The 113,200-nt window shown below is 69.8% G+C and carries 108 protein-coding genes and 2 tRNA genes (1 of these 110 cut by a window edge); 40 read left to right on the forward strand and 70 right to left on the reverse strand.

What is annotated here, in order from left to right; all coding sequences use genetic code 11:
* The coding region (locus tag NQ706_RS08175; protein ID WP_404360727.1) for an integrase core domain-containing protein at positions 1–278 on the forward strand (278 nt) is incomplete at its 5' end.
* A gap of 286 nt (positions 279–564) precedes the next feature.
* Here NQ706_RS08175 and NQ706_RS08180 read toward each other — a convergent pair.
* The 3 genes from NQ706_RS08180 to NQ706_RS08190 form a co-directional block, all read right to left on the reverse strand.
* The gene (locus NQ706_RS08180) at positions 565–1,320 is read right to left on the reverse strand and encodes an alpha/beta hydrolase (protein ID WP_038567393.1); all 756 of its coding nucleotides are present in this window, start codon (positions 1,318–1,320) and stop codon (positions 565–567) included.
* Positions 1,321–1,396: 76 nt separating this feature from the next.
* Positions 1,397–1,651, reverse strand: a complete 255-nt coding sequence (locus NQ706_RS08185; protein WP_235182013.1) for a hypothetical protein — start codon at positions 1,649–1,651, stop codon at positions 1,397–1,399.
* A 44-nt stretch (positions 1,652–1,695) separates the two neighbouring features.
* Positions 1,696–3,393 carry a 3-hydroxybutyryl-CoA dehydrogenase gene (locus NQ706_RS08190; protein ID WP_038567388.1) on the reverse strand — a complete coding sequence of 566 codons (1,698 nt, stop codon included), beginning with the start codon at positions 3,391–3,393 and terminating at the stop codon, positions 1,696–1,698.
* Positions 3,394–3,456: 63 nt separating this feature from the next.
* On the opposite strand from NQ706_RS08190, the gene NQ706_RS08195 reads away from it, so the two are divergent.
* Positions 3,457–4,272 carry a hypothetical protein gene (locus NQ706_RS08195; protein WP_038567386.1) on the forward strand — a complete coding sequence of 272 codons (816 nt, stop codon included), beginning with the start codon at positions 3,457–3,459 and terminating at the stop codon, positions 4,270–4,272.
* Positions 4,273–4,281: 9 nt separating this feature from the next.
* Complete coding sequence (nucS, locus tag NQ706_RS08200; protein ID WP_038567383.1) at positions 4,282–4,977, forward strand: endonuclease NucS; 696 nt, start codon at positions 4,282–4,284, stop codon at positions 4,975–4,977.
* An 84-nt stretch (positions 4,978–5,061) separates the two neighbouring features.
* On the opposite strand, the gene NQ706_RS08205 is transcribed toward nucS, so the two are convergent.
* Complete coding sequence (locus tag NQ706_RS08205) at positions 5,062–5,565, reverse strand: STAS domain-containing protein (protein ID WP_051805730.1); 504 nt, start codon at positions 5,563–5,565, stop codon at positions 5,062–5,064.
* Positions 5,566–5,666: 101 nt separating this feature from the next.
* Here NQ706_RS08205 and NQ706_RS08210 point away from each other — a divergent pair, with 101 nt between their 5' ends.
* Positions 5,667–6,278 carry a cob(I)yrinic acid a,c-diamide adenosyltransferase gene (locus NQ706_RS08210; RefSeq protein WP_038567380.1) on the forward strand — a complete coding sequence of 204 codons (612 nt, stop codon included), beginning with the start codon at positions 5,667–5,669 and terminating at the stop codon, positions 6,276–6,278.
* Positions 6,279–6,433: 155 nt separating this feature from the next.
* On the opposite strand, the gene NQ706_RS08215 is transcribed toward NQ706_RS08210, so the two are convergent.
* From NQ706_RS08215 to NQ706_RS08345, 27 genes are all read right to left on the reverse strand, one after another.
* Entirely contained in the window at positions 6,434–6,874 is a 441-nt protein-coding gene (locus NQ706_RS08215; RefSeq protein ID WP_038567378.1) for a DUF2550 family protein, read from the reverse strand.
* Positions 6,875–6,888: 14 nt separating this feature from the next.
* Positions 6,889–7,155 carry a F0F1 ATP synthase subunit epsilon gene (locus tag NQ706_RS08220; RefSeq protein WP_006945873.1) on the reverse strand — a complete coding sequence of 89 codons (267 nt, stop codon included), beginning with the start codon at positions 7,153–7,155 and terminating at the stop codon, positions 6,889–6,891.
* Positions 7,156–7,260: 105 nt separating this feature from the next.
* Positions 7,261–8,613, reverse strand: a complete 1,353-nt coding sequence (locus tag NQ706_RS08225; protein ID WP_038567375.1) for a uracil-xanthine permease family protein — start codon at positions 8,611–8,613, stop codon at positions 7,261–7,263.
* Positions 8,614–8,753: 140 nt separating this feature from the next.
* Positions 8,754–10,214 (reverse strand): F0F1 ATP synthase subunit beta, encoded by a 1,461-nt coding sequence (atpD, locus tag NQ706_RS08230; RefSeq protein ID WP_006945923.1) that lies wholly within the window; start codon positions 10,212–10,214, stop codon positions 8,754–8,756.
* Between the two features lie 24 nt (positions 10,215–10,238).
* Positions 10,239–11,153, reverse strand: coding sequence for a F0F1 ATP synthase subunit gamma (locus NQ706_RS08235; RefSeq protein WP_006946039.1), 915 nt, complete (start codon positions 11,151–11,153; stop codon positions 10,239–10,241).
* A gap of 104 nt (positions 11,154–11,257) precedes the next feature.
* Positions 11,258–12,892: a F0F1 ATP synthase subunit alpha gene (gene atpA, locus NQ706_RS08240; protein WP_038570542.1), complete on the reverse strand. Its 1,635-nt coding sequence runs from the start codon at positions 12,890–12,892 to the stop codon at positions 11,258–11,260.
* An 82-nt stretch (positions 12,893–12,974) separates the two neighbouring features.
* The gene (locus NQ706_RS08245) at positions 12,975–13,787 is read right to left on the reverse strand and encodes a F0F1 ATP synthase subunit delta (RefSeq protein ID WP_038567371.1); all 813 of its coding nucleotides are present in this window, start codon (positions 13,785–13,787) and stop codon (positions 12,975–12,977) included.
* Entirely contained in the window at positions 13,787–14,392 is a 606-nt protein-coding gene (locus NQ706_RS08250) for a F0F1 ATP synthase subunit B (protein WP_038567368.1), read from the reverse strand. The genes NQ706_RS08245 and NQ706_RS08250 overlap by 1 nt, the downstream gene beginning before the upstream one ends.
* Before the next feature lie 47 nt (positions 14,393–14,439).
* A complete protein-coding gene (atpE, locus tag NQ706_RS08255; protein WP_006945976.1) occupies positions 14,440–14,658 on the reverse strand; it encodes an ATP synthase F0 subunit C in 219 nt (72 codons plus the stop codon).
* 74 nt (positions 14,659–14,732) lie between these two features.
* Complete coding sequence (gene atpB, locus NQ706_RS08260) at positions 14,733–15,542, reverse strand: F0F1 ATP synthase subunit A (protein ID WP_038567365.1); 810 nt, start codon at positions 15,540–15,542, stop codon at positions 14,733–14,735.
* A 139-nt stretch (positions 15,543–15,681) separates the two neighbouring features.
* Positions 15,682–16,146 (reverse strand): hypothetical protein, encoded by a 465-nt coding sequence (locus NQ706_RS08265; protein WP_051805727.1) that lies wholly within the window; start codon positions 16,144–16,146, stop codon positions 15,682–15,684.
* Positions 16,147–16,247: 101 nt separating this feature from the next.
* A complete protein-coding gene (locus NQ706_RS08270; protein ID WP_006945880.1) occupies positions 16,248–17,351 on the reverse strand; it encodes an MraY family glycosyltransferase in 1,104 nt (367 codons plus the stop codon).
* A 16-nt stretch (positions 17,352–17,367) separates the two neighbouring features.
* A complete protein-coding gene (glyA, locus tag NQ706_RS08275) occupies positions 17,368–18,642 on the reverse strand; it encodes a serine hydroxymethyltransferase (RefSeq protein ID WP_038570538.1) in 1,275 nt (424 codons plus the stop codon).
* A gap of 10 nt (positions 18,643–18,652) precedes the next feature.
* A complete protein-coding gene (locus NQ706_RS08280) occupies positions 18,653–19,570 on the reverse strand; it encodes an L-threonylcarbamoyladenylate synthase (RefSeq protein ID WP_038567363.1) in 918 nt (305 codons plus the stop codon).
* Between the two features lie 9 nt (positions 19,571–19,579).
* A complete protein-coding gene (locus tag NQ706_RS08285; RefSeq protein ID WP_038570536.1) occupies positions 19,580–20,353 on the reverse strand; it encodes a hypothetical protein in 774 nt (257 codons plus the stop codon).
* 238 nt (positions 20,354–20,591) lie between these two features.
* Positions 20,592–22,043, reverse strand: a complete 1,452-nt coding sequence (gene prmC / locus NQ706_RS08290; RefSeq protein ID WP_200874243.1) for a peptide chain release factor N(5)-glutamine methyltransferase — start codon at positions 22,041–22,043, stop codon at positions 20,592–20,594.
* Positions 22,040–23,128 carry a peptide chain release factor 1 gene (gene prfA, locus NQ706_RS08295; RefSeq protein ID WP_038567361.1) on the reverse strand — a complete coding sequence of 363 codons (1,089 nt, stop codon included), beginning with the start codon at positions 23,126–23,128 and terminating at the stop codon, positions 22,040–22,042. Before prfA ends, prmC begins: the two co-directional genes overlap by 4 nt.
* A 111-nt stretch (positions 23,129–23,239) precedes the next feature.
* On the reverse strand, positions 23,240–23,455 hold the full coding sequence (rpmE, locus tag NQ706_RS08300) for a 50S ribosomal protein L31 (RefSeq protein WP_006945964.1): 216 nt from the start codon (positions 23,453–23,455) through the stop codon (positions 23,240–23,242).
* A gap of 239 nt (positions 23,456–23,694) precedes the next feature.
* On the reverse strand, positions 23,695–25,791 hold the full coding sequence (gene rho, locus NQ706_RS08305) for a transcription termination factor Rho (protein ID WP_038567358.1): 2,097 nt from the start codon (positions 25,789–25,791) through the stop codon (positions 23,695–23,697).
* A 337-nt stretch (positions 25,792–26,128) separates the two neighbouring features.
* A complete protein-coding gene (locus tag NQ706_RS08310; protein WP_038570532.1) occupies positions 26,129–27,022 on the reverse strand; it encodes a homoserine kinase in 894 nt (297 codons plus the stop codon).
* Between the two features lie 77 nt (positions 27,023–27,099).
* Positions 27,100–28,203 carry a threonine synthase gene (gene thrC, locus NQ706_RS08315; protein WP_038567355.1) on the reverse strand — a complete coding sequence of 368 codons (1,104 nt, stop codon included), beginning with the start codon at positions 28,201–28,203 and terminating at the stop codon, positions 27,100–27,102.
* A gap of 1 nt (position 28,204) precedes the next feature.
* Complete coding sequence (locus NQ706_RS08320; protein ID WP_051805724.1) at positions 28,205–29,557, reverse strand: homoserine dehydrogenase; 1,353 nt, start codon at positions 29,555–29,557, stop codon at positions 28,205–28,207.
* A 1-nt stretch (position 29,558) separates the two neighbouring features.
* The gene (gene lysA, locus NQ706_RS08325) at positions 29,559–30,926 is read right to left on the reverse strand and encodes a diaminopimelate decarboxylase (RefSeq protein WP_038567353.1); all 1,368 of its coding nucleotides are present in this window, start codon (positions 30,924–30,926) and stop codon (positions 29,559–29,561) included.
* 130 nt (positions 30,927–31,056) lie between these two features.
* The gene (locus NQ706_RS08330; protein ID WP_150112732.1) at positions 31,057–31,785 is read right to left on the reverse strand and encodes a hypothetical protein; all 729 of its coding nucleotides are present in this window, start codon (positions 31,783–31,785) and stop codon (positions 31,057–31,059) included.
* Positions 31,786–32,160: 375 nt separating this feature from the next.
* Positions 32,161–32,232: transfer RNA gene (locus NQ706_RS08335), tRNA-Arg, on the reverse strand.
* A gap of 60 nt (positions 32,233–32,292) precedes the next feature.
* Positions 32,293–33,399 (reverse strand): hemolysin family protein, encoded by a 1,107-nt coding sequence (locus NQ706_RS08340; protein WP_006945979.1) that lies wholly within the window; start codon positions 33,397–33,399, stop codon positions 32,293–32,295.
* Entirely contained in the window at positions 33,396–34,748 is a 1,353-nt protein-coding gene (locus tag NQ706_RS08345; protein WP_038567349.1) for a hemolysin family protein, read from the reverse strand. The genes NQ706_RS08340 and NQ706_RS08345 overlap by 4 nt, the downstream gene beginning before the upstream one ends.
* Before the next feature lie 298 nt (positions 34,749–35,046).
* On the opposite strand from NQ706_RS08345, the gene NQ706_RS08350 reads away from it, so the two are divergent.
* From NQ706_RS08350 to NQ706_RS08360, 3 genes are all read left to right on the forward strand, one after another.
* Entirely contained in the window at positions 35,047–38,883 is a 3,837-nt protein-coding gene (locus NQ706_RS08350) for a multifunctional oxoglutarate decarboxylase/oxoglutarate dehydrogenase thiamine pyrophosphate-binding subunit/dihydrolipoyllysine-residue succinyltransferase subunit (RefSeq protein WP_038567347.1), read from the forward strand.
* 136 nt (positions 38,884–39,019) lie between these two features.
* Positions 39,020–39,199 carry a DUF6104 family protein gene (locus tag NQ706_RS08355; RefSeq protein ID WP_038567345.1) on the forward strand — a complete coding sequence of 60 codons (180 nt, stop codon included), beginning with the start codon at positions 39,020–39,022 and terminating at the stop codon, positions 39,197–39,199.
* 17 nt (positions 39,200–39,216) lie between these two features.
* Positions 39,217–39,870 (forward strand): GDSL-type esterase/lipase family protein, encoded by a 654-nt coding sequence (locus NQ706_RS08360; protein WP_038567343.1) that lies wholly within the window; start codon positions 39,217–39,219, stop codon positions 39,868–39,870.
* A gap of 269 nt (positions 39,871–40,139) precedes the next feature.
* On the opposite strand, the gene NQ706_RS08365 is transcribed toward NQ706_RS08360, so the two are convergent.
* From NQ706_RS08365 to rfbB, 3 genes are all read right to left on the reverse strand, one after another.
* Positions 40,140–41,612 (reverse strand): sugar transferase, encoded by a 1,473-nt coding sequence (locus tag NQ706_RS08365; protein ID WP_150112731.1) that lies wholly within the window; start codon positions 41,610–41,612, stop codon positions 40,140–40,142.
* A gap of 115 nt (positions 41,613–41,727) precedes the next feature.
* Positions 41,728–42,597, reverse strand: coding sequence for a dTDP-4-dehydrorhamnose reductase (rfbD, locus tag NQ706_RS08370; RefSeq protein ID WP_051805720.1), 870 nt, complete (start codon positions 42,595–42,597; stop codon positions 41,728–41,730).
* 2 nt (positions 42,598–42,599) lie between these two features.
* Positions 42,600–43,634, reverse strand: coding sequence for a dTDP-glucose 4,6-dehydratase (gene rfbB, locus NQ706_RS08375; protein WP_038567339.1), 1,035 nt, complete (start codon positions 43,632–43,634; stop codon positions 42,600–42,602).
* 22 nt (positions 43,635–43,656) lie between these two features.
* Here rfbB and rfbA point away from each other — a divergent pair, with 22 nt between their 5' ends.
* The 7 genes from rfbA to sodN all read left to right on the forward strand — a co-directional run bounded on the left by rfbA (position 43,657) and on the right by sodN (position 49,003).
* Positions 43,657–44,550 (forward strand): glucose-1-phosphate thymidylyltransferase RfbA, encoded by an 894-nt coding sequence (gene rfbA / locus NQ706_RS08380; protein ID WP_038567337.1) that lies wholly within the window; start codon positions 43,657–43,659, stop codon positions 44,548–44,550.
* Positions 44,550–45,152: a dTDP-4-dehydrorhamnose 3,5-epimerase family protein gene (locus tag NQ706_RS08385; protein ID WP_081873607.1), complete on the forward strand. Its 603-nt coding sequence runs from the start codon at positions 44,550–44,552 to the stop codon at positions 45,150–45,152. Before rfbA ends, NQ706_RS08385 begins: the two co-directional genes overlap by 1 nt.
* Before the next feature lie 217 nt (positions 45,153–45,369).
* The gene (locus tag NQ706_RS08390; RefSeq protein WP_038567335.1) at positions 45,370–46,296 is read left to right on the forward strand and encodes an ABC transporter substrate-binding protein; all 927 of its coding nucleotides are present in this window, start codon (positions 45,370–45,372) and stop codon (positions 46,294–46,296) included.
* Positions 46,297–46,307: 11 nt separating this feature from the next.
* Positions 46,308–47,240: an amino acid ABC transporter permease gene (locus tag NQ706_RS08395; protein ID WP_006945891.1), complete on the forward strand. Its 933-nt coding sequence runs from the start codon at positions 46,308–46,310 to the stop codon at positions 47,238–47,240.
* 104 nt (positions 47,241–47,344) lie between these two features.
* A complete protein-coding gene (locus NQ706_RS08400) occupies positions 47,345–48,121 on the forward strand; it encodes an amino acid ABC transporter ATP-binding protein (protein WP_150112837.1) in 777 nt (258 codons plus the stop codon).
* Positions 48,122–48,163: 42 nt separating this feature from the next.
* Complete coding sequence (locus NQ706_RS08405) at positions 48,164–48,544, forward strand: S24/S26 family peptidase (RefSeq protein WP_038567333.1); 381 nt, start codon at positions 48,164–48,166, stop codon at positions 48,542–48,544.
* Between the two features lie 54 nt (positions 48,545–48,598).
* Entirely contained in the window at positions 48,599–49,003 is a 405-nt protein-coding gene (gene sodN, locus NQ706_RS08410; protein WP_006945950.1) for a superoxide dismutase, Ni, read from the forward strand.
* A gap of 160 nt (positions 49,004–49,163) precedes the next feature.
* Here sodN and NQ706_RS08415 read toward each other — a convergent pair whose 3' ends face one another.
* Together NQ706_RS08415 and NQ706_RS08420 are read right to left on the reverse strand one after the other, a co-directional pair.
* Complete coding sequence (locus tag NQ706_RS08415) at positions 49,164–49,544, reverse strand: DedA family protein (protein ID WP_038567331.1); 381 nt, start codon at positions 49,542–49,544, stop codon at positions 49,164–49,166.
* Between the two features lie 4 nt (positions 49,545–49,548).
* Complete coding sequence (locus NQ706_RS08420; RefSeq protein ID WP_051805718.1) at positions 49,549–50,220, reverse strand: heme oxygenase (biliverdin-producing); 672 nt, start codon at positions 50,218–50,220, stop codon at positions 49,549–49,551.
* A gap of 229 nt (positions 50,221–50,449) precedes the next feature.
* Here NQ706_RS08420 and NQ706_RS08425 point away from each other — a divergent pair, with 229 nt between their 5' ends.
* Positions 50,450–50,524 carry a 50S ribosomal protein bL37 gene (locus tag NQ706_RS08425; protein ID WP_369798754.1) on the forward strand — a complete coding sequence of 25 codons (75 nt, stop codon included), beginning with the start codon at positions 50,450–50,452 and terminating at the stop codon, positions 50,522–50,524.
* 74 nt (positions 50,525–50,598) lie between these two features.
* Here the strand turns inward: NQ706_RS08425 and rsrA are convergent, their stop codons facing one another.
* The 5 genes from rsrA to NQ706_RS08450 form a co-directional block, all read right to left on the reverse strand.
* Entirely contained in the window at positions 50,599–50,853 is a 255-nt protein-coding gene (gene rsrA, locus NQ706_RS08430) for a mycothiol system anti-sigma-R factor (protein WP_038567329.1), read from the reverse strand.
* Entirely contained in the window at positions 50,850–51,668 is an 819-nt protein-coding gene (locus tag NQ706_RS08435) for a sigma-70 family RNA polymerase sigma factor (protein WP_235182011.1), read from the reverse strand. Before NQ706_RS08435 ends, rsrA begins: the two co-directional genes overlap by 4 nt.
* 104 nt (positions 51,669–51,772) lie before the next feature.
* Positions 51,773–52,549, reverse strand: a complete 777-nt coding sequence (locus tag NQ706_RS08440) for an alpha/beta family hydrolase (protein WP_038567325.1) — start codon at positions 52,547–52,549, stop codon at positions 51,773–51,775.
* A complete protein-coding gene (locus tag NQ706_RS08445) occupies positions 52,546–53,391 on the reverse strand; it encodes an SOS response-associated peptidase (RefSeq protein WP_038567324.1) in 846 nt (281 codons plus the stop codon). Before NQ706_RS08445 ends, NQ706_RS08440 begins: the two co-directional genes overlap by 4 nt.
* A 152-nt stretch (positions 53,392–53,543) precedes the next feature.
* Positions 53,544–53,789, reverse strand: coding sequence for a ribbon-helix-helix domain-containing protein (locus tag NQ706_RS08450; RefSeq protein ID WP_038567322.1), 246 nt, complete (start codon positions 53,787–53,789; stop codon positions 53,544–53,546).
* A 170-nt stretch (positions 53,790–53,959) separates the two neighbouring features.
* Here NQ706_RS08450 and NQ706_RS08455 point away from each other — a divergent pair, with 170 nt between their 5' ends.
* From NQ706_RS08455 to hisN, 4 genes are all read left to right on the forward strand, one after another.
* Entirely contained in the window at positions 53,960–54,484 is a 525-nt protein-coding gene (locus NQ706_RS08455) for a hypothetical protein (protein ID WP_038567320.1), read from the forward strand.
* On the forward strand, positions 54,481–55,941 hold the full coding sequence (gene aroA / locus NQ706_RS08460; RefSeq protein WP_150112730.1) for a 3-phosphoshikimate 1-carboxyvinyltransferase: 1,461 nt from the start codon (positions 54,481–54,483) through the stop codon (positions 55,939–55,941). Before NQ706_RS08455 ends, aroA begins: the two co-directional genes overlap by 4 nt.
* Position 55,942: 1 nt before the next feature.
* The gene (gene rsgA, locus NQ706_RS08465) at positions 55,943–57,022 is read left to right on the forward strand and encodes a ribosome small subunit-dependent GTPase A (protein ID WP_404360744.1); all 1,080 of its coding nucleotides are present in this window, start codon (positions 55,943–55,945) and stop codon (positions 57,020–57,022) included.
* An 89-nt stretch (positions 57,023–57,111) separates the two neighbouring features.
* On the forward strand, positions 57,112–57,948 hold the full coding sequence (gene hisN / locus NQ706_RS08470; protein WP_038567316.1) for a histidinol-phosphatase: 837 nt from the start codon (positions 57,112–57,114) through the stop codon (positions 57,946–57,948).
* Between the two features lie 67 nt (positions 57,949–58,015).
* On the opposite strand, the gene NQ706_RS08475 is transcribed toward hisN, so the two are convergent.
* Positions 58,016–59,473, reverse strand: a complete 1,458-nt coding sequence (locus NQ706_RS08475; RefSeq protein WP_051805717.1) for an NAD(P)/FAD-dependent oxidoreductase — start codon at positions 59,471–59,473, stop codon at positions 58,016–58,018.
* Between the two features lie 224 nt (positions 59,474–59,697).
* On the opposite strand from NQ706_RS08475, the gene NQ706_RS08480 reads away from it, so the two are divergent.
* Both NQ706_RS08480 and NQ706_RS08485 read left to right on the forward strand, forming a co-directional pair.
* A complete protein-coding gene (locus tag NQ706_RS08480) occupies positions 59,698–60,621 on the forward strand; it encodes an FHA domain-containing protein (RefSeq protein WP_038567314.1) in 924 nt (307 codons plus the stop codon).
* Between the two features lie 95 nt (positions 60,622–60,716).
* Positions 60,717–63,296, forward strand: a complete 2,580-nt coding sequence (locus NQ706_RS08485) for an FHA domain-containing protein (RefSeq protein WP_038567311.1) — start codon at positions 60,717–60,719, stop codon at positions 63,294–63,296.
* An 87-nt stretch (positions 63,297–63,383) separates the two neighbouring features.
* Here the strand turns inward: NQ706_RS08485 and NQ706_RS08490 are convergent, their stop codons facing one another.
* From NQ706_RS08490 to NQ706_RS08520, 7 genes are all read right to left on the reverse strand, one after another.
* A complete protein-coding gene (locus tag NQ706_RS08490) occupies positions 63,384–64,364 on the reverse strand; it encodes an endonuclease/exonuclease/phosphatase family protein (protein ID WP_144693398.1) in 981 nt (326 codons plus the stop codon).
* A gap of 179 nt (positions 64,365–64,543) precedes the next feature.
* Positions 64,544–64,933, reverse strand: a complete 390-nt coding sequence (locus NQ706_RS08495; RefSeq protein ID WP_131940690.1) for an RNA-binding S4 domain-containing protein — start codon at positions 64,931–64,933, stop codon at positions 64,544–64,546.
* 253 nt (positions 64,934–65,186) lie between these two features.
* Entirely contained in the window at positions 65,187–65,822 is a 636-nt protein-coding gene (locus NQ706_RS08500) for a hypothetical protein (RefSeq protein ID WP_150112728.1), read from the reverse strand.
* A gap of 171 nt (positions 65,823–65,993) precedes the next feature.
* Positions 65,994–67,253 carry a glycosyltransferase 87 family protein gene (locus NQ706_RS08505; RefSeq protein ID WP_051805715.1) on the reverse strand — a complete coding sequence of 420 codons (1,260 nt, stop codon included), beginning with the start codon at positions 67,251–67,253 and terminating at the stop codon, positions 65,994–65,996.
* Between the two features lie 143 nt (positions 67,254–67,396).
* Positions 67,397–67,473 (reverse strand) — tRNA-Met (locus NQ706_RS08510).
* Positions 67,474–67,701: 228 nt separating this feature from the next.
* Positions 67,702–68,226 (reverse strand): PPA1309 family protein, encoded by a 525-nt coding sequence (locus tag NQ706_RS08515; protein ID WP_038567306.1) that lies wholly within the window; start codon positions 68,224–68,226, stop codon positions 67,702–67,704.
* Between the two features lie 20 nt (positions 68,227–68,246).
* On the reverse strand, positions 68,247–69,344 hold the full coding sequence (locus NQ706_RS08520) for a PDZ domain-containing protein (RefSeq protein WP_051805714.1): 1,098 nt from the start codon (positions 69,342–69,344) through the stop codon (positions 68,247–68,249).
* 174 nt (positions 69,345–69,518) lie between these two features.
* Here NQ706_RS08520 and NQ706_RS08525 point away from each other — a divergent pair, with 174 nt between their 5' ends.
* Together NQ706_RS08525 and NQ706_RS08530 are read left to right on the forward strand one after the other, a co-directional pair.
* Complete coding sequence (locus NQ706_RS08525; RefSeq protein ID WP_038567303.1) at positions 69,519–71,246, forward strand: zinc-dependent metalloprotease; 1,728 nt, start codon at positions 69,519–69,521, stop codon at positions 71,244–71,246.
* Between the two features lie 77 nt (positions 71,247–71,323).
* The gene (locus tag NQ706_RS08530; RefSeq protein ID WP_038570500.1) at positions 71,324–71,893 is read left to right on the forward strand and encodes an NUDIX hydrolase; all 570 of its coding nucleotides are present in this window, start codon (positions 71,324–71,326) and stop codon (positions 71,891–71,893) included.
* Between the two features lie 28 nt (positions 71,894–71,921).
* Here NQ706_RS08530 and NQ706_RS08535 read toward each other — a convergent pair whose 3' ends face one another.
* Entirely contained in the window at positions 71,922–72,539 is a 618-nt protein-coding gene (locus tag NQ706_RS08535; RefSeq protein WP_081873604.1) for a M48 family metallopeptidase, read from the reverse strand.
* Between the two features lie 257 nt (positions 72,540–72,796).
* On the opposite strand from NQ706_RS08535, the gene NQ706_RS08540 reads away from it, so the two are divergent.
* Complete coding sequence (locus tag NQ706_RS08540; protein WP_038567301.1) at positions 72,797–73,486, forward strand: hypothetical protein; 690 nt, start codon at positions 72,797–72,799, stop codon at positions 73,484–73,486.
* A 73-nt stretch (positions 73,487–73,559) separates the two neighbouring features.
* Here the strand turns inward: NQ706_RS08540 and NQ706_RS08545 are convergent, their stop codons facing one another.
* The 4 genes from NQ706_RS08545 to nudC all read right to left on the reverse strand — a co-directional run bounded on the left by NQ706_RS08545 (position 73,560) and on the right by nudC (position 77,631).
* The gene (locus NQ706_RS08545; protein WP_150112836.1) at positions 73,560–73,841 is read right to left on the reverse strand and encodes a WhiB family transcriptional regulator; all 282 of its coding nucleotides are present in this window, start codon (positions 73,839–73,841) and stop codon (positions 73,560–73,562) included.
* A 181-nt stretch (positions 73,842–74,022) separates the two neighbouring features.
* A complete protein-coding gene (locus NQ706_RS08550; RefSeq protein ID WP_038567296.1) occupies positions 74,023–74,280 on the reverse strand; it encodes a hypothetical protein in 258 nt (85 codons plus the stop codon).
* 158 nt (positions 74,281–74,438) lie between these two features.
* On the reverse strand, positions 74,439–76,565 hold the full coding sequence (locus NQ706_RS08555; RefSeq protein ID WP_038567294.1) for an ATP-dependent DNA helicase UvrD2: 2,127 nt from the start codon (positions 76,563–76,565) through the stop codon (positions 74,439–74,441).
* Between the two features lie 76 nt (positions 76,566–76,641).
* Positions 76,642–77,631: an NAD(+) diphosphatase gene (gene nudC, locus NQ706_RS08560; protein WP_038567291.1), complete on the reverse strand. Its 990-nt coding sequence runs from the start codon at positions 77,629–77,631 to the stop codon at positions 76,642–76,644.
* Positions 77,632–77,675: 44 nt separating this feature from the next.
* Here nudC and NQ706_RS08565 point away from each other — a divergent pair, with 44 nt between their 5' ends.
* Positions 77,676–78,884, forward strand: coding sequence for a phosphotransferase (locus NQ706_RS08565; RefSeq protein ID WP_241725397.1), 1,209 nt, complete (start codon positions 77,676–77,678; stop codon positions 78,882–78,884).
* A gap of 62 nt (positions 78,885–78,946) precedes the next feature.
* Here the strand turns inward: NQ706_RS08565 and NQ706_RS08570 are convergent, their stop codons facing one another.
* The 4 genes from NQ706_RS08570 to NQ706_RS08585 form a co-directional block, all read right to left on the reverse strand.
* Positions 78,947–82,477: an ATP-dependent DNA helicase gene (locus NQ706_RS08570; RefSeq protein WP_038567288.1), complete on the reverse strand. Its 3,531-nt coding sequence runs from the start codon at positions 82,475–82,477 to the stop codon at positions 78,947–78,949.
* Positions 82,474–85,827, reverse strand: coding sequence for an ATP-dependent DNA helicase (locus NQ706_RS08575; RefSeq protein WP_038567286.1), 3,354 nt, complete (start codon positions 85,825–85,827; stop codon positions 82,474–82,476). Before NQ706_RS08575 ends, NQ706_RS08570 begins: the two co-directional genes overlap by 4 nt.
* A gap of 65 nt (positions 85,828–85,892) precedes the next feature.
* Complete coding sequence (locus tag NQ706_RS08580; protein WP_038570490.1) at positions 85,893–86,195, reverse strand: MGMT family protein; 303 nt, start codon at positions 86,193–86,195, stop codon at positions 85,893–85,895.
* A 7-nt stretch (positions 86,196–86,202) separates the two neighbouring features.
* Positions 86,203–87,510 carry a HesA/MoeB/ThiF family protein gene (locus NQ706_RS08585; protein WP_167539831.1) on the reverse strand — a complete coding sequence of 436 codons (1,308 nt, stop codon included), beginning with the start codon at positions 87,508–87,510 and terminating at the stop codon, positions 86,203–86,205.
* Between the two features lie 91 nt (positions 87,511–87,601).
* Between NQ706_RS08585 and NQ706_RS08590 the strand changes: the two genes are divergently transcribed.
* From NQ706_RS08590 to NQ706_RS08600, 3 genes are all read left to right on the forward strand, one after another.
* Positions 87,602–88,237, forward strand: coding sequence for a TetR/AcrR family transcriptional regulator (locus NQ706_RS08590; protein WP_038567284.1), 636 nt, complete (start codon positions 87,602–87,604; stop codon positions 88,235–88,237).
* A 140-nt stretch (positions 88,238–88,377) separates the two neighbouring features.
* Positions 88,378–88,599, forward strand: a complete 222-nt coding sequence (locus NQ706_RS08595; protein WP_006943432.1) for a DUF3107 domain-containing protein — start codon at positions 88,378–88,380, stop codon at positions 88,597–88,599.
* A gap of 185 nt (positions 88,600–88,784) precedes the next feature.
* Positions 88,785–89,051 (forward strand): GlsB/YeaQ/YmgE family stress response membrane protein, encoded by a 267-nt coding sequence (locus tag NQ706_RS08600; protein WP_006943429.1) that lies wholly within the window; start codon positions 88,785–88,787, stop codon positions 89,049–89,051.
* 97 nt (positions 89,052–89,148) lie between these two features.
* Here the strand turns inward: NQ706_RS08600 and NQ706_RS08605 are convergent, their stop codons facing one another.
* On the reverse strand, positions 89,149–89,856 hold the full coding sequence (locus NQ706_RS08605) for a ferritin-like fold-containing protein (protein WP_038567281.1): 708 nt from the start codon (positions 89,854–89,856) through the stop codon (positions 89,149–89,151).
* A 229-nt stretch (positions 89,857–90,085) separates the two neighbouring features.
* Between NQ706_RS08605 and NQ706_RS08610 the strand changes: the two genes are divergently transcribed.
* Both NQ706_RS08610 and NQ706_RS08615 read left to right on the forward strand, forming a co-directional pair.
* Positions 90,086–91,699, forward strand: coding sequence for a DEAD/DEAH box helicase (locus NQ706_RS08610; protein WP_038567278.1), 1,614 nt, complete (start codon positions 90,086–90,088; stop codon positions 91,697–91,699).
* 150 nt (positions 91,700–91,849) lie between these two features.
* Positions 91,850–93,337, forward strand: a complete 1,488-nt coding sequence (locus tag NQ706_RS08615) for an AI-2E family transporter (protein ID WP_038567275.1) — start codon at positions 91,850–91,852, stop codon at positions 93,335–93,337.
* A gap of 148 nt (positions 93,338–93,485) precedes the next feature.
* On the opposite strand, the gene NQ706_RS08620 is transcribed toward NQ706_RS08615, so the two are convergent.
* Complete coding sequence (locus tag NQ706_RS08620) at positions 93,486–94,334, reverse strand: PHP domain-containing protein (protein WP_038567272.1); 849 nt, start codon at positions 94,332–94,334, stop codon at positions 93,486–93,488.
* Here NQ706_RS08620 and NQ706_RS08625 point away from each other — a divergent pair.
* On the forward strand, positions 94,333–94,854 hold the full coding sequence (locus NQ706_RS08625) for a hypothetical protein (protein ID WP_143181232.1): 522 nt from the start codon (positions 94,333–94,335) through the stop codon (positions 94,852–94,854). The two genes, NQ706_RS08620 and NQ706_RS08625, sit on opposite strands and share 2 nt — an antisense overlap.
* 28 nt (positions 94,855–94,882) lie before the next feature.
* Positions 94,883–95,728, forward strand: a complete 846-nt coding sequence (locus tag NQ706_RS08630; RefSeq protein WP_038567266.1) for a hypothetical protein — start codon at positions 94,883–94,885, stop codon at positions 95,726–95,728.
* A gap of 15 nt (positions 95,729–95,743) precedes the next feature.
* Here the strand turns inward: NQ706_RS08630 and NQ706_RS08635 are convergent, their stop codons facing one another.
* Entirely contained in the window at positions 95,744–97,345 is a 1,602-nt protein-coding gene (locus NQ706_RS08635) for a threonine/serine exporter family protein (RefSeq protein ID WP_051805708.1), read from the reverse strand.
* Between the two features lie 114 nt (positions 97,346–97,459).
* Between NQ706_RS08635 and NQ706_RS08640 the strand changes: the two genes are divergently transcribed.
* Positions 97,460–98,953: an aminopeptidase P family protein gene (locus NQ706_RS08640; protein WP_038567264.1), complete on the forward strand. Its 1,494-nt coding sequence runs from the start codon at positions 97,460–97,462 to the stop codon at positions 98,951–98,953.
* Between the two features lie 401 nt (positions 98,954–99,354).
* On the opposite strand, the gene NQ706_RS08645 is transcribed toward NQ706_RS08640, so the two are convergent.
* Positions 99,355–100,056 (reverse strand): L,D-transpeptidase family protein, encoded by a 702-nt coding sequence (locus NQ706_RS08645; RefSeq protein ID WP_006943417.1) that lies wholly within the window; start codon positions 100,054–100,056, stop codon positions 99,355–99,357.
* 346 nt (positions 100,057–100,402) lie between these two features.
* On the opposite strand from NQ706_RS08645, the gene NQ706_RS08650 reads away from it, so the two are divergent.
* The 4 genes from NQ706_RS08650 (at position 100,403) to NQ706_RS08665 (ending at position 104,375) form a co-directional block, all read left to right on the forward strand.
* A complete protein-coding gene (locus NQ706_RS08650; RefSeq protein ID WP_051805705.1) occupies positions 100,403–101,167 on the forward strand; it encodes a hypothetical protein in 765 nt (254 codons plus the stop codon).
* Positions 101,164–102,471, forward strand: a complete 1,308-nt coding sequence (locus tag NQ706_RS08655; RefSeq protein WP_006947455.1) for a magnesium transporter MgtE N-terminal domain-containing protein — start codon at positions 101,164–101,166, stop codon at positions 102,469–102,471. The genes NQ706_RS08650 and NQ706_RS08655 overlap by 4 nt, the downstream gene beginning before the upstream one ends.
* Positions 102,468–103,175: a DUF1003 domain-containing protein gene (locus NQ706_RS08660; RefSeq protein ID WP_404360756.1), complete on the forward strand. Its 708-nt coding sequence runs from the start codon at positions 102,468–102,470 to the stop codon at positions 103,173–103,175. The genes NQ706_RS08655 and NQ706_RS08660 overlap by 4 nt, the downstream gene beginning before the upstream one ends.
* A gap of 63 nt (positions 103,176–103,238) precedes the next feature.
* Positions 103,239–104,375, forward strand: coding sequence for an Mrp/NBP35 family ATP-binding protein (locus NQ706_RS08665; RefSeq protein WP_038570476.1), 1,137 nt, complete (start codon positions 103,239–103,241; stop codon positions 104,373–104,375).
* Between the two features lie 142 nt (positions 104,376–104,517).
* Here NQ706_RS08665 and NQ706_RS08670 read toward each other — a convergent pair whose 3' ends face one another.
* From NQ706_RS08670 to sigE, 3 genes are read right to left on the reverse strand one after another with little or no spacing between them, the layout of a single operon-like run.
* On the reverse strand, positions 104,518–105,045 hold the full coding sequence (locus NQ706_RS08670) for a preprotein translocase subunit TatB (RefSeq protein ID WP_200874242.1): 528 nt from the start codon (positions 105,043–105,045) through the stop codon (positions 104,518–104,520).
* A 25-nt stretch (positions 105,046–105,070) separates the two neighbouring features.
* A complete protein-coding gene (locus tag NQ706_RS08675) occupies positions 105,071–105,703 on the reverse strand; it encodes a hypothetical protein (protein ID WP_038567260.1) in 633 nt (210 codons plus the stop codon).
* Positions 105,700–106,383, reverse strand: coding sequence for an RNA polymerase sigma factor SigE (gene sigE, locus NQ706_RS08680; RefSeq protein WP_038567258.1), 684 nt, complete (start codon positions 106,381–106,383; stop codon positions 105,700–105,702). Before sigE ends, NQ706_RS08675 begins: the two co-directional genes overlap by 4 nt.
* Positions 106,384–106,757: 374 nt before the next feature.
* Between sigE and NQ706_RS08685 the strand changes: the two genes are divergently transcribed.
* Positions 106,758–107,390 (forward strand): O-methyltransferase, encoded by a 633-nt coding sequence (locus NQ706_RS08685; protein ID WP_038567255.1) that lies wholly within the window; start codon positions 106,758–106,760, stop codon positions 107,388–107,390.
* Positions 107,391–107,616: 226 nt separating this feature from the next.
* Here the strand turns inward: NQ706_RS08685 and NQ706_RS08690 are convergent, their stop codons facing one another.
* Positions 107,617–107,784: a DUF3117 domain-containing protein gene (locus NQ706_RS08690; protein WP_006947428.1), complete on the reverse strand. Its 168-nt coding sequence runs from the start codon at positions 107,782–107,784 to the stop codon at positions 107,617–107,619.
* Positions 107,785–107,982: 198 nt separating this feature from the next.
* On the opposite strand from NQ706_RS08690, the gene NQ706_RS08695 reads away from it, so the two are divergent.
* Positions 107,983–108,771: an enoyl-CoA hydratase/isomerase family protein gene (locus tag NQ706_RS08695; RefSeq protein WP_038570470.1), complete on the forward strand. Its 789-nt coding sequence runs from the start codon at positions 107,983–107,985 to the stop codon at positions 108,769–108,771.
* A 290-nt stretch (positions 108,772–109,061) separates the two neighbouring features.
* On the opposite strand, the gene NQ706_RS08700 is transcribed toward NQ706_RS08695, so the two are convergent.
* The 4 genes from NQ706_RS08700 to dapE are packed head-to-tail and all read right to left on the reverse strand — an operon-like array spanning position 109,062 to position 112,169.
* Positions 109,062–109,655 (reverse strand): DNA-3-methyladenine glycosylase I, encoded by a 594-nt coding sequence (locus tag NQ706_RS08700; RefSeq protein WP_038567253.1) that lies wholly within the window; start codon positions 109,653–109,655, stop codon positions 109,062–109,064.
* Positions 109,652–110,191, reverse strand: coding sequence for a DivIVA domain-containing protein (locus tag NQ706_RS08705; RefSeq protein WP_051805703.1), 540 nt, complete (start codon positions 110,189–110,191; stop codon positions 109,652–109,654). The genes NQ706_RS08700 and NQ706_RS08705 overlap by 4 nt, the downstream gene beginning before the upstream one ends.
* Before the next feature lie 11 nt (positions 110,192–110,202).
* Positions 110,203–111,099: a TIGR00730 family Rossman fold protein gene (locus NQ706_RS08710; RefSeq protein WP_288756560.1), complete on the reverse strand. Its 897-nt coding sequence runs from the start codon at positions 111,097–111,099 to the stop codon at positions 110,203–110,205.
* Positions 111,099–112,169 (reverse strand): succinyl-diaminopimelate desuccinylase, encoded by a 1,071-nt coding sequence (gene dapE / locus NQ706_RS08715; RefSeq protein ID WP_038567246.1) that lies wholly within the window; start codon positions 112,167–112,169, stop codon positions 111,099–111,101. The genes NQ706_RS08710 and dapE overlap by 1 nt, the downstream gene beginning before the upstream one ends.
* A gap of 153 nt (positions 112,170–112,322) precedes the next feature.
* Between dapE and dapD the strand changes: the two genes are divergently transcribed.
* On the forward strand, positions 112,323–113,200 hold the 5' portion of the coding sequence (gene dapD, locus NQ706_RS08720) for a 2,3,4,5-tetrahydropyridine-2,6-dicarboxylate N-succinyltransferase (protein ID WP_038567245.1). It continues 52 nt past the right edge of the window; the window shows 878 of its 930 coding nt (coding positions 1–878); its start codon is at positions 112,323–112,325; its stop codon lies off the right edge, out of view.

A 113,200-nucleotide genomic window follows, 5' to 3' on the forward strand; every position in this document is an offset into this window, starting at 1 on the left:
CCGACACGTTGGCCGAGCACGGCGTTGCGCCTTCCGTTGGGACAGTGGGCGATTCGTACGATAACGCCTTGGCTGAGACGGTGAACGGCTTGTACAAGGCCGAGCTGATCTACTCACGCACGACGTGGCCGTCGACGTCGGCGGTTGAGTTGGCGACGTTGGAGTGGGTCAGCTGGTGGAACCGTCAACGCCTGCACGAAGCCCTCGGCTACCGCACCCCAGTCGAGGTCGAAGCGGCTTACGATCAATCCCACACGAGCACCCTCGTCACCACATAAGCGCGGAACGAAACCCAGGGCGCTTCAAGGTCCTCGGCTGGGCCTCATCCCACGATGTCTTCACCGATAGCCTGAACACCATCAATGGTGCGTTGACCGGTTGAATCCGCCGTTGTTTCTGCACCACTCAGGCTGGGGTGGCTCTGCATATGGTTATGCCCCGGTCAGGGGGCAGCAGAACGACGTGCAAAACCTCGCGGCGCCGAACGTCAGTGTCGACAACCGGTCCGAGACAGCCACCAAGGGTGCCCGGGCTCACACAGGCGCCCAACGCTTCAGTGTCAACTCAGCCCTCGACCACGAGCGAAGCGTCGACCTCGGTCGGCAGGCCACCCTCGGGCAGCTTCGACGGCGCGACGATGCGCACGATCTCGTCGAGCACGCGCCGCACGTACTTCTCCCCCACCCACAGGTGCTTCGCGCCATCGACGCCGATGACGTCAGCCTGCGGAATGGCCGCGAACCGCTCGCGCGCCTCGTCGGGGCGCAGGTTGTCATCCAGTTCGGGCACGAGCGCCGTCACCGGCTTGCGCGATTCGGCCCACGCCGCCAGGTGCTCGGGCTGCGACCACCGCAGCGGCGGCGACAGCAGGATCGCGCCTTCGATCGACGGATCGAGCCCGTGCATGAGTGTCAGATCCGTGCCGAAGCTCCACCCCACCAGCCAACGATTGGTCAGCGCCGGCGACTCGTGGAACTCAGCGAACTCGATGGCGGCGGCGACGTCGAAACGCTCGCCGTCAGCCGAGTCGAACGTACCCTCCGACGTCCCGCGCGGCGACGACGTGCCACGCGTGTTGAACCGCAGCACCGCGATGTCCGCGAGCGCCGGCAGCCGGTTGGCGGCCTTCTTGTAGACATGGCTGTCCATGAAACCGCCGTGCGTCGGCAGCGGATGCAGCGTGACGAGCGTGGCCACCGGGTCTCGCTCGAGCGGCAGCGCCAACTCACCGACGAGCGTCAACCCGTCGGCGGTGTGCAGTTCGACGTTCTGACGGCGCGCAGCGAGCACCGTGTTCGAGCGAATCTCCTGCAGGCTCAACGCCCCTCCTCGACGATCACGACGAAACCCGGACTCCGTCGTCCGCCCTCGACCCTATGCGACCGCGAGCGCACAGTCACCGCCACGAACCCTGCGGCGGACGGCGATCTCGCGCTCGCCAGCAACTCGTGTGCCAGTGACGACGATCCGTCACGTCACCCAGCCGATCATTCGGCCACACGACGACGTGCGGCAGCGATGACGCCAACTGCTGCTGACACCCCGGGCACGTGTAGATCTTGCCGTCGGCGTTGCCGCGCAGGACCCGCACCGTCCACTGGCCGCCCGCGTAGGTCTGCACCGTGTCGACAGGACGAAACGCACGGCTCACGTCGCCGCGCGTCTCGTCCTGCGCTCTGTTGTTGCGCCGTGGCATCAGCCTCGGAAGGACCGCTCCGCGAGCAGGTGCTCCGTCAGCAGCGGCGACGGCACGAGGTGCGTCTCCCCCGCCTCGAAGTACATCTCCGACAGCACACCGGAGACGTCGTCGTAGCCGGCCTCGTCAAGCAACTCGAATGGGCCCTTCGGGTAACCGCAGCCGGCCTTCATCGCCGTGTCGATGTCCTCGACGCTCGCGTAGCCCGAGTCCAACATCTTCACCGCGTCGTTGAGGTGTGGGTAGAGCAGCGCGTCGACGACGAGGCCCGCGCGGTCCTTGCCGACGACCGGCGTCCAACCCGCAGCCGCGGCGAACGAGCGAACGGCCTCGACCGCGTCGTCCGCGATGGCGACGCTGCGGCCGATCTCGAGCACCTGGCCGGCGCGCTGCTTCTCACGCAGGACGACGGGAACGACGCGCGCATCGAGCGACGGCTCACCGGTCGCGGCCTCCGACGCCGCGCCCTCACCGAGCGTGGCGATGACGCCGCCGTCACCGATCGCGTCGCGCACGGCGCGCATGAGCGGCTTCTCCTCGATCTGCAGCGCATGCTCGGAGACGTCGCCCTCGACATGACCGCACGAGCACTCGTCACCACAGGCGCACGAGCCGCCGCAGCACCCGTCATCCTCGACGCCGCCGTCGACGGCGAAGACGAACGTGACGTCCTCGAGCGCCGACGCCTCGTCAGCCGCCGTGACCCGCACGAGCTCGAGGCCCGCTGACGACATCTCCTCGGCGAGCGAGTCGACGAGCTCACCCTCGCCGACGAGACCGACACGACCACTGTGCGCCTTGCTCTCACCGGGCGTGCGCTCGTCGGCGACGAGGGTGCCCGAACCGGCCGCCTCGTACGTGTAGAAGCCCTTGCCACTCTTGCGACCGAGGTAGCCGGCCGCCACCATCTGACGCAGCAGCGGCGGCGACGCGACGCTCGGGTCATGTGTCGCGTCGTACAGCACGCCGCAGACCTCGTGGACGACGTCGAGGCCGATGAGGTCGCACAGCGTCAGCGGGCCCATCGGGAAGCCGACACCGGCCGCCATCGCAGCATCGAGGTCCTCACGGGAGGCGAGACCCGTCTCGTACGCGCGGATCGAACGCGCGAGATAGGCGATGAGCAGCGCGTTCGCGACGAAGCCCGCACGGTCGCCGACGACGACCGGCTTCTTGCCCAGGCGGACGGCGAGTTCGCGGACGTCCTCGACGAGCTTCACGTCGGTCAGCAGCGAGTGGATGACCTCGACGAGCGGCAGCACCGGCGCCGGGTTGAAGAAGTGCATGCCGATGACGCGCGACGGCTCCTTCGTCGACTTCGCGATCTCGGTGATCGACAGCGACGACGTGTTCGTCGCGAGCACGCAGTCGTCACGAACGATGTCGTCGAGCGTCGTGAAGATCGACGTCTTGATCTCGAGCAGCTCCGGCACCGCCTCGATGACGAGGTCGGCGTCCTTCATCGCGGCGAGGTCGTCGCCGAACGCGACACGGCCGACGATCTCGTCACGCTCACTCTCGGAGAGCTTGCCCTTGCTCACGGCACGCCCGAGGGACTTCGTGAGGAACCCCTTGCCGCGCTCGGCGAGCTCCGCCGAACCGTCGACGGCGATGACGCTGAGCCCCGCCTTGGCGAAGACTTCGACGATGCCAGCACCCATCGTGCCGAGCCCGATGACACCCACTGTGTTGATCATGCGCCCAGTCTTTCAGATGCGACGACCAACCGCTCGTGGGACGATCTACCGCGTGATGACCTCATGATCTTCGGATTGCTCGGCGCCCTCGTCGCCGCCCTCGCCTACGGCGGAGCGACGATCGTCCAGGCGATCGGCGTGGCGCGCATGAGGGAGGCGCCCGACGGCGCCGACCTCATCACCCGTGCGCGCTTCGGCTGGCTGTACGGCGTCGGCCTCGCGCTCGACGGTGTGGCCTTCCTCGCCTCGAGCGGCGCCCTGCGCACCCTGCCACTGTTCCTCGTGCAGTCGGTCATCGCCGGGTCGGTCGCGGTGACGGCCGTGCTCGCCGTCGTCGTCCTGCACGCCAAGCTGACGCGACGCGAGATCATGGCGCTCGTCGGAGTCGGCGTCGGTCTCGTCATGCTCGCCGTCTGCGCCAAGGAGGGTCACGCCACCGGGGTGCCGACCTGGCTGGCCCCCGCCGCGCTCGTGGTCGCGGCCCTCCTCGTGCCGTTCGGGTACGCGGCGTATCGCGCCCGCAACAGCGCGCTTCTCGCCGTCACCGCGGGGCTCGGATTCGCAGGTATCGCGATCGGCGCGCGCATCCTGCCGTGGGACGGCAACGTCCTGCACACGATCGCGAGCTGGCCGTTCTGGGTGCTCATCGCCCACGGCATCATCGCGATGACCGCCTACGGCTTCGCCCTCGACGCGGGAGAGGCGACGTCCGTCGCCGCCATCACCTTCGCCATCGAGACGGTGGTGCCCGCTGCCATCGGCCTCGCCCTGCTCGGTGACGCCGTGCGCGGCGGCACGTGGCCGCTGGCCATCGCGGGGTTCGTCGTCACGCTCGGCAGCTGCTTCGTCCTGGCCGGGCAGTCGGAGCCCGACGCGTAAGGTTGTCCGGTGCGAATCGTGATTGCCGAATGCAGCGTCGACTACGAGGGACGCCTGCAGGCCCATCTCCCCCTCGCCAAGCGCCTGCTCATGGTCAAGGCCGACGGCTCGGTGCTCGTCCACTCCGACGGCGGCTCCTACAAGCCGCTCAACTGGATGGCGCCGCCGTGCACGATGGCCGAGGTCGAACCCGAGGACGTCGAGGTCGCCGACGGTGTGACGAGCGTGTGGCTCGTGCAGCACGGCAAGTCGGACGACCGGCTGCGCATCCGGTTGCACACCGTCCATCACGACTCGGCCCATGACCTCGGCGTCGACCCGGGCCTCGTCAAGGACGGCGTCGAGGCGCAGCTGCAGAAGCTGCTCGCACAGCACATCGAGACCCTCGGTGAGGGCTACACGTTGATGCGGCGCGAATACATGACGGCGATCGGGCCGGTCGACATCATGTGCAAGGACTCGGGCGGAGCCACCGTCGCCGTCGAACTCAAGCGCCACGGCACGATCGACGGAGTCGAGCAACTGACGCGCTACCTCGAACTACTCAACCGCGACCCGCACATCGCCCCCGTCAGCGGCGTCTTCGCCGCCCAGACGATCAAACCGCAGGCCCGCACGCTCGCAGAGGATCGCGGCATCCGCTGCGTCGTGCTCGACTACGACGCGCTCAAGGGCATCGACGACTCCGAGCGCCGGCTGTTCTGATCCGCCTCGACGTTCTGGGTGCTCAGGTCGCGAGGCCGGGCGCACGCGTGCGTCGTGCCTTCGCCACGCGTCAGGCCGTGCGCGTCAGGCCGTGCGCGCCAGCGGGACGTAGCCGCAGGCGCCGGAGACGTTCATGACACGGTCGAGCCGGGTACCCGCGAGCAAACGGCACAGACGCGGCGAGGCATCGGCGACGACGAGGCGACGCCCCCGACGCTCGGCTCGGTGATGGGCGCCGACGATGACGCCCAGCCCGGCCGCATCCCACACCTGCGCCTTGGCCAGGTGGACGACGAGGTCACCGTCCCCGCCTGTCAGTGCGGTGTGCAATGCCGTGCGGACGCGGTCGCTCGTGCGTGCGCTGACGGGGCCGTTGATGATGATCTCCCGCCCGGGGACGGGCTGGTCAATGACCAGATGCGCACCCGTCGCGAGTGTCTCGGAGCGCGACGCGTGCGTGCGCCTCGTCGTCTCGGCCATGATCGTCCCCCTCGTCACTCGCCCGTGCGGGCCGAGCTGTTCGTGGACGGCCGGCGCGTCGCGCGCCCCACCCGGCGTGGAGGCGTCGCCTCCGGCGGGTGCCGTCATTGGTAAAGACGCACGGCGCCGGGTGAACGTTCGCCGCACCGCGTAACGAAGTGGTCACGGTCTGAACGCCTCCCATCGGGCGTACGTGAAACAGTGGGGGCATGGTGGTTCTCAGTACGATCTACACCCGCACCGGTGACGACGGGAGCACGGGCCTCGGCGACTTCAGCCGGACGTCGAAGAACGACCCGCGCCTCGTCGCCTACGCCGACGCGGACGAGGCCGGCGCCGCGCTCGGCCTCGCGCTCACGTGTGCCCCCGATCTGCCTGAGCGGCTGCGCCCAATGCTCCTGCGCATCCAGAACGACCTGTTCGACGTCGGCGCCGACCTGTCGACACCCCTCGTGACACAGCCCGCGCACCCTCCCCTGCGCGTCCAGCAGGAGTGGATCGACGAACTCGAGACCGCCTGCGACGAGTTCGGTGCCGACCTGCCGACGCTGCGTTCCTTCGTCCTCGCCGGCGGCACTCAGGCGGCGGCCTACCTCCACCTCGCGCGGACGGTCGTGCGGCGCGCCGAGCGTGCCTGCTGGGCGGCCATCGACGCCCACGGGAGCGAGAGCGCCGAGCCCGACGACGAGCGTCCCGGCGGCGTCAACCCGCTGACGGCCAAGTACCTGAACCGGCTCTCGGACGCCCTGTTCGTGTTCGCGCGCTACGCCAACGCCCAAGGCCCCGGCGACGTGTTGTGGCAGCCCGGCGGGGGGCGCTGAGCCCCAGCCCGCTCTAGACGTGGGATGCGGCCGACAGGGCGGCCATGGGAAGGAGGCGCGCTCTCCGTGCCAAACCCGACCATCGCGGCGGTCGAGGCCGCGAAAGCAATGCCGCTGGGCGGGGCGTCGACCGTCAGAGACGCCGGACGGGGGTCTCAGACCAGGGCGTCCGCGTGCAATCCGGGCGGTGCGGACTCGCTCCACGAGCGCATCGCGGTGTAGTCACCGGGCGCCATGGCGATGGTGAAGGCCTCTACACCGCAGCGCACGTCGACGCTCACCGCGTCACCCGACAGGGCCGCCGGGCGGTCACCATCCGCGAGCTGAGCGCGCGAACCGAGGAAGAAGTCGCCGCGCGCCCACGTGCGCCGCGGCGACATCGTCATCGAGCGGAACGAGAACCACTCGAGACGATCGTGGCGGTACCGCACCATCCCGGTGCGCCACGACGCGCCGGGGTAGCGAACCGCCATGACGGCGAGGTTGCCGTCGCGGCCGATGGCGCGCGTGCGCAGCACCATCGCCGCCAGAGCCAGCAAGACCACGATGACGGCCAGCGCGAGAGTGATCTCGCCGGCCGTCATCGCTGAATCCATGGTTCGAAACCGCCTCAGACCCCGGCCATCTCGACGTGCTGAGCGACGACCGTCACCACGTCCTTGTCGACGGAGAGGAATCCGCCGTCGATCTTGACCGTACGGCGCTCGCCCTGCGCGGGCACGACGACGACATCGCCCTCGACGAGGACGGACAGGATCGGCTGGTGACCGGGCAGGATGCCGATCTCACCTTCGGTGGTCCGTGCGATCAGGCGGCTCGCCTCGCCCTCCCAGACCTCACGGTCGGCAGCGACGAACTTGACGTTCAGGGTGCTCATGCGGGCTTCCTCTTCGAGTCGGTGATTTCCCCCATGATAGCGGGCGAATCGGGCCGGGGCGCGCGGCCCACCCGGTGGGTATGCACGCCCGTGCGACAGGGGTCGTCAGCGACGCCCGTCCGCTCGCGCGTCGGCGTCTGCGTCGGCCGACGCGCCCGCGACGGACGCACCTTCGTGCGGCAGCGGCGCGAGCGGATCGGCGAGCGCCCCCGAAACCCGCGCCCCGGCGCGCATGAGGTGGAACACGACGACCGCCGCGAACGTACCGAGGGCGATGCCGGCAAAGGCGACGTCACCGATCGTCCACGTGTAGTCGGCGATGCCGACGATGAGCGCGACCGCAGCCGTCATGAGGTTGACGGGGTTGGCGAAGTCGACGCGGTTCTCCATCCAGATGCGCACGCCGAGCATGCCGATCATGCCGTAGAGGACCGTCGCCGCTCCCCCGAGGACGCCGGGCGGGATCGTCGAGATGATCGCGCCGAACTTCGGCAGGAACGACAGCCCGATCGCCGTGATGGCCGCGACCCAGTAGGCCGCCGTCGAATACACCTTCGTCGCCGCCATGACGCCGATGTTCTCGGCATACGTCGTCGTGCCCGAGCCGCCACCGAAGCCGGCGAGCGTCGTGGCGAGGCCGTCACCGAGCAGCGCACGCCCCGAGACGTCGTCGAGGTTGCGGTCCGTCATCTGCGCGACCGACTTCACGTGGCCGATGTTCTCCGCGATCAGCACGAGCACGACCGGCACGAACAGCCCGACGACCGACCACGAGAACGACGGCGACGCGAAGTGCGGCAGTCCGATCCAGGCGGCGGAATCCACGGCGTCGAAGTCGACCTCACCGCGCAGGCACGCGACGAGATACCCGGTGAGCACACCGATGAGGATGCTGAGGCGCCCGAGCAGCCCCTTCGCGAGCACCGTCACCGCGAGGATGACGACCAGGGTGACGAGCGCCGTCACAGGCGCCTTCATGAAGTTGCCCTTGGCCGCAGGCGCGAGGTTGAGGCCGATGAGCGCGACGATCGTGCCCGTGACGACCGGCGGCATGAGCGCACGTAACCAGCCGTCGCCGGCGACCTGGACGACGAGCCCGACGAGCGCCAGAGCCAGGCCCGCCATGACGACGCCGCCCAGCGCCGTCGCCATGTCGTGCGCCTTCGTCGCGGCCGTCAGCGGCGCGATGAACGCGAACGACGAGCCGAGGTAGCTCGGCACGCGCCCCGCCGTCAGCAGCAGGAAGACGACCGTGCCGACGCCGGAGAAGAACAGCGTCGTCGACGGCGGGAAGCCCGTCAACAGCGGCACGAGGAACGTCGCACCGAACATCGCGACGACGTGCTGCATGCCGATGCCGATCGTCTTCGGCCACGCCAAGCGCTCGTCCGGCGCGACGACGGCGTCACCGCGCGTGAGGTCGTCCTCACGCACCCGCCACTTCAGACCCAGATCCATCCCTGCTCCTCATTCCTGCGCGCCGCGACTCAACGACGCGCCCTGCTCACGATGCACGACGAAGGGCCGGGGGTCGAAAACCCCCAGCCCTTCGTCGTTCTCACTCGCCGCCTCGGGTCATCCCCGCCGCGGCGCGCGAATCAGTCCTGCTTGGCCAGCTCCGCGGCCTGACGCTCGACGTCGTCGAGGCCACCACACATGAAGAAGGCCTGCTCGGGGACGTGGTCGTAGTCGCCGTCCGCGATCTTCGTGAAGGCCTCGATCGAGTCCTGCAGCGACACCGTCGAACCCTCGATGCCGGTGAACTGCTTGGCGACGTAGGTGTTCTGCGACAGGAAGCGCTGGATACGGCGAGCGCGGTTGACGAGGATCTTGTCCTCTTCGGAGAGCTCGTCGATACCGAGGATCGCGATGATGTCCTGCAGTTCCTTGTTGCGCTGCAGGATCGACTTGATGCGAACCGCCGTCTCGTAGTGCTCCTTCGAGATGTAACGCGGGTCGAGGATGCGCGACGTCGACGTCAGCGGGTCCACGGCCGGGTAGATACCCATCGACGCGATGTCACGCGAGAGCTCGGTCGTCGCATCGAGGTGCGCGAACGTCGTCGCCGGGGCCGGGTCGGTGTAGTCGTCGGCCGGCACGTAGATGGCCTGCATCGACGTGATCGAGTGACCACGCGTCGAGGTGATGCGCTCCTGGAGCACACCCATCTCGTCAGCCAGCGTCGGCTGGTAACCCACGGCGGACGGCATGCGGCCGAGCAGCGTGGAGACCTCGGAACCGGCCTGCGTGAAGCGGAAGATGTTGTCGATGAACAGCAACACGTCCTGCTTCTGCACGTCGCGGAAGTACTCCGCCATCGTCAGCGCCGACAGGGCGACGCGAAGACGCGTTCCCGGCGGCTCGTCCATCTGGCCGAACACGAGCGCGGTCTGGCCGAGGACGCCGGCCTCTTCCATCTCGACCATGAGGTCGTTGCCCTCACGGGTGCGCTCACCGACACCGGCGAACACGGACACACCACCGTGGTTGCGAGCGACTCGAGCGATCATCTCCTGGATCAGAACGGTCTTGCCGACACCGGCACCACCGAACAGACCGATCTTTCCGCCCTGGACGTACGGGGTCAGCAGGTCGATGACCTTGATGCCCGTCTCGAACATCGTCGTCTTGGACTCGAGCTGGTCGAACGCGGGCGCCGTGCGGTGGATGCCCCAGCGCTCGTTGACCTCGAGCTTCTCGCCCTCCTCGAGGTCGAGGCAGTCACCCGTCGCGTTGAAGACGTGACCGAGGGTGACGTCGCCGACCGGCACGGAGATCGGCCCGCCGGAGTCGCGCACCTCGGAGCCGCGGACGATGCCGTCCGTCGGCTGCAGCGAGATGGCGCGAACCATCGAGTCACCGATGTGCTGGGCGACCTCGAGGTTGATGTTCTTCTTCTCGCCGTTGAGCGAGACCTCGAGCGTCAGAAGGTTGTAGACCTCCGGCATCGTGTCGGCCGAGAACTCGACGTCGACGACCGGGCCGATGACGCGCGAGACGCGGCCCACGCCGCCCGCGGCCGGGGCCGCGGTTGCGCTTTCGTTGATGGTGGCAGTCATGAGGATTCCTTTACGTGAAGGCGGTCAGCTGGCATCGGCGAGGGCGCTGGCGCCACCCACGATCTCGCTGATCTCTTGCGTAATCTCGGCCTGACGGGCCTGGTTGGCCAGTCGGGTGTAGGTCTTGATGAGTTCGGTCGCGTTGTCCGTGGCGGACTTCATCGCGCGCTGGCGGGCAGCGAGCTCGGAAGCGGCCGACTGCAGGAGCGCGTTGAAGATGCGAGCCGTGACGTACTTCGGCAGCAGCGCATCGAGCACGCCCTCGGCGTTCGGCTCGAAGTCGTAGAGCGGAAGCGGTCCGTCGGGCTTGCCGTCGCCGTCGAGGTCGAGCTGACCCTCGGCCACCTCGAGCGGCAGCAGACGGATGACGCGGGCCTGCTGGGTCACCATCGACTGGAACTCGGTGTAGACGACGTGCAGTTCGTCGACCCCGCCACCCTCGGCACCGGCGTGGAAGTCGGCGGTCAGACGCTCACCGATCTCCTCGGCGTTCTCGAACTTGGGGCTGTCGGTGAAGCCGGTCCACTCTGCCTCGTACTCGCGACGGCGGAACTTGTAGTAGCTCACGCCCTTGCGGCCGACGAGGTAGGGGACGACCTCCTTGCCCTCGTGCTCGAGCTTGGTGATGAGCTGCTGGGCTTCCTTCATCGCGTTGACCGAGTACGAGCCGGCGAGGCCGCGGTCAGCCGTGACGATGAGGACGCCGGCGCGCTTGACGTTCTCGCGCTCCGTCGTCAGTGCGTGGTCGATGTCCGACGTGGAGGACGCGACCGAGGAGACGGCTCGGGTCAGGGCCACGGCGTAGGGCGTCGACTTCGCGACGGCCTCGCGCGCCTTGACCACGCGCGAGGCAGCGATGAGCTCCATCGCGCGCGTGATCTTCTTGGTCGCTTGGACGGACCGGATGCGCTGGCGGTAGACCCGCTGCTGCGCTCCCATAGCTTTCCGCCTCTCTGTACTGGTGCTGGCTTGGGTGGTGGTGTCGACCTGGCGGCCGACCTCGGCGGGTGCTCGTCACACCCGCCGAGGTGCGATCACGAAGATCACGGCTTGTGCTTGGTGATCTTCTCCTGGTTGATGTGGTCCGCAGCGATCTCGTCGAACTGCTCGGAACCCTCACCACCGTGGTCGGACGACGCCTGGAACTGCTTGCGGAAGTCGTCCATCGCACCGGCGAAGACGTCCTTGCCGTCGTCGGCCAGCTTGCCGCTCTCGCGGATCGCCATCATGAACTCGCCGTGGTTGCGGTGCATGTACTCGAGCCACTCGGCCTCGAAGCGCTGCACGTCCTCGGTCTTGACGTCGTCGAACTTGCCCGTCGTACCGGCCCACAGCGACGCGACCTGGTCCTCGACCGGGTACGGGCTGTTCTGCGGCTGCTTGAACATCTCCATGAGACGCTCACCGCGAGCGAGCTGACGGCGCGACGCGGCGTCGAGGTCGGAGGCGAACATCGCGAACGCCTGCATCTCGCGGAACTGCGCGAGGTCGACCTTGATCGAACCGGTGACGGCCTTCATGGCCTTCGTCATGGCCGCACCACCGACACGCGACACGGAGATACCCACGTCGACAGCCGGGCGCTGGTTGGCGTTGAACAGGTCGGCCTGGAGGAAGATCTGGCCGTCCGTGATCGAGATGACGTTCGTCGGGATGTAGGCCGAGACGTCGCCGGCCTTCGTCTCGATGATCGGCAGACCCGTCATCGAACCGGCGCCCAGGTCGTCCGACAGCTTCGCGCAACGCTCGAGCAGACGCGAGTGCAGGTAGAACACGTCACCCGGGTAGGCCTCGCGGCCCGGCGGACGGCGCAGCAGTAGCGACATGGCGCGGTAGGCCTCAGCCTGCTTGCTCAGGTCGTCGAACACGATGAGGACGTGCTTGCCCTGGTACATCCAGTGCTGGCCGATGGCCGAACCGGTGAACGGAGCGAGGTACTTGAAGCCCGCCGCGTCACCCGCCGGAGCGTTGACGATCGTCGTGTACTCCATCGCGCCGGCCTCTTCGAGCGTGGCGCGGACCTCGGCGACAGTCGAGTTCTTCTGACCGACGGCGACGTAGATGCAGCGAACCTGCTTCGACGGGTCGCCCGTCTCCCAGTTCTGCTTCTGGTTGATGATCGTGTCGGTGGCGATCGTCGTCTTGCCCGTCTTGCGGTCACCGATGATCAGCTGACGCTGACCGCGACCGACCGGCGTCATGGCGTCGATCGCCTTGATGCCCGTCATGAGCGGCTCGTGGACCGACTTGCGCTGGACGACGGTGGGCGCCTGCAGCTCGAGGGCGCGACGGCCTTCGGCCTCGATGTCGCCCAGGCCGTCGATCGGCTGGCCGAGCGGATTGACGACGCGGCCCATGAACGCGTCACCGACGGGAACCGAGAGGACCTCGCCCGTGCGCTTGACGCTCTGGCCTTCTTCGATGCCGCCGAACTCACCCAGGATGACGACGCCGATCTCGTGGACGTCGAGGTTCTGGGCGATACCGAGCGTGCCGTCTTCGAACTGAAGCAGCTCGTTGGTCATGGCCGAGGGAAGACCCTCGACGTGTGCGATGCCGTCAGCGGCATCGACGACGCGGCCGACCTCTTCACGGGAGGCCGCGCCGGGCTCGTAGGACTGAACGTAACCGTTCAGTGCATCCCGGATCTCCTCCGGACGGATCGAAAGCTCCGTCATCATCACTCCTTGTCATGGGCCCGCATCGGGCGCCGTGCTTCTTGGCTCAGGGCCGCGGATGCGGCAGTTCTTTGGGCGTCGATCAGCCGGACAGGTGCGCGCGGGCCTCGTCGAGGCGACGCGCGATCGTTCCGTCGATGACGTCGTCACCGACAGCCACCTTGATGCCGCCGACGACCGAGGGGTCGATGACGACGTTCGTCTGCACGGGCTTGCCGTACATCTTCGTCAGAGCCGCGCGCAGCCGCTCGTTCTGCTCCGGGGTCAGCTCGACCGCGCTCGTGACGATCGCGCTCGACTGGCCGCGGCGCCCGGCCACGCCCTCGAGGAACTCCTCGATGGCCCGGTCGAAACGGCGCCCACGGGGGGAGCCTGCGGCGCGAGTGGCGAGCAGCGCCGTCTCGGGGGCGACCTTGCCCTCGAGCAGACGAGCGACGAGCCCAGCCTTGTCCGCACCGCTGCGAGAGCGGTCGGACAGGGCATCGCTGAGGCCTGCGTCGGAGGCGACGGTCCGCTCGAAGCGGAACAGCTCGTTCTCGAAAGCATCCGCGCGACCGGCCTTCTCCGCCGAAGCGGTGGCGGCCTCGACCGCAAGACGCTCCAGAGCGTCACTGAGGTCGCGCTCGCTCGACCAGCGTTCACCGGCGACAGCCGTCACGACCGCCATCGCGTCGTAGCCAATCTTGCCGCTGAACAGACGCTGGACAAGGCCACGCTTGGCCTCGCTCTCGCGCGACGGGTCACCCAGCGCGCGACGCAGCGTCGCGTTGGAATCGATGACGTCGACGACCGCGAAGAGCTCACGAGCCGTGTTCATCGGGTCACCGGGGCCGGACAGGGTGCCGTTGAGCACCTGCCGGGCCGCGGAGAGAGCCGTCCTCGACGAACCCTGCATCAGGCTTCGACCCGCCTGCTGCCCGCGCTCGAGGCGGCGGCCTCGGAGCCGGCGGTGGCGGACTCGGGACGGACCTTGCCCACCTCGAGCTCGGCGAGGAACCGGTCGACGATGCCCTTCTGACGGGCTTCGTCGTGCAGCGACTCACCGACGATGCGGCTGGCGAGCTCGGTGGACAGGCCACCGACCTCGCTGCGCAGCTGGACAAAGGCCTGCTGACGCTCGGCCGCGATCTGCTTCGTCGCGTTCTCGGTGATGCGGGCGGCTTCGGCGCCGGCCTGCTCACGGCTCTCCGCGATGATGGCCGCACCCTGGGCGCGGGCGTCCTCGCGGATCTTGGCCGCCTCAGCACGCGCGTCGGCGAGCTGCGACTCGTACTGCTGCTTCGCGGCGGCGGCCTCCTTCTGGGCCTCCTCCGCCTTGGCGATGCCGCCCTCGATGGACGCCGTACGCTCCGCGTACATGCGCTCCATGTTCGGAACGACCTTCGTCTTGTACAGCCAGTACAGGATCGCGAAGGCGATGAGCCCGATGATCATCTCGGCGGGGTGCGGGAGCAGCGGCAGCTTCTCCGGCCAACCTGCACCTTCAGATGCGAGGAACACCTTGGCTTCCTATCTGTTGGGGGGACTGGTCAGTTCGAGGAAAGAGCTCAGCCCTTGAAGACGAACGCGAAGACCAGACCAAGGATGGCGAGGGCCTCGGTGAGGGCCATGCCGGTGAAGGCGATGGTCTGCAGCATGTTGCGAGCCTCGGGCTGACGCGCCACACCGTTGATGTAGGCGGCGAAGATCAGACCGATACCGATGCCGGGGCCGATCGCAGCGAGGCCGTAGCCGAGGAACGCGAGGTTACCGATGTTGCCGGTCATGTGCTTTTCCTTTCGAGTGGCACCGGGACCTGTTCCCGGTGTCGCTGAGGTTCAGAAGGGGTACAGAGTGCCGATCAGTGGTGATCGGAGACCGCGTCTGCGATGTACAGGGCGGCAAGCATGGTGAAGATGAAGGCCTGCAGGAACTCGATGAGCAGCTCGAAGAAGGTCATCACGATGGCAGCCGCGAACGAGAGGACGCCGGCTCCGTTGAGGCCGATGTTGCCGCCGTGCAGGAGGAGGTACTCACCGCCGACGATGAACACGAGGAGCATGAGGTGTCCGGCCATCATGTTGCCGAAGAGTCGCAGCGCGAGCGTCAGCGGGCGGATGATGAAGTAGGTGAGGAACTCGAGCACGAACATGATCGGCTTGAGCCACCCCGGCAGGCCCGGGGGGATGAGCGAGCCCATGTACTTGCCGAAGCCACCCTTCGCCTTGACCGCCGCGACGTGGTACGTGATGTACACGATGACCGTGAGGACGATCGGGAACGCGATGCGACCCGTGCTCGGGTACTGGATGAAGGGGATGATGCCGGCCACGTTGTTGAACAGGATCAGCGTGAAGCAGGTCAGCAGCAGCGGCAGAAAGCGCAGAAAGTCCTTCGAGCCGATGATGTCGCGGCCGATCGTGTTGCGCACGAAGCCGTAGACGCCCTCGGCCATGAACTGGCGCTTGCTGGGCACGACCGAGAGCTTCTTGCCTGTCACGGTGACGAAGAACCAGCCGATGAGCAGGGCCGACACGAGGAAGACCACGGCGGGGCGCGTGATGGCCCAGTTGCTGTCGCCACCGATCAGGGGCCACCAGAAATCGCTCGTGCCCGGGGACTTGAACGACTCCCCGTCGGCAACCAGGGCAGCGCCCGCGATGAAGCTCACAAATTCTCCTCAGTCAGCATCCAGCAAAAAAGTTCAGTGTGTCTGTTGCAGTGGCACCGCCCCTGCCCTCTCGGGCTGGTCGGCGGCTCGAGGTGCACGCCGGAGACACTGCGTATCCTACCCGACGCTGTGCCGCGGTTCACTGGGAGCCGCCGCTCGTCGTCGCAGCGCCTGACGCGTCCGGGTCGTAGACGTACTGCCGCGTCCGCATGAACGAGCGCACCTGGAAGATCTGCCAGGCCACGACCACGATGGCGACGGTGATGCCCGTTGCAGGCCCGTCGAGGGATTCGACCTTCGTCGCGAGGACGAGGACGACGCCGAGCACGATCACCTGGGCGAAGAAGACCGCCATCGCCGCAGCCATGATGGCGACCGGGCTGAGCGTGCGCAGCGTACGAAGGACGAGCAGACCGCTCGCGAAGAAGGCGAGGGCGAGAACCGTGCCGAACAGTGACGACACTCCCCCGGCCACGCCGTTGAGCACCGCGAACACGACCGCGCAGACGACGCCCACTGCGGCACTCGGCACGAGCGAATCCCGCAGCATCGCAGCGAACGGCGACACGTTGGTCACCGGGTGCGAGGTGGAGGCGGAGTCCATGGAGGAAGGGCTCACAATCTGCGTTGGCGCGGGGATCACGTCGTCGGGTTCGGGCTCGTCACCAGGGTGAATCCATCACCTGAACCTGCTTGTGAAAACTATCACAAGGCCTTGCGGCGTCGCCAACGGGGCAGCCCCCACGTCAGCGCGAAGGCGAGGACCGTCAGCCCCGTGAGGGCGGCGAGCGAGCGCTCGACGGGCCAGTACGCCATCGAGACGAGGCCGAGGGCGATGCCGATCGACCACAGGTAGAGGATGAGCACGGCCGCGCGGTGCGTGTGCCCGATCTTCAGCATGCGGTGGTGCAGGTGGCGACCGTCCGCCTCCCACGGTTTCTGCCCGGAGCGCAGGCGACGCACGATGGCCGCGGCGAAATCCCACAGCGGCACCGCGAGGATCGCGAGGGGCACGAGCAGCGGGAGCAGGAACGCGACGGAGGCGTCACCCGAACCGGAGACGGCCGCCGGGTCGAGGTTGCCGGCGAACGAGATCGTGGCGGCCGCGATGAGCGTGCCGAGGAGCAACGAGCCGGCGTCCCCCATGAACAACCGCGCCGGATGAAAGTTGTGCGGCAGGAAGCCGACGCAGACACCCACCGTCGCCGCCGCGATGAAGGCTGACGTCGTGAACACCGACTTGTCGCCCCACTGCACGGCCTGTTGGTAGGCGTAGACGAAGAACGAGAACGAGGCGATGCCCACCATGCCGGCTGCGAGACCGTCGAGACCGTCAACCCAGTTCACGGCGTTGACGATGACGAGAATGACGAGCACCGACAGCACGACGAGCACCGGCGTCGGCAGGACGGTCTGCTCCCCCAGCGGCAGGAAGAGGAACTGCACGCCCGAGACGACGAGGACGCAGGCCGCGAGCGCCTGACCACCGAACTTGATGGCCCAGTTGAGCTCGGCGAAGTCGTCCCACGCGCCGAGCCCGCACATCATGGCCGCGGCGATCGTCGTGCCGATGGCTTCGCGACTGTCGAACACGTGCGACAGGTACGGCAGCCGCGAGGCGACACCGACGGCCGCGAGGAAGCCGACGAACAGCGCCACTCCCCCGAGCCGCGGGATCGGCAGGGCGTGCACGTCACGCGCACGCACCTGCGTCACCGCCCCGAAGCGAACTGCCGCCCACCGTGCGAGCGGCGTCATCACGAACGTGACGATCGCAGCGACGACGCTGATGAGGACGTACTCACGCACGGCAGGCGGTCAGATTTCAGCGGGGGTAGGCGGGGAAACGCGTGACGAGATCGGTGACCTGCTCGCGGATCTCCTGCGCGACGGGGTGCTCGGGCGTGCCGTCCGTCTCGGTGACGGCGCGGTGGATGACGTCGGCGATGACGTCCATCTCGGCAAGGCCCATGCCCTGCGTCGTGACGGACGGGGTGCCGACGCGGATGCCCGAGGCGATGTTCGGCTTCTGCGGGTCGAACGGGATCGCGTTCTTGTTGAGCGTGATGCCCGCGACGTCGCAGCGCAGTTCGGCGTCGGCGCCGGTGACGTCGACGTCACGCAGATCGAGCAGCGACAGGTGCGTGTCGGTGCCGCCCGTCGTCGGACGGATGCCCTTGGCCTTGAGCCCCTCGGCGAGACGCTGCGAGTTGGCGATGACGTCCTTCGCGTACTGCTGGTACTCGGGCGTCGCGCACTCCTTGAAGTTCACGGCCTTCGCCGCGATCGTGTGCATCTGCGGGCCACCCTGCATCATCGGGAAGACGGCCTTGTCGATCGCCTTCGCGTGCTCTTCCTTGCAGACGATGGCGCCCGAGCGGGGGCCGCGCAGCACCTTGTGCGTCGTGAACGAGACGACGTCCGCGTGCGGCACCGGCGACGGGATCGCCTTGCCGGCGACAAGACCGATGAAGTGAGCCGCGTCGACCCAGAAGATCGCGCCGACCTCGTCGGCGATGGCGCGGAAGCGCTCGAAGTCGATGAGACGCGGGATGGCGGAGCCGCCCGCGAGGATGACCTTCGGCTTGTGCTCCTTGGCGAGACGCTCGACCTCGTCGTAGTCGATGTCCTCCGTCTCGGGGTCGACGCCGTAGCCGACGGCGTTGAACCACTTGCCCGAGAAGGACACCTTCGTGCCGTGCGTGAGGTGACCGCCCATGGGCAGGCTCATCGCGAGGATCGTGTCACCGGGGTTCATGAACGCGCCGTACACGGCCTGGTTCGCCGAGGCACCCGAGTGGGGCTGGACGTTGGCGTGCTCGGCGTCGAACAGCGCCTTCGCACGCTCGATGGCGATCGTCTCGGCCTTGTCGACCTCGGCGCAGCCACCGTAGTAGCGACGGCCGGGGTACCCCTCGGCGTACTTGTTGCTCAGCGTCGAACCGAGCGCGGTGAGGACGGCCGGGCTGGACATGTTCTCACTCGCGATGAGCTGCAGGCCGCCGCGCAGGCGGTCGAGCTCGGAGATGAGGACACCGGCGATGTCGGGGTCGAAGGATTCGAGGGCGGCGTAGTCGGAGCCGTAGAACGGGGTCGTCATGCTCGCCACCTTAGTGGTTCTGCTCGCCCGGGCGGCCAGGAAGCTCCACGCTCGTCACGCTCTCGGGCTCGAACGGCGGTTCCGCTCCGATGCCGCCGAGCGGGATGGCCTGGGTCGCCTCGCCCGCCCGCGCCTGAGCTCCCATGGCCTCGAGGCGCTGACGTTCGACCGTGCGCTCGTCGTCGGTCGACTCGGGCGCGGGGTTCGAGGCCGACTCGTGCTGCTGCGGGTTGTCCGTTTCCGGGGCATCCTGGGGTGTCTCGGACAGCGGCGCACCCGTCGAGTCGAGCAGGTCGATGGGCCCGAGCACCTCACGCAGCTGTGCCGGAGTGATCGTGCCGCGGCGCAGCATGACGGGGTCGGGCTTGGTGCAGTCGAGGATCGTGCTGGGCAACCCGTCGTCGCACGTGCCCCCGTCGAGATAGACCTCGACCGCCGGGCCGAACGCGAAACCGGCCTCCGTGATCGTCGTGACCGGCGGCTGGCCCGTGCGGTTCGCCGAGCTGACCGCGAGCGGCCCCGTCGTCTGCAGCAGTTCGAGCGCGATCTCGTGATCGGGCATGCGCAACCCGACCGTGCCGTTCGTGTCACCCAGATCCCACATGAGCGACGGCTGCGCACGGAAGATCAACGTCAGCCCGCCCGGCCAGAAACGCTCCATGAGGCGACGCGCGTAGGAGGGCACGTTCATCGCGAGGCCCTCGACCGTCGCCGGGTTCGGCACGAGGACGGCCGGCGGCTTGTCGCGCCCACGCCCCTTCGCCGCGAGCAGCGCCGCGACGCCGTCAGGGTTGAAGGGGTCGGCGCCGACGCCGTACACCGTATCGGTGGGCAGGACGACGAGTTTGCCCTCGCCGACGGCAGCGTGCGCCGCCTCGATGGCGGGGTCGCGCTCATCCGAACCGGAAACGTCGAAAACGGGGCTCACGCCACTCTCCTAGAAGTCGAAACCACCCATGTCGCCCCCGAAGTCTCCCCCACCGAAGTCGCCCCCGTCGAACCCGCCGAAGTCGCTGCCCCCGGCGAAGTCCTGGCCGCTGTCGAATCCGCCACCGTCGGCAACGTCGTTTCCGCCGCCGTCGCCCCCACCGTCCTGGTAGCCATCCTGATATGCGTCCTGCATGTCGTGGGAATCGAAGTCGTTGCCCCAGTCGTCGAACATCGCGTCGGCGATGGCTGTGCCGACGAAGGCGCCGGCGACGCTCGTGAGCAGCATCGAGCCCATGCCCATGCCGCCCATGCCCATCCCCATGCCGCCGCGACCGAAGCCGCCGCCCATGCCGTAGCCACCGAACGAGCTCTGGAGGAACCCGGGCTGACGCATCTCGGCCCGAGTCGCAGCCCGCGCCAGCGCCTGCGGGTCTGCGCTCTGCGGAGCGTCCTGCGGGCTGTCGGTCGCGAGACGCGTGAGCACCTGCTGACGCTGCTCCGGCGTCAACTTGGCGAACGCCTCGGCGTGCGCCTTCTCGATCTCCTCCGGCGGCGCCGTCTTGAGCATGTACTCGTAGCGAGCGATGGCGCGCTCGTCCTCGGTCATCGACGCGCCCGGCGTCTGACGAGGCGCGCTCGACGCCTGCCGCGGGTAGCCCTGCTGGGCATACCCCTGCTGCTGGTTGCCCTGCGCCGGATACGCGGACTGCCCGTATCCCTGCTGCTGACCGAAGCCCGGCTGGGCTCCCCCACGGCCGAAGAGACGATCGAAGATCCCCATGGTGCGTTCCTCACGTCCGAGGCCGCCCAGCACGCTGCGAGCGGCGCGATTCGGCTCCCAGTCTATGCCCGGGTCCGTGGCGGACACACGTCCTCGCCGCCGGCCGGCGAGGCCGCACCAGCGCGCTGACGCGGCGTCCTCGCCCAACATCGTGACGGTGGCCGAGACGCAGGGGGGCGGTGCGAGACTGGCATCAGAAGAGGCGCAGGCCCCTGACGCCGACCTCGCAGTGTGTGCCTCAGCGGTGGCCGAGGGCGACGGGGACGGTCGACTCCTCGACGTCGTCCAGTGCGATGGTGTCGTCGGGCTGCAGTTCGTCGACAGACGTGGCGCTACCCGCTGTCGCGTCCGGCGTCGCCCGGGCGCTGACGAGGGTCGCGAGCTCGCGCGGCCACACTCGTTCGCTCGTCGTCTCGAGGTCCTGAACCGACCACCAGTGCCAGCGGCCCATCGTCACCTGCTCCTCGGGCGTCAGCGCCCCCGGGTCGGGCTCGAAGCGTGTCGCGCGCACGGCGTAGAAGACGTCGTCCTGACGCACGACCGAATCGGAGTACCCGTGGACGACGCGGCGCCGCGCGATCGGCCCGACGAAGGCATCGGCCTCGACCTGCAAACCGGTCTCCTCGAACAACTCACGCACCGCGGCGTCGCGTTCGCTCTCTCCGGGGTCGATGCCGCCACCCGGGGTCGACCACCACGCCGCGGGCGGGGTGAGGCCCTGGTCGGAATCCTCGTAGAGGAGCACGTCGCCGGCGTGGTCGAGCACGAGCAGCCTGACGGTCGCGCGGCGCCTCACCGGGCGTTCTGCGGGGCTTGTGGGCACCTCGAAGCGCGAACCGCCCTCACGGCGGGCCAGCGTCATGCGGGGCTTGCCGGCGAGGTCGGCCTCGTCCCGCGCCCACTCGAAACCACGCCGATCGAGCAGCGCCTCGGGCAGGGATTCACCCTGGGCGTCTGCGTGCTCCATGACGAGCAGACCGCCGGGCTTCAGCAGGTGCGCGGCGCGTTCGGCGATCTCGAGCGGAAAGCGAAGGCCGTCCTCGCTACCGCCGTACAGCGCGATCTCAGGGTCGTGCTCAGCGACCTCGGGGTCGATCGGCACCATGCCGGTGGGCACGTACGGCGGGTTGCTCACGACGACGTCGAAACTGCCCTCAAGTTCAGGTAGAGCCTGGCGCGCATCCTCAACGCTCAAGTTGACAGTGAGGCCACTCTGCTTGCAGTTCAACGCTGCCCACGCCGCCGCTTCTTCGGAGAGTTCGACGGCGTAGACCTCGAGGTCGGGACGCTCGGCCTTGATCGCCAGGGCGATGGCGCCCGATCCGGTACACAGATCGACGATGCGCCCCCCGTGCGGGGCCGCCTCGAGGGCGGCATCCACGAGCATCTCCGTCTCGGGGCGCGGCACGAACACGCCAGGGCCGACACGCAACTCCAGGCTGCGGAAAGGCGCCCGCCCCGTCAGGTGCTGCAGCGGAACACGCCGTGCGCGCTCGTCGACGAACGCCTCGAAGCGGGCAATGTCCCCGTCGCTGAGCTCGTGGCCGAGCACCTCGCGACGGCGCACCTCGCCCAGCTCGCACCCGAGAACATGGGCGAGCAGCAGCGCCGCATCACGATCCGCGGATTCGATGCCGGCGTCCGCGAGCCGCGCCGCAGCAGGACGCAGCGTCGCGCGCAACGCCGTCACGCCCCCGACTCCCCCACTGCTGCGAGACGCGCCGCCTCGTCGGCGTCGAGCGCCGACTGGACGACGGCGTCGAGGTCACCGTCGAGCACCGCGTCGAGGTTGTACGACTTGTAGCCCGTGCGGTGATCTGCGATCCGGTTCTCGGGGAAGTTGTACGTGCGGATGCGCTCACTGCGGTCGACCGTGCGCACCTGCGACTTGCGCGCGGCCGAGGCCTCCGCTTCCTTGCGCTCGATCTCCATCTGACGCAGCCGCGCCTTGAGCACGCGCAGCGCGGACTCCTTGTTCTGCAGCTGCGACTTCTCGTTCTGGCAGCTGACGACGACACCCGTCGGCAGGTGGGTGATGCGCACGGCCGAGTCGGTCGTGTTGACACTCTGCCCACCCGGGCCGGAGCTGCGGTAGACGTCGATCTTGAGGTCGTTCGGGCCGAACTCGATCTCGTCGTCGTCCTCGTCGAGATCCGGCATGACGAGGACGCCCGCCGCGCTCGTGTGGATGCGGCCCTGACTCTCGGTGACGGGCACGCGCTGCACGCGGTGCACGCCGCCTTCGTACTTGAGGCGCGCCCACGGGGCCTCGCCCGGTTCGGGCAGCCCCTTCGCGCGGACCGTGATGCGGGCGTCCTTGTACCCGCCGAGGTCGGCGTCGGTCGCGTCGGCAATCTCGGCCTTCCAACCACGGCGTTCTGCGTAACGCAGGTACATGCGGACGAGGTCGCCGGCGAACAGTGCCGACTCGGCGCCGCCCTCGCCGGCCTTGACCTCGAGGACGACGTCGCGCTCATCGTCCTCGTCGCGCGGCAGCAGGAGCGTGCGCAGTTTGTCGGCGCTCGCCTCCAGATGGGTCTGCAACGCCGGCAGCTCCGCGGCGAACGCGGCGTCCTCGTCGGCCAGCTCTTCTGCCGCACCGAGGTCGTCCTGCGCGCTCTTCCAGGCGTGATAAGCGGCGACGGTCGGTGCGAGGGCCGCGTAACGCTTGTTGAGGCGGCGCATCAGCGTCGGGTCCGCATGCGTCGCCGGTTCGGCCAGCTGCTTCTCGAGATCGTCGTACTCGGCGACGATCGTGGCGGCGGAATCAAGCATGACGCTCCTCGCGGACTGAGGTGATGGGGGCGCAGCGCCGGCAGGCGGCGTCCACGGGAATGCAAAACGCCGACCCCGCCCTGATGGGCTGGGGTCGGCGTGGTGCGAAGACTACTTCGCGTCCTTCTTGCCGTAGCGAGCCTGGAAGCGGGCGACACGACCACCCGTGTCCATGAGCTTCTGCTTGCCGGTGTAGAAGGGGTGGCAGTTGGAGCACACTTCGACGTTCATCTTGTCGCTCTTCGACGTGCTGCGCGTCTCGAACGTGTTGCCGCAGGTGCAGGACACCGTCGTGGCGGTGTACTCGGGGTGAAGGTTCTTCTTCACGGGGTTCTCCTAGCTGTTGAGGATGCCGCCGGGTCGTCATCACCGGGATGGTGGACGTGAACCGGAAGCCAACAAACAATCTTGCCAGATCGCCTGACATGGTTCAAAACATCGAGGTGGGACGAATCATTCCCGCCGCCCACCCGCCCGACACGAGCGCCCCCGTGACCACTCGCCGCAGGGGCGTCGGGTCTCGGGGGCGTCGTCAGGTGACGTCGTCAGGCGCCGTCAGACGTGGATCAGTTGCCCTCGTCGTCGAGCTTGATGTTCGACGTCTGCTGCACCTGCATGAGGAACTCGACGTTACTCTTCGTCTTCTTGAGGCGGTCGATGAGCAGTTCGACGGCCTGCTGCTGGTCGAGGGCGGCGAGCACGCGACGCAGCTTCCACATGATCTTGAGCTCTTCGCCCGACAGCAGGATCTCCTCGCGACGCGTCGACGAGTTGTTGACGTCGACGGCCGGGAAGATGCGGCGGTTCGCGAGCTGACGGTCGAGCTTGAGCTCCATGTTGCCGGTGCCCTTGAACTCCTCGAAGATGACCTCGTCCATCTTCGAACCCGTCTCGACGAGAGCCGTCGCGAGGATCGTCAACGAGCCGCCGTTCTCGATGTTGCGCGCCGCACCGAAGAACTTCTTCGGCGGGTACAGCGCGGCCGAGTCGACACCACCGGACAGGATGCGACCGCTCGCCGGGGCGGCGAGGTTGTAGGCACGCCCGAGCTTCGTGATCGAGTCGAGCAGCACGACGACATCGTGGCCCATCTCGACGAGGCGCTTGGCACGCTCGATGGCGAGCTCCGCGACCGTCGTGTGGTCCGTCGCCGGACGGTCGAAGGTGGAGGCGATGACCTCACCCTTGACCGCGCGCTGCATGTCGGTGACCTCTTCGGGACGCTCGTCGACGAGGACGACCATGAGGTGGCACTCGGGGTTGTTCGTCGTGATCGCGTTGGCGATCGACTGCATGACCATCGTCTTGCCCGCCTTCGCCGGGGCGACGATGAGGCCACGCTGGCCCTTGCCGACGGGCGACACGAGGTCGATCATGCGAGTCGTCAGCACGTTCGGGGCCGTCTCGAGACGCAGGCGCTCCTGCGGGTACAGCGGCGTCAGCTTGCCGAACTCGACACGCTTCTTCGCCTGCTCCACCGTCATGCCGTTGACGGAGTCGAGACGCACGAGCGCGTTGAACTTCTGACGCGCCGGCAACTGCTCACCCTCGCGCAGCGCACGCACCGCGCCGGTGACGGCGTCACCCTTGCGCAGCCCGTTCTTCTTCACGATGTTCATCGGGACGTAGACGTCCGTCGGGCCGGCGAGGTAACCGGTCGTGCGCACGAACGCGTAGTTGTCGAGGACGTCGACGATGCCCGCGACGGGGATGAGGACGTCGTCCTCGCGCACCTCGGGAGCGTCGTCGTCGTAGTCGCGGTTGCGCCCGCGACGGTTGTTGCCGCGCTCGCCCCGGTCGCGGTCGCGGCCACGCTGACGACGACGACGGCCACCGCGCTCGTCGTCATCGTTGTTGTGGTTGCGCTCGTTGTTGCGCTCGCGACGGTTGGAGCCGCCGTTGTTGCCGGAGTCGCGGTTGTCGCGCTTGTCACGGCCGTTCTCATGCTCGTCGCGCTTGTCACGGCCGTTCTCGCCCGAGGCGTTGTCGCTGTTGTCGCGACGCTCGCGGCGAGCGTCGCCGTCGGAGTTCTTGTCACCGGAGGGCTCGTTCGAGCCGTTCTCGCGGCGCTGACGACGCTCGTCGCGTTCGCCATCACGACGGCCACGGCTCTCGCCGTTCGAGGCATCGTCCTTGGCGTCGACGTTCTTGCCATCAACGGTCTTGCCGTCGGCGTCGTTCTCGGAGCCGGTGTCCTTCGCGGCACCTTCACGCTGAGCGTCGCCCTGGTCCGAACCTGCGTTCTCGGAGGCGCGCTTGCGCTCCTCGCCACCGCGGCGGCCACGACGGGTGCGCTGCTCGCGCGGCTGCTCCTGTTCGTCGCGCGTGGAACGCTCACCCTCGCGGGAAGCAGCGTCGCCTTCACGGGCGCCGGCGTCACGAGTGGCGCGGCGGGGCTCGTCATCCTGCGGCGCGGGGGCGTCGCCCTGCTCACGGCGGGGCGCCTCGGTGGCGGACGGCGCAGCCTCGGCCTGCTCGCTCGTGGCGCGACGGGCCGTCGGAGCGGTCGAGGTGACGCCCGCGGCCTTGGCGCGGCTGCCGCCGACACCGTTGGCCTCGGCGCGCGCGGCGCGGATCGCCGTCACGAGGTCGACCTTGCGCATCTTGGAGATGCCGGGAATGCCCATGCTCTGCGCGAGCTGCTTGAGTTCGTCGAGACGCATCGCGGAGAGCGCTCCGCGCGGGCTGCTCTGGGCCGGGGCGGGCGCAGACGGTTGTTCTGACACGAAGGTTCCTTCCCCCTCGTTCGGCCCGCGACGAAGAGCGCGGGCGGGATGAAGTTCAGGGGCCGTTCAGATCAGACCCCTGGTTCCCGCCGTCGGAATGACAGCACAGACGGGAACAGCGCACCTGGAAGCGAATGATGACCTGCAGCGAGGCTGAGGCGAGAACGGTGACCCAGAGGTCACGGGCCTGGCGCGACGACACCGTCGCGTCGTGTGGCATGGTCGAACTCGAGCACCACCCGGGTGCACCAAAACGGTACACCCCGGCGGCGGATCAGCGCGACATGGGGGTGATTCCGTGCGTCGGAACGCTCAGTTCGAGCACCTCGCCGCCCCGAGCGACATCGTGCACCGCGCTCAGGGCGAAACGTGATGCCAGCGCGAGCACCGTCGGGCCAGCGCCCGAGATGACGGCGGGGACGCCGGCGTCACGCAGCGCGTCGACGAGCGCCATCGAATCCGGGTAGGCCGAACGGCGATGCTCCTGGTGCAGGGCATCGAGCGTCGCGGGCATGAGTAGCGACGGCTCGGTGGTGATCGCGTGAGCCAGCAGCGCTGCACGCCCCGAATTGCGCGCCGCCACGGCGAGCGGGACGCTCTCGGGCAACGCGGCGCGAGCCGTCGCCGTCGACAGGCGCTGCGCCGGGACGATGACGACGGGCACGACATCGGGGTGCGGGCGCAGGACGGCGGTGTGCCAGTCGCGCGGCGCGTCGGGGCCCTCGAGCACGTCGGCCCAGCTCACCGTCACGCTGCCGTAGACGGAGGCCGACGCGTTGTCGGGGTGGCCCTCGATGCTCGAGGCGACGTCATTGACGAACGCGAGCGTCGCGGCGTCGTCGAGCTCGTGCCCGGCGAGCGCCGTCGCGAGCGCGACGCCCGCGACGATCGCCGTCGCCGAACTGCCCATGCCGCGCGAGTGCGGCACGGCGCCCGTGTACCTCAGCTCCAGCCCTGCGGGCGGCGCGACGTCGAGCGCTTCCCACGCCGCGCGCATCGAGCGCACGACAAGGTGCGAGCCGTCGAGCGGCACCTCACCGGCGCCGTTGCCGCGCGCCTCGACGACGAGGCCGCCGTCCGTCACCTCGGCGCGCGCGTCGTCCCAGACGTCGAGGGCCATGCCGATCGAGTCGAAACCCGGCCCGAGGTTCGCCGTGCTCGCGGGCACGCGAACGTGTGCCGTCGACCCGACCTGAGGCGTGCGGCTCGGCCGGAGGCGGGAGGCGCTGAGCGAACGGGGCATCGTCAGGCGTCGAGGCCGAGCGCGCGCGCCACGGAGTAGGCGTCGGCGGAGACGCGCTCGGGCTGGATGTCGTCGCCGTCGGCGCCGCGCAGGGCCCACTGCGGATCCTTCAGGCCGTGCCCGGTGACGGTGCAGACGATGGTCGCGCCCGCGGGCACGCGGCCCGCGTCGCTCATCTTGAGCAGCCCGGCGATCGAGGCGGCCGACGCCGGTTCGACGAAGATGCCCTCCTCGCTCGACAGGATGCGGTGCGCGGCGAGGATCTCGTCGTCGCTGACGGCGTCGATGACGCCGCCCGAGTCGTCGCGGGCCTGCTCGGCCTGCTTCCACGATGCGGGGTTGCCGATGCGGATGGCCGTTGCGATCGTCTCCGGCTCGTCGAACGGGTGGCCCGCGACGAGCGGCGCGGCGCCCTCGGCCTGGAAGCCCCACATCGCCGGGGTCTTCGTCGCGACGGCGGCGAGCTCGCGGCCGTCGGCGGTCGTGAACGGCGCCGCGTACTCGCGGTAGCCCTTCCAATAACCCGTGATGTTGCCGGCGTTGCCGACGGGCAGGACATGGATGTCGGGCGCGTCGCCGAGCGCGTCGACGATCTCGAAGCTGGCCGTCTTCTGGCCCTCGATGCGGGCCGGGTTGACGGAGTTGACGAGCTCGACGGGGTAGCTCTCGGCAAGCTTGCGCGCGACGTCGAGGCAGTTGTCGAAGTTGCCGTCGACCTGCAGCAGCTGCGCGCCGTGCGCGATGGCCTGGCTGAGCTTGCCCATCGCGATCTTGCCGTCGGGCACGAGGACGGCGCACGTCATGCCGGCCTTCGTCGCGTAGGCCGCGGCGGAGGCGGACGTGTTGCCCGTCGAGGCACAGATGACGGCCTTCGCGCCGTTCTTCGCGGCCATCGACATCGCCGTCGTCATGCCGCGGTCCTTGAACGAACCGGTCGGGTTGAGGCCCTCGTACTTGACGAACACGCGCGCACCGACCCGCTCGCTCAGCTTCTCCGCCGGGATGAGCGGAGTGCCGCCCTCCCCGAGCGTGACGACGGGAGCACCGTCGAGCATCGGAAGTCGTTCGGCGTACTCGGTGATGACGCCGCGCCACAGGTGAGCCATGTCAGTTTCCTTCTGCGCGAAGCACGGACGAGACGCAGTCGACGTCCGCGAGCTTCTTGATCGAGTCGACCGTGGCCGCGAGCGCGGCCTCCGGTGCCTGGTGGGTCATGAAGGTGAGGGAGGCGAGGCCATCCTCGGAGCGGCGCACGCCCTGGCGCATGCTCTCGATGGAGACGCCGTGCTCGCCGAACGCGCTCGTCACGCGCCCGAGGACGCCCGGTTCGTCGGCGACCTCGACGCGCACGACGTAACGCGTCAGGGATTCGCCGATCGGCAGGATCGGCAGGTCGGCGTCGGCCGATTCCCCCGAACCGCGCCCGCCGGTGACGCGGTGGTGCGCGGCCTGGACGATGTCGCCGAGGACGGCTGACGCCGTCGGGTCGCCGCCCGCCCCGCGGCCGTAGAACATCAGCTCCCCGGCGAGCTTCGTCTCGACGAAGACCGCGTTGAAAGCTTCATGCACGCTCGCGAGCGGGTGCGAGCGCGACAGCAGGACGGGGTGGACGCGGACGTTGACGCCCGCTCCCCCGTCTGCCTCGCCGCGTTCGACCTTCTCGGCGATCGCGAGCAGCTTGATGACGAAGCCCGCGCGGCGCGCGGCGGTGATGTCCTCCGCCGTGATGTTCATGATGCCCTCGACGTGCACGTCACTCGTGCGCACACGCGTGTGGAACGCGAGGGAGGCCAGGATGGCGGCCTTCGCCTGCGCGTCGTAGCCCTCGACGTCGGCCGTCGGGTCGGCCTCGGCGTAACCGAGCTCCTGCGCCTCGGCGAGCACGTCCCGCAGGCCGGCGCCGGTGCGGTGCATCTTGTCGAGGATGAAGTTCGTCGTGCCGTTGACGATGCCGAGGACCTTCGTCACCTCATCGCCCGCGAGCGACTCGCGCAACGGACGGATGAGCGGGATGGCGCCCGCGACGGCGGCCTCGTAGGACAGGTCGACGCCGTGATCCATCGCGAGCTGGTACAGCTCCGGGCCATCGCTGCCGAGCAGGGCCTTGTTGGCCGTGACGACGCTCGAGCCGTTGCTCAGGGCGCGCGTGATGAGGCTCTTGGCGGGCTCGTCACCACCCATGAGCTCGACGACGATGTCGGCACCGTCGACGAGCGCCTGCGCGTCCGTCGTGAAGACGTCGGCCGGCAGGCCCGTCTCCGAGCGGTCCTTGCTCGTGTCGCGCACCGCGACGCCGACGATCTGCAGCGGCGCACCGATACGGGCCTCGAAATCGGCGGCGTTCTGGGTCAGCTCGCGGGCGACGGACGTGCCGACGACGCCGCTGCCGAGCAGCGCGATCGTGATCGGCTCGCGAGGGGTCGTCGAGTCGGCCGGCATGGCGGATGCGGTGGTGGTCATGTCATTCCCCTTCGAGGGCGAGCAGGTCGTCGATCGTCTCGCGGCGCAGCAGCACGCGAGCGTCGCCGTCCGCTACGGCGATGACGGGCGGGCGCGGGACGTGGTTGTACTGCGAGGCCAGCGCCCGACAGTAGGCGCCGGTCGCGGCGACGACGACGAGGTCGCCGTCACGGGTGTCGGACGGGAAGTCGATGTCGCGCACGACGATGTCGCCGCTCTCGCAGTGCTTGCCGACGATGCGGGTCGGCGTCAGCTCGTCGCTGCCACCGCGGTTCGCGAGCGCCGCGTGATAGTCGGCCTGGTAGAGCGCGGGGCGCGCGTTGTCGCTCATGCCACCGTCGACGCTGACGTACGTGCGCACGAGGTCGTCGCTCGCCTGAACGGGCTTCACCGTACCGACGCGGTAGAGCGTCACGCCGCCGGGGCCGACGATGCTGCGGCCCGGCTCGATCGAGACGCGCGGCACCGCGACGTCGGCGTTCTGGCACGCCTCGCGCACGATGCCGGCGAGCTGCGTCGCCATCTCGGCGGGGTCGAGCGGTGCGTCGCTGGGCAGGTAGGCGATGCCGAAACCGCCGCCGAGGTCGAGCTCCGGCAGTTCGACGCCGTGCTCCTTCGCGACCTGCAACTGCAGGGCGATGAGGCGCGTCGCGGCCTCCTTGAAGCCGGCGGACTCGAAGATCTGGCTGCCGATGTGGCTGTGGAAGCCGAGCAGGTGAAGCTCCGGGCGGGCGAGGACGCGAGCGACGGCGTCACCGATCTGGCCGTCGGCGGCGGAGAAACCGAACTTCTGGTCCTCGTGCGCCGTCGCAATGAACTCGTGAGTGTGCGCCTCGACGCCGAGCTTGACGCGGATCATGACAGGCGCCGTGATGCCGTGGCGCGCAGCGGCGTCGGCGACGCGGTCGATCTCCTCGAACGAGTCGACGACGATGCGCCCGACGCCGTACGCGAGGGCGTCGTCGATCTCGGCGACGCCCTTGTTGTTGCCGTGCATGCCGATGTTCTCGCCCGGCACGCCCGCCTTCTTCGCGATCGCGAGTTCACCCCCCGAGCAGACGTCGAGGCGCAGCCCCTCCTCGGTGACCCACTGCGCGACGTGCGACGACAGGAACGCCTTGCCCGCGTAGTACACGTCCGCCTGGGTGCCGATGGCCGCGAACGCACGCGCGAACGCCTCACGGTAGGCACGGGCCCGGCTGCGAACGTCGGCCTCGTCGATGATGTACGCCGGCGTGCCGAAGCGTTCGGCGATCTCGTCGAGGCCGATGCCGGCGATCTCGACGACGCCGTCATCACGGCGGCGCGCGGTGCGCGGCCACACGATCTGCTCGAGGGCGCCCGTGGGGGCGGCCGACCTGACGCTCACGTGGTCTCCTTGCTGCCTTCTCGCGAGGGGGACGGCGCTGCGCCGAGACGGCCCGGCAGCCCCCGCTGCGCGCGGATCGGACCCGCAGCGATCGCACGCCCGCCGCCGGCCACATCGAGGATCGACGCGTTCAGTACGGCACGGGCGCTGCGACGCAGGCAGCGTCCAGGGTTTCTCGCACGATGCTACGGGCCGCGCTCAGCGCGGGCACATCCGTCCGCGTGACGGGCGCAGCCTCGACGTGACGCAGCATCGCCACCGCCAGATCGTCGATCGCGAGCAACGCAGGACGGGTGCGGCCGGTGCGCGCCGCGTCGTGAAACGCCCGGGAGGTGAGGAGAACAGCCACCCGCAACGGTGCGGGGGTGACGTGGTCCCCACCGTCCGGCGAACGAGAGAGAGCGGCAGAACCGTCGACGGCGAGGTCGTCGCGGGCCGGGGTGTCGGCGCCGTCTGCGTAGGCCAGGGGCTCTACGTCGAAGGTGTCGGCGTCAAGGGCGCCGCTGTCGAGCAGTTCGGTCGCGGCCTCGAGCCGTATCATCGCGGCTGCCTGGGCACGGCGGGCACGAGCGACAAGGTTCGCGTCGCGGCGGCTCGACAGGTCGTCGAGGCGCTGCCCCAACGTCAGCGGTGGCGTCTTGGACGCACTGAGCAGCGACGCCCACACGAGCGCGTCGCGGCCGACATCCTGTGCGACGGCGTCCCAGGTGAGGCTCTGGCCGAAGGCGCGCAGCGGCGGGCGGGCGCGGCGGACGTCTGTGGCCGCGCCGGCGATGATGCCCGTCTCGGCCCCGCAGCGACCGAGCCACCCGTCCGACGACAGGTCGACCTCGATGTTTCCACCAGAGGGTCGAGCCACGGCCGACAGCCCCAGGTGCGCGGTGATGAGTGCGGCGATCCGCTGAGCCCTGCCCAAGTCATCTCGATGGGTGGCGGAGCGCTCGCGCGACGCCGCGACACGCGGCGCAGGGGTGACGACCCGCCCGTCGGCATCCACGGAAAAAACGACAGACACCCCGACGTCGCGATCCAGCGCTACCCAAGGATCTGCCGACATCACCGGGCCAGGGTATGCCACGCCAGCTTGATCGCAGGCTACGACAACGCCCCCTGCAGGACCCGTCCTCCTCGCTACGCTCGTCGTCCTCCCGAATTTTTCGAGCTTGACACAAGACGAACGGAGGCCCGATCCGGCGGCGCTTGGCGCGGATGGATCGGGCCTCCGTTCGTCTTGTGCCCCCTGCAGGATTCGAACCTGCGCTCCCGCCTCCGGAGGGCGGTGCTCTATCCCCTGAGCTAAGGGGGCATGCGCTCCATGAGCGCGAGACGACACCTTACCAGCAGTTCCCGGCGACGGCGGGCATCATCACGCGCGCGGGCGCGCCTGGTCAGCCCGGACGACCGACGCCGACTCGGCCCGCGACGCTCCGGCCAACGCGCGCGCGTCGAAGCGCTGCGTCGCGTCCGCGACCTCGCCGACGAGTTCCTCGAGCACGTCCTCGAGGAACACGACACCGCTCGTGCGCCCGTCGTCACCGACGACGCGCGCGAGGTGCGCGCCCGAGTTCTGCATCGTGACGAGCACGTCCTCGACCTCGTCCCCGGGACGCACCGTCGCGAGCAGCCGGATGCGGCGCGGCGGAACAGGCTCGGTGTACGCCTCGTCCTGCGCGTACAGCACGTCCTTGAGGTGGATGTAACCGCGCAGCTCCCCCGACGTCGTCATGACCGGGAAGCGCGAGAACCCGTGCTTGGCGACCATCGCGTCGACATCGGCGGGCGTCGCGCCCAGCGAAAGCGTGACGAGCGAGTCGAGCGGCACGGCCACGTCGCTCGCGACCTTGTCGGTGAACTCCAGCGCCTCACGCACGCGGCGCTCCTGCCCCGACTCGAGCAGACCCTCGCGGTGCGACTCCTCGACGATCATCTCGACCTCCTCGGTCGAGAACGTCGAGGCCGCCTCGTCCTGCGGTTCGATGCCCATGCGTCGCACGATGGCCTTGCTGACGTTCTCGAGCACCGTGACGAGCGGGCGGATCGCCTTCGTCACCCACAGCAGTGCGGGCGCGAGCAGCAACGCTGCCCGGTCGGGCCCGGCGATGGCGAGGTTCTTCGGCACCATCTCACCGAGCACGACGTGGAAGTACGCGACGATGAGCAGCGCGAGCAGCAGGCTGACGACGTGCGTCAGCCCATCCGGCATGCCCGTCGCCTCGAGGGGGCCGGCGATGAGGTGGTGCACCGCGTCCTCCGCGACGGCACCGAGCAGCACCGAGCAGACCGTGATGCCGAGCTGCGCGCAGGCGAGCAGCGAGGCGACGTTCTCGAGGGCCTCCAACGCCGCAGAGGCGCGCTTCGAGCCCTCCGCGGCCATCGGTTCGAGCTGCGAGCGCCGCGCTGCCATGACGGCGAACTCAGCGCCCACGAAGAACGCGTTGCCGAGCAGCAGCAGGAGCGAGATCCAGAGCATCATCGGGCCTCACCGGCCCGGGTTGCGCCGCCGATGACATCGTCCATCGACTGCCCCTCCACCGCCGGGGTGAACCGGACGCGGTTGACGCGCCGGCCCTCCATCGACACGACGCGCAGGCGCCATCCCGGCAGCATGAGTTCGTCCCCGACCTCGGGAATGCGGCCGACCTGTTGCATGACGTAACCACCCAGCGTCTCGTAGGCGCGATCGTCGGGCACGGGCGCGCCGATGCGGTCGACGACCTCGTCGGGGCGCCACAGCCCGGGCACCGTCCAGGACCCGTCGGGCAGGTGACGGCTCGCGTCGTGCAGCTTGTCGTGCTCGTCGCTGACCTCACCGACGATCTCCTCGATGACGTCCTCGAGCGACACCAGGCCCGAGGTTCCGGAGTACTCGTCGATGACGATGGCGAGCTGCAGCCCCGCGCCACGCAGGAGCACGAGCAGCGGTTCGAGCGTGATCGTCTCGGGCACGAACGTCGGCTTGACCATGAGAGCGGTGACGGGCACATCGCCGCGGCGTTCGACGGGCACGGCGATGGCCTTCTTGACGTGGACGACACCGTCGACGTCGTCCCAGTCCTCCCCCAGCACCGGGAAGCGCGAGTGTCCCGTCGACCTCGCGAGCCGGACGACGTCATCCGCCGTCGCGTCGCGATCGACGGCCTCGCAGCGCACGCGCGGGCTCATGACGTCGGACGCGGTGCGCTCACCGAAGTTGAGCGAGCGCGTCAGCAGGTCCGCGGTGCCCTCCTCGATCGTGCCGGCCTCGGCGCTGCGACGCACCATGGAGCTCAGCTCCTGCGGCGTGCGGGCGGCGGACAGTTCCTCCTGCGGTTCGATGCCCATGGAGCGCAGCAGCAGGTTCGCCGATCCGTTGAGCACGACGATGAGCGGCTTGAAGAGGGCGGCGAACACCTGCACGGGCCGCGCGACGATCTTGGCGACGCGAAGAGGCGCGGAGATACCAAGGAACTGCGGGACGAGTTCACCGAAGATCATCGAGAAGGCGGAGGCGAGAACCATCGCGAGGACGGTCGAGGTCGCCGAGGCCGCGCCGCCGGTGACGCCGATGGCTGCCAACGGGGTGCGCAGCAACGCACCGACGCTGGGTTCGACGATGAAGCCGAGGATCAGCGTCGTGAGGGTGATGCCGACCTGCGCGGCCGACAGCTGCGTCGACAGCCCGCGCAGCGAGGCGAGGACGGGGCGGGCGCGTTCGTCGCCGTCGTCGATGGCGCGCTGGACGGAGTGACGATCCAGCGCGACGAGAGAGAACTCGGTGGCGACGAACAGTGCCGTTCCGAGCGTGAGGGCGACTCCGAGGAGGATCAATATCCACTGCGTCATGACGCAGTGAAATTACCACGGGCGCAGCCGTTCACCGGGCTCGTTCCACCCCCCGGGCCGGCCTCGACCAGCGAGGCCCGCGCAGCCTCGCGCCGGGGTGGGCCACCTCACCACCGGCCGCCTCTCGCGGCGGCGGCTCGGGAGCGATAGGGTGGGAGCGTAGGCCGTGTACCACACGGCAGTGGAGTGGTTCACCTCGCTCCTGCCTGACACGGCCACGCGCCGCGTCATGACGGGGGCAACGGGACGCCTCCCGCACGTGTACGTGAATCGACGCGAATGAAAGAGGCGCATCTGCGTGTCATCCCAGTCCCCCAGCTCTGAGCACGACGACTTCGGCGCGAACGAGTGGCTCGTCGAGGAACTCTTCGAGCAGTACAGCAAGGACAAGAACTCCGTGGATGCCGCATGGCAGGAGTTCTTCGCGACCTACCAGCCGGGCTCGTCGAACTCCTCGGCGCCGGCCTCCACGTCCACGTCTGGCTCGGGCGCGAAGGCCGCTCCCCGAACCGAGAAGCCGATGGCCGCCGAGGCGCCGCGCGATCAACAGGAGGCGCCTGCACAGCAGGCCGCCGAGCCGACGCGCACCGCTGAGAGCGAGCCGCAGAAGCTCGACCCGAAGCAGGCCGAGGGCCACACACCGCTGCCTACGCCGCGCGACCAGGGCGACGGCGCCCTCGGTGACGTGCCGGAGGCGGACGACAAGGACACCCCGCTCAAGGGCATCGCCGCCAAGATCGTGCAGAACATGGAGGCCTCGATCGAGGTCCCGACCGCGACGTCAGTCCGCGCCGTCCCTGCGAAGGCGCTGATCGACAACCGCATCGTCATCAACTCGAACCTTGCCCGCGGCCGCGGCGGCAAGGTGAGCTTCACCCACATCATCGGCTACGCCATCATCAAGGCGCTGCGCGTCATGCCGGAGATGAACGCTTCCCTCTCGGTCGACGAGAAGGGCAAGCCCGTCCTGCACCAGCCGGGGCACATCAACTTCGGCCTCGCCATCGACCTGCAGAAGCCCGACGGTTCGCGCACGCTCGTCGTGCCGTCGATCAAGGGTGCCGAGGCGATGACGTTCGCGCAGTTCTGGGCCGCGTACGAAGAGATGGTCAAGAAGGCGCGCAACAACAAGCTGACGCTCGAGGACTACGCGGGCACGACGATTTCGCTGACCAACCCCGGCGGCATCGGCACGGTGCACTCGGTGCCGCGTCTGATGAAGGGCGCGGGCGCCATCATCGGTGTCGGCGCGCTCGACTACCCCGCCGAGTGGCAGGGCGCGAGCGAGGAGACGCTCAACCGCAACGCCGTCAGCAAGATCCTGACGATCACCTCGACCTACGACCACCGCATCATCCAAGGTGCGACGTCCGGGGAGTTCCTGCGTCAGATCCACCAGCTGCTGCTCGGTGAGAACAACTTCTACGACGAGATCTTCGAGTCGCTGCGCATCCCCTACGAGCCGGTGCGCTGGGTGCAGGACATCTCCGCCAACCACGACGACGACATCAACAAGGTCGCGCGCGTGCAGGAGCTCATCCACGCCTACCGCGTGCGCGGTCACCTCATGGCCGACACCGACCCGCTCGAGTACAAGCAGCGTCGTCACCCCGACCTCGACGTCACGAGCCACGGCCTGACGCTGTGGGATCTCGACCGCACGTTCGCCACGGGCGGTTTCGGCGGCGCCAACTTCCTCAAGCTGCGCAAGATCCTCGGCATCCTGCGTGACTCGTACTGCCGCACGGTCGGCGTCGAGTACATGCACATCCAGAACCCCGAGGAGCGGGCCTGGATGCAGAACAAGCTGGAGAAGACGTACTCGAAGCCGACGTCGGACGAGCAGGAGCGCATCCTGCGCAAGCTCAACCAGGCCGAGGCGTTCGAGACGTTCCTGCAGACGAAGTTCGTCGGCCAGAAGCGCTTCAGCCTCGAAGGCGGCGAGTCCGTCATCGCGATCCTCGACCGCATCCTGTCGGAGGCCGCGGACGCCGGTCTCGAAGAGGCCGCGATCGGCATGCCGCACCGTGGCCGTCTCAACGTGCTCGCCAACATCGCGGGCAAGTCGTACGGCCAGATCTTCCGCGAGTTCGAGGGCACCGCCGCTCCCAACTCGGTGCAGGGCTCCGGTGACGTCAAGTACCACCTCGGCACCGAGGGCGAGTTCGTCTCCGATGAGGGCAACCACACGAAGGTCTACCTCGCCGCCAACCCGAGCCACCTCGAGGCCGTCGACCCGGTGCTCGAGGGCATCGCCCGCGCCAAGCAGGACCGCATCAACCTCGCCGGCACGGCGTTCACGGTGCTGCCGATCCTGCTCCACGGCGACGCAGCGTTCGCGGGCCAGGGCATCGTCGCCGAGACGTTGAACCTGTCGCAGCTGCGCGGCTACCGAACCGGCGGCACGATCCACGTCGTCATCAACAACCAGGTCGGTTTCACGACCGCGCCGAGCTCGTCGCGTTCATCGACGTACTCGACGGACGTCGCGCGCATGGTGCAGGCGCCCATCTTCCACGTCAACGGTGACGACCCGGAGGCCTGCGTCCGCGTCGCGGAACTCGCGTTCGAGTACCGCCAGACGTTCAACAAGGACGTCGTCATCGACATGGTGTGCTACCGCCGCCGCGGTCACAACGAGGGCGACGACCCGTCGATGACGCAGCCGCTCATGTACAAGCTGATCGAGGCGAAGAAGTCCGTGCGTCGCCTGTACGCCGAGGCCCTCGTCGGCCGCGGCGACATGGACCAGGAGCGTGCCGACGAACTGCTCAAGGACTACCAGCAGCAGCTCGAGCGCGTCTTCGTCGAGACGAAGGAGGCGACGAAGAAGGCCGCTGCCGACAGCGCCGCGCAGAGCGCTTCGTCCGATTCCAGCCAGGGCACCGACGCCGAGGGCCACGGCGGCCTCGAGCGCCCGTCCGCTCAGCTCGAGGACGACGCGAAGAGCGCCTACTCTTCGAGCCGCTCCTCCGCGATTACCGAGGCCGCTCTCGAGCGCATCGGCGCGGTGTGGACGAACCCGCCGGAGGGCTTCACGCTGCACCCGAAGCTCAAGCAGCTGCTCGAGCGTCGCACGGCGATGGTCAAGGACGGCGGCATCGACTGGGCCATGGGCGAGCTCATCGCGTTCGGTTCGCTACTCATGGACGGCACGCCGGTGCGTCTGTCCGGTCAGGACACCCGACGCGGCACGTTCGTGCAGCGTCACGCCGTCCTCATCGACAAGGCGAACGGCAACGAGTGGACGCCGCTGCGTTACCTCACGGATGACCAGGCGTGGCTGTGGATCTACGACTCGCTGCTCAGCGAGTACGCCGCGATGGGCTTCGAGTATGGGTACTCGGTCGAGCGTCCCGACGCGCTCGTGCTGTGGGAGGCGCAGTTCGGTGACTTCGTCGACGGTGCGCAGACCATCATCGACGAATTCATCTCGAGCTCGGAGCAGAAGTGGGCGCAGCGCAGCTCCGTCGTGCTGCTGTTGCCGCACGGCTACGAGGGTCAGGGTCCGGACCACAGCTCGGCGCGCATCGAGCGCTTCCTGCAGCTGTTCGCCGAGGACAACATGACGATCGCTTACCCGTCGACGCCGGCGTCGTACTTCCACCTGCTGCGTCGCCAGGCGCACGCGCGACCGCGCAAGCCGCTCATCGTCTTCACGCCGAAGCAGCTGCTGCGCGTGAAGGCCGCGACGAGCTCGCCGGCCGACTTCACCTCGGGCCAGTTCGAGCCGGTGCTGAAGGACCAAAAGCAGCTCGACGGTTCGAAGGTCGAGCGCGTGCTGCTCGCCTCGAGCCGCGTGGTCTACGACCTCGAGGCGGAGCGTGAGAAGCGCGGTGACGACACGACCGCCATCGTGCGTGTCGAGCAGCTCGCGCCGATCCCGGCCAAGGAGATCGCCGAGGCGGTCTCGGCGTACCCGAACGCCGAGATCGTGTGGGTGCAGGACGAGCCGAAGAACCAGGGCGCCTGGCCGTTCATGTACTTCAACCTGCCCGACCTGCTCGAGAGCCACGGCGAGACGCGACGTCTGCGCGTCGTGTCGCGTCCGGCGTCCGCGTCGCCCGCGACCGGCAACAGCAAGCGTCACGCCGCGCAGAACGCGGAGCTCATGGAGCAGGCGTTCGCGCGCTGAGGTTCGCGTGAGCAGCCGCTGATGGTGCGTTCCTGATGAAGCGGTGCCCTCCCCCACGCGGGGTGGGCACCGCTTCGTCGTGGGCGCGCGACGCCTGCGGGGTGGGCACCGAGCTGACGGACGATAAGCTGGGCGCGTGTATTTCACGGATCGGGGTATCGAGGAGCTTGCGGCGCGCCGCGGCGAAGAAGACGTGACGTTGGAGTGGCTCGCGGAGCAGCTGCGTCATTTCGTCGACCTCAACCCGGAGTTCGAGATCCCCGTCGAGCGCCTCGCCACATGGTTGGCACGCCTCGACGACGACGATGAAGAGTGAGTGAAGGCGGTCGTAGCGTGTCCTACCCCACCGAAGGCAGCGAGCCCGAGTTCCGGCCGAGCGCCGATTTCCACGTCGCCGAGGGTGAGCGCCGTGTCGGCCTCGTCTTCGTCGGCGACAGCTTCGTCAACGGCTACGGCGACCCGAAGGCCCTGGGGTGGGTCTCGCGGGTCGTCGCGCGTACGCCGCACGAGGGCGTCAGGCTGACGACGTACAACCTCGGCGTGCGCGGCGACAGTTCCTCGGACGTCCTCGCGCGCTGGCGGGGTGAGGCGGCGCTGCGGTGGAAGAACTGCAACGAGCGCCGACTCGTCATCGGCTTCGGCACGAACGACGCCGCGCAGAGTCTGACGACAGCACGTTCGCGCCTCAACCTCGCGAACATCCTCGACGATGCGTCGACGAACGGCATCGCGACGTTCGTCGTCGGCCCGCCGCCCACGAGCGACCCGGAGATGAACGCGAAGCTCGAGGTGCTCGTCGACGCGCACGCGGACGTTTGCGCGCGTCGTGGCGTGACGTATGTCGACTGCTTCCGCCCGCTGCTCGGGCACGATCAGTGGCAGTCGGATCTTGCCGCCAGCGACGGCTACCACCCCGGCCAGGCGGGCTACGGCCTCATGGCGTGGCTCGTGCTGCACGCCGGTTGGCAGGACTGGCTCTCCGTCTGACGGCCCTCGTCGCGCCCTCGAGCGCCTCACGTCGTCGACGTGGGGCGTTCGTCGTCCCGACAACCACGTTCTGACCACCCTCTGCGCAGGCAACCGATCGCACCGCAGACGCAGACCCTTCGGCCCCCAACCGCTACCTGCGCAGGCAACCTTGCGGGCAGCGGACGTGGACGCGCCGGTGCCGTCTCGGGCCGGGACGGCACCGCCCGCAGGCTCGCCGCACACAGACGGACCCTTCGGGGCCGGCCGGAAGGCGAGACAAGGGAATGTCAGTACGCGCCGTCGCGTGCGAGGACGGCGCGTAGGGTCTTGAACATGATGACGAGGTCGCCGGACAGGGACCAGTTCTCGACGTAGTAGAGGTCCTTGCGCACGGATTCTTCCCAGGAGAGGTTCGAGCGTCCGCCGACCTGCCAGGGTCCAGTGATGCCTGGTTTGACGTTGAGGCGGCGGTGGACGTGGTGGTCATAGGCTTCGACCTCGCGGGGCAGTGGGGGGCGTGGTCCGACGAGTGACATGCCGCCGGCGATGACGTCGAACAGTTGCGGCAGTTCGTCGAGGCTGTAGCGGCGGATGAAAGCGCCGACGCGGGTGATGCGGGGGTCGTCTTTCATCTTGAACAATAGGCCGGAGCCTTCGTTCTGTCGTTCGAGTCCGGCGAGGCGCGCTTCGGCGTCGACGGCCATCGAGCGGAACTTGGTCATCTTGAACAGCGTTCCGTTGACGCCTACTCGGGTCTGGCGGAAGAAGATGGGCCCGGGGCTGTCGAGGCGGACGGCGATGGCGATGGCGAGCAGGATCGGGGCGACGAGGACGACCATCCCGGTGGCGATGACGAGGTCGAAGGCCCGTTTGAGGGAGTACTTGACGCCGCTGTAGCGGGGCATCTCGACGCTCATGAGCGGCAACCCTTCGATGGGGTGCCAGTGGATGCGGGGGCCTGCGACGTCCGTCATGCGGCTGGCGAGGGCGAGGCGGATGGCGGTGTCCTCGAGCTGCCAGCCGAGTTCGCGCAGCTGCTTGCGGTTGATGCGGTCATGGCCGGCGACGATGATCGTGCTGGCCTCGTAGCGGTGCACGGCGTCGACGACGTCGGCGATCGCGCCGGCCTGGGGCACGACCACTCCGTTGGCGAGCTCGAACGTCGGAGCATCGGTCGTGTCCGTCGCAACGGCGCGCACGACGAGGCCCGCAGCCGGGTTGCGGGCTATGCCTTCGGCGACGTAGCGCACCTCATGCGGTGAGCCGACGACGACGACGCCGTCGACGAGCATCGCGCGGCGGCGTCGCGCGAGCACCCAGCGGCGGACCAGGAGACGTTCGATGAGAAGCAGGACGAGCCCGAGTGGAAGGGCGACGGCCAGGAAGCCGCGCGCTACCTGCCAGCGCAGCAAGACGAGGACGATCGCGAGCGCGCCGAACGTGAAGAATGTGGCGCGCACGACACGACGATATTCGTCGGTGCCGATCGCGATGATCTCCATGTTGTGCGCCTGATTGAGAAGCAGCGAGGCCTGCCATCCGAGGATGAGGGCGGGCACGACGACGAGGTAGAGGTTGCCCTGCGAGCGGACGGTGTCGAGCGACGCCTCCGCCATTGCGAAGCGCGCGAAGAACCCGGCAGCCACGGCGAGTGTGATGACGCCCAGGTCGAGGACGAACAGCAGCAGGAACAGGTTGCGCCGCCAGTCGCCACGCATCCTGGCGAGCAGGTCGCGCCTACCTCTCGCCCCGTCAGTCATGCTCGCCGGCGCCTTTCCCCACAAAACCCTGTTTCCCCTTCGTCGGACGCGTCCGAATTCCCCTCGTTCCCGTTCGGCTGCGTCCCCCGCACCGCGGTCGTCTCGAGCCTGCTCCTCAGGAGCGCGCGCGCTCTGCAGCGCGCTCCTGCTGAACGACGCCGGACGCGGCGAGTCGTGCACGCCAGTCACCGATGCTCGGCCCGCGCGGTGAGCGTGCGAGCACGCTGTAGGCGGGCCTCGGCGCGGGCCGCTGGAACGCCTCCGACGTCGTCGGGCGCACGCGCTCAGGATCCAGGCCTGCGAGGATGAATGCCTCACGTGCGAGATCGAACCATGACCCGCTGCCCGAACTCGTCCCATGGTAGAACCCGCCCGAGCATTCCTGCTCGATCAGCCCGACGATGGTGTCCGCCAGGTCGCCCGCCCACGTCGGCTGTCCGACCTGGTCGGTCACGACGTCGAGGGTGTCACGGTTCTGGGCGAGCTTCAGCATCGTCGCGACGAAGTTGCTTCCGTGCGCTCCGTAGAGCCATGCCGTGCGCACGATGAGCGCGTCGGGGTGCGTGGCACGCACGGCCCATTCTCCGGCCGCCTTGGTGCGTCCGTAGGCCGACTGCGGGGCTTGCGGGTGCTCGACATCGTACGGTTCCTCGGCGCGGCCGTCGAAGACGTAGTCGGTCGAGACGTGGACGAGCTGGGCATCCGCGGCCCGCGCGGTTCGAGCGACGTTGAACGCACCCGTCCCATTGAGTGCGAACGCCGCGGCCTCGTCGCTCTCAGCGGCATCGACGGCCGTGTACGCAGCGCAGTTGACGACGACGTCCGGCGCGTGATCGCCGACGACGCGCTGCACCGTCTCCAGCTCGGTGACGTCGCATCCGGCGGAGCCGAGCGAGACGACGCTCTCACCGCGGCTGCGCAGCAGCGCGTCGAGATCCTGACCGAGCATGCCCGTGCCTCCGAGGACGAGCCAGCGACGCGCCATCGTCATGCCCCTTGACCGGTGGCGGTGTCAGCAGGCGCCGCGACGACCTGCTGGCTTGCGTACTTGGCCTCGGTGGCGTCCTTGAACGGACGCCACCACGACTCGTTCTCTCGGTACCAGGCGATCGTGGCGGCGAGGCCGTCGTCGAAGGAGGTGTAGCGCGGACTCCAGCCGAGTTCCTGGCGCAGCTTCGTCGAGTCGATCGCGTAGCGGCGGTCGTGGCCGGGCCGATCGGTGACGTGGTCGAAGTCGTCGGCGTCACGCCCCATCCCGGTGAGGATGGCCTGCACGACGGTCTTGTTGTCGAGCTCGCCGTCGGCGCCGATGAGGTAGGTCTCCCCGATGCGACCGCGCTCGATGATGGCCCAGACTGCCGAGTTGTGGTCGTCGACGTGGATCCAGTCGCGCACGTTGAGCCCGTCACCGTAGAGCTTGGGGCGCACGCCGTCGATGAGGTTCGTGATCTGGCGCGGGATGAACTTCTCGATGTGCTGGCGCGGACCGTAGTTGTTCGAGCAGTTCGAGATCGTCGCCCTGACGCCGAAGCTGCGCACCCAGGCACGCACGAGCATGTCGCTGCCGGCCTTGGTTGAGCTGTACGGGCTCGACGGGTTGTACGCCGTCGCCTCGGTGAAACGCTCCGGGTCATCGAGCTCGAGGTCGCCGTACACCTCGTCGGTGGAGATGTGGTGGTACCGGACGTCGTGCTTGCGCGCCGCCTCGAGCAGCGTGTAGGTGCCGACGATGTTGGTCTGGACGAACGGCCACGGCTCGGCGAGGGAGTTGTCGTTGTGCGACTCGGCTGCGAAGTGGACGACGAGGTCGGACGCTGCGACGAGACGGTCGACGAGCGCGGCGTCGGCGATGTCGCCGCGCACCAGCTCGACGTGCTCCCCCAGCCCGTCGAGAGATCTCTCGTTGCCGGCATACGTCATGGCGTCGAGAACGACGATGCGCGCCTCTGGGCGCTCCTTCACCGTCAGGTGGACGAAGTTGCCGCCGATGAAGCCGGCTCCGCCGGTGACCAGGATCTGCACCCTGCCAGCATAAGGTAGGCCTATGAAGGGAATCATTCTCGCGGGGGGATCGGGAACGCGACTTCACCCGATCACACGGGGCATCAGCAAGCAGCTCATGCCGGTGTACGACAAGCCGATGATCTACTACCCGGTCTCGACGCTCATGATGGCCGGAGTCCGCGAGATCCTCATCATCACGACGCCGCACGACAGCGAGCAGTTCCAGCGGCTGCTGGGCGACGGCTCCGACTGGGGTGTCGAGATCAGCTACGCCGTGCAGCCCTCGCCCGACGGCCTCGCGCAGGCGTTCATCATCGGCGAGGAGTTCATCGGCGACGACTCGGTCGCCCTCGTCCTCGGCGACAACATCTTCCACGGCGCCGGCATGGGGACGGCGCTGCAGGGCCACGGTGAGCTCACCGGTGGCCACGTCTTCGCTCATCACGTGACGAACCCGAGCGCCTACGGCGTCGTCGAGTTCGACGCGGACGGCAACGTCGTCTCGATCGAGGAGAAGCCGGAGCAGCCGAAGTCGCGTTACGCCGTGCCCGGCCTGTACTTCTACGACAACGACGTCGTCGACATCGCGAAGAACCTCGAGCCCTCCCCGCGTGGCGAGCTGGAGATCACGGGCGTCAACGACGAGTACCTGCGCCGCGGCAACCTCACGGTGACGGTGCTGCCGCGCGGCACCGCGTGGTTCGACACGGGCACCTTCAAGGGCCTCATGGACGCCTCGCAGTTCGTCCACGTCATCGAGGAGCAGCAGGATCTGAAGGTCGGCTGCGTCGAGGAGATCGCGTGGCGTCAGGGCTGGATCGACGACGCGCAGTTCTCCGCCCTCGCCGACTCCCTCGTCAAGTCCGGTTACGGCGCCTACATGCACCGCGTCCTCGCCGAAGGCCGCATCACCCCCGCCCGAAAGGCCCTGTGATGGACATCCAGCCGCTGAAGATCGACGGGGCCTACGTCGTCACGCCCCGCCAGTTCCCCGACGGGCGCGGCGTGTTCATGGAGGGCTTCCGCGGGGACAAGCTCGCCGAGCACCTCGGCCACCGCATGGACGTCGTCCAGTCGAACATCTCGGTCAGCAGCCGCGGCACGGTACGCGGCATCCACTTCGCCGACGTGCCGCCGAGCCAGGCGAAGTACATCACCGTCCTGTCGGGCTCGATCATCGACTTCATCGTCGACATCCGCGTCGGGTCGCCGACGTTCGGGCAGTGGGAATCGGTCGTGCTCGACACGAGCGAACGCAAGGCGGTCTACCTCGCCGAGGGGCTCGGCCACGCGTTCTGCGCCCTCGAGGAGGATTCGACGGCGATGTACCTGTGCAGCGCGCCCTACACCCCCGAGCGCGAGCACGGCATCAACCCCCTCGACACGACGGTGGGGCTGACGCTGCCCGACGACATCGAACCGTTGCTGTCCCCTAAGGACGAGGCCGCGCCGTCGCTGGCGCAGGCCGAGGCGTCGGGTCTGCTGCCGCGATACGACGACTGCGTGCGCTTCTACGACTCGTTGCGCTCGGCCTGATCGCAGCGGCCCGCGTCCTGCATGATCACGCGTGACGCACGTCTCACACGGCCGCTCCAAGGTCGCTGCACGGGCACGGTGTCGCGCGCATGAGGCGGGCCGTAGGTCACGATCCCGCATACTTATGTTGTGTCGCTCGCCTGGGGCGAGGCGCGGTGGCATGCTGTGGCCATCGTCTCCGACGGCTCGCGCCGTCCCCATGCCGAAAGGCCCGCCCATGCGTCGTACCACCGCCCCCGCCCTCGCCGGCCTGAGTGCCACCGCCCTGTTGCTGTCGGGTTGTGGCTCCGACTCCCTCGACGACTCCAAGAGCTCTGCCTCCTCGGGCGCTGCGGGCGCGTCGAGCAAGGCCGCCGAGGTGACGAAGGACGACTCGCTCGCCAAGCTCGTCCCCGCCGCCATCGCCAAGGAAGGCACCCTGACGATCGGTTCGGACGCGTCATACGCCCCGAACGAGTTCACGGCTGCCGACGGTAAGACGATCCAGGGCATGGACATCGACCTGCTCAACGCCGTCGCCGCGAAGCTCGGTCTCAAGATCACCTTCCAGAACGGCGACTTCGGCACCCTCATCGGCGGCGTCAACGCCGGCAAGTACCCGGCGGCGATCAGCTCGTTCACCATCAACGCCGAGCGCCTCAAGACCGCGAACATGGTGCAGTACTACAGCGCGGGCACCGCCTGGGTCACCGCCAAGGGCAACCCGAAGAAGCTCGACCCCGATAACGCGTGCGGCCTGACGATCGGCGTCCAGAAGGACACCGTGCAGCAGACCGACGACCTGCCCGAACGCAACAAGAAGTGCACCGCCGCGGGCAAGAAGCCGATCACGATCGTCAGCGAGGTCGCCCAGTCGAAGGTGACCGCCGACCTCATCGCCGGCAAGGTCGACGGCTTCGCGGCCGACTCCCCCGTCGCCAACTGGGCCGTCGCGAAGAACGACGCGAAGCTCGAGAAGGTCGGCTCGAAGTACGCCTCGGCCCCGTACGGCATCGTCGTCAAGAAGGACAACACGGCGTTCGCCGAGGCCATCTCGAAGGCCCTTGAGGCCCTCGACAAGGACGGCACCTACAAGAAGATCCTCGACGCCTGGAGCAACGGTGACGGCGCCGTCACCTCGTTCCCGGTCAACCCCAAGCCCTGATCGCGACCGACATGACCGACACCACCACCACCGAACGGCCGGGCGTCATCGACGCCCGGCCGGTCCGGCATCCCGGCCGATGGGTCGCCCTCGCCGTCATCGCCGTCCTCGTCGCGATGATGATCAGCTCCGTCGTCACCAACAAGGCCTGGGACTGGCCGTTCGTGCTCAAGGTGATGAACTACTCGCCCGTGCTCGACGGACTGCTCAAGGGCACGATCATCGTGACGATCGTGTCGATGATCCTGGGCGTCGTGCTCGGCGTCATCCTCGCGATCATGCGCCTGTCGGACAACCCCGTGCTGCGCGGCGTGGCGTTCGTCTACATCTGGTTCTTCCGGGCCGTGCCGCGCTACGTCCTCATGACGATCCTCGGTCTCGGCGTCCTGACCCTCTACCCGACCCTCGATCTGGGCGTGCCGTTCGGCAAGGACCTCGGGCTGACGTTCTACACCCTCGACGTCAAGACGATCAGCTCCGGCATCACCGTCGGCATCATCGGCCTCGGACTGTCCGAAGCCGCCTACATGGCGGAGATCGCGCGCGCCGGCATCCTGTCCGTCGACAACGGTCAGCGTGAGGCCGCTCAGGCCCTCGGCATGAGCAACGGCAAGGCCATGCGCCGCATCATCCTGCCGCAGGCGATGCGCGTCATCGTGCCGCCGACCGGCAACGAGGCCATCTCGATGGTCAAGGACACGTCGCTGCTGACGGCCGTGCCCGTCACCGCCGAACTGTTCAACCAGGCGCAGAACGTCGCCAACAACACGTACAAGGTGATGCCGAGCTACGTCGGCGCCCTCATGTGGTACCTCATCCTCTGCACGCTGCTCATGCTGCTGCAGAGCTGGCTGGAGCGACGCTTCGCGCGCGGCTTCGGGGCGCAGGGCACCACGACCGGCGGGTTCCGCTCACGTCTGTCCTCGATCGGAAGTGACCACTGATGAGCACCGCCGCCGACGGGGCGAACGACGCCCAGCCGCGACCGTCCGCCACGGCCCCCGTGGCCGCACGCTCCGATGAGCCACTCGTGCGCGCCGTCAACGTCATGAAGTCGTTCGGCAAGCACGAGGTGCTCAAGGGCATCGACCTCGACGTCCACCCCGGCGAGGTCGTCGTGCTGCTCGGCCCGTCGGGCTCGGGCAAGACGACGTTCCTGCGCTGCATCAACCAGCTCGAGACGATCGACGGCGGGCGCATCTGGGTCGACGGCGACCTCATGGGTTACGCCGACAAGGGCGGGCAGCTGCACCGCCTCACGGACAGGAAGATCGCCGCGCAGCGCCGTGAGATCGGCATGGTCTTCCAGCGCTTCAACCTCTTCCCACACATGACGGCCCTCGAGAACGTCATGGAGGCGCCCGTCCAGGTCAAGGGCGTGGGCAAGGCCGAGGCGAAGGCGGAAGCCGAGCGGCTGCTCGAACGGGTTGGGCTCGGCGACAAGACGAAGCACTACCCCAGCCAGCTCTCGGGCGGCCAGCAGCAGCGCGTCGCCATCGCCCGCGCCCTCGCGATGCAGCCGAAGCTCATGCTGTTCGACGAGCCGACGTCCGCCCTCGACCCCGAACTGGTCGGCGAGGTGCTCGCCGTCATGAAGGAACTGGCCAAGGACGGGATGACGATGGTCGTCGTCACGCACGAGATGAGTTTCGCGCGGGACGTCGCGGACCGTGTCGTGTTCATGGACGCCGGCGTCGTCGTCGAGACCGGCGCGCCGCGCGACGTCATCAACAACCCGCAGCACGAGCGCACCAGGAGCTTCCTGTCGCGCATTCGCAGCGAGCACGAGGCGATCGCCGCCCTCGTTGACGACGAACTGCTCTGACGCTCTGACGCTCGCCCAGCTGCACCCCACTACCCTGGTGGGATGCAGCTGGGCTTCGTCGTCGTCAGGGGTCGGTCGATGGAACCGACCTACGTCGACGGTGACGTCGTCCTCGTCGCCTGGGGTGCGTCGCCCCGGGTCGGGCGCTGCCACGTCGTCCGCCTCCCTGACGGCGACGACGGCCCCCGCCCGCTCGCGATCAAACGGGTGACGAGGCGCGAACGCCTCGCCGGCGGCGCGTCGGGCTGGTGGGTGGAGCGTGACAACCCCCGTGAGGGGGTCGACTCATGGCTCGTCGGGGCCCTGGGGGACGAGGCGATGCGGGGGCGGGTCGTCAGCCCCAACTCCCCAGTGATGATGCAGATTCTGCGACATTGTCGCACCTGCGTCAGCACCTTTCGCCGGGGCCGTTTCGCGCGATAGGTTGAGAGCAGTGCTGCCGTTCGGCAGCTGATCACGAGCAGCAAGGAGTCCCTCATGCTGAAGCGTTTCTTCACCCCCACCGTCGAGGTCTCGGCTCACTGCGACCTGCCCTGCGGCGTCTACGACCCTGCCCAGGCCCGCATCGAGGCCGAGTCGGTCAAGGCCATCATCGCCAAGGTCGCCGACAAGCCCGGCGACGAAGACTTCAAGATGCGCGCCACGATCATCAAGGAGCAGCGCAGCCAGCTCGTCAAGGAGCACCTGTGGGTGCTGTGGACGGACTACTTCAAGCCCCCGCACTTCGAGAAGTACCCGCAGCTTCACACCCTCGTCAACGAGGCGACGAAGCTCGCCGGTGCCAGCGGCACCAAGGGCGAGTGGGACATCGCCAAGGCTGACGAGTTGCTCGGCAAGATCGACGAGATCGCTCGTATCTTCGCGGAGACGAAGCAGGCCTGAGCCTCCCTCCCGCAGCGAGAACGGCCCGGCATCCCCCTTGGATGCCGGGCCGTTCTCGCTGCCTCACCTGCGATTCTCGTTCACCTTCGCGAATCCCGTCCCCTCCTGCGATTTCCGTCCACATCGGCGATTCTCGTCCACCTTCATGACGTCAGGTGCGTCAGTGCACGAGGCGGAGGATGACGTCGAGCAACGCCACCCCGTTGACGGTGTACACGCCGGCCCAGATGAGGCTGCCGACGGCGACGGCGGGCAGGTAGCGCACGAGCGGCATCCGGCCGGCCCCGGCCATGAGGTTGACGGCCGTCTGCACGCCGACCGTCAGGAACGACAGCGGGACGGCGAGCAGGCCGAAGCGGTGCACCATGCCCTCGGCGCGCTTGACGGAGCGCGCGTCGAGGTGGTGGGCGTATTTCGGATGCCGACGCCAGCCGCCGATCGCGCCGCGGCCGATCCAGTATGTCGCGTTGGCTCGCGCCATGACGATGCAGAACAGGGTGCCGAACGCGAGCGCCACGGGCATCTCACGGATCGATTCCATGCGTTCAGACGGCCTCGGTCCGAGCGTTCGCACCCGCGGGGTAGCAGGCGTTCAGCGCGTCGAAGACGGCGGCGTTGAGCGCGAAGGCGCGACCGGCGGCGTCGAGGGCCTTGTCCTGCTCCTGCGGAGTGAGGGCCAACTCGTCGAGGCGGGCGCGGTAGGCGTCCTTGTACGTCTTCGGCTTGGCGATGTCGAAGCGGTAGAAGGTGAGGACGTCGTCCGGCGCGTCGTAGTGGCGGCGCATGAGCGTCGCGATGATCTGCCCGCCGGACAGATCCCCGAGGTAGCGCGTGTAGTGGTGGCCGATGAGCGTGGCCGGCGAGTCGGCGCAGGCGACGAGGTCGTCGACGTAGCGCTGCGTGGCGGGCAGGATCGGCGTGGCGTCCGCATAGCCGAGGCGTTCCAGCGCGGCGAGGTCGTGACGCAGCGATGCGGCGCGCTCGAGTGCCGGGTCCAGCAGCGGCGCGAGGCGCGGGTCGTCGCGGTGCGTCGCGCACGCCGACTCGAGGTGCTCGTACACCGGCAGCAGCTGACGCTGCAGCCCCTGGTGCGCGCCGACGCTGCTCTCGCCGCCCATGAGGCGGGTCATGAAGCCGCGGTTCTCGGCGTGCTCGTGCGCGGCACGGGTGTGGTCGCGCAGCGCGGCCGACAGGGGCGGGGTGAGGGTCGTCGTCATGGATCCGAGCCTTTCTGATGAGGTAAGGCTCACCTTAATAAGCCTTAACCCACCTCGGATCAGTCGAACGGTTGATCCGAGACTCCACCTCCCCACCACCCCAGGCCGACGAGGGCGAGCCGCCTCTCGCTGCGCGGATGCGCGCAGGGGGCACGAGCGCGATGTGACAGAATGAGGAGGTTGGCCCCCGACGTACCGGGGGGAAGACCCCGAACCAGGGAGCAAGACCATGAGCAAGCGCGCACGCAAGCGTCGCAGCCGCAAGGGCAAGGGCGCGAACCACGGCAAGAAGCCCAACGCCTGAGCATCTGCCGCAGACGCGAACGGAGGCCGACCACCCTCACGGGATGGTCGGCCTTCGTCATGCTCGGTTCGGCGTCAGGCCTCGTAGCGCACCTCGGTGCGCTCGTAGGTGATGCGCGTGAGGATCGAGGAGCGCAGTTGCTCCGGCGCCTGCTCACAGGCGCACGCGCGCTTGATGAGCTTCTTGAGCAACATGTCGCGCTCGTACTCCGTCAAACACGGGGGGCAGTCGAGCAGGTGAGCCTTGATCTCCTCGTACTGCTCAGCCGTCAGCTCACCGTCGATGTAGGCGTAGAGACGCTCGACGTACTCGGGGCACTTGTCGCTCATTTCTTCGCCCCCTTCGCGGTGTCCGCCTCACCCTTGAGGAAGCCGCGCTCACGCGCGTAGTCCTCGAGTTGTTCACGCAGCAGCTTGCGTCCGCGGTGCAGGCGCGACATCACGGTGCCGATCGGCGTGTCCATGATCTTGGCGATCTCCTTGTAGGGGAAACCCTCGACATCGGCGTAGTACACCGCGAGACGGAAGTCCTCCGGCAAGGCCTGCAGCGCCCTCTTGATGTCGCTGTCGGGCAGGTGATCGAGCGCTTCGTTCTCGGCCGACTTCAACCCCGTCGACGAGTGCGCCTCGGCCCGCGCGAGCTGGTAGTCCTCCACCTCGGCGGCGTCGGACTCGAGCGGCTGACGCTGCTTCTTGCGGTAAGAGTTGATGTACGTGTTCGTCTGGATGCGGTACAGCCACGCCTTGAGGTTCGTGCCCGGCTTGTACTGATGGAAGGCGGCGAACGCCTTCGCGAACGTTTCCTGCACAAGATCCTCGGCGTCGCTCGGGTTGCGCGTCGTGCGCAGGGCGGCGCTGTAGAGCTGATCGAGGTACGGCATCGCGTCACGCTCGAAGCGCGCGGCCCGCTCGGCCGGGGTCTCGGTGCTCGGGTCGAAATCCTTGGAATCGGTGACGCTGCGTGGCGCCGCGCCGCCGTCTGGCTGCGGCGCGCCGAGGGCGTCGACCGTCGTGTTGTCTGTCATCGCGCTCAACCCTAGCGCGGGGTGCGGCGCGACACGAGACGCGCGCGTGCCCGCGCCACCGAAACCGGTGGTGAGGCTCAGCGCGGACGGTTCGACCGGAACCACGGGTGCTACCAGCATCGTGCTCACTTTCGACGTTCGAATGGCTCTCGCAGGCTTTCTGTTTCGCCGTCGTCAACACGATGAGTGGGCTGCGCTATTCCCTGCCCCGCTCTCGATGGGAGTCAGGACGCGGCGGCCAGCCACCGGCGCACGGCGTCGACGACGTCCTGCGGCTGCTTGCTGAATCCGTGCGGGCCCGCGACGGCGGCGACGTCGGCGCCGGGCAGCGCGGCGCGGATCGCGTCGGGGCCGCCGAAGGTGTCCGTGGCGCCTTGCACGACGAGCAGGCGAACGACCGCATCGAGCACGGCTTGCGCCTCGTCCGTGCGCCATTTCGACGGGTCGTCCGCCTTGCCCGGCGGCGTGAGCGGAAAAGCCAGCGCGACGACGGCGTCAGCGCCCGTCTCGACGGCGGTGCGGCACGCGACGCGGGCACCGGCGGAGCGACCACCCTGCACGAAGCGGCCCGTGATCTCGCCCGCCTCGCGCAAGTGACTCACGACGGCGCGCCAACCCTCGTCGAGGGTCTTCGGGGGCGTGGCGATCTTGCGGCCGGCGAGCACCCAGGGCTGGTCGACGAGGACGACACGCCACCCGTCATCGGCGAGGTCGAGCAAGCCCCACAGGTCGGGCGTGTTCGTGCCCTTGCCGGCGCCGTGTCCGAGGACGAGTGTTCCGATCGCTTCGGTGGCTCCTGGTTCGGCGATCGCCGGCGCAACGCTCGTCGTCTCGCGGCGCGGCGGCTCGACGTCCGCCGATTCGGCGGCTGCATGGGCGTCGACGGGGTCAGCCGGATCGATGACATAGGCACGCGCCGGCCCGGCGTCCGTCTCGATGTCAAGGACGCGGTGCGCTCGTTGCGGCGCGACAGACCGGGAGGGACGATGTTCGGCGGTCACTTCTCGGCCCCGATGATCGCGCCGGTCGCGGGGTCGACGACGCCCACGAGGTCGGATTCGGGCGCGGGCTCGACGAGGCCGAGGCCGTTCGTCCGGTTCGAACTCACCGCGCGCGAGACGGGGTAGGCCTCGAAGGGGCTCGAGTCGCCGGGCGTGAGGAACGTCGCGACGTCGGCGTCGTCGGTCAGCGTCGGGTCGAGCCAGTCGGCCCATTGCTCGCGTTCGAGCGCGAGGGGCTGGCGATCGTGGATGCGGTCGAGGCCCTCTCCCGCGCTCGTCGTGATGATGGCGAACGTCGTCAGCCACGCGGCCGGGTCGCCGTCGGGCAGCGAACGGTCGCGCCAGAACTCGTAGAGGCCCGCGAATGCGACGTCCGTGCCGTCGACGCGGCGCATGTAGAACGGCTGCTTGCGCGGTTTGCCCTTGGCGTCGAGCGCCGTCGGTGACTGCTGCCACTCGTACCAACCCGACGCGGGCACGAGGCAGCGACGGGCGCGGGCGGCCTTCGCGAACGACGGTTTCTCGAGCAACGTCTCAGCGCGCGCGTTGATCATGCGCACGCCACCCTTGGTGTCCTTCGACCACGACGGCACGAGCCCCCACGTGAGGTGACGCAGCTGACGCTTCGCCTCGCCGCGCGAGCCGTCGTCGAGCCGCTCGGGACGGGTCAGGACGACGGGCGCCTGCTTCGTCGGCGCCATGTTGTAGTCGGGCTCACCGACGGGCGGGTCCTGCGGCGCCGCGAGCAGCGAGCGCGTCTGCTCGCCCGTCGCGTCGACGTCGACCTCGAACTCCTCGACCAGCTCACCCGTGCTCGCACTGGCTGCGTATCTGCCGCACATACGAGAAAGCCTAGGCCGCTGGGGCGTGCCCCCGTCTCGTCAGCGTCGTCGGCGATCCGCGGCGGCGGCGCGGGTACTCCCCTGGGGCCATGACGCGGCCTGCGCGATGTCGTCCTCACCGAGCCCGTGCTTGAACGCGCTGGGGTGCAGCTTCACGCGGCGTAGTTATTCAGCGCCCGGCGAATCGCCTCTGAACGGGAGAGGTGCTCGCGTTCGACGACACGATAGAGCGCAGCGAGCTCGTCGGACGTCAGCCTGACCGCGACGACCTGCATCGGCTCGGCTCCCCGTCCGGGCCGACCGCGTCCTCGACGCTTCAACGGCTCGACGGCGTAGCCGGCTTCAGCCTCGACAACCCATGACTCGATCATCGCATCGGTGACCTGATCCTCATGCATGCGTTTCTCGTAAACGAGATCTTCGGTTCGCCTGCAGGGTGGAGGGACCGGCCGCTGGCCAGGATCGCGCGGTCTGTTGCCCTCGGTGCTCGCATGTTGTCGGTGGCGCCGACTAACGTGGGAGGCCAAGGCGTCGACGATCGACGCCGACCTTCACAGGAGGAGGAACCATGATCCGTCGCATCGCGCGTACCGCGCTCGCCAGCTACTTCCTCAGCGAGGCGGCCAAGGCGTTCACCAACACGAAGTCGCAGGCCGCCGAGGCCGCGCCGTTCGTCGAGTTCGTCAGCCGCGAGAGCGGCAGCAAGGTGCCGAACGACCCCGAGATGATCGTCAAGGGCCAGGGCGCGCTCATGGGTGCCGCCGGCACCGCCCTCGCGCTCGGCAAGTTCCCGCGCCTGTCCGCGGCTCTGCTCGCCCCGACGGTCGGCGCGAACGCCTACATGCACGAGGCGTTCTGGGCCGAGAAGGACCCGGAGGTGAAGGCACGCAAGCAGTCCAACTTCTTCCGCACTGCTGCCATCGTCGGTGGCGTGCTGCTCGCCGCCGCCGACACCGCGGGCAAGCCGGGCCTCGCCTGGCGTACCTCGCACGGCGTCGACGTCACGCGCCGTGAGGCCAAGCGCGCCGCGAAGACGGCTCGTCGCGAGGCCAAGCTCATGGCCGCCGTCGCCGGGAGCAAGCTGCCCTCATGACCTCCGGCAGTACGAGCGCTCGCGCAGCGGGCCTCGACATGAAGAACTCCGACATGACGACCCCCGCCGCGACGAGCGCCGCTTCCGCGAGCCCGACGACCGACTGGCCCGCACCTCGCGCCGATCGGCCGGTCGTCGGCGCGTTCAGCGTCCCCGGCTCGAAGTCCCTGACGAACCGCTACCTGGTCCTCTCCGCCCTCGCCGACGACGACTCTCTCCTGCGGGCGCCGTTGCGCTCGCGCGACACCCTCCTCATGGCGCAAGCACTGCGCTCGGTGGGCGTCCAGGTCGAGGACGTGCCCGGAGACTCCCCCGAGGGCGACGACTGGCACGTCACTCCTGCACCCTTTCGGGGCCCCGCGCAGGTCGACTGCGGCCTCGCCGGCACCGTCATGCGCTTCCTCCCGCCGGTCGCCGCCCTCGCGGACGGGCCGATCGCCTTCGACGGCGACGAGCACGCCCGCAATCGCCCCATGGGTCCTGTCCTGCAGGCCCTCGCCGACCTCGGCGTCCGCATCGACGACGACGGCCGCCGCGCACTGCCGTTCACCGTCCACGGCACCGGAGCCGTCAAGGGCGGGCGCGTCGAGGTCGACGCCTCGACGAGTTCGCAGTTCGTCTCCGCACTACTGCTCTCCGGCGCGCGCTTCGACGAGGGCGTGACGATCGTCCACACCGGCGCAACGCTGCCGAGCATCCCCCACATCGACATGACGGTCGAAGTGCTGCGTGACGCGGGCGTCGTCATCGAGGTCGGTGACGACGTCGACGCCGACGGGCGCGGCAGCTACGCGTGGAGCGTCGAACCCAGCGACATCCGCGCGCTCGACGTCATGGTCGAGCCCGACCTGTCGAACGCTGCCCCCTTCCTCGCGGCGGCCGCCGTCACGGGTGGCGAGGTGTTCATGGCCGACTGGCCGACGTTCACGACGCAGCCGGGCGATCACATCCGTGGCGTTCTCGAGCGCATGGGCTGCGAGGTGACGCTCGATCGTGACGGTCTGCGTGTGCGCGGCCCCGAAAGCGGTCGTCTGCGGGGCATCGACGTCGACCTCACCGAAGCGTCCGAGCTGACGCCCGTCGTCGTCGCCCTGTGCGCACTCGCCGACGGTGGCAGCCGCATCCGCGGCGTCGCCCACATCCGCGGCCACGAGACCGATCGACTCGCGGCCCTCTCGCGCGAGTTCACGGCGATCGGGGCGCAGGTGCACGAGACCGAGGACGGTCTCGTCATCACCCCGGTGGCGCGAGAAGTGCTGCACGGCGGGCTGTTCCACACGTACGACGATCACCGCATGGCGATGGCGGCTGCGGTCGTCGGGCTCGTCGTCGACGGCATCGTCGTCGAGAACGTCGGCACGACCGCCAAGACGCTGCCGCACTTCGACCGGCGGTGGGAGGCGCTGCTCGACGGCACGAGTGCGGCGCACGAGCCGGCGCTGCAGCGGACGGTCTGAGATGGCGAGTCGCAACTGGAGTGAGTCCGACGTGCGCGTGCGCCCCAACCGCAAGGGATCTCGGCCTCGCACGAAGGATCGCCCCAAGCACGCCGACGCCGTCATCGGCATGGTGACGGGTGTCGACCGCGGCCGCTGGTCGGTCCTGCTCGACGGACGGCAGGTCACGGCGATGCGCGCCCGCGAGCTGACGCGCACGCCCATCGTCGTCGGTGACCGTGTTGCGCTCGTCGGCGACACGAGCGGTCACGAGGGCTCGCTCGCGCGCATCGTGCGCGTCGAGGAACGCTCGAGCGTGCTGCGCCGCACCGCCGACGACACCGACCCGTACGAGCGCGTCATCGTCGCGAACGCCGACCAGCTCGTCATGGTGACGGCGGTCGCGAACCCCGAGCCGCGGACCGGCCTCATCGACCGCTGCCTCGTCGCCGCCTACGACGCGGGGCTCGACCCGCTGCTCGCGCTGACGAAGGCCGACCTCGACGACCCGGCGCCGTTCCTCGCGAACTACGCCGACCTCGACGTGCCGCACAGCGTCACGTCGGCGCACGAGCTGAGCGACGCCCAACGGGACGAGCTGATCGCGTCCGGTGGTCGTGTCGCCCGTGACCTCGACGGTCTCGACGACCTGCGCGCCCGCCTCGCCGGGCGCGTCAGCGTCCTCGTCGGGCACTCCGGCGTCGGCAAGTCGACACTCGTCAACGCCCTCGTTCCGGATGCCGCGCGCACGACCGGCCACGTCAACGATGTGACGGGACGCGGGCGCCACACCTCGACGTCGGCGATCGCCCTCGAACTTCCCGGGCCGGAGGGCGGCTGGATCATCGACACCCCCGGCATTCGTTCGTTCGGCCTCGCACACATCGACCCGACGACGATCGTCGACCACTTCCCCGAGCTCGCCCCCGGCACTGCCGAATGCCCACGCGGCTGCTCGCACGACGAGGCCGACTGCGCGCTCGACGCCTACGTCGCCGCGGGTCACGCCGGCACGACGGGCCCGGCACGCCTGGCGTCGTTGCGTCGTCTGCTGCGCTCGCGCCACGTGCCCGACAAGGACGAGCACCTCGAGCGACGCTGAACCCGACCGCGCTGCAGGCGAGTGAGCACTCACTCGCCTACCCCGCCACCGCGTGCTCGCGGTGCCGGCGAGCCGGTAGGGTGGGCGCAATGAGCGACACCCTGCGCGACCCCAGCCCGTACCACGACGACCTGCGCCTGGCCCACGTCCTCGCCGACTCGGTCGAGGAGATCACGATGTCGCGCTTCGGCGCCGCCGACCTGCAGGTCGAGTCAAAACCCGACCTCACCCCCGTGACGGAGGCCGACCGCGAGGCCGAACGCGTCATCCGCGAGAACCTCAAGCGCGCGCGCCCGCGCGACGCCATCAAGGGTGAGGAATTCGGCACGAGCGGCGACGCCGATCGGCTGTGGATCATCGACCCCATCGACGGGACGAAGAACTACGTGCGCGGTGTGCCCGTCTGGGCGACCCTCATCGCCCTCGTCGACGCGGGCACGCCCGTCGTCGGTCTCGTCGCCGCACCCGCACTGCACCGCCGCTGGTGGGCCGCGCAGGGCACCGGCGCGTGGACCGGACGCAGCCTCACGAGCGCGACGTCGATCAGCGTCTCGAAGGTCGACACGCTGGCGGACGCCTCTCTCAGCTATTCCTCGTTCAACGGCTGGGCCGAACGTGGCAAGGACATGGACCTGTTCCGCCTGTCGAAGGAATGCTGGCGTTCACGCGCCTACGGCGACTTCTTCTCGCACATGCTCGTCGCGCAGGGAAGCGTCGACATCGCGCCCGAACCGGAGCTCGAGGACTACGACATGGCGGCGCTCGTGCCCATCGTCACCGAGGCAGGCGGCCGCTTCACCGGCCTCGACGGACGCCCCGGCTGCTGGAGCGGCAACGGCGTCTCGACGAACGGCTTGCTCCACGACGAGGTGCTCGCTCGTGTCGGCGACGACTCCCCCGCGCCGTCCCTCATCCCGGGCGACTGACGACGACGGCGCCCCGCTCGCGTGAGCGGGGCGCCGTCGCGCATCGCACGGATTCGTGCGACCGGAATCAGGCCTTCGGCGTCTCAGACTGCTTCTCGAGCGCCGGCGCGTCCGCACCGTCAGCGGCTGCGAGCTGCGCGCTGCCCTTCGACAGCTCGAGCAGGCCAGGCACCTCGACGCTCGGGCGGTACTTCTCCCCGAGTTCGGCGATCGCGAGACGCGCGTGGACCTGCTGCTCCGTGGCGGTGCGCTCGTCGCGGCTGTCGCTCGCGAACGCAACGGCCCAGCTCAGCATCGTCGACAGGCGCGACTTGAAGCCGATGATGTAGACGAGGTGCACGCCGAGCCACATGAGCCACGCGATGAACCCCTCCGTCTCGAGGCGGCCCACCTTCGTCACGGCCGAAAAACGGGAGATCGTCGCCATCGAACCCTTGTCGAAGTACTTGAACTTCGCCGGGGCCGGCTCACCCTTGACGCGAGCGAGGATCGACTTGGCCGCGAACCTGCCGCCCTGGATCGCCACCTGCGCGACGCCGGGCAGCTTGTCGAGGCTCATCATGTCGCCGACGACATAGATCTCCGGGTGGCCGGGCAGCGTCAGGTCGGGCTGCACGGCGACGCGCCCGGCGCGGTCGACCTCGGCGCCCGTCTTGTCACCGAGCAGCTTGCCGAGCGGGCTCGCGGCGACGCCTGCGGCCCACACCTTGCACGCGGAGTCGATGCGGGTGACGGTGCCGTCCTGCGTCTTCATCTCGATGCCCGTGGCGTCGACATTCGTCACCATCTGCCCGAGCAGCACCTCGACCCCCATGCTCTCGAGCTGCTTCTTCGCCTTCTCGCCGAGGTTCTTGCCGAACGGCGGCAGCACCTGCGGCGCCGCATCGACGAGGACGATGCGCGCGTCCTTGGGGTTGATGTGGCGGAAGTCCTCGGCGAGGGTGCGGTTGGCGAGTTCGCTGATCTGCCCGGCCATCTCGACGCCCGTCGGGCCGGCCCCGACGACCACGAACGTCAACAGCGTGCGCACGTCGTCCCACTCGCCGGCGGCCGCGGCCAGTTCCGCTGTCTCGAAGGCACCGAAGATGCGACCTCGCAGCTCGAGCGCGTCGTCGATGCTCTTCATGCCGGGCGCGAACTCGGCGAAGTGGTCGTTGCCGAAGTACGACTGCCCCGCGCCGGCCGCGACGATGAGCGAGTCGTAGTCGTACGTCTGGGTCGAGTCGAGCAGTTGCGCGAAGACGCGCTTGTTCTCGACGTCGATGTCGCTGACCGTGCCCAGGAAGACCTCGACGTTCTTGACCTTCTTGAGCACCTCGCGCGTGCTCGGGGCGATGACGCCCTCGCTGAGGATGCCGGTCGCAACCTGGTACAGCAGCGGCTGGAACAGGTGATGCGTCGTCGAGGAGATGAGGACGACGTCGACGTCCTCGTCCTTGAACTGGGTCGCGGCGAAAAGACCGCCGAAGCCGGAGCCGATGATGACGACGCGGTGGCGCGTGGCGCTCTTGTGTGCAATACCCATGGATTCCTCGCAGATCTCGCGTGCGTGTCGCCTGGCCCGATCACGCTTGGACGCTGCCCCCAGCTTACTCATTCCCGACGCCCACCCATGGGTGTGTCGCGGCCGGTAGGCTGCCCCATGACACGGGCGCGCCCGACCACCGACATCGGCGGGCCGACACCCGGATGACAACGACGGATCGACGTAGGACGGGACGGCGCCCCGCGCCGCGAACGGAGTGGACGATGAGCGAACGAGGCCGCGAGCCGTACCCCATCCAGTGGAACGCGCCCGCCACGGGCACCGCGCAGCCGGCGTGGGCCGGGCCGCGACCGGATGCCCAGCTCGACGCGCCCGCCGCGCAGGCTGACGCTACGGCTGCCGGTGGCCGTTCGTCGGGCGATGCCCCGGCCGCGCCGCAGCAGAGGGATGCGCGACAGATGGACGCGAGCTCGGCCGACGAGCGGGGCGCCGGCCCGGCCGCTCCCGGGCAGCTCGGCAACCCGTGGAACGATGCCCAGCCCGCCGCCACGCCCGTGGGGTGGGCAGGCGAACAGCAGCCCGCCGGGCGGCCTGCGCCCGGCGATGCAGGTCAGCACGCGGCGCCGTCGGCGCCTCACGCGATGGGCTCCGACCCCGCTGACGGCGGCGCATCCGAGTCGCCGCGCCACGACCAGGCCGGCGGCGACGCCGACCCTGCACCCCGCGGTGGCGCCTCACCTGTCGGAGCCGTGCCCGCGCCGGTAGCCGACGCGCAGGCGGCGAGCCCGTCGAACGGCTACCCGTCGGCACCTCCGTCGGGTGGTTACCCGTCCGCACCTCCGTCTGGCGGCTATGCGTCGGCTCCCCCGTCGAACGGGTACTCCTCGAGCGGGTACGAGTCGGCGCCGCCGCAGGTGGTCGGCCAGAACGACGATCTGCCGGAGGACTCGCTGACGATCGGGCGCAGCCGCAGCAACAGCATCGTGCTCGACGACATGCTCGTCTCGCGCCGGCACGTCGTCATCACTGCGGACGACGAGGGTCTGCTGCTGCGCGATCTCGGGTCGCGAAACGGCACGTTCGTCAACGGGCGCCGCGTCGAGCAGACATTGCTGCACGAAGGCGACCGCATCGGCATCGGCGCGTCCACCTTCGAAGTGCGCGACGGCTGGCTCGTCTCGGTCTGAGCCGCGAACACCCGTCCGGGCCGGCCGCGATCCAACCTGGACATCGACCACAGCAGCGCCCGTGGGCGCTGGAACGCTCCGGGAGGAAGCGTGGGATGCAAGAACTGACGGTGCAGGTCGACGGACACGTCGTGCGGTTGCAACCAGGTGAGAGCGCGACGATCGGCCGCGGCCGCGACTGCGACATCACGATCGTCGACGTCGACGTCTCGCGACGCCACGCTCAGGTGAGCGCGCAGGGCGAGTGGTGGCAGGTGCGTGACCTCGACAGCTCGAACGGCACCTGGGTCGACGGCCAGCGCGTGCGCGGTTACCGCGATCTGCGCGGTGGTGAGGACGTCCGCCTCGGCGGGCCCCGTGGGACGCGAGTCGAGTTCTCGCGAAGTTCCACCCCAGCAGGTGAGACGGTCGCGCGCAGTGTCGACCCGAACGGCGCTCGCCCGTCACAGGCCCCGTCCGAGGCGACGTTGATCTCCGTGCCGATGCCGCGTCGCAGCAGCGGCGCGTCGAGCGCTGCGCCCACGCCCGACGCCACGACCGGTTCGAGCCTGAAGACCGGCCCGATCCGGCTGCCCCGCCCGCCGCAGGCCCCCGCCGAGCGACGTGCGAGCGGCGACGTGTTCCAGGGCTGGACCGGGCAGCTCGAGCCCGAACCCACCGGCCGCATGACCGTCCGGGGCGCCGTCCCACAAGCCATGGCCCTGCCGTCGGGCACCATCACCATCGGTCGCGGCACCGAGAACGAGATCGTCGTGCGCGACCTGCTCGCGAGCCGGCGTCACGCCCGCCTCGTGCCGCAGGGCGGCAGCTTCGCCGTCGAGGATCTCGGCAGCAGCAACGGCACCTACATCAACGGTGCGCGCATCACCCGCGGCACCTTGCGTGAGGACGACCTGCTCGCCGTCGGCCACACCCGATTCACGCTGAAGAACGGACGTCTCGTCGCGAGCGAGGACGAAGGTGACGTCACCTTCGTCGCCAACCACCTGTCGTTCTCGCTGCCCGACGGTAAGAAGCTGCTCGACGACGTCAGTTTCGGCCTCGAAGGATCGAGTCTCGTCGCCGTCATCGGCCCCTCGGGTGCGGGCAAGTCGACGCTGCTCAAGGCCCTCATCGGTGCCCAGAAGGCTACCGAGGGCGAGGTCTACTACGACGGACGAGACCTCTACGACAACTACGAGGATCTGCGTCACCGTATCGGCGTCGTCCCGCAGGACGACGTCGTCCACCCCGAGCTGACGGTCCGTCAGGCCCTGCGGTACGCGGCCGAGCTGCGCTTCCCCGCCGACCTCGATCGTGAGTCGCGCGAGGCCCGCGTCGAGGAGGTCATCGACGAACTGGGGCTGACGGAGCACGCCACCACCCAGGTCTCACGCCTGTCCGGTGGTCAACGCAAACGCACGTCCGTCGCCCTCGAGTTGCTGACGCGCCCGTCGCTGCTCTTCCTCGACGAACCGACCTCCGGCCTCGACCCGGGCCTCGACAAGCGCGTCATGCTGACGCTGCGCGGCCTCGCCGACGGCGGCCGCACCGTCGTCGTCATCACGCACAACGTCGCGAGCCTCAGCGTCTGCGACCGGGTGCTCATGCTCGCACCGGGTGGACGTGTCGCCTACTTCGGCCCGCCCGACGAGATGCTGCCCTACTTCTCGGCGAGCGATCACGCCGATGTGTTCAACACCGTCACCGACGACCCGCAGCGCTCGCAGGACGTGTTCCGCTCCTCGGCGATGATGGACAGCCAGGTGTCCGCTCCCCTGAGCGCGCCGCGCCCGTCCGCGTCGTCGCAGCGGGACGTGCCACCGCGTCAGCAGTCGATCTTTCGTCAGCTGTCGACGCTCATCCGACGCCAGTTCAGGGTCATCGCGGCCGACCGCGGCTTCGTCGCCTTCATGCTGCTGCTCCCCATCGCCCTAGCGGGCCTGGCGATGCTCGTACCGGGCACGCACGGGCTGAAGACGGTCTTCTTCGAGCAGGAACTCATCGCCAACGGGGGCGACCCTGGCAAGGTGACGCTGCGGGCTGAAGGAACCCAGATCATGACGCTCATCGTCATGGGATCGGTCTTCATGGGGTTGGCCGCCACCATCCGCGAACTCGTCGCCGAGCGCCCGATCTTCTTGCGGGAGAAGGCCGTCGGACTGTCACCCTTCGCCTACATCGGCAGCAAGGTCGTCACGTACGGGCTGCTCCTCGCGGTGCAGTGCGCCATCCTCGTCCTGCTCGTCATCGCGGGCAAGGGCGCGCCGACCGCCCCCGTCGCGCTCGCCAACACGACGCTCGAGACCTTCGTCCTCGCCTTCCTGACGGGGCTCGCGGCTGTCGCGATCGGCCTCGCGTTGTCGAGCTTCGCGAAGACGAACGAGCAGGTCATGCCGATGCTCGTCATCGTCATCATGGGCGCGTTCGTCTTCTCGGGTGGACTGTTCGATCTCGACAGCCAGCTCATGCGCGGCCTCGGCAGCATCTTCCCGAGCCGTTGGGGCCTGGCCATGGGTGCCCAGACCGCCGATGTCAAGACGAGCATGACGATCCCCGGCCGTTCCCGCTCGTGGGATCCGTTCTGGGTGCGGGACACCGACCACTGGCTCATCGCCGCGGCTGCGCTGATCGCCATCTTCGTGGTCGGCACGACCATCGCCTGGTGGAGCTCGCGCCGCCGCAAGAGCATGTGAGGCCCGCCGGGCTCACGAGTCCTCGAACATCGCCCGGAAACGCGTCAGCCCCGACGCGTTTCCGGGCGACGTTCGTCAGGGGTTCCGTCAGTAGCGCAGGTCACTCCACACGCCGGCGTGATCGGTGCCGGGGGCGGTGAAGGTGCCGGCGTCGACGGGCACGAAACCCCGCGTGAGGATGTGGTCGATCTGGGCGAACGGCGGCACGACGGCGTCCTGCGGCCACGTCGGCGGCCAGTTGCCATGCCGGGCGGGAAAGGCGTCGATGAGTCCATCCGCGAGATGCCGGAACGCCGGGTGAGCCGCCGAGGCGTTGAAATCGCCCGCCATGACGAGGTGCGGCGCGTTCTCGCCGCGCTGCCAGCGTCCCAGCGTCTCGAGCTGCGGGCGCCACTGGTTCGCGCCGTCCTGCAGCGGCGGGTAGGTGTGCACGCCGTGCACGGTGACATCGGCGCCGGGTGCTGCGACCGTCACGATCGGCATCTGCAGGTCGTAGGGGCCGAGGTGGCGGCCGTCGTCAAGCGTGTGCAGCGGGTAGCGCGACAGGACGGCCGTGCCTCGTGAGCCGTCATCGACGAGCCCGGAGGCGCGGTACGGCAACCGCCCACCCAGACCCGCGGCGTCGAGCAGGCGCAGCTTCACGGCCGTTGTCTCGGGCATGACGACGACGTCCGGGCGCACCCGGGCGACCTCAGCGGCGACGGCGCCTGCGTCAGCGCCTCCGAACTCGAGGTTGAGAGCGAGGACACGCAGGTGCCGCTGGCCGGCAGCATGCTGCACCGACGACGGCGGGCTGGGATGCTGCGCGAGTGCCACGCCTGCCGCCGTTGCGGCGACGAGCATGGGAAGCGCCGAGAGGAGCGCCGCGCGCCGGCGTACGAGCACCGCCGCGACGAGCATCGCCGCGGCGGTCAACACCCAGACCGGCGTGAGCGCCTGCAGAACGGGCACGACGTTGCCGATGAGCACGTCGCACCACATGAGAGCGCACAGCGCGGCAGTGAGCAGGCACGCGAGCGCGATGACGACACCGAGCACGCGACGAACGCGGCCTGCGGGCCTCGTCACCCAGCGTTTCGACTTGCTTCCCGACCGATCCTCGACGGCGCTTCGCCCGAATCGTGCCCTTGGCCCGCTCGAGCCGCCCTTCTCTCGATCATCGACCGCGTTCACCGTGGTCGACGCAGGTGAGCTGCCGGCATGCTCTCCGGCGCACTGATCACCGTCGGCCTGCGCACCCTGATCGCTCACCGCGCTCCCCCGTGACGCAGGCGCTCCATCTCGCGGCGGTCTTTCTTCGTCGGACGCCCAGCGCCGCGGTCACGCACCGGGATCTGCGGGATGGTCTCGCGCTGGCGCGGCGGCGTCGACTCGACGTAGCACTGCGCCGCGACGGGCGCCCCGACGCGCTTCTTGACCAGGCCCGTGACATGCACGATGCGGTCGAAGCCCTGCTGCCGCACGCGCAGATCGGCGCCCACCGTCACGCTCGTCGACGGCTTGACGGTCGCACCGTTCATGCGGACGTGCCCGGCGCGGCAGGCGGTCGTCGCCGCCGAGCGGGTCTTGTACAACCGGACAGCCCACAACCAGGCATCGATGCGGACGCTGCCCTCCACCCCCGACGTCATGCTCATGGGCGCCAGGGTAAGCCACCTGCCTGCACCGGCGCTGGGCGGCTCGCAGATCTCGCGGCGCCCAGCCGGATGGCGACTGACTCACAGGGAGGCGCGTCATACGCTGCTTCCCTGTGAGTTCGTCGCCATCCTGCGTCGGGCTCGCCCGCGGCATCGTCCTACGACCGCGCGCGCATCGTGGCGTCTCGACCCTGAGCACCTGCCCCCGTGCTCAGGCGCGCGATTCGTGCTCGTCGCTGATCGCGCTCGCCGCTCATCGGGCGCGGCGCAGGCGGCGCGTCGCGCTCAGCAGTGCACCCGCTGCACCGAGGAACGACACGACCAGCACGCCCGGGTCGCGATCGCTCGATACGTGGTCGGTCTCGACGACCGGGCCGACGCCCGGAGGCGTCGAGCTGGGGCGCCTCGCAGGTGGCGGCGGCGTCGAGCTCGGGTGGGTCGCCGGAATCGAACCGCCCTCGACCGGCCCGGTCGGTGACCATCCGGACGTGGGTGTACCGCCGGCCGGAGTACCGCAATGCAGGTCCGTCGCGATCTTCGCAGCGACCGCGCCGGTGCGGGGGTCGACGAACGCGAGTGTGTGGCGCCCGTCCGGCACCCCGAGTGCGCCGTGGTCATGGCTCGCGGGCCGAACCTGAGCGCCCGCGTAGCCGACCCCGTCGAGGGTGACGTTCCACCGCGCCGGCGTGTTTGCGAAGTTGACGAACCACACCCCGGCATAGCCGTGGCCCCTGTCATACATCGTGCCGAGGAACGCGGCGGCCGTCGGGTAGGTGACACCGGTGCTCCCGGCGATGTCGCGTCGTTCCGCCGCCGTCCCGTGCTTGATGGCCCAGGCGAGCATCGCGTCGTCGGAGGTCGCCCCGGCCGCGCTCGCGGGCACTGGCATGGCCGAACGGCTCGCGCGGCATTCCGTGACCGACCCGTTGCGCAGACGGCCCACCAGCCCCCAACCGAGACGAAGTAGGTGCCCTACGACGCGACGGGAGCTCACACGATGGCTCAGGTTCGAGCCGCGAGCAGGTGGCATGACGGTGAATCGGCCGGCGACCGGACGACGTCAGCGCGTCGGATGCGGCTCTGTTGCCCGTCCGCTGCGCGCGATCGCGGCGGCGAGCGTCAGGAGGATCGTCAGGCTGAGCACCGGGACGGCCTCGCTGATGACCTTCTCGAGCGCGTCGTGGTGCAGTTCGGCTCCGTTGTCGCGCGGCACGCTCTGGTACATCCCGGTGAGCACCCAGAGCCCGAGCAGGAAAGCCTGCGCCGCGATCGCCGGGTACAGCCCCTTGGCCCAACCGCGCGTCGCGAGGATCGCCCACACGGCGAACAGCGGAACGAGGACGAGGTGGTGGTACCAGGTGATCGGGCTGACCGCGCCCGTCGTGACGAAGATGACGAGGACCGCGCCCACGTCGTCGTCACGACGCAGCAGCGCGGCCGTGACGAACACCCCCGCGACGAGCGCCGCCGCGATGACGAGCAGGCGGACGAGGCCGGCGCCCGGCACGTCGTGCATGACGCGCGCGACGAGGCCCGACAGCGACTGGTTCCATTCACTCTCCGGCGCGCCGGGCCGGCTCGTGTCCCACAACGCCGACGTGAAGTACGTGACGACCTCGTGCGGCAGCACGATCGCCGAGACGCCAACGGTGACGACGCCCGCCCCCAGCGCACGCAGGGCGCTCGCGTGGTCGCGGGTGAACAGGCGCGGGACGGCGGCGAGCGCCGGCGTCACCTTGACGCCCGCAGCCAGGCCGGTGAGCACGCCTGACAGCCGAGCCCCCGCGAGGCGCCGGCGGCCGAGACCGAGGTAGTCCTCGACGACGAACCAGGCCATGACGAGGTTGATCTGGCCGAAGGCGAGCGTGCCGCCGACGGCGTCCGAGCGCGCGGCGAGCAGCACCCCACCCGCGGCGGCGAGGGGCGTGAGGGCTCCCGTCGCCAAGCCGGGGGCCGGGGCTCGCTCCCCCAGCCTCCACTGCGCGATCGAGCGATCCGCGAGCAACCAGCAGATGCGGAACAGTGCGACGAGGCTGCCGAGCGTCAGCAGCGCCGTCGCGACAGACCGCGCCAATGCGGCAAGCGGCGCGAAGGCCAGGACGGCGAACGGCGGATAGGTGAACGGCCAGCCGTCACCGAACCGGCCCTCGTACAGATCGGCTGTGCCGTTCAGCGTCTTCGTCGTCGCGTCGAGGTAGATGCGGGTGTCGAACAGCGTCCAGTTCCAGGAGCGCAGCTGCAGGATGGCGCTGACGGTCACGAACGCGCAGGCGAGCAGGTACACGAGCCACGCCTCGCAACGAAACGAACGGCGCCCCATGAACTCTCCCTCATACGGCCACCTCGGGCGGCCGGCCTACTCGACAGTGAGCCACCGTCGGAGCACTGAACTCGATGTCATCACCACGACGATCTCACGACAAAAAAGCCCGCCGCCTCTGAGATCAGAAGCGACGGGCCACGTGGTAGCGGGGACAGGATTTGAACCTGCGACCTCCGGGTTATGAGCCCGGCGAGCTACCGAGCTGCTCCACCCCGCGTCGGTATGCCTCAACTTTACGAGCAGATGAACAAAGAATGCAAATCGGATGCCGCGTGAGCCTCGTCACCGCCCGCGAGACGCCTCCGCGCTGTGCCCTGCTCGAGCGTCTGCCCCCGTTCTCCCATGCGCTCAAGTGCACCCGGGTGCACTTGAGCGCAAGAGGATGCGCGGGGTCACGGAGCCATGGAGATGGTCGTCGCCGGGTGGTCGCCGCCAGGCCACGTCATCAGGCCAGCGTCGCCTTGAGGGCCTCGACGAGCCCCGGCGCGATGTTCGTGCCGATCGCGACCTTGTCGTCATCGTCCTCGGCACGACGTCGCACGAGGGTGATGATCTCGCCGTTGCGCAGCGCCGCGACGAGCAGGCGCACGTCCTCACGCTGCTCGTGGGTCGCCAGCCGCTGCGCATTCGTCCCGCCGCGACCGAACGTCTCGATCTCGGCCTGCGGCGGCACGATGATGCGCTCGACCGCGAGCGCCACCCCGTCGACGTCCGCCGGCCAAGCCGTGTGCCCTAGCGCCTTCTCGAGGTCGTCACCGCGGATGACGCCCTCCTGCTCGATCGCGGAGAACTCGTCGGGGTCGACGTCGCCGAGCATCGCCGCGAGGGCCGGCTGACGACGCAGCAGCTCACCGTTGCGGGCGAGGGAGAACAGGCGCGCCGGTTGACCCCACCCGTCTGTCGCGACGTGCGCCTCGGTCTCGAGAGCAGCGCGGGTGAGAGGGGACAGCACGGGCTTGACGGCACTCATGCGACCCATCGTAGGGGCGTTCAGCCGCAGCGCGGCAGCCCCTGCGTCGAACCGTCGGCGACGTGCTCGACCGTCGAGATGGCGTCCTTGATCGTCGCGACGCGGTAGACGTCGAGCCCGCTCGGCACGTGGCCCTTCAGTTCGGCGCAGTTGTCGGCCGGGGCGAGGAACGCCGTCGCGCCGGCCTGGCGCGCGCCGACGACCTTCTCACGGATGCCGCCGATCGCGCCGACGTCACCGGCTGAGTCCATCGTGCCCGTGCCCGCGATCTGCTTGCCACCGGTGAGCGCGCCGGGCGTCAGTTCGTCGTAGATCGCGAGGGCGAACATCGTGCCGGCGCTAGGGCCGCCGACGTCGCCGACGGAGATGTTCACCTTGAACGGCATCGTTGCCTTCGGATTGAGCGCCAGCCCCATGACGGCGCGGTCCTCGACCTTCGTCGTCGGCACGGCGAACGTCATCGCCTTGCCACCGCGGGTGATGCCGAGCTGCACCTTCTGCCCCGGCGTGACCTTCTTCATCTCGCGCTGCAGCGACAGCGAATCCGCAATCTTCACCCCGTTGACGGAGACGATGACGTCCTTGACGCGCAGCAGCTTCTTCGCCTCGCTCGCCGAGTCGGAGATGCCGGCGATCTCGATCATCTCGGGCACGTCATAGCCCGCCTGACGCGCGGCGACGACCTCGGCCGACGACTGCGACCCCGTCATCTCCGCCTCGTTCTGCTGCTGCACCTGCTCCCGCGTGGTCTGCGGCGCGAACAGCTGCGACTCTTCGTAGATCTGCGCGTGATCGTCGAGTTTCGCGAGCCCGTACTCGATGAGGCTGGGGCGGTTGCCGGGGCCGCCGACCATCGAGACCGTCGTGAAGTGCAGGCCGCCCGAGGTCGGATAGGTCTTCGCGCCGCTCAGCGTCAGCACCTTCTGCCCCTCGAAGGTGCCGAGGGTGTTCGGCGCCGGGCCGGGGCGCAGGATGACGTAGGGCACCTTGATGCCGAAGCCTGCGACCACCGCGAGGAGCACGACGACGAAGATCGCCAGCATCACCTTGGTCCGCGTGCGCATCGACGCCCAGCGTGACGGGCGGCGCTCGGCCGCGTCGACGGTTCGGGAACTCATGGGCGCCTCTCGCTGTTGTACGTCACGAAGAAGTCGAACAGCCGTCATCCTCTCACCTGCCCGCAGTGGCGCGGGGCGCACGCTCAGGCCCGCCCGCCCGCCGCACGCGCGGCGCCGACGACGGCCGGTAGTGTCGGCTCCAGACGGACACGAACCTCTCGGAAGGTGCGCACCATGGCTGATGACCACAACCCCATGAACCCCTACGGCGGCCGCAAGGACGACGACGAGCGCGGTGACGCGAACGGCGGCGACGGTCTCGAGGAGATGCTGCGCGGCCTCATGGGTGGGGGCACGCCCGACCCGCAGATGATGGATGCGCTGCGCCAGATGGGTATGGGTTCGATGGACCCGGCGCAGATGGGGATGATGCAGGCGCAGCTGCAGGCGATGATGAGCGGCGACTCGGGCTCGGCGTTCAACGAACAGCTCGCGGCGAACGTCGCGCGCCAGGTCGTCTCCGCGGAGGGTGACCCAAGCGTGCCCACCTCGACGAAGAGCGACGTCACGCAGGTCGCGGCCGTCGCCAACCTGTGGCTCGACGCCGTCACGGACTTCGCCGCCCCCGGCGCCCCGGCCCGTGCCCTGTCGCGCAGCGAATGGGTCGAGGCGACGATGCCGACCTGGCGCAAGGTCGTCGAACCCGTCGCGGGCGGCGTCGGCAACGCCGTCGCAGACGCGATGATGAAGCAGCTCGGCTCGTTCGACGCGAGCGACCTGTCGCAGCTCGGCATCCCCGAGGGCATGTTGCCGCCAGGCTTCGACATCTCCAGCCTCAGCGCTCAGATGACGCCGATGCTGAAGCAGATGAGTGCGCAGATGTTCGGCGTGCAGGTCGGCCAGGCCATCGGCGCGCTCGCGAAGGAGAGCGTCACCGGCACCGAGGTCGGCCTGCCGCTGCTGCGCCCCAACGCCGTCACGATCCTGCCGCACAACGTCGCGTTGTTCGCCGACGGCCTCGAGCTCGACGCCGGCGAGGTGCACCTCTACCTCGCGGTGCGCGAGGCCGCCCGCGTGCGCCTGTACGAGCGCGTGCCGTGGCTCGACGCGGCCCTCATCGCCGCCGTCCAGACGTACGCCGGTGACATCCGCATCGACACCGACGCCATCGAGGAGAAGCTGCGCGACATCGACCCGCAGGACGCCGAGGCCCTGCAGGGAGCGCTCGCCGGCAACCTGTTCTCCCCCGAACCGTCGGATGCGCAGAAGCACACGCTCGCTCACCTGGAGAACCTGCTCGCTCTCGTCGAGGGGTGGGTCGACGTCGTCACCGACGCCGCCGTCGCGCAGCACCTGCCGAACGCCGCGGCCCTCTCGGAGGTCGTACGTCGCCGTCGCGCCTCCGCCGGCCCGGCCGAGAAGGTCTTCAGCTCGCTCGTCGGGCTCGAACTGCGCCCGCGCCGCCTGCGTGAAGCGGCAGCGCTGTGGACGCAGCTGACCGACGCGACGGACGCCGCCACCCGCGACGGCGTGTGGTCGCACCCCGACCACGTTCCCAGCGCCACCGACCTCGACGACCCGTCGACGTTCATCGCGCGCGCGGGCGGCGAGGAGACTCCCGAGACGGGCCGCGATGAGATGGACGACGCCCTCGACGCGCTGCTGGCCCAGGGGCTCGCCGAGATGGGCGAGTCGAGTTCGGCCGGCGGTGAAGGCTCCGGCGGTTCATCGACGGGCCGTTCGTCGTCGGATGACGCGTCGGCCGGTCCCGCGTCCGGTGAGCAGGCCGCCATGAACCCGCGCGATCCGCGTCATGACGGTCCGGACGACCGCGCGGACGGGGCCCCCGGTGACGCCGACTCGGCCGGCAGCGCGAAGGGTGGCACGTCGGAGGACGAAGGCGGCGCCGGCGACGGACACGACCAGGACGGTCCGACGCAGGGTGGAACGCCGGGCGCGTGAACCACTCCATGACATCCGACCACGGGGCCGGGCGGGTCGAGACCCGTTCGGCCCCGTCGTCGCGCCCTGAGCCCGCCATGCCGGAACAGTTCACGGCGCTGCACTCGCAGGCGCTCGCCGACCTGAGCACCTGGACGGCCCCGAGCCCGCCGCAGGAGCAGATGCGCGCCCGCATGGTCGAGACCCTGCGACTCGATGCGACGGCAATGTGGCGTCATCACAGCCGAGCCCACTTCACGACGTCGCTGGTCGTCGTCGATGCCGACGCCCGCCGCGTGGCGCTGACGCTGCACGCGAAGGCGAAGCGATGGTTCCAGTTCGGCGGGCACCTCGAGAGCGGCGACTCAACGCTCGAGGCGGCGGCCCTGCGAGAGGGCCTCGAAGAATCCGGCCTCGCCGACCTGCGGCTGCTGCCTGGGCTGCTCGCCGTCGACATCCATGCTCTCGACGGGGCGTTCGGATGGTGCACGGAACACCTCGACGTGCGGTATGTCGCCGTGGCAGTCGGCGAATCCCTCACGGTGAGTGACGAATCCGACGATGTGCGTTGGTTCGACGTCGACGCCCTGCCCGAGGATGCCGAACCCGCGCTGCGCGAGGCCATCGCCCTCGCATGCGAGCGGGTCCGCGCCAACCCCGGGCTCTGAGCCCCCTCTGCCGCGATCGACGCGGCCGTCACGACTCCCCCGGCGGGTCGGCGACGTCTCCTTCCTCTTCGCCGAGGTCGTCATCGAGTGACGCCGACGGCGCGGGCGCGGCACGGCGTGCCCCGAACGAGGCGCCGGCGAGGAAGGCCTGGGCGCGTTCGTGCTCGGGGTAGCGGCGCACGATCTCCTGGAAGCGCGGCCCGTGCCCGCGCTCGAGCAGGTGCGTGACCTCGTGCAGGAGCACCGCGTCGACGACGTAGTCGGGCATGCCGACCATCGCGTCGGAGAGCCGGATCGAAGCATCCCCCGGTGAGCAGGACGCCCACCTGGTCGTCATGTTCGACACCCACCGCACCGAGGCAGGCTCGGGCGCGCCGGGCACGAAGCGTCGGCTGAGCGCCACGGCCCGCCGCATCAGGGTGTCGTCGTTGCGCTGCGACCGACTCTTGCGCAGCATCTTGCGCACGAGATCTTCGACGATGCGTGTCTCCTCGCGCGCCGAGAGCGTCGCCGGGGCGAGCACGACGACGACGCCGTCCTCGAAGCGTGCCTGCACGGATCGCGTGCGGCGCGTGCTACGCCGGATCTCGACGTGCTGACCGTCGACGGTGATTCGCGTGGGCGCGGGGGCGGTGGTTCTCGGCATGCGCCGAGGCTATCGACAGCGACTGACAACCCCGGGATCCTGCGTCATCCCCAAGTGTGACGCCTGTGGACGAGCCCTGCGGCGATCTGCGCGCGCGGGGCAGGCTCGAAGACATGACGGGCACCGCCCGTCGTGCTGAATCACCTGCTCGGGTGCGCCGGCCAACCGTTCGCGTGGGCGCCCGACCGTACCCTCGCCACCCCATCGCCGTCCTCGGTATCCGTCCCATCCGCATCACCCACCCACAGGAGCCCCTCGTGTCCGACACCGTCATCACCCCGCGTCCCCACGTCGCCGAGCGCCGCGCCCTGCGCCACCTCGTGCTGCACGACCTCGACGACACCTCCCTGCACGCCCTCACCGACCCCGAACCCGGTTCCGGTGCCCCCGCCCACGACGCAGGCTGGCGCGACCTCGTCGCCGCCGTCACCCGCCGCCCGCGACGCACGACGCGCACCCTCATCACCGGTCCTGCGGCGCTCGAACGAGCCGTCCTCGACGTCGTCGCCCCGCTGTGCGACGGGGCCGGGGTGTGGGACGGTCGCGCGAGTGCGTCCGCGCCCGATCTGCTCATCGGGGCGCTGCCGTGGCGTTACGAAGAACTGGGTGACGTCCCCGATCTGCCCGGCCCGCTGACGGGCCCGGCGCCGGCGGTCCTGCCGCTCGCGTTCACGGCTCGCACCGTCACCGTCGGCCCCGTCGCCGGCGCGGGCGGCGCGTGCGCCGGGTGCGTCAACCCGGCCTATTCGAGCGGGACGCGGCGCCCAGACGCGGCCCTCAGCCCCGCCCTGTTCGCCTTCGCCGCGGGTGCGGCCGGGTTGTTCGTCCGGGCGTTCGCGGCGGGCAACGTCACGGCCTGCTCGATCAGTCTCACCTTCGACATGGCCGCGCCGCACGTCGAGCACCGCCTGTGGTCGTGCACCCCGACATGCCGAGACGCTGCCTGAGCAGCAGCTCGGGCAGCGTCTCGGGTGCATCGGTACCCCGGGTCATCGCGCACTTCGGGGCGGGCGGTAGCGCTCACGCGGCGTTCTTGCGCGGACGCCCACGCGGGCGCTTGCGCGGCACGACGACGCCGCGTTCGAACAGCTCACCGCCCCACACGCCCCATGGCTCCTGACGCTCCTTCGCGCCCGCGAGGCACAGCTGCACCGCGGGGCAGGTGGCGCAGAGCGCCTTGGCGAACTCGACGTCCGCCGGGGACTGCGCGAACCACAGCTCGGGGTCAGCGGTGGCGCACGGCGTGTCGACGTCACCGCCCGCCAGGGGTATCAGGGCGTCGGATATCAGGTCTTCGAACATTGCAGTCATGTCGGTCTCTCGCTCTTGCTTCGGAAAGAAGGTGGGCCCCGGTGTCGGGGAGTTTCTGGTGGGGCCCTGAGCCTCGTTCGCGAAGACGCTCGATGCTGGATCGGTTCGTCACACGAAAGAAGCCGCGGACCCGGGTTCGGATCTCGCGGCTTTCGCTGACGTTCGCAGGTGGCTAGACCACCTGCGCCCTGCAGGAGAGCGGGAAGAACCGAGGGGTGTGGGGGCGACGCTCGGCGCTGAACGGCACGCCCACCTCGCGGAAGATGTGGCGGGCTTCAGAGCCGTTGATGCCGGCGGCGTGCAGCCCGGAGCCGATGACGGCCTGGGCAGATGTCTCCCCCGAAGGATCGAGGAGGAACGCCTGATCGCTCGGGCGCAGGGAAGCACGCAGGGAGGCGGCGGACGTCGTCATCGTCGTGATGATGTCCATGAGGCACCTCCTGGGTCGGCGGTTCGCGTCGGGCGAACTCGGTTCGTTCGTGCGGATCGTTCGCGGCGCACCCAAGGCGCGGCGCGAAGTGGTCTCAGGCTAGCGGCGCCCGCGAGAAGGGAGCAACCGAATTATCGAGAAAGTTTTTCGGCGGCTTCTCAGGCCGGGTCGAAGTCGCCGAACTGCGACGGCTTCTCGACCTCGTCGAGCGGTTTCGCGCCGCCCAGGACGGCGAGGACTGACGCGCCGTACTTGGAGATCTTGGTGTTGCCGACCCCCGCGATGGCGCGCAGGCCGGCGGGGTTCGCCGGCAGCGTCTCGGCGATGGCGACGAGCGTCGCGTCGGTGAAGACGACGAACGCCGGTACCTTGTCTCGCTTCGCGACCGCGGCGCGCCATTCGCGCAGCGCCTCGAACTGGGCCTCGTCATAGGTCGCAGGGCATTCGGTGCAGCGGCCGATCTTGCGCTCGGGCGCGGAGTACAGATCCTTGCCGCAGGTGCGGCACTTCGCCGTCGAGCGCTTGGGGGCGGGCGCGGCGCGCTTCGTCTTCGTCGCCGCGACGACGGCGCCCTCGAGCGAGTCGCCCAGCCCGTCGAGGAAGCGTGACGGGTTGCGCGACGCCCGGCCACCTTCGTGGCGGCTGCGCGAGTAGCTGAGCTGCAGGAAACGGCGCGCACGCGTGATGCCGACGTACATGAGACGCCGCTCCTCCTCGATCGCCTCGGGCGCACTCGCCATCATGATGGGCAGCAGCCCGTCGCTCGCGCCGACGAAGAACACCGCGTCCCACTCGAGTCCCTTGGCCGCGTGCAGCGACGCGAGCGTCACGCCCTCGACCTTCGGCGCGTGCTGCTCGGACGCACGTCGGTCGAGCTCGGCGACGAAGTCGCGCAACCGCGCGCCGGGGACGGTGCGGGCGACGTCCTTGCTCAGTTCCGCGAGGGACTGCAGCGACTCCCACCGTTCACGGCTCGCCCCCGCCGCGGGCGCCTGCTGCGACCAGCCGGCGCCGCTCAGGACGTCGGCGACGACGTCGGGCAACGGTTTCGAGCCGTCGCCGCTGCGGGCCGCGCCGCGCATGAGCAGGACGGCCTTGCGCACCTCGTCGCGGTGGAAGAAGCGTTCACCGCCGCGTATCTGGTAGGGAACGCCGGCGTCGGCGAGCGCCGTCTCGAAGGCCTCGGACTGCGCGTTGGTGCGATACAGGACGGCGATGCCGCTGGCCTTCACGCCGTCGGCGAGGAGCCGCTTGATCTCCTTCGCGACGCCCCGCGCCTCCGCCGGATCGTCGGGGTAGGTGACGAGCTTCGGCGTGACGCCCCCGTCGCGCTGCGCCTGGAGCGTCACGCTGCCGAACGCCTGATCGGCGCGCTTCATCACGTCGTTGGCGAGGCGGACGATGGGCGGGTCGGAGCGGTAGTTGCGCACGAGCTCGACCTTCGCGGCACCCTCGACGCGCTGGGCGAAGGTGCGCAGATGCCGCGGCGAGGCGCCGGTGAACGAGTAGATCGTCTGCGCCGGGTCACCGACGACGCACAGATCCTTGCGCTCACCGACCCACAGCGACAGCAGGTACTGCTGGACGGTGTTGACGTCCTGGTACTCGTCGACGACGAAGTGGCGGTACTGATCGCGCACCTGACGGGCGATGTCCTCGCGCTCGGCGAGGATGCCGGCGGCCAGGAGCAGGACGTCCTCGAAGTCGATGACGCCGCGCGCGGACTTGACGTCCTCGTAGGCATCGAGCAGTCGCGCCATCGCCGTGACGTCGAGATCGGCGGGCTGACGGCCGGCGCGCCGTGCTGCGGCCGGGTAGGTCTCCGGGGTGAGCATCGAGACCTTGGCCCACTCGACCTCACCGGCGAGGTCGCGCAGCCCGGTGCGATCGACCTGCAGACGCAGCCGCCCCGCCGCCTCGCCGACGAGGCTGCCCTTCGTCCCGACGACCTCCGGCGCGCCCCCACCGATCGCCTGCGGCCAGAAGTAGCGTAGTTGGCTCAGCGCCGCGGCGTGGAAGGTGCGTGCGACGACCTGCGGGACGCCCAACTCGCGAAGGCGCGTGCGCATCTCGCCCGCAGCACGCGCGGTGAACGTCACCGCCAGCGTGCGCTGACCGACGAGAGCGCCCGAGTGCACGCCGTACGCGATGCGGTGCGTGATGGCGCGCGTCTTGCCCGTGCCCGCGCCGGCGAGGACGACCATCGGGCCGAGCGGGTTCGCCGCGACCTCCCGCTGCTGCGGGTCCAGACCCGCGAGCACCGAATCAGCGTCATGCTCGTTCACTGCTCAGGTACTCCTCGAAATGGTCGTTCGTCGCGATGCGGGTGGGCGGGTTGGTCGGTCGGATCGTGCGCCGCCGTCACGGGAGCGGCTCACCGTACCAATGCTCGATGAGAGCGCGCGCGATCGACAGGCGCCCCGGCAGCGCGAGGGAACCGTCGGCGAGGCCCTGACGGACGTCGGCGCGCGAGTACCACCCGATCTCCTCGATCTCGCCCTCTTGAGCGCGCAGCGGTGTCGTCACCGCACGCGCGAGGCAGCCGATCATGACGGAGGCGGGAAAGGGCCACGGCTGGCTGCCGAGATAGCGCACGTCGGTGACCTCGACGCCGGACTCCTCGAACGTCTCGCGCGCCACGGCCTGCTCGAACGACTCCCCTGGCTCGACGAAACCCGCGAGCACCGAACGGTGCGGGCCCTTCCAGCGTGGGCCGCGGGCGAGCAGGAGGCGCGAGTCGTCGGGGTCGGACTCGTCGACGATCGCCATGATGACGGCCGGGTCAGTGCGCGGGAAGTGATGCGAACCGTCCGCTTCGCAGCGACGCACCCAACCCGCCTCGACGACGATGGTGAGCGCCCCGCAGCGCGGGCAGTGCGTGTGCGTCGCATGCCACTGGTCCAACGCGACGGCCGCGGTGACGCAGGCGAGGTCGTCGCCCGACAGTTCGAGCCCGATGTCGCGCAGGGTGCGCCACGACGGCGCGTCGTCGCCGCCATCCTCCGACGTCGTGGCGGTAGCCGCGTCGCCAGGGCGCTCCCCCGTCGGCGCAGGCACCGGTGCGTCGTCCTGCGGGCGAAGCACGGCGAGCGCGGGGCCGTGGGACGTATGACCGAGGTAGAGGACGACACCGCCGGTGTCGAACCACTGCCGATCCTGGGCCTGTGGTGCGCGCCAGAGCAGCTGGGTGCGCCGTTGCGGCACCGAGGCGCCGCGCACGTCGAGGACCCGCGTCGTCGCGACGGCGAGCAGCCGCTCGATGAGATCCGGTTCGGAGCGCCGCAGCGCATCACGGTCGACGACGGCGTCGCCGAGGACGAGATCGGGCAAAGGTCGCGTGGCGTCGGGCATGCCTCCCAGGCTAGACGCCACCTCCGACATACGGTGTGGGGGTGATGCGCTCGCCCCTGCTCCTCGCCGCCCTCGCCGACGCCGCCGTGCCCGGAATCCGCCCCATCAAGGTCGAAGGCCTGCCCGTGCCGGCCGGCGACCTCTACCAGAGTGCCCACATCACGGGCGCCGACGGCCGGGTCTGGCTCGTCCGCTCCGCGCTGACTGGAGCCGCAGGCGCCGAACTCGCCGCATCCGACGCCCTCGTGCAATTGCTCACGCGACGCGTCGACTTCGACGTGCCCCGCGTCGAGGGCTCCGCCCGCCCGAAGGAGGGAGCGGCCGTCGCCGTCTACGCGCGCCCCCGCGGCAAGGCGCTCGACTGGCGCCACCTCGCCGGACGCTCCGCCGCGGCGCGTGCCCTCGGCCAGGCGCTCGCGCACCTGCACGGCGTCGACCCGCGCGTCGTCGAGGAGGCCGGCCTCGCCACCTACGACGCCGACACCTACCGTCAGCGTCTGCGCGCCGACGTCGATCGCGCCGCCGCGACGTCCCGGGTGCCGTCGGCCCTCATCGCCCGCTGGCGCGAGGCCCTCGACACGCCGGCGTTGTGGCGCTTCTCGACGACGGTGACGCACGGGCCGCTGCGCGGCGCCGACGTCCACGTCGACGAGGGTGAGGTGAGCGCCATCAGCGGCTGGGAGCATGCCGGCGTCGCCGACCCCGCGCGCGACTTCGCGCTGCTGTGGAACTCTGCGCCGCAGCAGGCGTTCGACACCGTGTTCGAGGCCTACGCCGCCGAACGCGCCGAGAGGCCCGACCCGAACCTGGAGCGCCGCGTCCGCCTCATGGGCGAGATGGAACTCGCGTACGCGCTGCTCGCAAGCCGCACGATGGGCGACGACGCGCGCGTCGAGCGTCACGCCGCGGCGCTCGAGGAACTTGCCTTCGAGGTGGAGGGCGACTCGAGTCTCCTGCCGCCGGCGCGCCGCGCGGGCACGGCGCCGATCGACCTCGTCCCCCCGCTCGACCCCGCCGACATCGAAGTCGTCGACGCCGAGGTCGGCGAGGAGGACGCCACCGTCGAGATCCCCGTGCGCCTGGCCCCGGAGCGAGAGGACCGCTCCGAGCACGCGGGCGCCACGCGCGTCGATGGCGACGCCGCGCGCACCCGACTGCCTCACGGCTCGTCCGAGGAGCCCGCGGCCTCGAGCGACGACTCGGCAGGCGCCGTCGCCGACGAATCGTCCGGCGGGAACGCGACCTCCCGCTGACCGCTCGGGCCGCACCCGCGGGACGCCCCGCCTCCGCGACCCGAGCGCGACAAGCACCGCCGTCAGCCCCCGACCGACCCGAGAAGCTCCTCGAGGTCGCGCTGCGACGCAACGCCGGGGCGATACGTCTCCCCCGTGGCGGCGTAGAAGAACGCGGCGTCGACGTCCTCGGGATCCAGGCCGCGCAGGCGCGCGTAACCGAGGGCGTAGGCGGCGAGCTGCAGCGAGCGATGACGCAGGGTCGGCCCCGCCGGCTTGGCTCCGGTCTTCCAGTCGACGACCGTGAACCCGCCGTCGTCACGCGCGAAGACGGCGTCGATGCGGCCGCGCACCGCGTACCCGGCGACGACGGTCTCGAGGGCGACCTCGACGTCGACCGGCACCCGATCCGCCCACTCGCTGGCCAGGAAGTTGGTCTGCAGCACGGGCAGCATCTCGTCGGCGGCCACGTCCTCGTCACCGAAGCCAGGCAGTTCGTCGAGGTCGACGAGGGCCGCAGCACCGTAGTGCCGCTCCACCCAGGCGTGGAACGCCGTACCGCGCCGCGCCGCCACCGCCGGTTCACTCGGCATCGGGCGCCGTAGGCGCCGCGCGAACAGGTCCTTGTCGCTCGCGAGTGCGACGAGCTGGGAGGCGGACAGGTGCGAGGGCAGCACGACGTCGCTGCGCAGCCGGGTGCGTTCGCGCTGTCGTTCGGCCAGGAGCAGCTCCATCTCCTGCTCCCTGTCCTCGATCGTCCCCTCCAACCCGAGCGCCAGTTGCCCGGCCGGCTCGAAGGCCTCCCCGTTCTGCAGCCGGGTGCGCAGCGCGCGCACCTGGTCCGCGGCAGGGACGAGGTGGGCGCGTTGGTCGGCCATCGCGTCGAGCGGCCACGTCGCCGTCAGGACGTCGGCGTCGAGCGGGTTGCTCGGGCGCTCGCCGTCGACCTGCGTCGGAGGCATCTGCTCCCAGTGCAGACGCTCGATGCTCGCGCCGAGATCGGGTTCCTCGAGCAGTTCGGTGAGGAAACGAGACGTCTCGCGCGGGGTCGTGCCGCTCGCGTACCAGATCGGAGCGGTGAGCAACATGGTGCTGCGCGCGCGGGTGAAGGCCACGTACGCAAGGCGGCGTTCTTCCGTCACCGCGTGCTTAAGGCCCTGCTCGCAGAACTCGGTGAACCGGTCGGCCAGCTCGTCGGAATCCTCCGCACCCGTGACGGCGAGGGCGGGCAGCCCCTGCCTGTCACCGCGCAGATCGTAGGGGATCGACTGAAGACCACTGAGCCAGCCGCGCGCCTTGTGCGGCTTGTACTGCCACTGCTCGCCCTCGGCCCGCGTCGAACCGCCGAGGCTCGGAAAGACCCCTTCGACGAGGCCGGGCACGACGACGACGTCCCACTCAAGCCCCTTCGCGGCGTGCACGGTGAGCACCTGAACCGCATGCGGGTTGACCTCGATGGCGGGCATCTCCAGGCCGCGTTCCTCCTGCCGGGCCGCGTCGAGCCATTCGAGGAACCCCCCGAGCGTCGGACGTTGGGCCTGGACCGAGAACGTCCCCGCGATGTCGGCGAAGGCGTCGAGGTGGGCCCGGGCGCTCGACGGGTCGTACCCCGGGCGGGCAAGCACCTCGATGTCGAGACCGAGCACGCGTTCGGCCTCCCCGACGAAGTCGGCGAGCGGCAGCCCGGAGAGCAACCGGAGGCGTTGCACCGACGTGTGAAACCCCCGCAGCCGCTCACGGGCGACGTCGGAGAGGTACTCGCCGTCGCGCCCACGCCATGACGCGTCGGGCAGTTCGCCGATCGCCTCGACGAGGCTCACCTCGTCCCGCGTGTCCTGCGCGAGGTCGCGCTCCGCCCGCGCACCGCGCCTGGCCGCCTCCCCATCAGGCCCGGGTACAGGCTCAGACGGCGCGCCACCGCCCGCGTCGGATTCGCTGCTCGCCGGTTCGGCGCTGCCGCCCTCGGCGCGCTCCTCGGTGGCCGCCGCGGCGTCGTCCTGGTGTCGCTGGTGCAACTCCTTGGCCCACGACCCGAGCGCTGCGATGTCGGCCGCACCGAGACGCATCGCCGGGGAGGTGAGCAGGCGCATGAGATGGTCGCCGCGGCTCGGGTCGTCGACCACCCACAGCATCGAGACGAGGTCGACGATCTCGGGGGTCTGCAGCAGGCCACCGAGCCCGACGGCCTCCGCGGGGACGCCCGCGTCGTGGAGGGCATCCAGCATCGGCACGAACTGAGATCGCTTGCGGCACAGCACGGAAGCGGTTCGGGGCGCCTCGCCCGGACGCAGCGGACGGCGCCGTTCGGCCACCCACTGCGCGACGGCGCGTGCCTCGTCCGCCTCCGTCAGGTAGCGGGCGGCGGCCAGGGCGCCGGGGCCTGCGTCGGGGCGGGGGCGCAACGTCGCCACGGGCACGCGCGAGGCCCTGTTCAGCGGCGCGGCGGTGACGTTGGCCGCGTCGAGGACGGCGGCGTCGTTGCGCCACGACGTCGCGAGCGAGGCGACGGGCGTGAGGTCGGATCCCGGTAGGGCGAAGGAGCGACGGAAGGCCGACAGGGTTGTCGCGCTCGCGCCGCGCCAGCCGAAGATCGACTGGTGGGGGTCCCCCACTGCCACGACGCCCGGACGCTGCTGCGTCTCCCCGGCGGCGAAGACGGCTGCGAGGAAGGCGATCTGCGCTGAGCTCGTGTCCTGGAACTCATCGAGCAGCACCATGCGGTAGCGCGCGCGCTCGATCGCGCCGATGGCCGGGAAGCGGTCGGCGAGTTCGGCGGCGAACGCGATCTGGTCGGAGAAGTCGAGCGCCGACCTGTCCTTCTTCAGCGATTGATACCGCTCGATGAGCGGGAGGATCTGCTGGTGGCCCTTCGCCTTCGCCGTGAGCGCCTTGCCCGCGTCCCCGAGGGAACGCTTTCGCGGCGCGAACGGGATCGCGTCGAGCGAGCCGAGGAGGGAGTCGTAGTAGGCGCGCAGCTCGTCGACGCTGCGCCGATGCTCGCTCAGTTCACCCGCGGTCGCGAGGACGGCCGCCGTCACGCTCGGCAGCTTGACGGTGACCTGCGACATGTCGCCGTCCCACCCACTCGCGACCTCGTGCGCGAACTGCCACGCGGCGGCCTCCGACAGCATCCGCGCATCCGGCTCGATGCCGAGGCGCAGACCGTGCTCACCGACGATGCGCCCCGCGTACGCGTTGTACGTCGAGATCGTGGGGCTCTCGCCGAGGCTCGGCGTGCCGTCCGGATCATCGGGCGGGCTCCACAGGCCACTCGCCTCGAGCATGCGCAGGCGCTGGTTGACGCGTTCGGCGAGCTCACCGGCGGCCTTGCGGGTGAAGGTGAGGCCGAGGATCTCCTGCGGGCGCACCAAGCCGTTCGCCACGAGCCACACGACGCGCGAGGCCATCGTGTCCGTCTTGCCCGAGCCGGCTCCCGCCACGACGAGCAGCGGCTCCAGCGGTGCCTCGATGACGGCCACCTGCTCGGGTGTGTGGTGATAGCGCTCCAGCGCGTCGGCGATGGCGTCCGCGCTCAGACGAGCGGGGCGATCCTTCGCCTCGGAGCTCTGTGGCCCCGACGGGTCGCTGGTTGCTGGGGTGAGGTCGTCGGTCACAGCGTTCGGCCTTCCGGCTGGATGGGGCAGGAGCTCTTGACGGGGCACATCGTGCAGTTCGGGTTGGCGGCCGCGACGAAGGTGGCGGCGCCCATGCCGTCAGCCGTGCGTTGCATGAGGTCGAACGCCCACCCGCGGGTGCCGACGATCGGTTCGTCGACCGCCCCGGGCTCGCCGTCACTCGCGGCGTCCTCGTCGGCGACGAGGGGCGGCTGGGCCTGGACGCGAGCGGTGCTGTTCGCGCCGGTGCCGGCGGCCTGGCCGAGCTGCACGAGAGCAGCCCCGGCGCTGGGACGCCCCGGGCCGAACGCGTCTGCCTCGAGCGCGGCCTGGTAGGCGGCGAGCTGCGGGTGCGCTGCGACTTCCTCGTCCTTCGGTTTCGAGCTGCCCGTCTTGTAGTCGATGACGCGCAGCCCACGCTCGGGGTGGTGCTCGAGACGGTCGATCGAGCCGGAGATCTTGGCTCGCCCGACGATCGCGGAGAACCGTCGTTCGGCGGCCTCGCCGGCCCATCCCGTGGCCGCCGCGTCGCCGAGGTAGCCCTGCAGCTTCTTCACCATGCTCTGAGCGCGCGCCTTCTCGCCGCGCGACACCCACGAGTCGCCGAGGCCGAGACGCGGCCACCGCTTCTCGAGCGCCTCGTCCATGAGAGCGGGTTCGTCGGCGAACTCCTCGGCGAGTTCGTGCACGAGCGTGCCGATCGTGCTCGCCCCGACCGACGGGCCGAAACCACCGTTGGTCGTGAGGAGCCAGTTGAGACCGCAGCGGTGGAATCCCTCGATCTTCGACGGGCTGACCCGCACCCACTCCTGCGGCGGGCGGACCGGCCTGTCGTCGCTGCGGCTGACGAGGGCCCACCACTGCTCGGGGTCGGCGCCGGGCACGTCGTGCTCGGCGAGGCGCGCCAGACGGCGGGCGCCCTCGTCACGGACGGCCTCGTCCTGGTCGGCGAGCATGCGTCGGGCCTCGGCGACGAGCCCGGCGAGGGTCATCGGCCGGGCGACAGGGGTGAACTCTCGCATCGCGTCGGCCGCAGCGCCCGGCGCGAGCGGGTCGACGATGTCGAGGTAGACGCTCGGTTGCTCGTCCTCGTCACGCACGGCCGTCACGACGACGTGCTCGCGCGCCCGGCTCATCGCCATCGCGAACTGCCGCGTCTCGTCGTGCCGGACGGCGGCCTGCCGCGCGGGCAGCGAGCGCCCGCGACCGCTGAGGATGTCGACGAGATCCTCCGAGCCGAGCACCGAACCGCGCAATCGCAGGTCGGGCCAGACGCCCTCCTGGACTCCCGCGACGACGACCGTGTGCCACTCGCCGCCCGCCGAGCCGGCTGCGGTGACGAGCGCGACGGCGTCTTCGTCGGGGGCTGCGGCGACGAGGCGGTCGCCCGGCACGTCCTGGCTGCGGACGTGGTCGAGGAAGTCGGCCACGCCCGCGCCGGGCAGCCGCTCGACGAACGCTGCAGCCGCTGCGAAGAGCGCGAGCAGCGCATCGAGGTCACGGTCGGCGCGGGTTCCGGAGATTCCCCCGGCCAAAGCGTTCGCCTCCCACGCCTCGGCGAGGCCGCTGGCTTGCCACATCTGCCACAGCACGTGCTCGGCGTCGTCGTGGGGCGGAGCGGCCTTCAGCGCGGCCGCCCCTGCCGCGAGAACGCGCGACACCCGGCGCGCAGGCGCCGCTTCGGGGCCGAGGGAGACGAGCAGCGCCGGTTCGAGCAGGCAGGCGCCGAGCAGCTCGTCGGAGACGCGGTTGCCGCCGGCGGCCAGTTCCTCACGGCGCAGCGAACGTCGCAGTCGTCGCAGCACGACCGGGTCGGCTCCGCCGAGCGGCGAGGTGAGCAGGTCGAGGGCGAAGTCGGCACTGACGCCCGCCCGCGAGGCATCGGCGTCGCCGTCCACCGGGGCCTGTTCAGAGCCACGCGTCCGGCTCGTCACGATCTCGAGGGCGTGCAGGAACGGCCGCACGGCGGGTTCGTCGCGCAGGGCCAAGGACGCCGGAGGGACAGCCACGGGCACCTTGGCCGCGTTGAGGGCGCGCCGCAGCGCCGACGTTCCGGCAGCGGCTCGCACGATGACGGCCATGTCCTTCCACGCCACCCCGTCCTTGAGGTGTGCTCGACGCAGCACCCCCGCGATGTGGGCGGCTTCCTGCGCGCCGCTGCGCAGCAGCGCGACGTCGACGCCCCCACCGGGGCGCGTGACGACGCTGCGGTGCGCGATGCCGTCGACGCTGCCGATGCGCGCGGTGACGCGTTCGACCACCTCCGCGAGCCTTCGGGGCTGACGGTGGCCGTAGCCGAGCACGAACCGTCGACTCGCGCCGTGCTGTGTCGCGACCTGCTCGAGGTAGCGCGGGTCGGCGCCGCGGAAGGCCTGCACCGTGACGTCGGGGTTGCCGAGCAGGACGAGCCGCTGACCCGGGCCGACGAGTTCGGTGAGGAAACCGACGGACGCGCGCGTGAGTTCCTGCGCGTCGTCGATGACGACGAGTCTCAGCTGCGCCCGCACCCGCTCGCGCAGCGTCTCGTTCTCGCGCAACGCCTGCGCCGCCGCACCGAGGATCCAGGCCGGGTCGAACGCTCCCGGACGTGACAGGGCGGTGACGTCGTCGTACTCGTCGAGGACGTCGGCGGCGGCGATCCACTCGTCGCGCCCGTGCTCGGCGCCGAGCCGTCGCAGCTGGTCGCTGCTGACGTCCCACTCCACCGCGCGCATGATGAGGTCGCGCAGTTCGTTGCGGAACCCGCGCGTCGTCAGCGCCTCCGCCAGATCCTCGGGCCAGGCAGGCGCCGCGCCGAGGCCGAGGCGGTGGCCTTCGAGCAGTTCCTTGAGCACGACGTCCTGCTCCGGACCGGCGAGCAGGCGCGGCGCCGGCAGGTCGTCCATCGCGGCGCGCATGCGCAGGATGCCGAACGCGAGCGCCTGCGGGGTGCGCGCGATCGGCTCGCTCGAGGTGCCGCCCACGCGGGTCGTGACGCGGGCGCGCAACGCCCCGGCCGCCACGCGCGTCGGGGAGAGCAGGACGCACTCGTCGGGGCGCGCACCACCCTCCACGGCCTGCGCGACGAGTTCGACGGCGAGCGTCGTCTTGCCCGTGCCGGGCGCGCCGACGACGTGAAGCACCCGATCGTCGGCCTCGAGCACGGCCTGTTGCGTGGGGTCGAGATCGAGCGGCGCCGCCGCTTCGGTCTGCGTCGCGCCACGCAGCGCCGGGGTGAGACGCGTCGGATCGACGCTCGCCACGACGCCCTCGACCACGCTCGGCGGCAGCGCAGCGATCGGCAGGGCGGCCTCGCCCTGGACGGGCGCGCCGGCCGGCGTCTGCGCCGTCAAACCCTCGTGATTCGTCATGATGTCATCCCAGCACAGCGCGCCGACAACGCCGGGATTCCGCGGAATTTTTCGTCACCCACCCGTCAGAACGGAGGCACCCAACCAGCCCGACGCAGGTCGACTCCCTCACCTCGCGTCGGCGTCCCCTCCGCCTCGTACTGCTCGAACGCCTGCGCCCTCAGCGCCTCCGGCAACAGCCCCCGCGCGTTCGTCACCCGCCACCACGGCCACCCCGGCCGACCGTCCGCGAGGATGCGCCCCACCTGGCGTGCGCCCGTGCCGACGACCGCGGCGATGGCACCGTACGTCGCCACGCGCCCCGGCGGCACGTCGGCGACGACCTCGGCGACCGATTCGCTCAGTTCGTCGCGTGCCCCGCCCGTCATGCCGGCCTCATGACGCCGCCGCCAGGCCCCCACGCACACTCAGGATGCGACCCGAGCGCCTCGACGATCCATCAGCCGCCGCGTCATCGCCCGGCGTCGCATCCTGACCAGAGGCCGCCTCCCGGCCCGACGCAGCAGCATGCTCCATCGCACTCGCACTCAGCACCCCCGCGGCCGCACGCGAACGCGCACCGCGCGCACAGACGAGCACGACGTCGCGCTCCCCCACCCGCGCGTGCACGGACGCTCGCGTCGTCTCGTTCCAGCCGCCGGCCCACGGTTCGACGAACGTCTCGTCGGCGCCCACCGTCATCCATGGCGGCAACGGCGCCGCCTCGACCTCATCGGGGTTGCGCACGTCGACGAGGACGAACCCCGCGTCCGGCCACTCCTGCGGCCCGATCTCGGCCACCGCGCTTGTCGCCGCCGCGCGCCCGTCGGCTCCAGGGCCACCCGCCGCACCGAGACCACCAAAACCATCAGATCCACCGAAATCAGCGAACCCTGGAGGCGCATCCACCCCATCGAGGCCGGCAATCCCCTCGAAGTACCCCGCCTCGGGCCCACAGACGCGACACTCGGGGTCGCGCGCGACGGGCAGCGTCGCCATCGTCGCGCCGAGGGCGTCGTACAACCGGATTGCATCGCGCGCCGGGGCGCCGATGCCGGAGCACAGCTTGATCACCTCGACGGCCTGCATCGCGCCGAGCACGCCCGGCAGCACTCCGAGCACCCCCGCCTCCTCGCACGTCGCGAGCCCGGCGACGGCCTGCGGATCGGGGAAGACGCACCGATAGCACGGCCCGACTGCGGGCTCGACGACGCCGAACTGCCCTGCATACTGCGCGATCGATGCCCACACGAGCGGTACGCCGAGCAGCACGCAGGCGTCGTTGAGCACGTAGCGAGCCTCGATGCTGTCGGTGCAGTCGACGACGACGTCGACCTCGGCGACGAGTTCGAGCGCCCGCGTCACGCTGAGGCGCTCGGGCAGCGCACTCACCTCGACACCGCTGTTCTGCGCCGCGACGGCGCGCTGCACCGACGTCACCTTCGCCGTGCCGATCGCGGCTTCGGTGTGGATGAGCTGACGCGGCAGGTTGGAGATCTCCACGACGTCCGGATCCATGACGACGAGGTGCCCGACGCCGCAGCCGGCGAGCGAGGAGATGACGGGTGAGCCGAGCCCGCCGGCGCCCATGACGAGCACCCGCGCCGCTGCCAACCGTCGCTGCCCGGTCACCCCGAAGCCGGCCAGCGAGTGGTGGCGCGCGTATCGTGGGGCGCCGGGATCGTCGGGCTGGGCGTCTCGCACAGGCACCTCATTCCGTGACCGGGCCACCGAGATGGCCCATGGGCGATAAAGTCGCACCCAGCTTATGACCGACGAGCAAGGAGCCTCATCCATGACCCACGTGGACGATTCGACCAAACGCGGACGCCTCCCCCGATCGGCGCGGCGAGCCCAACTCATGGAGGCGGCGCAGTCCGTCTTCGTCGAATCCGGCTACCACAGTGCGGCGATGGACGAGATCGCGGAGCGCGCCCACGTCAGCAAGCCGGTGCTCTACCAGCACTTTCCCGGCAAGCTCGACCTGTACCTGGCGCTGCTCGAGCAGCACACGCGTGAGGTGCCGCTCCTCGTGCGCGAAGCCATCGAGTCGACGTCCGACAACAGCCAGCGCGTCGCCGCGGCGATCGGCGCGTTCTTCGCCTTCGTCGAGCGCGAGGACGCGGGTTTCCGCCTCGTCTTCGAATCGGATCTGACGAACGAGCCCGCCGTCAGCGAGAAGGTCGAACGCATGCTGACGGAGACCGCGGCCGAGGTCGCCAAGGTCGTGCAGGAGGACACGGAGCTTCCGACGGAGCAGGCGACGCTCGTCGCCGTCGCCCTCGTCGGCATGTCGCAGGTCGTCGCGCGCTACTGGATCACGACGGGTTCGCCGATCCCCCGCGCGGAGGCCGCGCGCATCGTCGGTCTGCTGGGCTGGCGCGGCCTCGGCGGGTTCCCGAAGACCGGCGGGGATGAAATCGAGCGCTGAGGCGTTGCACCCATACGACGGGTGAGTCGCGCGGCCTCTCACCCCCTGGGATGATTCCGGCGTCGCCGATGGGGCACGCTGATCTCACCCACACGTCCACCACTGATCGCGTTCCGCACGCGACGAGAAGGAGGAGAACCATGGAGGTTCGAATCGGCGTCCAGAACGTCGCCCGCGAGGTCGTCATCGACTCGCACGAGAACGCCGACGCGGTGCGCGAGCACGTGCGCGCGGCTCTCGACAGCGGCACCCCGCTCACGCTGAGTGACGAGCGCGGCCACAGCGTCACCGTGCCGGCTTCCGCCATCGGCTACGTCGACATCGCGGCGGAGCAGAAGGGCCGCGTCGGCTTCGGCGGCTGACGTTCACCCGAAGCGGTCACGGGCGTTCACCCCAAAGGGGGTGGACGCCCGTGGTCGCGTAACGAAGGAATAACGCATCTAGCACCTCGCCGGTCTCGATGGTTGAAATGCGACCGCCGATTGGCTTAGGTGGAGACAAACGTTGGGACATATCGGAGCCCAGCCGAACTCATAGGAGACTCACCATGGGCATCATCAGCTCGATCATCGGCGGCCTCATCATCGGCGCCCTCGCCCGCCTGTTCCTCAAGGGCGACCAGAACATGGGGATCATCATGACGATCATCCTCGGCATCGTCGGCTCCGCCCTCGGCTCCTGGCTGACCACCCAGTTCGGCTACAAGAACTCCAACGGCGGCTTCGAGATCATCCCCTTCATCGTGGGCATCATCTGCGCGATGGTTCTCATCACCATCTACCTCACGCTGGTGGGTCGCAAGAACCGCGTCTGATCCGTCGCTCGCGCAGCTCCGCTGCGCAGGTGAAGAAGCCCGGCCCCTCCTGGGGCCGGGCTTCTCCGTTTCCACGATCAGGTCAGAGGTCAGGCGCTCACGCCGTGAGCCCCAAGGCCTCCATGCGGCGCGTGTGATTCGACGTCAGTCGCTCGAACATGCGCGTCAGCTCGGCGAGGTCCGCGCCGACGCCGGAGCCGTCGTCGACGAGCAGGGCCGTCAGCCCGTCGTGGGTCGCGGCGACGCGCTGAGCCTGACTGAGGGCCTCACCGACGAGGCGGCGCCCCCACAGTGCGAGACGCGAACCCACTCGCGGGTCGGCCGCGATGGCGTCGCTGAGCACGCTCATGATGAACGCGTCCTGCTCATCGCTGTCGACGGCACGCTCGACGAGCGAACGCGTCTCGGGGTCGACGTAGCGCGCGATCTCCGAATAGAAATCCGTCGCGATCGCGGCGCCGGCGTAGGCCTTCATGAGGCCCTCGTACCAATCGGCGGGCGGCGTACGACGGTGCCATTCATCGATGGCGGCCGTGAACGGCTCCATCGAGTCCTCGGGCTCGACGCCGAGGTCGCGCAGACGGCCGGCGAGCTGCTCGTAGTGGTCGAAGTCGCCGCGCGCCATGCGCGCGAGCGCCAGCTTGTGGTCGAGGCGCGGGGCGCGAGCGGCGTCCGCCACCGTCGCGAAGGCGCCGGAGAGCTCGCCGTAGGCGATGACGCTCAGCAGGTCGATCACCCCCGCCCGGTACGTCTCGTCCTCGATCGTGCGTGAAGGGCTCGGATCAGGCGTCACAGGCTCGCTCATGCAGCGATCGTAGCGTGGGCGTCGAACAGGTGTGGCGCGCGTGGGTAGACTCAACATGACCACGGGTGACCGATCGGCCCCTCCCGGCACGTGCGGGCGTCATACGACAGACGCCCACTCCCGCCGCCCACCTCCGCACGCGAGGCCGCGCGGCGCGCAGACCTCCGATCGGCTCTCATCATCCCCGGCGCGGCCTCCGAGGCCCCGGGGCGACACAGGAAGCACGATCGTGATCAACGACAACCAGCCCACGGCTGCCGAGCTCGACTCCGCCGGCATCACCTCCATCGAGGCCGAAGCGGCCCCCGAGCCCATCGCCGAGCAGACTTTCGCCGACTTCGGCATCCACCCCGACATCGTCGCCGCCCTCGAAGAGAAGGGGATCGTCCATCCCTTCCCCATCCAGGCGATGACGCTGCCCGTCGCGCTCTCGGGGCACGACATCATCGGCCAGGCGCGCACCGGCACCGGCAAGACCCTGGGCTTCGGAGTGCCGCTGCTCAGCCGCGTCACCGCGCCGGGTGAGACGTCGAAGGCCGTCGTCCCCGCGCCCGAGGGCAAGCCGCAGGCGATGGTCGTCGTCCCGACGCGCGAGCTCGCCGTCCAGGTCGCCTCCGACCTCGAGGCAGCCGCGAAGAAGCGCGGCATCCGCATCGCGCAGATCTACGGCGGTCGCGCGTTCGAGCCGCAGGTCGAGCGCCTCGAGAAGGGTATCGAGGTCATCGTCGGCACGCCGGGTCGCATCATCGACCTCGCGACGCGTGGTCACCTCGACCTGGCGTACGTCGGCTGCCTCGTGCTCGACGAGGCCGACGAGATGCTCGACCTGGGCTTCCTGCCCGACGTCGAGAAGATCCTCGCAATGACGCCGGGCGGGCGTCAGACGATGCTGTTCTCAGCGACGATGCCGGGCGCCGTCGTCACCCTCGCGCGTCGTTACATGACGCAGCCGACGCACATCCGCGCCATGCAGGACGACACGAGCGAGGCCGAGACGGCCTCCAGCATCGAGCAGTTCGTCTACCGCGCGCACGCGATGGACAAGGTCGAGATGCTCGCCCGCATCCTGCAGGCGAAGGACCGCGGCCTGACGATCATCTTCAGCCGCACCAAGCGCACGGCCGCCAAGGTCTCCGACGAGCTCATCTCGCGCGGCTTCGCGGCCGCTCCGCTGCACGGCGACCTCGGCCAGGGCGCCCGAGAGCAGGCGCTGCGTGCGTTCCGTTCGGGCAAGGTCGACGTCCTCGTCGCGACCGACGTCGCCGCGCGCGGCATCGACGTCGAGGACGTCACGCACGTCATCAACTACCAGTGCCCGGAGGACGAGAAGACGTACGTCCACCGCATCGGCCGCACCGGCCGCGCGGGCAAGACGGGCATCGCCGTCACCCTCGTCGACTGGGACGACCTGCACCGCTGGGCGCTCATCAACAAGGCCCTCGACCTCGGCATCCCTGAACCCGAGGAGACGTACTCCAGCTCCGAGCACCTGTTCGAGGATCTCGAGATCCCCGCGAACGCGACAGGCAGCCTGCCCAAGTCGGCGCGCACCCGCGAAGGCCTCGACGCCGAGCGCGTCGAGGATCTCGGAGAGACGGGGCGAAGCGACTCGCGTCAGCGCGGCGAGCGTCGTCCGCGCCGTGACGACGAGCGCGGCCGCTCGGGCGGACGAGGCGGGCGCTCCGGTGGTCGCGGCGGCGAACGTCAGGCCTCGGGAGGCTCGAGCGAGCGTCGCCCGCGCCGTGACGCCGCGAGCACCGAGGGCTCCGACGGTTCGTCGCAGCCGCGCCGACGTCGCCGTCGCACCCGCGGTGGCGCGGGTGAGGCGCCTGCCGCCGACTGACGCACCCTCCCGCCGCGAGGCGCCCGGCGCCGTCCGCACTCCTTCAGAGGTGACGCGGACGAGCACCGGGCGCCTCGCGCCGCATTCGCGCCTGCGTCATCACTCTCAGTACGCTTCATGACAATCGACCGTTGATCCGAAAGAGCACCCATGCCTGCCTCACCTCCGGACCCGGCCCTGACGCCGCCCGCGGCCGATGACTCGACGCCGCTGCCGGCCGATTCCGCCTCGCCCCCCGCCACTGAGACGCCTGATGAACGCGACGAGCTGACGCTCGACGAACGCAACCGCGATGTCCGCGTCGAGAAGCAGGACCCGCACGAGCCCGAGTCGCGGGCGTCCGAGGACCGCTCGCGCATCATCTCGGACGGTTTCGCTTCCTTCGCGCGCTGGTCGTTGCGGATCAGCATCATCATCGTCACGTTCTATCTCGTGTGGCGAGCTCTCACACCGTTCTGGGTCATCATCCTGCCGCTGATCCTCGGTCTCTTCATCACGACCGTCCTGTGGCCGCCTGCCGCCTGGTTGCGTCGCCACGGCGTGCGCCCCGCCCTGGCGGCGCTCTCGAGCGTGCTCGGCGGATTGCTCGTCGTCGGTGGGATCATCGCCGCGATCGTCCCGACCGTCGCAGCCGAGGCGCCCGAGCTCGCACGCAAGTCGATGGAGGGCGTCTCCCAGATCCAACACTGGTTGCAGGGCCCGCCGTTGAAGATCCCGGCGACCCAGATCGACAACGCGGTCAACGTGATCAACGACAAGCTCAAGACGTCGGGCGATGCCATCGCCTCGGGCGTCTTCAGCGGCGTGACGACGGTCGGCAGCATCCTCGTCACCCTCGTCCTCAGCCTCATCCTCGCGTTCTTCTTCATCAAGGACGGCGACCGCTTCCTGCCGTGGGTGCGGCTCGTCACGGGTGAGCGCACCGGCGCTCACGTCACCGAGGTGTTCACCCGCGCGTGGCAGACCCTGTCCGGGTTCATCCGCACCCAGGCGATCGTCTCGGCCATCGACTCGGTCTGCATCGGCATCGGTCTCATCGCATGCGGTGTGCCGCTGGCCCTGCCGCTGTGCGTCATCACGTTCTTCGGCGGGTTCATCCCGATCGTCGGTGCGACGGTCGCCGGCGCACTCGCCGTCCTCGTCGCGCTGGTGACGAAGGGGGTGACGACAGCGATCATCGTCCTCGTCATCATCATCCTCGTGCAGCAGCTCGAGGGGCACATCCTGCAGCCGCTGCTGCAGAGCCGCTCGATGTCGTTGCACCCTGTCCTCGTGCTGCTCGGCATCGCGGCCGGCTCCGAGGACCATGGCGTCATCGGCGGTTTCCTCGCCGTCCCCGTCGTCGCGACGCTGGCGGTGCTGTTCCGCTACATCGGTGAACAGGTGGACCTGCGCTCCGGCACCGTCACCGTCGCCGACCTCGAGTACCGCACCGATCGAGGGCGCATCGCGGCGCTGCGCACCGAGCGCCTCCGCCGCCTCGGCGAATGGGGCGCACGCGAGACCGACGAGGAGAAGGCTTCGCGCGAGGCCGTCGCGGACGGCGACGGCGACGCTCTCGCCGCCTCGACCACGAAGCAGCCCACGCATGGCCTGGGAGCCGTCGTGAGTGCGTTGCGTTCGCGCCTCAAACGCTGAGGGGAAGATGATCGGGTGCCCGGGTTCGAGCCGGGGCCACCTCGATCAGGCATCCGTCGACGTCGCGTCCGGCGCCGGGGTGAGCAGGGCTCGCTCCGGCGCCGTCGTCATGCCCGCCGGACGCCCGGCACCCGCCGTCAGCACCGCGTCAGCGCCCGCGCACGACTCCCACGTCACTCGTCGCGAGCGCGACGAGGCGTTCGTACTGGTCGGGCTCAGTCGTGTTCTCCCCCAGTCGATTCGGCTTGCCGTCGCCGTGGTAATCGCTCGAGCCGGTGACGAGCAGATCGTGCGTCCGCGCGAGGTCGCGGGCGTGGCGCACCTGCTCAGGCGTGTGGTCGCGGTGGTGGGCCTCGAGGCCGAGTAACCCGGCGTCGATCATCTCCTCGATGACGGCGTCGCCGACGACGCGTCCACGGACGTCCGCGAAGGGGTGCGCCATGACGGGCACCCCGCCGGCCGCGCGCACGAGGGTGACGGCGCGCACCGGGTCGATGGCGTAGTGACCGACGTGGTAGGGGCCCGAATTGCTCAACAAGTGCTCGAAGGCGGTGCTGCGATCGGGCACGACGCCGTTCGCGACGAGCGCATCGGCGATGTGGGGGCGCCCGATCGTCGCGTCCGGCCCCGCCTGCGCGAGCACCTGCTCGTACGTGATCGGCACGTCGCGTCCGAGCCGCTCGACCATGCGCTCGGCGCGCGTCACCCGCGACTCGCGGGCACGTTCCATCTCGTCGAACAGCTCTCCCTCGGGAGCCGGAAGGTAGGCGAGCAGGTGGATGCTGATGCCGCGATGGCGGCAGGAGATCTCGATGCCGCGTACGACGTCGATGCCGACGCGGCGCGCGGCGTCGGCGGCGTCGTCCCACCCGCGGGTCGTGTCGTGGTCGGTGAGCGCGACGACGTCGAGCCCCGCTTCCGCGGCCTCCGCGACGACGTCGGCGGGGCTCGTCGTGCCGTCGCTGCGGTTCGAGTGGGTGTGCAGGTCGATACGCATGGGTGACAGGTTAGTGTTGCTGCCCGTGAGGGCAGGCATGGGTGAGCACGCGCCGCGTCCGGTGCGGCGGGCCGTTGCCTGCATGATGGCCGGTGCGCTCGTGCAGGCCGTCTCGACGCTCGTCGCATGGCTCGATCGTGACGGCACCCGCGCTCAGACGGCGCGGCTCGCGCACGAGTTCCAGCGGCGCACCCTGCCCGCCGGGGAGTTGGAACGGGCGACGGATCAGGCCCGCTGGTTCGGTCTCGTCACGGGCGCATTCTGCGTCGTGCTGTGGTTACTCGTGGCGCGCCTGTGTCTGCGCGGTCGCGCCTCCGGGCGCACGTGCGCGACCGTCCTCGCCATCGTCTACACCTTCACCTTCCTGCTGTCCGGCGTGCGCTCGTTCGGCCCCGGCGCCCTCATCGGTGCGGTGACGATGACGCTCGGCCTCGCGACCGTCTACCTGCTGTGGCGTCGCCCGGTGACGCCGTGGTTGTCATCACAGGGCGCTGCCCGCGCCGCGCGCCGCACACGCTGAGACCGCTCGCGTCGCTAGGGTTTCGACCATGGTGAAGCAGGGCCCCCTCGACATGACCCCGCGAGCGCGCCGCCGCTCGCTCCGGCGGGCCGCTCGCGGCGTCGCAGCGCTCGTCACGGCCACCGGCCTCGTCGCGTTGAGTGCGTGCAGCTCGGGAGCCGACCCCAAGGACGTCTCGGCGACCCAGACCCCGTTCAGCGCGAGCTCCTCGGCGACGACGGCGTCGTCCAACCCGAGTGCCATCACCTCCCCCAGCCCCGGGTCCGTCGTCAGCTCGGACGGCGCGTTCAACTTCGTCGTGCCGGCTGGGTGGAATCTCACGTCCCAGCCGAAATCGGTCGCCTACCTGTCGTCGTCGACTCTCGCGCACGACGTCGCGCCCACGATCGTCGTCGCGCGTTCCAGCGTCACGCCTGCGCCCGAGCTGGAGGGCACGCTGCGCCGGGCGTCGCTGCAGGCCAAGCAGAGCGGCGCATCGGTGGCCGCCCTGCCCGACCGCACCGTCGGCGGTGAGAAGGCCGTCGGCTTCACGGCGACCTCGACGGAGAAGAACGTCGACCTCAAGCGCAGCTACGTGATGCTCGCGCATGACAAGGTGCTGTACTCCGTCACCCTGACCGGCGCGAAGGCTGACGCCGCGCGCGACGAGTCGGCGTTGACGGCGCTGCTCGGCAGCTGGTCGTGGACCAAGAAGGGTGACGCCGGCTCGACGGCCAGTGGCACGACTCCGGCGGCGGTGCCGACGACGAGCGTCGCGCCGTCGTCGTCGGGTGCGTCCTCGGCGCCTGCCTCGTCATCCGCAGCATCGAAGCCCGCCCAGAGCTCGGGCACCGCCCGCCCGCCCAGCGCAACCGCCTCGAGCACGGCCCGCTGACGCACTCCGCGCCGCTCAGGCGGCGGTGTCGTTCGTCGTCTCGCTGACGGTCCGTCGCACGACGCGCGCGGTGAGCGAGTCGGCTCCCGCGCTGACCTGACGGCCGAGCAGCGTGCCGAGCGACACCCCGACTGACAGCGTGAGGCCCATGAGGACGGCGTTGAGCAGAGTGGTCTGCCACAGGGTGTTCTCGCCCTCGGTGATGAACATCATGATGCCCCGGTAGACCGCCTGCCCCGGCAGCAAGGGCACGATGCCCGCGGTGATGAGTGCGATGCTCGGCACGTGCACCCGCGTCCCCACGAATGGTGCCAGCGCCCCGACGACGAGGGCCGCACCTCCTGCGGCGACGGGCTCGCTGGTGCCGACACCCCACATGAGCGTCCCGAACAGCAGCCACGAGAATCCGCCGGTGAGAACGGCGGCGAGCACGGTGCGCGGAGCGCAGTACGCGGAGACGGCGAAGGCACCGGCGATGAGTGCGGCTGCCACGATCTGGGTGAGAACAGAGCCGGCGAAGCTGCTGGAGCGTTCGACGATGACGAGGTCGACGCCGAAGCGCTGGGCGATGCTCAGGACGAGCAGCACGCCCGCGACGACGCCGCCGGTGAGCAGGACGACCTCATAGGTGCGCGCGCCAGCGGTCAGGTAGAAGCCGTCGAGTGTGTCCTGCGCAGCCGTCACGACGCTCATGCCTGCGAGGAGCACGACGACGCTGGAGGCGACGACCAGGGAGGGTCTCACCTGTCCGAGCCACATGATCGTCTCCGCGTGTTGGTGGACGACGAGCAGGCCGACGGCGACAGCCGTCGCGAACATCGCACCGAGCATCTGCCCGAAGAACGCGGAGACACCGGCGCGCGCGACGGCGTACTGGATGCGGTCCACGACCGCCGTGGACAGCCCGGCGACGAGGACCATGGCCGTGCTGCCGCCGAGCAGCATCGCGACGCCTGCTCCCATGAGCGCCCACGCGAAGGTGATGACGCCGCGGCGGTACACGTGCGGTTGCTCGAGGATGCGTTCGAGGGTGTAGAGGTTGTCGTCGATCTCGCCCGGGTCGTCGGGGTCGCGGGCGATGTCGCGCACGAGGGCGTGCAACGCCTCGAGCCGCGAGTAGTCGGTGCCGAAGTGCGTGATGATGCGCATGACGGTGATCGGGTCGCGGTGCACGCCGCGATGCATCGAGATCGTGACGGACGTGTAGGTGATGTCGACGTGCGCGCCCTGCAGCCCGTAGGCGCGCCCGACGCGCAGCAGCGACGCGGTGGTGTCGGCCACGGATGCGCCGGTGACGAGCATCGCCTCTCCGAGGCGGAGGCAGAAGTCGATGACGGAGCGCGTGTGCCACTCGGAGACGCGGTCGTTGGTGCCGCGCACCGAGATCGGCTTCGTCGGCGGCCCGCTCGGACGGATGACGGACATCGCCCGACCGCGCACCCGCGTCGCGCCGGTACGTGGCATCCGCGGGGCGCTCGTCGTGGCCGCGGCGGGTTTCGTGGGGCGGGCCTGCGCAGGGCGGCTCTCGGCACTGCTCGGCGCGGCACGACGCGGCGTCGGCAACGGGGTCGCCGACGGCGGTGTCGGGGTGGCCTGGGGGCCGTCGGGATTCACCATGTCGCGCCTGCACCTCGTCTCGTCACTTCTGTCGGCCCAGCCATTGTGGGGGATGCGGCGAACTGGGCGCACACCGTCCGCCATGTGTCGGGGGCCGGGGTGCAGAATGGACGGGTGAGTGAGAAGCAGCAGACAGCAGAGCACCGCAGCCGCCCGGGTGGGGCGGCCTTCCGAGAGTTCGTTGCCTCCGGGTGGGCGCCGCGCGGCACCGAGCCGACGCCCCGCGCCGAGGTCGCCGACCTGACGCCCGCGCGACGCGAGGCCCTCTCGGCGGCCTTCGAGGGGGCCCGTCTCGTCGTGCCCGCCGGCGGGTTGAAGGTGCGCAGCAACGATTGTGACTACGTGTTCCGCCCGCATACCGCATTCGCGTGGCTGACGGGTCTCGGCGCGGACCGCGAGCCGGACGCCGTCTTCGTCCTGGAGCCGCTGGCCGAGGGCGGGCACGAGGCGCAGATCTTCTTCCGCCCGCTCGCCGGGCGCGACACCGAGGAGTTCTTCGGTGACAGCCGCTACGGCGAGTTCTGGGTCGGTGCGCGACCGTCGCTCGAGGACATGGCGAACGAGCTCGGCATCACCGCTCGTCACATCGATGAGTTCGCCGACGCTGCGGCCAAAGACGCGGGCGCGACGGAGGTGCTCGTCGTGCGTGACGCTGACGTCGACGTCACGGCGCAGGTCGAGCGGATCCGCGCCCACCTCGACGAGGCCACCGCCGAGAAGGCGCAGGAGCGCGATCTGGAGCTCGGCCGGTGGCTGTCGACGGCGCGGTTGACGAAGGATGCGTGGGAGGTCGGCCAGATGCGCGAGGCGTGCGACGCGACCGCGCGCGGGTTCGAGGCCGTCGTCGCCGATCTGCCGGAGGCGGTGCGTCGCGGGCGCGGTGAGCGCTGGGTCGAGGGTGTCTTCGGCCTGCATGCACGCCATGCGGGCAACGGCGTCGGCTACGACTCGATCTGTGCGAGCGGTGATCACGCGAATACGTTGCACTGGATCAAGAACACGGGCGACGTCAAGGACGGCGACCTCATCCTCGTCGACGCGGGCGTCGAGGTCGACTCGCTGTTCACCGCTGACGTGACGCGAACCCTGCCCGTCAACGGCACGTACTCCCCTGCGCAGCGTGAGGTGTACGAGGCGGTGCTCGCGGCGCAGGAGGCTGGGCTCGCGGCGGCGAAGCCGGGCGCGAAGTTCTCGGACGTGCATGCCGCGGCGATCCGCGTCATAGCGGAGCGTCTGCACGGCTGGGGTCTGCTGCCTGACGGCGTCGACGTCGAGGCGACGCTCGACCCGGAGAACGGCCAGTTCCACCGTCGGTGGATGGTGCACGGTACGAGCCACCACCTCGGCCTCGACGTCCATGACTGCGCCCTTGCGCGCAAGGAGGACTACATGGACGCCGAGTTGAAGCCGGGCATGATCATCACGATCGAGCCGGGCCTGTACTTCAAGGCGGACGACGAGTTGGTGCCGGATCGTTTCCGCGGCGTCGGTGTGCGTATCGAGGACGACATCCTCATCACGGAGGACGGCAACGAGAACCTGTCGGCGTCGCTGCCGCGCGACCCCGACGATGTCGAGGCCTGGATGCGCGACGTCTGGAGCCGGTGAATCGTCCCTCACGCCGTTCCGGTGGGCAGATGACGACGGCTCGCAGGCTCACCCTCGTCATCTCCCCGCTCGGTGCGACACCGCGCGGGCGTCCAGCTCGAAAGAGGAACTGATCTGGGCAGGCGACCTGCGGCGCGGCTAGAGCTGCCGGGCGCCCGACGGTGTGCGGCCGCGATGCCGCAGAGCGCGACATCACGAGGCACCGGCCCCGCCGGTGAACACCATCGACGCGGACGCCGAAACGCTCGAATCCGCCGAGTTCTCGACCGAGCCTGCGAGGTCGAGAACGAGAAGCGGGTGCGGGCGTTTCGGCCCGAACGGCCGGCGCACCGAGCGAACACGACGGCCGGGGCGCATGCGCCCCGGCCGACGGTGAGCCGGAAGCCGGCCCGTGAGAGGAATCAGTACACGCTGACGGCTTCGCCGATGTAGAGCAGCTTGGAGCCGATGAGGAAGTCCTGTGCGGCGCAGGACATGCGGCAGCAACCGTGGGAGGCGGGGTAGGCCGGGATGTCGTTGGAGCCGTGCAGGGCGATGCCGCCGTTGAAGTAGAACGGGCGGTAGAGGCCACCGAGGGCGCCGTAGTCCCAGCCGGAGGTGACGGAGCGGTACGTCTTGTATTCACCGGAGGGCGTGACGGCCTTGATGCGTCGGCCGTAGTAGGTGAAGGTCTGGCCGTTGCCGGTCGAGGTGTTGAAGATGTACTTGACGGAGCCGCCGCGCACGACCATGACGATCTGGCGGCTCTTGTCGACCTCGATGCGGTTGCCGCCGCGACGGCTGCTTGGACGGACGCCGCGGTTCAGCGCATCCCATGAGCGGGCGCCGACGACGCCGTCGCGGGCGAGGCCTGCGACCTTCTGCACGGCGAGGACGGCCTGCTTGGTCTGGGCGCCGAAGGCGCCGTCGGGGTTGCCGCACCAATAGCCGAGGGCGTTGAGGCGCTTCTGGAGGGTGGTGACGGCGCTGCCCTTGCTGCCGGTCTGCAGGACGGGGTTCGCGGCGGACGCCGTGCCCGAGCCGATGAGGCCGACGACGGCGAGCGTGCCGGTGGCGCCGGCGCCGGTGACGATGGCGCGGCGGCTGATTTCGTGGTGCTGCATGGCACTTTCCCTTCGATCGAGATCGTGGTGAGCGATCTGGGCTCTGGCGCGGCCCGTGTACGTCTGGGACGCGCGCCGGCCGATCTCGGTTTCCCCCCCGGCTCGTCGTGAGTCGTGCAGAATCCGTACCGGTTCACCGATTCCTCATCATGCCAGAGGTCGTGGTAACGAGGGCGGGCTCGACGGCGGCGTCCTGCGCCGCGCAGCGCAGCTGCCGACGGGCGGGTGGGGATCGTTCTCCGCGTCGTTGCAGGGGGGCGACGCAGTCGCACAAGAGCTGCGGGCATCGGCTCACGGCGATTCGCGCCCGGCGTTCGCAACGAAATCGTGATGAAACAATGAGGGTATGACTGCCGCGAAGCCTGCCACCGACCGTCTTGTCACCGAGGCCCTCGCCAAGTCGGGGTTGCTGTGGATCACCTCGCCTGCCGGCTCGGCGCCGGTCTGGCACGTCCACCTCGCCGGGGTCGCGTACACGGTGAGCGGCCCGGGCGAGCAGTTCTCCCCCGAGCACCTCGGCCGCGTCGAGGTGGTGGCGCGTTCGAAGGAGTCCCGCGCTCGCCTCGTCTCCTTCGAGGCGGACGCCGACGTCATCACGCCCGAGGACGAGGTGTGGGAGGCCGCGACATTCGCCCTCAAGGCCGGGCGGCTCAACGCGCCGGCCCACGACATCGTCGCGCGCTGGGCGCAGGAGTGCCGTGTCACGCGCTTCACCCCCGACCTGGCGACGGTGGTGCTGCGCGGTGAGCGCCTTGATGCGCCGGCGCAAGATGACGCAGAGACCTCGGCCACTGCGGAGGCGGAGGAGACCACGTCCCGGCCGGCGCCGGCAGCAGCGAGAGCGGCGTCCGGGTCGAGAGCGACGCCCGCGAAGAATGCCGCGGCAGGTGCCTCCCCGGAGGCGCAGACGAGCCCCGCCGCGGCGCAGAGCGCTCCCGCGGCCGATCTCGGCACGAGCGCGCCGGGCGAACCGCGCCCCGCCGCTGCCGCCGCGGAGCGTGAGCACCGCGCCGCCGTGCGTGCCGAGGAGGCGACGCCGGAACCCGGCGGGTCCAGCAAGCCCGCCGACGCAGCGAACGCCCAACCGGGCGCCGATAGGGTGAACCCGTGAGCACCCGTGTCTTCGTCGCCCGTCTCGTCGGCCTCACCGTCTTCGACCCTCTCGGCGACCGCGTCGGGCGGGTGCGTGACGTCGTCGTCGTGTTCGGCAAGAACCCGAGCCCGCGCGTCATCGGCCTCGTCGTCGAGGTCGTGCAGCGGCGCCGCGTGTTCCTGCCGCTGACGCGCGTGACGTCGATCGATGCGGGCAAGGTCATCACGACGGGCCTGGTCAACATGCGCCGCTTCGAGCAGCGTCACAACGAGACGCTCGTGTGCGCCGAACTCTTCGACCGCCAGGTGACGGTCCGCGAGCCGGACGGCGAGACGTTCACCGGCACCGTCGAGGACATGGCGATGGAGCAGAACCAGCGTCGCGACTGGGACATGACGAAGGTGTTCGTCCGTGCGCAGGAGCAGTCGTCGGGCGCCTCGCGCGCCATGCACCGTCTGACGCGTCGGCGCACCGGATCGACCAGCCTGCACGACATCCGCGATGTCTACGGCCTCAACCGGCAGCACACCGAGCAGTCGGCTGAGCGGCTGCTCGAGACGTACGACGACCTGCGCGTCGAGGATCTTGCCGAGGTCATCCACGACCTGACGCCGAAGCGTCGCGCCGAGGTGGCGCGCGCCCTCGACGACGGCACGCTCGCCGATCTACTCGAAGAGTTGCCCGAGGACGACCAGGTCGAGATCATTGCCGCCCTCGACACCGAGCGCGCGGCCGACGTCCTCGAGGCGATGGAGCCCGACGACGCCGCCGACCTGCTCGGTGATCTGCCGCCCGAGACGGCCGAGGATCTGCTGCAGCGCATGGAGCCGGCCGACGCCGCTCCCCTGCGCCGGCTGCTCACGTACGACGAGAACACCGCGGGTGGTCTCATGACGACCGAACCGGCCATCCTGGGCCCGGAGGCGACGATCGCCGAGGCCCTCGCCGTCGTGCGCCGTGAAGAGGTCGCGCCGGCGCTCGCGTCGGCCGTGTTCGTCGTGCGCCCGCCGCTCGAGGTGCCGACGGGACGCTTCCTCGGCATGGTGCACACGCAGCGGCTGCTGCGCGAACCGCCACACACGTCGCTCGGCAACGTCGTCGACTCGACCGTCGACCCGGTCAACGTCGACGCGCCGCTCGGCGAGGTGACGCGCACCCTCGCGCAGTACAACCTCGTGTCGCTGCCGGTCGTGGACGACGACGGGCGCCTGCTCGGCGCGGTCACCGTCGATGACGTGCTCGACCACATCCTTCCCGAGGACTGGCGCGAGGAGCGCCATGACTTCCGCCAGGACAAGACCTTTCCGGGGGTGACGCAGTGAGCCGCGAAGTGGGTTCGCGCCGTGAGCGCGGGCGTGACGAGAAGCGGGACGAGCGTCGCGACGCCAAGGAATCCCGGGAGGAATCGCGTCGCAAGGAGGCATTGAAGGAGGCGCGTCGGGACTCACGCGACGAACGCGACGCCGCCGGCCGCCTCGATCAGCCGCAGGAGAAGCGGGCGCGCGTGCTGCCACGCATCGACCTCGACTCCGAGGGCTTCGGCGTCGCGAGCGAGAAGTTCGCGCGCTACATGGGTACGGCGAACTTCCTCATCCTGATGTCGGGCTTCATCATCATCTACGTGGTGGTCAACATGACGCCACTGAAGTTCGACGAGTACCCGTTCGTCTTCCTCACGCTCCTGCTGTCGCTGCAGGCCTCGTACGCGGCGCCGCTCATCCTGCTCGCGCAGAACCGTCAGGACGATCGCGACCGCGTCGCCATCGAACAGGATCGCTCGCGCGACGAGCGCAACCTCGCCGACACCGAGTTCCTCACCCGAGAGGTCGCCTCGCTGCGCCTCGCGATGCGTGAGACGGCGACGCGTGACTTCGTGCGCTCCGAGCTGCGTTCGCTGCTCGAGGAGATGGAGGAGCGCGGCATGCTCGCCATGCCCGATGCCGAGGACGACGATGCCGGCTCGTCGAAGCAGGAGAAGAAGGCCGCGAAGAAGCAGGCCAAGAAGGACGCGCGCCCGGAGGCATGAGGGCGCGAGGGCCCGGGTGGACGTGACTCAGGCCACTCACTACCACGCCGTACGATGGAGGGCATGACCACCCCCACTCTCGACGCCATCGGCGCTGCCCTGGCGACCGTGGAGGATCCGGAGATCCACAAGCCCATCACCGAACTCGGCATGGTCGAGTCGGTCGATGTCTCCGAGTCCGGCCACGTCGCCGTCACCATCCTCCTGACGATCGCGGGCTGCCCGCTCAAGGCGAAGCTGACGGAGGACACGACGAAGGCCGTGATGGCCGTCGACGGTGTCACGGGCGTCCAGGTGAACCTCGGCGTGATGAACGATGAGCAGCGCAAGAACCTGCGCGAGCAGCTCAAGGGCTCCTCCCCCGAACGTGAGATCCCGTTCGCCAAGCCCGGTTCGATGACGCGCGTGTACGCCGTCGCGTCCGGCAAGGGCGGCGTCGGCAAGTCGTCCGTGACGACGAACCTCGCCGCCGCGCTCGCCGAGCAGGGCCTCAAGGTCGGCGTCGTCGACGCCGACATCTACGGTTTCTCCGTGCCCCGCATGCTCGGCGTCGCGCACCGCCCGACGCAGGTCGACGACATGATCCTGCCGCCCGAGGCGCACGACGTGAAGGTCATCTCGATCGGCATGTTCGTGCCCGGCAACCAGCCCGTCGTGTGGCGCGGCCCGATGCTGCACCGCGCGCTCCAGCAGTTCCTCGCCGACGTGTTCTGGGGCGACCTCGACGTCCTCCTGCTCGACCTGCCGCCCGGCACAGGCGACATCGCGATCTCCGTCGCGCAGCTCATCCCGACCGCCGAGATCCTCGTCGTGACGACGCCGCAGCAGGCCGCCGCCGAGGTCGCCGAGCGCGCCGGTGCGATCGCCCTGCAGACGAAGCAGCGCGTCGCCGGCGTCATCGAGAACATGTCCTGGCTCGAACTGCCCGACGGCACGCGCCAGGAGATCTTCGGCGCGGGCGGCGGCGCCACCGTCGCCGAATCGCTGACGCAGTCGATCGGCGCGCCCGTCGAGCTGCTCGGCCAGATCCCGCTCGACACGACCCTGCGTGAGGGCGCCGACCACGGCATCCCCGTCGTCGTCGGCCACCCCGACGCGCCCGCCGCCGTCGCCCTGCGCGGCATCGCCAAGGGCCTCGGCACGCGCGCTCGCGGCCTCGCCGGACGCAGCCTCGGGCTGACGCCGAGTGCCAAGCTGTGAGCTGACGCGCCACTCGCGTACAACGAGCACACGACGAGAGCCGCAACCCTGCACGTCAGGATTGCGGCTCTCGTCGTGTGCGCGGAAGCGAAACTCCCCCGCGAGGTCGGTCAGCGCTCGACCGGCACCGGTTCGGTCGGGCTCAGGTTGCGTCGTCGTCGAAGGGCGTGACGCGGTCGGGGTGGTATTCGGCAGTGACGTGGGAGCGCGGGGCGGCCGGCACGCCGTAGGCGTCCTCACCGCCGGCGCCCTCCGCTCCGATCCCTCCGGCCCCGACGCCGTCAGCTCCGCTATCGCTGCTGTATGCAGCTGCGCCGGCCGCACCCACGGCGCCCACCGCTGTCGCGCCGGTCGACTGCGCGGTGCGCTCTCTCAGCCCGATCTCGCCCGCGATGTCGGCGTCGGGATCGTCGAACAGCGCCTCGCGCACGATCTTGCGCGGGTCGTACTGGCGGGGGTCGTACTGGCGCCAGTCGACGTCCTGGAACTCGGGGCCCATCTCCGTCTTGAGCTGCGTCTTCGCTCCCTCGGCCATCTCCCGCGCGGTGCGGATGAACGTGCGCAGCTTGTCGACATAACCCGGCAACCGCTTCGGCCCGATGAGCACGAGAGCGATGATGACGATGATGATGAATTCGCCCGAGTTGATGTCGATGAATGGAATGTTCACGCGTACGTCACCCCTGCGAACTCGCTCATGGGGCCATTCTGCCTGATCCGGCGCGACTCACCGTCACCCGCTCACCGTGCGTGACCTCGCGGCTGCCCGCGACATCGATCGTCGGGGGCGCGATCCTGTCGCTTCCGACGCTCGCCATGCGACTGCGCTCCGGCGCCATCGGCGCGGAATGCGACGGTGTGACGAGCACGAACGCGCCCACGCATGCCGCGGTCGAGCCGAGGCCCGCGAGACCCGCGACGAGCCCCGCCCGCACGTTCGAGCGGCGCCGACGCGCTGCCGGGTGCTGGCGCGTGGCATCCTGCCACGCGATCTCGTCCTCCCGGGAACCAGCCGCAGCGCGGTGGGGAGCCGCCTCCAGCACCATGGCCTCGTCGGCGCAGGAGCCAGGCGCCGCTGACGGCGGCCGCGACGCGCACTCCGGCGCCAGAGCGAGCAGCCCTGCGACGAGGGAGGCATGACGGTCGGGGTCGACGGGCACCGCGCGCACCTCACGAACGATGACGCGTTCCGCGTCGACGTCACGGCGGCACACCGAGCACACGAGCAGGTGGCGCGCCGCGCACCGCATCGACACCGCGTCGAGTTTGCCGTCGACGTACAGGTCGATGGCTTCGCCCAGATGCCCCGAGCGATACCGGCGGATCACGTGAGCCCCACGGCCGGGCGTCGCGTGAGCCCCTCCTTCGCGGCCTGGACGACGCTACGACGTCGCGCCTCACGAGCGGCGGGCGAGCGATGCGCGAGCGACTCGCGCAGGGCGGCCCGGCCGCGGTGGATGCGTGAACGCACCGTGCCGAGCTTCAGTCCGAGAGTCTGGGCGATCTCCTCGTACGTGAGGCCCTCGATGTCGCACAGCACGACCGCCGCGCGGAAGTCGGGGGCCAGCGCGTCGAGCGCGCGCTGCACGTCGTCGTCCAACTGCGCGTCGAGGACGACCTGCTCGGGCCCGGCCGCTCCGGAGGGCAGCCGGCCGTCGGCGTCGTCGGCCAGGGCGTCGAAGCGGATGCGCTGCTTGCGGCGCATGCGATCGAGGAACATGTTCGTCGTGATGCGGTGCAGCCAGCCCTCGAAGGTGCCGGGGCGGTACGAACCGAGCGAATTGAACACGCGCACGAAGACGTCGTGCGTCAGGTCCTCTGCGTCGTGGACGTTGCCGGTGAGGCGGTAGGCGAGTCGGTAGACGCGCGCACTGTGCTCGGTGACGATCTCCTCCCACGTCGGCGGCTGCCAGCCAGGCGGCGCCTGCTCGGCGACACGCACACGCGAGCGCGTGTTGACGGGGTGAACGGGGTCGGCAACTGCGCCCCGGGGGTTCGACATCGACATGGGTCCTCCCGACCGCATCTCGGCGCTGGCGCGCCGCGAGCATCCATTATCCCCGGCATGCCTGTGGACTTGCTGAGGGACCCGCCGGCTGGCCGCCTCGTGCCGCTGACGCCCAGTTGCGTTCAGGATGCGGAAGGCCCATTGCGAATGCTGCATTCTTGTCGCGCATTCCGAACGCTGCCCTGCTGCTGAGACGTCGAGCGCCTCGGGCCGCGGAGCTCGACGGCCGTCATCCGCGCACAGTGGGCTGCACAGGGGCTGGCGCCGCACTGCGCGCAGAGTCGGCTGCACTGGGCCTGGAGCCGCCATCGGCGCACAGCCGCGCGCCGACCCACGGATCGGGTGGGGCTGCGAGCGCCCCTAGGATGTCCCCCATGACCAGTTTCAAGCCCGCGAGCTGGGCGTACGCCGAGGATTTCGCCGACGAGCCCCAGCACATCGAGGCTGCCCGCATCCAGGGCGAGCACCTCGGCGCCACCCCGGTGACGAGCGCCGCGGGCGCTGCCCTGCGCATGCTCGCGGCGTCGACGGCGGCGCGCACCGTCGTCGAGATCGGCACGGGCGCCGGTTCGTCCGGGCTGTGGCTGCTCGACGGCATGCCGGCTGACGGGGTGCTCACCACGATCGACATCAGCATGGAGCACCAGCGCGCCGCCCGCGCGGCGTACCAGCGCGCGGGTTACCCGCCCCAGCGCACCCGCATCATCTCCGGCAGCGCCCTGACGGTGCTGCCGCGCCTCGCGGATGCCGCCTACGACCTCGTCCTCGTCGACGGTGAGAAGGACGAATACCCCGCGTACGTCGAGCAGGCGCTGCGTCTCGTGCGGCGCGGCGGCGTCATCGTCCTCGACAACATGCTGTGGCACGACCGCGTCGCCGACCCCGCGGTGCGCGACGAGACGACGAAGCGTCTGCGCGCCCTCGGCAAGGAGCTGCGCGAACGTGACGACCTGCTCACGACGCTCCTGCCCGTCGGCGACGGCCTCCTCGTCTGCGTCAAACGCTGACGCCGGCCTGCGCGCCCTCTGCGACGAGTTGCGCGAGCACGAGGCGCGCCAAGCGCTGACTCCCGCCAGCTCACCCTCGGCCACGAGTTTCGCGAACACGAGTGGCGACACACAGCGCGGCTGCCTGTCGCGCTGCCACCCAGCCACCGGCGCTGGCACGACGCGAACAGGCGCCTCATCCCCGGAGGGATGAGGCGCCTGTTTCGAGCGGTGCGTGACGAACGCGTCAGCCGACGCAGTCGGTGATCGCGGCGCCGAGGGCCTTGGCCTCGTCGGCGTTCATCTCGACGACGAGACGTCCGCCGCCTTCGAGCGGCATGCGCAGCAGGATGCTGCGGCCTTCCTTCGCGACCTCAAGGGGACCGTCACCGGTCCGCGGCTTCATCGCTGCCATGGGTTGACCCCTTTCGAGAACGCGCCACACGGCGCGCTAGGTTCTGCCACATCGTCGAAGCGTGCCGCGATCCTCCGTCGCGCCGAACACGACTCCCCGCTCTCGCAAGGGGGCCGGTGTGCTCGTCGATCAGCTTGTTACCCACCATTATTGCGCGTCCTGCCAGGCAGACGAAATCCATGTGTGAAACTCGTCACCATGTCTGCCACCTCTGAAGTTCTCATCGACGTGAGCGACGGCGTCGCCACCGTGACGCTCGACCGCCCCGACTCGCTCAACTCACTGACCGACACGAGCAAGACCGCGCTGCTCGCCGCCGTCAGGCAGGTCGCCGACGATGCGTCGATCCGAGCCCTCGTCCTGACGGGGGCCGGGCGCGGATTCTGCGTCGGCCAGGATCTGCGTGAGCACGCCGAGCAGCTCGGTGCCGGGTCGAAGGGCCCGTTCGAGTCGGTCTCGCGGTACTACAACCCGATCGCGACGACGCTCGCGCAGATGCCGAAGCCCGTCATCGCCGCAGTCAACGGCGTTGCGGCAGGCGCCGGGTTGTCGCTCGCGATGCTGGCCGACTTCCGGATCGCCGCGCCCACGGCCAAGTTCACGACGGCGTTCGCGGGCATCGGGCTCAGCTGCGACACAGGCGCGAGCTGGAGCCTGCAGCGACTCGTCGGCTCGGCCCGCGCGCGCGAACTGCTCTTCGATGCGCGGACGATCGACGCCGACGAGGCCCTGCGCATCGGCCTGGTCAACCGCATCGAGGACGATGCCCTCACCGCAGCGCAGTCATGGGCGGCCCGACTCGCGGCCGGCCCGACCCTCGCCTACGCCGCGATGCGCGATGCGCTCGAATTCGCGTCGAACCACTCGCTGGTGGAGTCGTTGGCCCACGAGGAGCCGCTCATGATCCGCACGGGATCGAGCGACGATCACCGACGCGCCGTCGACGCCTTCCTCACCAAGCAGCCCCCGACCTTCGAGGGCCGCTGACCCATCGGGGATTTTCATCCACATTCGCCTACGGGGACGGTGGCCCGTCGCTCCCCCCGTTCGCAGGCTGGTGCTCCAAGAGCCGCGCGAAGGGCACCCTGTGTCTGACGGTCGTCCCCGCTGGTAGTTTGGGGCGCCGAGGGGGTGCCGAGCGACGGTCCCTAGGGGGCGCGGCACAGATTGCCTGCGTTCGGCGCGCACCCCCGCCGTCAACGTGATGCTCGGAGGGCTCACGCCGGCGACGCAACCGTCTCACGCCCGGACCGTCGACGGCACCGGGCGCCTCGACCTCACCCCGCCAGACGTTCGATGGCGTCGCCGGCAACACACCCTGCTGCGTGATCGTTGACGTACCCGCAAGCCTGCATGAGCGAGTAGCAGGTCGTGGGTCCGACGTGCGCGAAGCCGCGCCGTTTCAGTTCTTTCGCGAGCGCGGTCGACTCGTCCGACGACCCGACGACGTCCGCCACGGTCGTCGGGCGCTCGTGCGCCGCAGGCGGGAAGGTGTCGATGAGCGCCTCGAGCCCACCGTCGGCACGCAGCTCGACGACGGCGCACGCGTTCGTCAGCGCAGCCTCGATCTTGCGGCGATTACGCACGATCGAGGCATCGCCCATCAGACGCTCGACATCGGCAGCCCCGAGCGCCGCCACGGCATCCGGCTCGAACCCGACGAAGGCTGCCCGGAACGCCTCACGCTTGCGCAGGATCGTCAGCCACGACAACCCCGATTGGAACGACTCGAGCGTCAGCCGCTCGAACAGTTCCCGCTCACCGCGCACCCGTCGCCCCCATTCGTCGTCGTGGTAGGCGATGTAATCAGGCGCGCTCGTGGCCCATGCGCAGCGGGCGACACCGTCGTCACCGACGACGAGCAGGCTCATGCGTCGCGGTCGCTCGACGACTCCCGCGACGCCGTGTGCCGGCCTCCCGGCTCATCACTGCCAACTGGCTCATCACCCTTGTCGAGCGCCACGGCCTCGCGTACCGCGCTCTCAGACGCCTCGTCCTCGCGCTCGTGCCCGCGCGAGCGGCGCTCGCGACGACGGAACTGGACGATCTCGGCCGCCTCGTCACCGGCCTGGCGGCTACGAGACGCACCCTCCGCCTCGGCCACGGCGTCAGGGCGAGCCGTCGTGGCGCGTGCACCGTCGGGCTTCTCGCCGAGCTGCGATTCCAACTCTCCGATCTCTTCGAACAGGCGGTCGAGCACCGCGTCGACCTGACCCATGTTGTACCCGCGCAGTGCCTGGTCGAAACGAACGGCGTCCACGCCCTGTGCGCCCAGGGGGCCGGGCGGCAACTCGAACGAAGATGTGCTGCTCGGGCCCGACATCGAGTCGACGCCGATGCGCCCGGCGAGAACCGCGACGAGCGCCCCGATGATGACGATCAGGACGACGATGAGGACGATCATCATGATGCTGCTCCTCAGGCCTCGACGGGACGCTCGCCCGCCCGAGCGGCGCGGTGAGCGTCACGGATGAACGCTATGGCTTCTTCTGCGGTGTCGACGATGACCATACGGTCGACGTCGCGCTCGGAGATCATGCCCTCGGCGAGCACCGTCGCGTGCAACCATTCGCGAAGCGGGCTCCAGAACGCGGTGCCGACGAGCACGATCGGGTAGTGCGTCACCTTCTGCGTCTGCACGAGCGTGATCGCCTCGAACATCTCGTCAAGCGTCCCCACACCGCCCGGCAGCACGATGGCGCCCTGCGTGTACTTGACGAACACCGTCTTGCGCACGAAGAAGTAGCGGAAGTTCACGCCGAGGTTGACGAAGCGGTTGAGCCCCGTCTCGAAGGGCAGTTCGATGCCGAGCCCGACGGACGTGCCGCCTGACTCGAAGGCGCCCTTGTTCGCGGCCTCCATCGCGCCCGGGCCCCCGCCGGTGACGACGGCGAAGCCCTCCTTGACCAGGGCGCGCCCCACCTGCTCGCCCACGGCGTACGCCGGATGCTCGGACTTGAGCCGCGCCGAGCCGAACACGCTGATGGCGGGCCCCAGCTCGGCGAGCGCGCCGAAGCCCTCGACGAACTCGGCCTGGATACGCATGACGCGCCATGGGTCGGTGTGGACCCAGTCCGCCTCGAAGTTCGAGTCGAGCAGTCGCTGGTCGGTCGTCGTGCGCGGCACGTGCTTGCCGCGCAGCGTGACGGCACCCTTGTGGTAGTCGTGCTCGGGGCCGGCCTTGCGGCGTTCTGCCTCGTCACGGCGGGCCGCGAAACCCGAATCGGCAACCGGGCCGGGCTGCGAGGCGACGTCGACCATCTCGTCGCCCCCGCGGGCGCTACGCGCGTCGCGCTCGTCGTCGTGGTGCGCCATCAGGCCAGCCATCCCTTGAGCAGCTCGAGTGCGGTGACGATCTGATCCTCGGGGCACCACTCGTCGTCCATGTGGGCGACGTTCGGGTCCCCGGGGCCGAAGTTGACCGCGGGCACGCCGACGGCGGAGAAGCGCGCGACGTCCGTCCACCCCTCCTTCGCGACAACAGGCAGGCCGAGCGCGTCGACGAACGCCTTCGCCGCCGGGCGGTCGAGGCCGGGACGGGCGCCCCCGGCGAGATCGTCGCACTCGATGTCGAAACCATCGAAGAACGTCGTGACGTACGCGAGCGCGTCCTCGGCGCTCTTGTCGGGCGCGAAGCGGTAGTTCACCGTCACCGTGCACGCGTCGGGGATGACGTTGCCCGCGATGCCGCCGGAGATGTTCACCGCGTTGAGGCCCTCGTGGTAGTCGAGACCGTCGACGGTGACCGTCTGCGGTTCGTACTCACGCAACCGGTTGAGGATGTCGGCAGCCTTGTGGATGGCGTTGTCACCCTTCCAGGGCCGCGCCGAGTGGGCGGCGATTCCCTTGGTGCGCACGTGAACCCTCAGCGTCCCCTTGCAGCCGCCCTCGATACCGCCGTTGGTCGGCTCGAGCAGAACGGCGAACGCGGCCCCCTCGAGCAGCTCCGGTCGGGTGCGCGCAATGCGCCCGAGACCGTTGTACTGATCCTCGATCTCCTCGCCCTCGTAGAAGACGAAGGTGATGTCGCGGTTCGGATCCGTCAGTTCTTTGGCGATCTTGAGCTGGACGGCCACCCCGCCCTTCATGTCGGTCGTGCCGCGCCCGTGCAGCTTGCCGCCGACACGCTTGACGGGCAGGTTGGCGGGATCCTTCGTCAGCGGCACCGTGTCGATGTGGCCGGCGAGGACGATGCGTTCGTCACGCCCCAGGTTCGTGCGGGCGACGATCGTGTTGCCGTCGCGCACGACGTCGAGGTGGTCGAGCGTCGCGAGCTCGGCCTCGATCGCGTCGGCGAGGTTCCTCTCATCGAGGGAGACCGACTCGATGTTGCACACCGATTCGGTGAGCGCGACGACGTCCTGCGTCAGGTCCAGAGAAGCCATGCCCACACCCTATGACCCGGCGCCGACAACCGTGGCACGGGAGACGAACGTCCATCGCCCGGGGAGCGAATGTGTCAGCGAATCGCAGACGGGTCGGCCCGCCACCCGGACGAGCCCACCCACAGCCGCGAACCCCTCGGTAGCCTGGGCGGCATGACTGATGCACGCACCGCCTGGGGCTACGGCCTCGCCACCGTGACCGCCGACGGCACCACGCTCGACACGTGGTACCCCTCCCCCGCACTCGGCACGCCTGACGACGCCACCAAGGCTCCGTCCGCGCTCACCGCCCTCGAGACGAAGGACGACGCGCGCAAGGTGACGACGAAGGTCGTGCGCACCGTCATCGACCTCGACGCCGCCCCGGACGACGCCCCCGACGCGTACCTGCGACTGCATCTGCTCAGCCACCGCCTCGTGCTGCCGAACACCATCAACCTCGACGGCATCTTCGGCCGGCTCGCCAACGTGGTGTGGACGAACTTCGGCCCGTGCGCCGTCGACGACTTCGAGATGACGCGCGCGTCTCTGCGTCAGCGCGGCCCCGTCAGCGTCTTCAGCATCGACAAGTTCCCGCGCATGACCGACTACGTCACGCCCAGCGGTGTCCGCGTCGCCGACGCCGACCGCGTGCGTCTCGGCGCCCACCTCGCCGAGGGCACGACCGTCATGCAGGAGGGTTTCGTCAACTTCAACGCCGGCACGCTCGGGCACTCCATGGTCGAGGGGCGTATCACGCAGGGCGTCATCGTCGGCGACGGCTCCGACATCGGCGGCGGCGCCTCGATCATGGGCACCCTGTCGGGCGGCGGCACGCAACGCGTCAGCCTCGGCGAACGCTGCCTGCTCGGCGCTGAATCGGGCCTCGGCATCGCCCTCGGTGACGACTGCGTCGTCGAGGCCGGCCTCTACCTCACCGCCGGCACCAAGGTGACGATGCCCGACGGCACCGTCACCAAGGCCGTCGAGCTCTCCGGTGGCGCCAACATGCTGTTCCTACGCAACTCCGAGACGGGCGCGGTCGAGTGCCG

The organism is Dermacoccus sp. BD5, assembly GCF_044878485.1.
Taxonomy (GTDB): domain Bacteria; phylum Actinomycetota; class Actinomycetes; order Actinomycetales; family Dermatophilaceae; genus Dermacoccus; species Dermacoccus nishinomiyaensis.

Excerpts from the sequence above, each read along its gene's own strand:
- rsgA (WP_404360744.1), top strand. The coding sequence starts at position 55,943 with ATGGCGAGTCGCAACTGGAGTGAGTCCGACGTGCGCGTGCGCCCCAAC.
- NQ706_RS08285 (WP_038570536.1), bottom strand. The coding sequence starts at position 20,353 with ATGGGGATCTTCGATCGTCTCTTCGGCCGTGGGGGAGCCCAGCCGGGC.
- NQ706_RS08635 (WP_051805708.1), bottom strand. The coding sequence starts at position 97,345 with ATGGTGAATCCCGACGGCCCCCAGGCCACCCCGACACCGCCGTCGGCG.
- NQ706_RS08390 (WP_038567335.1), top strand. The coding sequence starts at position 45,370 with ATGCGTCGTACCACCGCCCCCGCCCTCGCCGGCCTGAGTGCCACCGCC.
- NQ706_RS08420 (WP_051805718.1), bottom strand. The coding sequence starts at position 50,220 with ATGACGACGACCCTCACCCCGCCCCTGTCGGCCGCGCTGCGCGACCAC.
- rsrA (WP_038567329.1), bottom strand. The coding sequence starts at position 50,853 with ATGAGCGACAAGTGCCCCGAGTACGTCGAGCGTCTCTACGCCTACATC.
- NQ706_RS08210 (WP_038567380.1), top strand. The coding sequence starts at position 5,667 with ATGGTGGTTCTCAGTACGATCTACACCCGCACCGGTGACGACGGGAGC.
- NQ706_RS08525 (WP_038567303.1), top strand. The coding sequence starts at position 69,519 with ATGGCTGATGACCACAACCCCATGAACCCCTACGGCGGCCGCAAGGAC.
- NQ706_RS08690 (WP_006947428.1), bottom strand. The coding sequence starts at position 107,784 with ATGGCAGCGATGAAGCCGCGGACCGGTGACGGTCCCCTTGAGGTCGCG.
- NQ706_RS08595 (WP_006943432.1), top strand. The coding sequence starts at position 88,378 with ATGGAGGTTCGAATCGGCGTCCAGAACGTCGCCCGCGAGGTCGTCATC.
- sodN (WP_006945950.1), top strand. The coding sequence starts at position 48,599 with ATGCTGAAGCGTTTCTTCACCCCCACCGTCGAGGTCTCGGCTCACTGC.
- NQ706_RS08705 (WP_051805703.1), bottom strand. The coding sequence starts at position 110,191 with ATGATGATCGTCCTCATCGTCGTCCTGATCGTCATCATCGGGGCGCTC.
- NQ706_RS08695 (WP_038570470.1), top strand. The coding sequence starts at position 107,983 with ATGTCTGCCACCTCTGAAGTTCTCATCGACGTGAGCGACGGCGTCGCC.
- NQ706_RS08495 (WP_131940690.1), bottom strand. The coding sequence starts at position 64,933 with ATGAGCATGACGTCGGGGGTGGAGGGCAGCGTCCGCATCGATGCCTGG.
- rfbD (WP_051805720.1), bottom strand. The coding sequence starts at position 42,597 with ATGGCGCGTCGCTGGCTCGTCCTCGGAGGCACGGGCATGCTCGGTCAG.
- NQ706_RS08475 (WP_051805717.1), bottom strand. The coding sequence starts at position 59,473 with ATGGGTATTGCACACAAGAGCGCCACGCGCCACCGCGTCGTCATCATC.
- NQ706_RS08520 (WP_051805714.1), bottom strand. The coding sequence starts at position 69,344 with ATGAGTTCCCGAACCGTCGACGCGGCCGAGCGCCGCCCGTCACGCTGG.
- NQ706_RS08405 (WP_038567333.1), top strand. The coding sequence starts at position 48,164 with ATGCAGCTGGGCTTCGTCGTCGTCAGGGGTCGGTCGATGGAACCGACC.
- NQ706_RS08565 (WP_241725397.1), top strand. The coding sequence starts at position 77,676 with ATGCGCTCGCCCCTGCTCCTCGCCGCCCTCGCCGACGCCGCCGTGCCC.
- NQ706_RS08620 (WP_038567272.1), bottom strand. The coding sequence starts at position 94,334 with ATGCGTATCGACCTGCACACCCACTCGAACCGCAGCGACGGCACGACG.
- NQ706_RS08500 (WP_150112728.1), bottom strand. The coding sequence starts at position 65,822 with ATGCCAGTGCCCGCGAGCGCGGCCGGGGCGACCTCCGACGACGCGATG.
- NQ706_RS08535 (WP_081873604.1), bottom strand. The coding sequence starts at position 72,539 with ATGCCGAGAACCACCGCCCCCGCGCCCACGCGAATCACCGTCGACGGT.
- NQ706_RS08415 (WP_038567331.1), bottom strand. The coding sequence starts at position 49,544 with ATGGAATCGATCCGTGAGATGCCCGTGGCGCTCGCGTTCGGCACCCTG.
- NQ706_RS08345 (WP_038567349.1), bottom strand. The coding sequence starts at position 34,748 with ATGACGCAGTGGATATTGATCCTCCTCGGAGTCGCCCTCACGCTCGGA.
- NQ706_RS08205 (WP_051805730.1), bottom strand. The coding sequence starts at position 5,565 with ATGACGGCACCCGCCGGAGGCGACGCCTCCACGCCGGGTGGGGCGCGC.
- NQ706_RS08400 (WP_150112837.1), top strand. The coding sequence starts at position 47,345 with ATGAAGTCGTTCGGCAAGCACGAGGTGCTCAAGGGCATCGACCTCGAC.
- NQ706_RS08575 (WP_038567286.1), bottom strand. The coding sequence starts at position 85,827 with ATGACGAATCACGAGGGTTTGACGGCGCAGACGCCGGCCGGCGCGCCC.
- NQ706_RS08590 (WP_038567284.1), top strand. The coding sequence starts at position 87,602 with ATGACCCACGTGGACGATTCGACCAAACGCGGACGCCTCCCCCGATCG.
- NQ706_RS08225 (WP_038567375.1), bottom strand. The coding sequence starts at position 8,613 with ATGGATCTGGGTCTGAAGTGGCGGGTGCGTGAGGACGACCTCACGCGC.
- NQ706_RS08685 (WP_038567255.1), top strand. The coding sequence starts at position 106,758 with ATGACCAGTTTCAAGCCCGCGAGCTGGGCGTACGCCGAGGATTTCGCC.
- NQ706_RS08320 (WP_051805724.1), bottom strand. The coding sequence starts at position 29,557 with ATGACCACCACCGCATCCGCCATGCCGGCCGACTCGACGACCCCTCGC.
- atpD (WP_006945923.1), bottom strand. The coding sequence starts at position 10,214 with ATGACTGCCACCATCAACGAAAGCGCAACCGCGGCCCCGGCCGCGGGC.
- NQ706_RS08710 (WP_288756560.1), bottom strand. The coding sequence starts at position 111,099 with ATGGCGCACCACGACGACGAGCGCGACGCGCGTAGCGCCCGCGGGGGC.
- dapE (WP_038567246.1), bottom strand. The coding sequence starts at position 112,169 with ATGGCTTCTCTGGACCTGACGCAGGACGTCGTCGCGCTCACCGAATCG.
- NQ706_RS08615 (WP_038567275.1), top strand. The coding sequence starts at position 91,850 with ATGCCTGCCTCACCTCCGGACCCGGCCCTGACGCCGCCCGCGGCCGAT.
- NQ706_RS08385 (WP_081873607.1), top strand. The coding sequence starts at position 44,550 with ATGGACATCCAGCCGCTGAAGATCGACGGGGCCTACGTCGTCACGCCC.
- glyA (WP_038570538.1), bottom strand. The coding sequence starts at position 18,642 with ATGACGACCCCGTTCTACGGCTCCGACTACGCCGCCCTCGAATCCTTC.
- thrC (WP_038567355.1), bottom strand. The coding sequence starts at position 28,203 with ATGGCTCACCTGTGGCGCGGCGTCATCACCGAGTACGCCGAACGACTT.
- rho (WP_038567358.1), bottom strand. The coding sequence starts at position 25,791 with ATGCGTCTCGACGAACTCAAGCAGCTCGCGCAGAGCATGGGCATTCCC.
- NQ706_RS08650 (WP_051805705.1), top strand. The coding sequence starts at position 100,403 with ATGACTGCCGCGAAGCCTGCCACCGACCGTCTTGTCACCGAGGCCCTC.
- NQ706_RS08340 (WP_006945979.1), bottom strand. The coding sequence starts at position 33,399 with ATGATGCTCTGGATCTCGCTCCTGCTGCTGCTCGGCAACGCGTTCTTC.
- sigE (WP_038567258.1), bottom strand. The coding sequence starts at position 106,383 with ATGTCGATGTCGAACCCCCGGGGCGCAGTTGCCGACCCCGTTCACCCC.
- NQ706_RS08485 (WP_038567311.1), top strand. The coding sequence starts at position 60,717 with ATGCAAGAACTGACGGTGCAGGTCGACGGACACGTCGTGCGGTTGCAA.
- NQ706_RS08215 (WP_038567378.1), bottom strand. The coding sequence starts at position 6,874 with ATGGATTCAGCGATGACGGCCGGCGAGATCACTCTCGCGCTGGCCGTC.
- NQ706_RS08450 (WP_038567322.1), bottom strand. The coding sequence starts at position 53,789 with ATGCATGAGGATCAGGTCACCGATGCGATGATCGAGTCATGGGTTGTC.
- atpE (WP_006945976.1), bottom strand. The coding sequence starts at position 14,658 with ATGACCGGCAACATCGGTAACCTCGCGTTCCTCGGCTACGGCCTCGCT.
- NQ706_RS08580 (WP_038570490.1), bottom strand. The coding sequence starts at position 86,195 with ATGACGGGCGGGGCACGCGACGAACTGAGCGAATCGGTCGCCGAGGTC.
- NQ706_RS08700 (WP_038567253.1), bottom strand. The coding sequence starts at position 109,655 with ATGAGCCTGCTCGTCGTCGGTGACGACGGTGTCGCCCGCTGCGCATGG.
- NQ706_RS08505 (WP_051805715.1), bottom strand. The coding sequence starts at position 67,253 with ATGGGGCGCCGTTCGTTTCGTTGCGAGGCGTGGCTCGTGTACCTGCTC.
- NQ706_RS08645 (WP_006943417.1), bottom strand. The coding sequence starts at position 100,056 with ATGCAGCACCACGAAATCAGCCGCCGCGCCATCGTCACCGGCGCCGGC.
- NQ706_RS08515 (WP_038567306.1), bottom strand. The coding sequence starts at position 68,226 with ATGAGTGCCGTCAAGCCCGTGCTGTCCCCTCTCACCCGCGCTGCTCTC.
- NQ706_RS08480 (WP_038567314.1), top strand. The coding sequence starts at position 59,698 with ATGAGCGAACGAGGCCGCGAGCCGTACCCCATCCAGTGGAACGCGCCC.
- NQ706_RS08235 (WP_006946039.1), bottom strand. The coding sequence starts at position 11,153 with ATGGGAGCGCAGCAGCGGGTCTACCGCCAGCGCATCCGGTCCGTCCAA.
- NQ706_RS08550 (WP_038567296.1), bottom strand. The coding sequence starts at position 74,280 with ATGGACATCATCACGACGATGACGACGTCCGCCGCCTCCCTGCGTGCT.
- NQ706_RS08245 (WP_038567371.1), bottom strand. The coding sequence starts at position 13,787 with ATGCAGGGTTCGTCGAGGACGGCTCTCTCCGCGGCCCGGCAGGTGCTC.
- NQ706_RS08365 (WP_150112731.1), bottom strand. The coding sequence starts at position 41,612 with ATGACTGACGGGGCGAGAGGTAGGCGCGACCTGCTCGCCAGGATGCGT.
- prfA (WP_038567361.1), bottom strand. The coding sequence starts at position 23,128 with ATGCTTGATTCCGCCGCCACGATCGTCGCCGAGTACGACGATCTCGAG.
- NQ706_RS08265 (WP_051805727.1), bottom strand. The coding sequence starts at position 16,146 with ATGGACTCCGCCTCCACCTCGCACCCGGTGACCAACGTGTCGCCGTTC.
- NQ706_RS08445 (WP_038567324.1), bottom strand. The coding sequence starts at position 53,391 with ATGTGCGGCAGATACGCAGCCAGTGCGAGCACGGGTGAGCTGGTCGAG.
- NQ706_RS08600 (WP_006943429.1), top strand. The coding sequence starts at position 88,785 with ATGGGCATCATCAGCTCGATCATCGGCGGCCTCATCATCGGCGCCCTC.
- nudC (WP_038567291.1), bottom strand. The coding sequence starts at position 77,631 with ATGCCCGACGCCACGCGACCTTTGCCCGATCTCGTCCTCGGCGACGCC.
- NQ706_RS08545 (WP_150112836.1), bottom strand. The coding sequence starts at position 73,841 with ATGTTCGAAGACCTGATATCCGACGCCCTGATACCCCTGGCGGGCGGT.
- NQ706_RS08195 (WP_038567386.1), top strand. The coding sequence starts at position 3,457 with ATGATCTTCGGATTGCTCGGCGCCCTCGTCGCCGCCCTCGCCTACGGC.
- NQ706_RS08530 (WP_038570500.1), top strand. The coding sequence starts at position 71,324 with ATGCCGGAACAGTTCACGGCGCTGCACTCGCAGGCGCTCGCCGACCTG.
- NQ706_RS08630 (WP_038567266.1), top strand. The coding sequence starts at position 94,883 with ATGGTGAAGCAGGGCCCCCTCGACATGACCCCGCGAGCGCGCCGCCGC.
- NQ706_RS08190 (WP_038567388.1), bottom strand. The coding sequence starts at position 3,393 with ATGATCAACACAGTGGGTGTCATCGGGCTCGGCACGATGGGTGCTGGC.
- NQ706_RS08395 (WP_006945891.1), top strand. The coding sequence starts at position 46,308 with ATGACCGACACCACCACCACCGAACGGCCGGGCGTCATCGACGCCCGG.
- NQ706_RS08605 (WP_038567281.1), bottom strand. The coding sequence starts at position 89,856 with ATGAGCGAGCCTGTGACGCCTGATCCGAGCCCTTCACGCACGATCGAG.
- hisN (WP_038567316.1), top strand. The coding sequence starts at position 57,112 with ATGAGCGACACCCTGCGCGACCCCAGCCCGTACCACGACGACCTGCGC.
- atpA (WP_038570542.1), bottom strand. The coding sequence starts at position 12,892 with ATGACGGAGCTTTCGATCCGTCCGGAGGAGATCCGGGATGCACTGAAC.
- NQ706_RS08455 (WP_038567320.1), top strand. The coding sequence starts at position 53,960 with ATGATCCGTCGCATCGCGCGTACCGCGCTCGCCAGCTACTTCCTCAGC.
- NQ706_RS08220 (WP_006945873.1), bottom strand. The coding sequence starts at position 7,155 with ATGAGCACCCTGAACGTCAAGTTCGTCGCTGCCGACCGTGAGGTCTGG.
- aroA (WP_150112730.1), top strand. The coding sequence starts at position 54,481 with ATGACCTCCGGCAGTACGAGCGCTCGCGCAGCGGGCCTCGACATGAAG.
- NQ706_RS08665 (WP_038570476.1), top strand. The coding sequence starts at position 103,239 with ATGACCACCCCCACTCTCGACGCCATCGGCGCTGCCCTGGCGACCGTG.
- NQ706_RS08625 (WP_143181232.1), top strand. The coding sequence starts at position 94,333 with ATGGGTGACAGGTTAGTGTTGCTGCCCGTGAGGGCAGGCATGGGTGAG.
- rfbA (WP_038567337.1), top strand. The coding sequence starts at position 43,657 with ATGAAGGGAATCATTCTCGCGGGGGGATCGGGAACGCGACTTCACCCG.
- NQ706_RS08435 (WP_235182011.1), bottom strand. The coding sequence starts at position 51,668 with ATGCTGGTAGCACCCGTGGTTCCGGTCGAACCGTCCGCGCTGAGCCTC.